Source organism: Plantibacter sp. Leaf1 (genome assembly GCF_001421315.1).
Classification (GTDB): Bacteria; Actinomycetota; Actinomycetes; order Actinomycetales; family Microbacteriaceae; genus Plantibacter.
Map to the genome: position 1 here is coordinate 1,252,935 of NZ_LMJX01000002.1, position 115,343 is coordinate 1,368,277.

At 70.1% G+C, this 115,343-nt stretch carries 99 protein-coding genes and 1 tRNA gene (2 of these 100 cut by a window edge); 30 read left to right on the forward strand and 70 right to left on the reverse strand.

The genetic code is table 11. The features are described 5' to 3' along the window. The 16 genes from ASE44_RS08140 to ASE44_RS08215 all read right to left on the reverse strand — a co-directional run. Positions 1-91 carry the 5' portion of a serine/threonine-protein kinase gene (locus ASE44_RS08140; RefSeq protein ID WP_056778780.1) on the reverse strand. Its footprint begins 1,544 nt before the window's first position, so the window shows 91 of its 1,635 coding nt (coding positions 1-91); the start codon lies at positions 89-91; its stop codon lies beyond the left edge, outside the window. Between the two features lies 1 nt (position 92). Beyond that, positions 93-1,448: an FHA domain-containing protein gene (locus tag ASE44_RS08145; protein ID WP_157579822.1), complete on the reverse strand. Its 1,356-nt coding sequence runs from the start codon at positions 1,446-1,448 to the stop codon at positions 93-95. Between the two features lie 10 nt (positions 1,449-1,458). Next, positions 1,459-2,280: a PP2C family serine/threonine-protein phosphatase gene (locus ASE44_RS08150; protein WP_056008201.1), complete on the reverse strand. Its 822-nt coding sequence runs from the start codon at positions 2,278-2,280 to the stop codon at positions 1,459-1,461. Beyond that, positions 2,277-2,789 (reverse strand): hypothetical protein, encoded by a 513-nt coding sequence (locus ASE44_RS08155; protein WP_056008204.1) that lies wholly within the window; start codon positions 2,787-2,789, stop codon positions 2,277-2,279. Before ASE44_RS08155 ends, ASE44_RS08150 begins: the two co-directional genes overlap by 4 nt. Before the next feature lie 60 nt (positions 2,790-2,849). After that, complete coding sequence (locus ASE44_RS08160) at positions 2,850-4,499, reverse strand: hypothetical protein (protein WP_056008207.1); 1,650 nt, start codon at positions 4,497-4,499, stop codon at positions 2,850-2,852. Then, the gene (locus ASE44_RS08165; RefSeq protein WP_056008210.1) at positions 4,496-5,440 is read right to left on the reverse strand and encodes a hypothetical protein; all 945 of its coding nucleotides are present in this window, start codon (positions 5,438-5,440) and stop codon (positions 4,496-4,498) included. The genes ASE44_RS08160 and ASE44_RS08165 overlap by 4 nt, the downstream gene beginning before the upstream one ends. Further along, positions 5,440-5,991, reverse strand: a complete 552-nt coding sequence (locus tag ASE44_RS08170; RefSeq protein WP_327078809.1) for a putative T7SS-secreted protein — start codon at positions 5,989-5,991, stop codon at positions 5,440-5,442. Before ASE44_RS08170 ends, ASE44_RS08165 begins: the two co-directional genes overlap by 1 nt. A gap of 46 nt (positions 5,992-6,037) precedes the next feature. Further along, positions 6,038-6,334 carry a WXG100 family type VII secretion target gene (locus ASE44_RS08175; protein WP_056008215.1) on the reverse strand — a complete coding sequence of 99 codons (297 nt, stop codon included), beginning with the start codon at positions 6,332-6,334 and terminating at the stop codon, positions 6,038-6,040. 121 nt (positions 6,335-6,455) lie between these two features. Further along, on the reverse strand, positions 6,456-10,976 hold the full coding sequence (locus tag ASE44_RS08180; protein ID WP_056008217.1) for an FtsK/SpoIIIE domain-containing protein: 4,521 nt from the start codon (positions 10,974-10,976) through the stop codon (positions 6,456-6,458). 108 nt (positions 10,977-11,084) lie between these two features. After that, complete coding sequence (locus tag ASE44_RS08185; protein ID WP_157579824.1) at positions 11,085-11,555, reverse strand: hypothetical protein; 471 nt, start codon at positions 11,553-11,555, stop codon at positions 11,085-11,087. 158 nt (positions 11,556-11,713) lie between these two features. Beyond that, the gene (locus ASE44_RS08190; RefSeq protein WP_157579825.1) at positions 11,714-12,187 is read right to left on the reverse strand and encodes a hypothetical protein; all 474 of its coding nucleotides are present in this window, start codon (positions 12,185-12,187) and stop codon (positions 11,714-11,716) included. A gap of 206 nt (positions 12,188-12,393) precedes the next feature. Then, a complete protein-coding gene (locus ASE44_RS08195; protein ID WP_056778788.1) occupies positions 12,394-14,721 on the reverse strand; it encodes a hypothetical protein in 2,328 nt (775 codons plus the stop codon). Continuing rightward, the gene (locus tag ASE44_RS08200; protein ID WP_056778791.1) at positions 14,721-14,996 is read right to left on the reverse strand and encodes a hypothetical protein; all 276 of its coding nucleotides are present in this window, start codon (positions 14,994-14,996) and stop codon (positions 14,721-14,723) included. The genes ASE44_RS08195 and ASE44_RS08200 overlap by 1 nt, the downstream gene beginning before the upstream one ends. A 135-nt stretch (positions 14,997-15,131) precedes the next feature. Beyond that, a complete protein-coding gene (locus ASE44_RS08205) occupies positions 15,132-16,445 on the reverse strand; it encodes an FHA domain-containing protein (protein ID WP_056778792.1) in 1,314 nt (437 codons plus the stop codon). A gap of 89 nt (positions 16,446-16,534) precedes the next feature. Beyond that, positions 16,535-17,029, reverse strand: coding sequence for a DUF6121 family protein (locus ASE44_RS08210; protein ID WP_056778793.1), 495 nt, complete (start codon positions 17,027-17,029; stop codon positions 16,535-16,537). Positions 17,030-17,031: 2 nt separating this feature from the next. Continuing rightward, positions 17,032-18,042: a hypothetical protein gene (locus ASE44_RS08215; protein WP_056778794.1), complete on the reverse strand. Its 1,011-nt coding sequence runs from the start codon at positions 18,040-18,042 to the stop codon at positions 17,032-17,034. A gap of 261 nt (positions 18,043-18,303) precedes the next feature. On the opposite strand from ASE44_RS08215, the gene ASE44_RS08220 reads away from it, so the two are divergent. Further along, positions 18,304-19,305 carry an amidase domain-containing protein gene (locus tag ASE44_RS08220; protein WP_056778795.1) on the forward strand — a complete coding sequence of 334 codons (1,002 nt, stop codon included), beginning with the start codon at positions 18,304-18,306 and terminating at the stop codon, positions 19,303-19,305. 19 nt (positions 19,306-19,324) lie between these two features. Here ASE44_RS08220 and ASE44_RS08225 read toward each other — a convergent pair whose 3' ends face one another. The 6 genes from ASE44_RS08225 to ASE44_RS08250 all read right to left on the reverse strand — a co-directional run bounded on the left by ASE44_RS08225 (position 19,325) and on the right by ASE44_RS08250 (position 30,185). After that, positions 19,325-20,089, reverse strand: a complete 765-nt coding sequence (locus tag ASE44_RS08225) for a hypothetical protein (RefSeq protein WP_056778796.1) — start codon at positions 20,087-20,089, stop codon at positions 19,325-19,327. A gap of 112 nt (positions 20,090-20,201) precedes the next feature. Continuing rightward, on the reverse strand, positions 20,202-24,083 hold the full coding sequence (locus ASE44_RS08230; RefSeq protein WP_056008241.1) for a DNA-directed RNA polymerase subunit beta': 3,882 nt from the start codon (positions 24,081-24,083) through the stop codon (positions 20,202-20,204). A 45-nt stretch (positions 24,084-24,128) separates the two neighbouring features. Beyond that, positions 24,129-27,620 carry a DNA-directed RNA polymerase subunit beta gene (gene rpoB / locus ASE44_RS08235; RefSeq protein WP_056008244.1) on the reverse strand — a complete coding sequence of 1,164 codons (3,492 nt, stop codon included), beginning with the start codon at positions 27,618-27,620 and terminating at the stop codon, positions 24,129-24,131. 236 nt (positions 27,621-27,856) lie between these two features. Beyond that, positions 27,857-28,726 carry a biotin-dependent carboxyltransferase family protein gene (locus tag ASE44_RS18935; protein WP_056778805.1) on the reverse strand — a complete coding sequence of 290 codons (870 nt, stop codon included), beginning with the start codon at positions 28,724-28,726 and terminating at the stop codon, positions 27,857-27,859. After that, positions 28,723-29,403, reverse strand: a complete 681-nt coding sequence (locus tag ASE44_RS18940) for an allophanate hydrolase subunit 1 (protein WP_235522568.1) — start codon at positions 29,401-29,403, stop codon at positions 28,723-28,725. Before ASE44_RS18940 ends, ASE44_RS18935 begins: the two co-directional genes overlap by 4 nt. Beyond that, positions 29,397-30,185, reverse strand: a complete 789-nt coding sequence (locus ASE44_RS08250; protein ID WP_056778809.1) for a 5-oxoprolinase subunit PxpA — start codon at positions 30,183-30,185, stop codon at positions 29,397-29,399. The genes ASE44_RS18940 and ASE44_RS08250 overlap by 7 nt, the downstream gene beginning before the upstream one ends. A 55-nt stretch (positions 30,186-30,240) precedes the next feature. Here ASE44_RS08250 and ASE44_RS08255 point away from each other — a divergent pair, with 55 nt between their 5' ends. From ASE44_RS08255 to ASE44_RS08275, 5 genes are all read left to right on the forward strand, one after another. Then, on the forward strand, positions 30,241-31,095 hold the full coding sequence (locus ASE44_RS08255) for a spermidine synthase (RefSeq protein WP_056778812.1): 855 nt from the start codon (positions 30,241-30,243) through the stop codon (positions 31,093-31,095). Positions 31,096-31,097: 2 nt separating this feature from the next. After that, complete coding sequence (locus ASE44_RS08260) at positions 31,098-32,321, forward strand: sorbosone dehydrogenase family protein (protein ID WP_056778815.1); 1,224 nt, start codon at positions 31,098-31,100, stop codon at positions 32,319-32,321. A 73-nt stretch (positions 32,322-32,394) separates the two neighbouring features. Continuing rightward, on the forward strand, positions 32,395-32,919 hold the full coding sequence (locus ASE44_RS08265; RefSeq protein ID WP_056008258.1) for a SprT-like domain-containing protein: 525 nt from the start codon (positions 32,395-32,397) through the stop codon (positions 32,917-32,919). Further along, positions 32,916-33,482: a DUF1697 domain-containing protein gene (locus tag ASE44_RS08270; protein ID WP_056778817.1), complete on the forward strand. Its 567-nt coding sequence runs from the start codon at positions 32,916-32,918 to the stop codon at positions 33,480-33,482. Before ASE44_RS08265 ends, ASE44_RS08270 begins: the two co-directional genes overlap by 4 nt. A gap of 86 nt (positions 33,483-33,568) precedes the next feature. Further along, the gene (locus tag ASE44_RS08275) at positions 33,569-34,390 is read left to right on the forward strand and encodes a TspO/MBR family protein (RefSeq protein WP_056778825.1); all 822 of its coding nucleotides are present in this window, start codon (positions 33,569-33,571) and stop codon (positions 34,388-34,390) included. Positions 34,391-34,418: 28 nt separating this feature from the next. Here ASE44_RS08275 and ASE44_RS08280 read toward each other — a convergent pair whose 3' ends face one another. Genes ASE44_RS08280 through ASE44_RS08290 form a run of 3 tightly spaced genes read right to left on the reverse strand, consistent with a single transcriptional unit; the run spans position 34,419 to position 35,884 of the window. Beyond that, entirely contained in the window at positions 34,419-34,922 is a 504-nt protein-coding gene (locus ASE44_RS08280) for a DinB family protein (RefSeq protein ID WP_056778828.1), read from the reverse strand. Next, complete coding sequence (locus ASE44_RS08285) at positions 34,922-35,224, reverse strand: DUF427 domain-containing protein (RefSeq protein WP_056778833.1); 303 nt, start codon at positions 35,222-35,224, stop codon at positions 34,922-34,924. The genes ASE44_RS08280 and ASE44_RS08285 overlap by 1 nt, the downstream gene beginning before the upstream one ends. Positions 35,225-35,233: 9 nt before the next feature. Next, the gene (locus tag ASE44_RS08290; RefSeq protein WP_056778841.1) at positions 35,234-35,884 is read right to left on the reverse strand and encodes a 2-phosphosulfolactate phosphatase; all 651 of its coding nucleotides are present in this window, start codon (positions 35,882-35,884) and stop codon (positions 35,234-35,236) included. A gap of 126 nt (positions 35,885-36,010) precedes the next feature. Here ASE44_RS08290 and ASE44_RS18185 point away from each other — a divergent pair, with 126 nt between their 5' ends. Further along, positions 36,011-36,688, forward strand: a complete 678-nt coding sequence (locus ASE44_RS18185; RefSeq protein WP_082455900.1) for a DUF4433 domain-containing protein — start codon at positions 36,011-36,013, stop codon at positions 36,686-36,688. 12 nt (positions 36,689-36,700) lie between these two features. Beyond that, on the forward strand, positions 36,701-37,741 hold the full coding sequence (locus tag ASE44_RS18190; RefSeq protein ID WP_082455901.1) for a macro domain-containing protein: 1,041 nt from the start codon (positions 36,701-36,703) through the stop codon (positions 37,739-37,741). A 28-nt stretch (positions 37,742-37,769) separates the two neighbouring features. Here the strand turns inward: ASE44_RS18190 and ASE44_RS08295 are convergent, their stop codons facing one another. Then, positions 37,770-38,243 carry an EVE domain-containing protein gene (locus ASE44_RS08295; RefSeq protein ID WP_056778842.1) on the reverse strand — a complete coding sequence of 158 codons (474 nt, stop codon included), beginning with the start codon at positions 38,241-38,243 and terminating at the stop codon, positions 37,770-37,772. A gap of 65 nt (positions 38,244-38,308) precedes the next feature. Between ASE44_RS08295 and ASE44_RS08300 the strand changes: the two genes are divergently transcribed. After that, positions 38,309-38,845: a hypothetical protein gene (locus ASE44_RS08300; RefSeq protein WP_056008274.1), complete on the forward strand. Its 537-nt coding sequence runs from the start codon at positions 38,309-38,311 to the stop codon at positions 38,843-38,845. A 67-nt stretch (positions 38,846-38,912) separates the two neighbouring features. Here ASE44_RS08300 and ASE44_RS08305 read toward each other — a convergent pair whose 3' ends face one another. The 15 genes from ASE44_RS08305 to ASE44_RS08375 all read right to left on the reverse strand — a co-directional run bounded on the left by ASE44_RS08305 (position 38,913) and on the right by ASE44_RS08375 (position 56,667). Beyond that, a complete protein-coding gene (locus tag ASE44_RS08305) occupies positions 38,913-40,433 on the reverse strand; it encodes an aldehyde dehydrogenase (NADP(+)) (RefSeq protein ID WP_056778845.1) in 1,521 nt (506 codons plus the stop codon). Between the two features lie 26 nt (positions 40,434-40,459). Further along, on the reverse strand, positions 40,460-41,461 hold the full coding sequence (locus tag ASE44_RS08310; protein WP_056778847.1) for a proline racemase family protein: 1,002 nt from the start codon (positions 41,459-41,461) through the stop codon (positions 40,460-40,462). A gap of 51 nt (positions 41,462-41,512) precedes the next feature. Further along, the gene (locus ASE44_RS08315; protein ID WP_056008281.1) at positions 41,513-42,427 is read right to left on the reverse strand and encodes a dihydrodipicolinate synthase family protein; all 915 of its coding nucleotides are present in this window, start codon (positions 42,425-42,427) and stop codon (positions 41,513-41,515) included. A 41-nt stretch (positions 42,428-42,468) separates the two neighbouring features. Further along, positions 42,469-43,974 (reverse strand): NAD(P)/FAD-dependent oxidoreductase, encoded by a 1,506-nt coding sequence (locus ASE44_RS08320; RefSeq protein ID WP_056778850.1) that lies wholly within the window; start codon positions 43,972-43,974, stop codon positions 42,469-42,471. After that, a complete protein-coding gene (locus tag ASE44_RS08325; RefSeq protein ID WP_056008287.1) occupies positions 43,971-44,333 on the reverse strand; it encodes a (2Fe-2S)-binding protein in 363 nt (120 codons plus the stop codon). The genes ASE44_RS08320 and ASE44_RS08325 overlap by 4 nt, the downstream gene beginning before the upstream one ends. After that, positions 44,333-45,529: an FAD-binding oxidoreductase gene (locus tag ASE44_RS08330; RefSeq protein WP_056778853.1), complete on the reverse strand. Its 1,197-nt coding sequence runs from the start codon at positions 45,527-45,529 to the stop codon at positions 44,333-44,335. The genes ASE44_RS08325 and ASE44_RS08330 overlap by 1 nt, the downstream gene beginning before the upstream one ends. 115 nt (positions 45,530-45,644) lie before the next feature. Then, positions 45,645-46,322, reverse strand: a complete 678-nt coding sequence (locus ASE44_RS08335; RefSeq protein WP_056778855.1) for a GntR family transcriptional regulator — start codon at positions 46,320-46,322, stop codon at positions 45,645-45,647. Between the two features lie 41 nt (positions 46,323-46,363). Next, on the reverse strand, positions 46,364-47,851 hold the full coding sequence (locus tag ASE44_RS08340; protein WP_327078810.1) for an aminopeptidase P family protein: 1,488 nt from the start codon (positions 47,849-47,851) through the stop codon (positions 46,364-46,366). Next, a complete protein-coding gene (locus tag ASE44_RS08345; RefSeq protein ID WP_056778858.1) occupies positions 47,848-49,161 on the reverse strand; it encodes an alpha/beta fold hydrolase in 1,314 nt (437 codons plus the stop codon). Before ASE44_RS08345 ends, ASE44_RS08340 begins: the two co-directional genes overlap by 4 nt. Next, entirely contained in the window at positions 49,158-50,036 is an 879-nt protein-coding gene (locus tag ASE44_RS08350; protein ID WP_056778860.1) for an ABC transporter ATP-binding protein, read from the reverse strand. The genes ASE44_RS08345 and ASE44_RS08350 overlap by 4 nt, the downstream gene beginning before the upstream one ends. Then, positions 50,033-50,914 (reverse strand): ABC transporter ATP-binding protein, encoded by an 882-nt coding sequence (locus ASE44_RS08355; RefSeq protein WP_056008302.1) that lies wholly within the window; start codon positions 50,912-50,914, stop codon positions 50,033-50,035. The genes ASE44_RS08350 and ASE44_RS08355 overlap by 4 nt, the downstream gene beginning before the upstream one ends. Next, entirely contained in the window at positions 50,911-51,906 is a 996-nt protein-coding gene (locus ASE44_RS08360) for an ABC transporter permease (RefSeq protein ID WP_056008304.1), read from the reverse strand. The genes ASE44_RS08355 and ASE44_RS08360 overlap by 4 nt, the downstream gene beginning before the upstream one ends. Then, the gene (locus ASE44_RS08365) at positions 51,903-52,862 is read right to left on the reverse strand and encodes an ABC transporter permease (protein WP_082455902.1); all 960 of its coding nucleotides are present in this window, start codon (positions 52,860-52,862) and stop codon (positions 51,903-51,905) included. The genes ASE44_RS08360 and ASE44_RS08365 overlap by 4 nt, the downstream gene beginning before the upstream one ends. Before the next feature lie 21 nt (positions 52,863-52,883). Further along, the gene (locus ASE44_RS08370; protein ID WP_056778863.1) at positions 52,884-54,578 is read right to left on the reverse strand and encodes an ABC transporter substrate-binding protein; all 1,695 of its coding nucleotides are present in this window, start codon (positions 54,576-54,578) and stop codon (positions 52,884-52,886) included. An 82-nt stretch (positions 54,579-54,660) separates the two neighbouring features. After that, positions 54,661-56,667 (reverse strand): glycoside hydrolase family 127 protein, encoded by a 2,007-nt coding sequence (locus ASE44_RS08375; RefSeq protein ID WP_056778866.1) that lies wholly within the window; start codon positions 56,665-56,667, stop codon positions 54,661-54,663. 498 nt (positions 56,668-57,165) lie between these two features. On the opposite strand from ASE44_RS08375, the gene ASE44_RS08380 reads away from it, so the two are divergent. Next, positions 57,166-58,758 (forward strand): DEAD/DEAH box helicase, encoded by a 1,593-nt coding sequence (locus tag ASE44_RS08380; RefSeq protein ID WP_056778869.1) that lies wholly within the window; start codon positions 57,166-57,168, stop codon positions 58,756-58,758. Between the two features lie 107 nt (positions 58,759-58,865). Continuing rightward, entirely contained in the window at positions 58,866-59,360 is a 495-nt protein-coding gene (locus tag ASE44_RS08385; protein ID WP_056780971.1) for a GNAT family N-acetyltransferase, read from the forward strand. A gap of 75 nt (positions 59,361-59,435) precedes the next feature. Here ASE44_RS08385 and ASE44_RS08390 read toward each other — a convergent pair whose 3' ends face one another. Further along, positions 59,436-60,005, reverse strand: a complete 570-nt coding sequence (locus tag ASE44_RS08390; protein WP_056008317.1) for an NUDIX hydrolase family protein — start codon at positions 60,003-60,005, stop codon at positions 59,436-59,438. Between the two features lie 149 nt (positions 60,006-60,154). Between ASE44_RS08390 and ASE44_RS08395 the strand changes: the two genes are divergently transcribed. Further along, entirely contained in the window at positions 60,155-64,993 is a 4,839-nt protein-coding gene (locus tag ASE44_RS08395) for an ATP-dependent helicase (RefSeq protein WP_056914185.1), read from the forward strand. A gap of 80 nt (positions 64,994-65,073) precedes the next feature. Further along, positions 65,074-65,847 (forward strand): DNA-formamidopyrimidine glycosylase family protein, encoded by a 774-nt coding sequence (locus tag ASE44_RS08400; RefSeq protein WP_056778872.1) that lies wholly within the window; start codon positions 65,074-65,076, stop codon positions 65,845-65,847. 21 nt (positions 65,848-65,868) lie between these two features. Here ASE44_RS08400 and ASE44_RS08405 read toward each other — a convergent pair whose 3' ends face one another. Both ASE44_RS08405 and ASE44_RS08410 read right to left on the reverse strand, forming a co-directional pair. Then, complete coding sequence (locus ASE44_RS08405) at positions 65,869-66,522, reverse strand: TMEM175 family protein (RefSeq protein ID WP_056778875.1); 654 nt, start codon at positions 66,520-66,522, stop codon at positions 65,869-65,871. 2 nt (positions 66,523-66,524) lie between these two features. Next, a complete protein-coding gene (locus ASE44_RS08410; protein ID WP_200921030.1) occupies positions 66,525-67,427 on the reverse strand; it encodes a hypothetical protein in 903 nt (300 codons plus the stop codon). Positions 67,428-67,500: 73 nt separating this feature from the next. Between ASE44_RS08410 and ASE44_RS08415 the strand changes: the two genes are divergently transcribed. Beyond that, positions 67,501-69,105 carry an AMP-binding protein gene (locus ASE44_RS08415; RefSeq protein ID WP_200921032.1) on the forward strand — a complete coding sequence of 535 codons (1,605 nt, stop codon included), beginning with the start codon at positions 67,501-67,503 and terminating at the stop codon, positions 69,103-69,105. Here ASE44_RS08415 and ASE44_RS08420 read toward each other — a convergent pair. The 4 genes from ASE44_RS08420 to ASE44_RS08430 all read right to left on the reverse strand — a co-directional run bounded on the left by ASE44_RS08420 (position 69,099) and on the right by ASE44_RS08430 (position 71,548). Next, positions 69,099-70,088 (reverse strand): SDR family oxidoreductase, encoded by a 990-nt coding sequence (locus ASE44_RS08420; RefSeq protein WP_056778883.1) that lies wholly within the window; start codon positions 70,086-70,088, stop codon positions 69,099-69,101. The two genes, ASE44_RS08415 and ASE44_RS08420, sit on opposite strands and share 7 nt — an antisense overlap. Before the next feature lie 28 nt (positions 70,089-70,116). Then, on the reverse strand, positions 70,117-70,290 hold the full coding sequence (locus ASE44_RS18450) for a hypothetical protein (protein WP_157579827.1): 174 nt from the start codon (positions 70,288-70,290) through the stop codon (positions 70,117-70,119). A gap of 68 nt (positions 70,291-70,358) precedes the next feature. After that, a complete protein-coding gene (locus tag ASE44_RS08425; RefSeq protein ID WP_056778887.1) occupies positions 70,359-71,192 on the reverse strand; it encodes an SDR family NAD(P)-dependent oxidoreductase in 834 nt (277 codons plus the stop codon). Beyond that, on the reverse strand, positions 71,189-71,548 hold the full coding sequence (locus ASE44_RS08430) for a hypothetical protein (RefSeq protein WP_056778890.1): 360 nt from the start codon (positions 71,546-71,548) through the stop codon (positions 71,189-71,191). The genes ASE44_RS08425 and ASE44_RS08430 overlap by 4 nt, the downstream gene beginning before the upstream one ends. A gap of 295 nt (positions 71,549-71,843) precedes the next feature. Here ASE44_RS08430 and ASE44_RS18195 point away from each other — a divergent pair, with 295 nt between their 5' ends. The 9 genes from ASE44_RS18195 (at position 71,844) to ASE44_RS08475 (ending at position 81,123) form a co-directional block, all read left to right on the forward strand. Beyond that, positions 71,844-72,509, forward strand: coding sequence for a GtrA family protein (locus tag ASE44_RS18195; protein ID WP_082455903.1), 666 nt, complete (start codon positions 71,844-71,846; stop codon positions 72,507-72,509). Next, positions 72,509-74,029: a glycosyltransferase family 2 protein gene (locus tag ASE44_RS08440; protein ID WP_082455904.1), complete on the forward strand. Its 1,521-nt coding sequence runs from the start codon at positions 72,509-72,511 to the stop codon at positions 74,027-74,029. The genes ASE44_RS18195 and ASE44_RS08440 overlap by 1 nt, the downstream gene beginning before the upstream one ends. After that, positions 74,026-76,056, forward strand: a complete 2,031-nt coding sequence (locus tag ASE44_RS08445; RefSeq protein ID WP_056778893.1) for a glycosyltransferase family 39 protein — start codon at positions 74,026-74,028, stop codon at positions 76,054-76,056. The genes ASE44_RS08440 and ASE44_RS08445 overlap by 4 nt, the downstream gene beginning before the upstream one ends. A gap of 80 nt (positions 76,057-76,136) precedes the next feature. Next, positions 76,137-76,985 (forward strand): DUF4397 domain-containing protein, encoded by an 849-nt coding sequence (locus tag ASE44_RS08450; protein WP_056008349.1) that lies wholly within the window; start codon positions 76,137-76,139, stop codon positions 76,983-76,985. 2 nt (positions 76,986-76,987) lie between these two features. Beyond that, positions 76,988-78,163, forward strand: coding sequence for a glycosyl hydrolase family 8 (locus ASE44_RS08455; protein ID WP_056778896.1), 1,176 nt, complete (start codon positions 76,988-76,990; stop codon positions 78,161-78,163). Further along, a complete protein-coding gene (locus tag ASE44_RS08460) occupies positions 78,160-78,831 on the forward strand; it encodes a class F sortase (protein WP_056778899.1) in 672 nt (223 codons plus the stop codon). Before ASE44_RS08455 ends, ASE44_RS08460 begins: the two co-directional genes overlap by 4 nt. Positions 78,832-78,943: 112 nt before the next feature. Then, positions 78,944-79,711: a polyprenol monophosphomannose synthase gene (locus tag ASE44_RS08465; RefSeq protein WP_056778903.1), complete on the forward strand. Its 768-nt coding sequence runs from the start codon at positions 78,944-78,946 to the stop codon at positions 79,709-79,711. Between the two features lie 74 nt (positions 79,712-79,785). Next, positions 79,786-80,769, forward strand: a complete 984-nt coding sequence (locus ASE44_RS08470; RefSeq protein ID WP_056778905.1) for an SDR family NAD(P)-dependent oxidoreductase — start codon at positions 79,786-79,788, stop codon at positions 80,767-80,769. 114 nt (positions 80,770-80,883) lie between these two features. After that, positions 80,884-81,123, forward strand: a complete 240-nt coding sequence (locus tag ASE44_RS08475; protein ID WP_056778910.1) for a hypothetical protein — start codon at positions 80,884-80,886, stop codon at positions 81,121-81,123. 90 nt (positions 81,124-81,213) lie between these two features. Here the strand turns inward: ASE44_RS08475 and ASE44_RS08480 are convergent, their stop codons facing one another. Continuing rightward, complete coding sequence (locus ASE44_RS08480) at positions 81,214-82,950, reverse strand: sodium:proton antiporter (RefSeq protein WP_056778913.1); 1,737 nt, start codon at positions 82,948-82,950, stop codon at positions 81,214-81,216. A 65-nt stretch (positions 82,951-83,015) separates the two neighbouring features. Continuing rightward, the gene (locus ASE44_RS08485; RefSeq protein WP_056778916.1) at positions 83,016-86,651 is read right to left on the reverse strand and encodes a DEAD/DEAH box helicase; all 3,636 of its coding nucleotides are present in this window, start codon (positions 86,649-86,651) and stop codon (positions 83,016-83,018) included. 109 nt (positions 86,652-86,760) lie between these two features. On the opposite strand from ASE44_RS08485, the gene ASE44_RS08490 reads away from it, so the two are divergent. The 4 genes from ASE44_RS08490 (at position 86,761) to ASE44_RS08505 (ending at position 89,593) form a co-directional block, all read left to right on the forward strand. Then, on the forward strand, positions 86,761-88,254 hold the full coding sequence (locus ASE44_RS08490) for an SDR family NAD(P)-dependent oxidoreductase (protein ID WP_056778918.1): 1,494 nt from the start codon (positions 86,761-86,763) through the stop codon (positions 88,252-88,254). A gap of 33 nt (positions 88,255-88,287) precedes the next feature. After that, on the forward strand, positions 88,288-88,539 hold the full coding sequence (locus ASE44_RS08495) for a hypothetical protein (protein ID WP_056778922.1): 252 nt from the start codon (positions 88,288-88,290) through the stop codon (positions 88,537-88,539). A gap of 9 nt (positions 88,540-88,548) precedes the next feature. Then, a complete protein-coding gene (locus tag ASE44_RS08500; protein ID WP_056778925.1) occupies positions 88,549-88,854 on the forward strand; it encodes a hypothetical protein in 306 nt (101 codons plus the stop codon). Positions 88,855-88,930: 76 nt separating this feature from the next. Next, positions 88,931-89,593: a pentapeptide repeat-containing protein gene (locus ASE44_RS08505; RefSeq protein WP_056778929.1), complete on the forward strand. Its 663-nt coding sequence runs from the start codon at positions 88,931-88,933 to the stop codon at positions 89,591-89,593. A gap of 200 nt (positions 89,594-89,793) precedes the next feature. Here ASE44_RS08505 and ASE44_RS08510 read toward each other — a convergent pair whose 3' ends face one another. The 7 genes from ASE44_RS08510 to ASE44_RS08540 form a co-directional block, all read right to left on the reverse strand. Then, on the reverse strand, positions 89,794-91,077 hold the full coding sequence (locus ASE44_RS08510; protein ID WP_056778933.1) for an FAD-binding protein: 1,284 nt from the start codon (positions 91,075-91,077) through the stop codon (positions 89,794-89,796). Between the two features lie 56 nt (positions 91,078-91,133). Further along, on the reverse strand, positions 91,134-91,487 hold the full coding sequence (locus ASE44_RS08515) for a DUF6804 family protein (protein ID WP_056008389.1): 354 nt from the start codon (positions 91,485-91,487) through the stop codon (positions 91,134-91,136). A 50-nt stretch (positions 91,488-91,537) separates the two neighbouring features. Then, positions 91,538-92,029, reverse strand: a complete 492-nt coding sequence (locus ASE44_RS08520; RefSeq protein ID WP_056778936.1) for an SRPBCC family protein — start codon at positions 92,027-92,029, stop codon at positions 91,538-91,540. A 17-nt stretch (positions 92,030-92,046) separates the two neighbouring features. Continuing rightward, positions 92,047-92,301 (reverse strand): DUF1653 domain-containing protein, encoded by a 255-nt coding sequence (locus ASE44_RS08525; protein WP_056778937.1) that lies wholly within the window; start codon positions 92,299-92,301, stop codon positions 92,047-92,049. Between the two features lie 65 nt (positions 92,302-92,366). After that, the gene (locus ASE44_RS08530) at positions 92,367-93,332 is read right to left on the reverse strand and encodes a nuclear transport factor 2 family protein (protein WP_056778940.1); all 966 of its coding nucleotides are present in this window, start codon (positions 93,330-93,332) and stop codon (positions 92,367-92,369) included. Between the two features lie 91 nt (positions 93,333-93,423). Continuing rightward, positions 93,424-94,413 carry a tyrosine-protein phosphatase gene (locus ASE44_RS08535; RefSeq protein WP_235522569.1) on the reverse strand — a complete coding sequence of 330 codons (990 nt, stop codon included), beginning with the start codon at positions 94,411-94,413 and terminating at the stop codon, positions 93,424-93,426. Positions 94,414-94,672: 259 nt separating this feature from the next. Beyond that, positions 94,673-94,762, reverse strand: a tRNA-Ser gene (locus ASE44_RS08540). 109 nt (positions 94,763-94,871) lie between these two features. On the opposite strand from ASE44_RS08540, the gene radA reads away from it, so the two are divergent. Further along, positions 94,872-96,248 carry a DNA repair protein RadA gene (gene radA, locus ASE44_RS08545; protein ID WP_056008403.1) on the forward strand — a complete coding sequence of 459 codons (1,377 nt, stop codon included), beginning with the start codon at positions 94,872-94,874 and terminating at the stop codon, positions 96,246-96,248. Between the two features lie 44 nt (positions 96,249-96,292). Here the strand turns inward: radA and ASE44_RS08550 are convergent, their stop codons facing one another. From ASE44_RS08550 to ASE44_RS08570, 5 genes are all read right to left on the reverse strand, one after another. Continuing rightward, complete coding sequence (locus ASE44_RS08550; RefSeq protein ID WP_056778944.1) at positions 96,293-96,697, reverse strand: SseB family protein; 405 nt, start codon at positions 96,695-96,697, stop codon at positions 96,293-96,295. Between the two features lie 57 nt (positions 96,698-96,754). After that, positions 96,755-97,426: a hypothetical protein gene (locus ASE44_RS08555; protein ID WP_056008407.1), complete on the reverse strand. Its 672-nt coding sequence runs from the start codon at positions 97,424-97,426 to the stop codon at positions 96,755-96,757. Between the two features lie 109 nt (positions 97,427-97,535). Continuing rightward, a complete protein-coding gene (locus ASE44_RS08560; RefSeq protein ID WP_082455907.1) occupies positions 97,536-102,461 on the reverse strand; it encodes an ExeM/NucH family extracellular endonuclease in 4,926 nt (1,641 codons plus the stop codon). A 260-nt stretch (positions 102,462-102,721) separates the two neighbouring features. Further along, positions 102,722-103,240: an amino-acid N-acetyltransferase gene (locus ASE44_RS08565; protein WP_056914186.1), complete on the reverse strand. Its 519-nt coding sequence runs from the start codon at positions 103,238-103,240 to the stop codon at positions 102,722-102,724. 79 nt (positions 103,241-103,319) lie between these two features. Continuing rightward, the gene (locus ASE44_RS08570; RefSeq protein ID WP_056778947.1) at positions 103,320-104,696 is read right to left on the reverse strand and encodes a glucose-6-phosphate dehydrogenase; all 1,377 of its coding nucleotides are present in this window, start codon (positions 104,694-104,696) and stop codon (positions 103,320-103,322) included. 82 nt (positions 104,697-104,778) lie between these two features. Between ASE44_RS08570 and ASE44_RS08575 the strand changes: the two genes are divergently transcribed. After that, positions 104,779-105,705 carry a Ppx/GppA phosphatase family protein gene (locus ASE44_RS08575; protein ID WP_056780976.1) on the forward strand — a complete coding sequence of 309 codons (927 nt, stop codon included), beginning with the start codon at positions 104,779-104,781 and terminating at the stop codon, positions 105,703-105,705. Between the two features lie 82 nt (positions 105,706-105,787). Here ASE44_RS08575 and ASE44_RS08580 read toward each other — a convergent pair whose 3' ends face one another. The 6 genes from ASE44_RS08580 to lysS all read right to left on the reverse strand — a co-directional run bounded on the left by ASE44_RS08580 (position 105,788) and on the right by lysS (position 113,339). Further along, positions 105,788-108,316: an ATP-dependent Clp protease ATP-binding subunit gene (locus ASE44_RS08580; protein ID WP_056011489.1), complete on the reverse strand. Its 2,529-nt coding sequence runs from the start codon at positions 108,314-108,316 to the stop codon at positions 105,788-105,790. Positions 108,317-108,489: 173 nt separating this feature from the next. Beyond that, positions 108,490-109,623, reverse strand: a complete 1,134-nt coding sequence (locus ASE44_RS08585) for a hypothetical protein (protein ID WP_056008417.1) — start codon at positions 109,621-109,623, stop codon at positions 108,490-108,492. 187 nt (positions 109,624-109,810) lie between these two features. Next, entirely contained in the window at positions 109,811-111,271 is a 1,461-nt protein-coding gene (gene cls, locus ASE44_RS08590) for a cardiolipin synthase (protein ID WP_056011491.1), read from the reverse strand. Between the two features lie 86 nt (positions 111,272-111,357). After that, the gene (locus ASE44_RS08595; protein WP_327078811.1) at positions 111,358-111,555 is read right to left on the reverse strand and encodes a hypothetical protein; all 198 of its coding nucleotides are present in this window, start codon (positions 111,553-111,555) and stop codon (positions 111,358-111,360) included. Positions 111,556-111,630: 75 nt separating this feature from the next. Beyond that, on the reverse strand, positions 111,631-111,777 hold the full coding sequence (locus ASE44_RS18455; protein WP_157579829.1) for a hypothetical protein: 147 nt from the start codon (positions 111,775-111,777) through the stop codon (positions 111,631-111,633). Positions 111,778-111,818: 41 nt separating this feature from the next. Then, positions 111,819-113,339 carry a lysine--tRNA ligase gene (gene lysS, locus ASE44_RS08600; RefSeq protein ID WP_056008419.1) on the reverse strand — a complete coding sequence of 507 codons (1,521 nt, stop codon included), beginning with the start codon at positions 113,337-113,339 and terminating at the stop codon, positions 111,819-111,821. A 218-nt stretch (positions 113,340-113,557) separates the two neighbouring features. On the opposite strand from lysS, the gene ASE44_RS08605 reads away from it, so the two are divergent. Further along, complete coding sequence (locus ASE44_RS08605; RefSeq protein ID WP_082455908.1) at positions 113,558-114,049, forward strand: DoxX family protein; 492 nt, start codon at positions 113,558-113,560, stop codon at positions 114,047-114,049. Positions 114,050-114,133: 84 nt separating this feature from the next. Here ASE44_RS08605 and ASE44_RS08610 read toward each other — a convergent pair whose 3' ends face one another. Both ASE44_RS08610 and ASE44_RS08615 read right to left on the reverse strand, forming a co-directional pair. After that, positions 114,134-114,847: a Rossmann-like and DUF2520 domain-containing protein gene (locus ASE44_RS08610; RefSeq protein ID WP_056778952.1), complete on the reverse strand. Its 714-nt coding sequence runs from the start codon at positions 114,845-114,847 to the stop codon at positions 114,134-114,136. Then, positions 114,844-115,343, reverse strand: partial view of a PH domain-containing protein gene (locus tag ASE44_RS08615; protein WP_056778955.1) — the 3' end only. 1,297 nt of this gene lie beyond the right edge of the window; the window shows 500 of its 1,797 coding nt (coding positions 1,298-1,797); its start codon lies off the right edge, out of view; the stop codon is at positions 114,844-114,846. The genes ASE44_RS08610 and ASE44_RS08615 overlap by 4 nt, the downstream gene beginning before the upstream one ends.

A 115,343-nucleotide genomic window follows, 5' to 3' on the forward strand; every position in this document is an offset into this window, starting at 1 on the left:
ACAGGAAGACGTCGGAGAACCCGCCCGCTCCGAGCTGTCGTTCGAACCGCAGTCCGGGGATGGCCGGCGGTTGTGAGGGGGAACGACGCACGTCAGCCCTCTCGGACGCGGAGTGCGACGCCGCCGCCGAGGTCGATGACGGTTCCGACGATCACAGGGGTCGACTCCCCCGGACGGAGGGACTGCGGCGCCTGGCCGGGGAGGACGACCTGGGTGCCGTTCCGCGAGTGCAGATCCGTGACGACGACCGTGCCGCCTTCGACCGCCACGCGGACGTGGCTCCGCGAGATGTCGTCGCCGGCGAGGGTGACGAGCGTGGGGACGACCGATGCGGGGACCTGGGAGACGCTCGGTGCCCGACCGAGGACGACCGGTGACGCGAGCGACTGCCGGGTGCCGCCGGGGAGCTCGAGGTAGGTGAGCGGTGTGGCCGCGGGGGTGGTCGGCCGCGAAGGCGGGGTCTCCGCCGCGCGACGCGCACGGAGGGCCGCGAGGTCCTCCGCGAGGATGGTGTGGCCGTCGTGGTCGCCGAGCTCCGTCGCCTCCGCGACCGGGGCCTCGGGCGCAGCCGTCGCCGCAGCCTGCTGCTCGGCGGCCAGCTGGGTCGCCGCGCGTTCGGCGTCGCCGGCCTCGTCGACGGCTGCCGCGCCGACCGGACGGAGCACGGTCTGGCCGAACAGGAAGTCGTAGCCCTCGTCGACGGGTTCCTCCGGGGGTGCCTGGGGCGCGTCCGGGTCGTCCTCGTCGTGGAAGAACTGGGTGTCGGAGACGGACGGGACGACGTGGAGCGGCTGTGCCGGCTCGACGGGCGATTCAGGGGCAGACTCGTCGTCGCCCGCCTCGTCCTCCGGGGCGGCCGACGGCGACGCCACCGACGCGGCGGGCTCCGCCGGGGATGGGACGTGCGGGGCGGCGAGCTGCTCCGCCGCGGTCGGCGCGCTGGTCGACGACTCGGTCGACCGGGGCTCGTCTGCAGCCGGAGCGGGGACGGCGGCGGTCGCATCCTCGTCGAGCGTCGCCGTGATGGAGGTGGTCCAGACGGCGCCGGACCCGAGCGGCAGCCGTACACCGGAAGGGTTCGGCTGGTCGCTGCGGAGCGTCACGCTGACCGCGTCGTCGTGGTGCTCCTCGACCCAGGTGGTCGCCCGGGCGCCCAGGACCGTCTCGGTCCCGGCATCGCTCGTCACGACGGCTGCGGCGAGCCCGCGCACGATGACCGTCGCGCCCGACTCGTCCCACACGGCCGCGGCGAACGCGGGCGTGTTCGAGAGACCGCCGGCGGCGAGGCGGTCGACGATCAACGCGAGCGAGGCGTCGCCGGGGAGGTCTGCGGCGAAGGCCGCAGCCGCGGCGTCGTCGCCCTGGGCGTCGACCAGCACGAGCCTGCCGGGCGCCGCCACAGCGAGCCAACGGCGGACCTCGGCCGGTTCCATTTCGTACGAGTACACGGCCACTCCTCTAGCCTCGCGGCATCGTCTCTTCAAGATACCCGAGACCACCCGCGTCATCGTAGCCGGGCCCGCTGGACATGAGCGAGGTCGACACGACATCGACGACCAGCGCGGTCACGTTGTCGCGTCCGCCGGCAGCGAGCGCGAGCTCCACGAGGCGGTCTGCGGCACCCTCGAAGCCCTGCGAGAGGACCTCGGCGATGCCCTCGTCGGTGAGCTCGCCGGTGAGCCCGTCGGAGCAGAGCAGGAACCGTTGCCGTCCGGCGACCGGGAGCAACCAGACGTCCGGGTCGATGCCGGCCTCGACGCCGATCGCCTTCGTCACGATGTTGCGGTCGGGATGTTCACGCGCCTCCGCCTCGGTCAGGGAACCGGCGTCGATGAGCTCCTGGACGGCGGAGTGGTCGACGGTGATCCGCCGGAGCACGCCGTCCGTCCACGTGTAGACCCGGGAGTCCCCCACGTTGAAGACCATCCAGTGCAGATCGGTCTGCGGGGACAGCGCGACGAGGGCGAGACCCGCGACCGTCGTGCCGATGACCCCGTTCGGTGTCGGGATGCTCCGGATGACGGCGTTGGCCGCGACGATCGTCGTCACCACCGCCTCGGTCGTCGTGGGGGTGCCGACCGGGATGCCCCGTTCGAGCGCGGCGGCCACCTCCCGGCTGGCGACCTCGCCGCGTTCGTGCCCGCCCATGCCGTCGGCGACGACGAAGGCCGGAGCGCCCGCGTAGAAGGCGTCCTCGTTGAGCCGTCGGACGAGGCCGGTGTCGGTGCGGCCCTCGCTCCGCAGGACGTGGGTGGATCGGGGCGTCTCGATCGTCGTCATCCCGTGCCTCCCAACGCAGCGGGGAGGGTCGGCACCTCGCCTGGCCAGGATCCGTACCGGGCGTCGAGGTCGGAGCTGGACAGCTCCACGGAATCACCGCCGGCGTACTGCTCGGACGCGATGTCCAGCGTCGCGAGGATCGCGATCGTCGACTCGACGGTCTGCCCGGGGGCGTCAAACGCGAACCGCACGAACCGACCGCGGTCGAGCTCGTCCTGCGAGGCGAGCTGCGCGAGGGAGTAGTCCACCAGGGCGCCGGGGTCGCCGGTGAACGCGTCGGTGGCCGAGAGCGTCGCGGTGACGTAGGCCGTCGTGCCGTCCCAGGCGCGGGCGGCACGGAAGTCGGCGCCGGGGACCTCCGCGACCGCTTCCTCGACGGCCGCCAGGGGCCGCTCAGGGCTGCGGGTCGGGTTCCGCTGCGCCGTCGGTGCTCCGGTCCCGCAAGCGGTGAGGAGCCCCAACAGCACGACCGACACGGCCCCGGATCGGACGATGGTACTGATGCGCATGGAGGGCCTCACGGTCGGAACGGGCTGCGGAGGGGCGACCCGGTGGCAGGCCGCATTCGATCATCTCCGCGTAGGACTGTAGTCGGTCACCTGTTGATCACCGCTGAAGAAGCCACTCGCCGAGTCCAGGTACGACTCGACGCTCGGGTCTCCCGACGACGTCGTCTGATCCGCCATGATCTCGTACCGCTGTGCATTGTGGGCACCCGCGATCCCTGGATCCTGCTGTTCCGGATTCACGCCGCCGAGTCTCGGTGCATCACCCTGCACGGTCGTCCAGTTCGCCGAATCCGGGTTCCCCTGCCCGTCGAGACGCGCGACGGGGTCCTCGTTGAACTCCATCGAGAGGACCTGCACGTCGTCGGGGATGTCGAACCGGGCGATCGGTGAACCCGCGGTGACGACGTGGGTGACGTTGTACCCGAGATCAGGATCCGAGGCCAACAGCCCGGCCGTGATCCCGCCGAGACTGAAGCCCTCGAGCATCACCGGGTCCGTCGGCGAGATGCCGGCCGCAGCCATCGCGTCCTTCACCGCCTGACTGAGCGCGGTCTGTCCGCCCTGCATGGCCGCGATGTCCGAGGTGAGGTCGTTCGAGATCGCTCCGCCGTGCGGGTCCCAGACCTGCGTGCTCGGGATCTGCACGATCCAGCTCGGCGGCGGTCCGGCCGACTGGATCACGCGGATGTTGCTGAGCTCTTCCTCACCCTGGTCGATGTCGGCCGAGCCCTGCATGAGGTCACCGAGGTCGGTGACCGTCCGGTCCCGAGGCACGGCAAGCGGCTGCGTCGGGTTGTCCGGGTCCATGGCGAGGCCGCCCTGGCCGTCCTCGAAGAGTCCGAACCGGCCGCCACCACCGGCGATGGCCGCGATCGCCTGTTCATACGTGAGCGGCGGCCAGCCCTGGCCGGTGAGGACCGACATGAGCCCGTTGAAGCCGGGGACCAGGCCGGGGAGGAACGTGAGGCCGGCCAGGAGACCCGGGGCACCGTCGGTGAGGATGTCCGCGATCCAGGCGTTCTCGCCCAACCACTCGTTGGCGGCCTGAGCCGCGACCGGGGCGAGGTCCTGCAGCCTCGACAGCGCGTCGGCGTAGGTCGCCGCCGTCCGGTCGACGACCTCCTGCGGCGAGTAGGCGGAGACCGAGTTGGTCGCGAACGCTGCGGCGACTCCGGCGGGCGACAGCAACAACCAGGGGTTGTCGCCGATCTGATCCAGCGTCTGCTGGGCGCCCTCCACCAGCGAGTCGACCCCCTCGACGACGACGTTCACACCGGCGACGGTGAGCATCCACGCCCCACCGACCACCACCACGCCCGCCGCGATGACGAGGCCCACCGGCACCGCCAGGACGCCGATCACGAAGGCGACACCGTTGTGCAGCGCGACCGTCGCCGCGGCGATCATCTGGTCGGCCGTCTCGTACGCGACCACGGCGCCCTCGAGGAAGACGGCAGAGACGCCGGTCTCGGTCGCGACGAGCAGCAGGGAACCGGAGGCCAGCACGATGGCGCCCTCCGCCGCCGCCCCGGTCATCGGGGACAGCAGCATCGACTCGAGCAGATCGCCGTCGACGGCCTTCGCGGCGGCCGTCCCGGAGCGGCCGATGAGCTCGTTCGAGAGCGTGGCGAGTTGCTGGGCCTGCAGACGCATGTCGTCGAGCTTCGCGCCGACGCCGCCTGTGCCTCCGGAGACCGTGATGTCGCTCATGCCCGTGCTCCCTGGATCTGGGCCGCGATGGTGAGCACCTCGGCGACGATGTCCGCGCGCCGAACCGCCCGGAGCGAGACCCGGCTCGCCTCGGCGACGGCGGTCGGATCCGTGCGCGACGGATCGATGTCCGGGGTGTCGACCGTCACGGCCACCCACCCGTCGGAGCTCCGGAGCCAGGTGTCCGTCCACCGGCGTGCTGGACTTCCGAGCCGGGACAGCGCGTCGAGCCGGAACCCACCGTCGATGCGCTTGGCGAGTCCACCGAGGAGGGACGCGGCCTGCGGACTGTGGAGCTGCTCGACGACCGCGCCGACGACATCGGGTCGGTCCTGGCGGAGGGCGAGCACGAGCGCCTCGGCATCGGCGAGCGGGAGGACGACGACGTCCGTCGAGCGGCCTCGGGAGTCGGGGACGTCGTGCAGCGCGGAGAGTGGTCGGAGGAGTTGCTGTGCCAACCCGGCCGTGTCGAAGGCGCGGATCTCGATCGCGTCCTCATCGCGTGCGGCCGTGCCGTGCTCCGCGAGCGAGGCATCCGAGTGATCGACCCGCTGCGTCCGCAACAACGCCAGGGCATGCGCGCCGATCACGGAGACGGACTGGATCGCCGTCCGGTCCAAGGTCCAGCACGACGAGTCGACGGCCGCCGTCGCGAACTGGGGCATCGACAGGAAGGCGGCGAAATCGGGATCGACGTCGGCCGTGAGGTCGTCTGGAACGCCGCCGTCGCCGTGGGCGAGGAGTCGTCGCTCTCGGAGTCGGGCGACGGCTCGCAGCTCGCGCTCGCGGATCTCGTCTGGTGACACCTCGGAGCCCCACTCGGTGTGGAAGGCGTGGGGCAGCACGAGGTGCGGGGTCCGGTGCTCGAGCACGTGCAGCTCGTCGGCGGACAGGAGGAACGCGGCGGCGGCGGGAGCCGGCCGGGTGCGCGTGGTGGTCATCAGGGGGTCCATCCTCGGCTGCGGTAGAGGTCGGCGAGATCGAGCCAGCCGCGATCGCCGGGGCTGGGGAGCGACGGGGTGGAGGCGACGATGTCCTTCGCCTGGTGGACGAGGAAGTCCGGGACCTCCTGGCCGAAGAACTCGAACACCTTCGCGGCCCCGTCCTTCACGGTCTCGACGGCACCGGAGACGAGGTTCACCGCGTCGTTCCAGCGGTCGCCCACCCAGCGGGCGGCGTCCTCGATCATCTGCTTCACGTGGTCGACCGCGGTCGCGTGCTCGTCGAGCTTCGTCGCGGCGTCGTCGAGTTGCGTCGCGGAGGTCTCGAGCGACACCGCCCGGGTGCCGAGCTGCTCGACGAAGGTGTCCGCGGCTGTCGAGGTCCACGAGAGCTCGGCTGCGGATCGCAGCTCGCCCGCCCTGCCTCGGACCTCGGTCGCGAGGGCCCGGAGCTCGGTCGCCCGGAGTCTGATCTGCTGGGTGTCGCCGTACACGGCTCGCTCCTCGTCGGTTCGTCGGTTCAAGGCTCGACAACGACCGCGCGCCCTCACCGACGAGGTGTCGGGAGGGCGCGCAGAGCGAAGCCGACGGTGGTGACTACTGGCCGGCGCCGGCGGCGAGCGCCGCGTCGGTCTGCTCGAGCGTGGTCACAGCGTTGTTGAGGTAGCCCGACAGCTTGTCGAGGTGCTGGATGGTGACCGTCGCGCTCTGCGTGAAGGCCGTGTAGGTCTCGTTGAAGGTGCCGGACGCGGTGTCGGTCTGGAACCCGGAGGACACGAGGTTGTTGATGAGGGTCTGCAGGCGGTTGAGCGTCGTCTCGACCTCGCCCTTGCCCGTCGTCAGGTTGACGGCGGCCTGCTTGATCTCGCTGTAGTTGACGTTGATGTTGGCCATGTCTCTTGCTCCTTCGTTGTGGTCACCGGCACCGTCGGTGCCTTCATCATGTAACCACAACGCCTGTCGGGAACACATGGGGAGCACTCCCCATGCCCTCCCCGCCGGTGTCTGTCGGCCCTCAAACGAGCGGGAACTCGGGGGCGATCGGCACCTGCACGCGTGACAGCGCACCACGGTTCGCGTACATCCCGCGCCCGGGCGGGAAGTCCTTGCGGGCGAGCCGCGGGAACGTGGTCCGGAGGACGAGGTCGCCCTCCATCTGCTCCGGTTGCAGGAGGATGCCGCGCCTGGCGCTCTTGATCTCGCCCATGAGTGGCCAGGACGACGACCAGCCGGACACCTCGTTCTCGGCGATCACCAGGTGGTCGCTGCGCTTGATGGCCTTGATCAGCTCGACGAGCGGCGGGTCGGCGATGCCGTTGAGGTAGTCGGAGATCGTCTCGATGACGACGACGGTGCGCGTGGTGACCGTCTCCGCCGCGATCGCCGCCGACAACGCCTTCGCCTGTTCGACGATCGTCTCCGGGGTGACGGCCGACTCGTCGAACCGCAGTTCGCGGAGCAGGTCCGAGCGCTTGGAACCGAAGTAGACGAATCGGGTCGCCGGGTCGAAGCGGCGCATGGCACCGACGAGCGCCGCGACGGCGTTCGTGCGGCCACTCCCGGGCGGGCCACCGACGAGGAAGGCACCGGAGGGGTCGAAGCCGAGCGGCGCGAGGTCGGCGTCGCCGATGCCGAGCGTCGGGCGGTCGCCGACGCGGTCGGGGAGCTCGCGTGCTTCGATCTCCTTCGGGAGCGCGCCGATCGGTGGCGCCGTGACCGTGGCGCCGGCCCTCGACATCGCCTCGGCGAGCTTGACGGTCGCGAGCGACTGCTCCGACAGCACCGGCGAGCCGCCCAGGATGGCCACCTGGACCTCGAGACCGTCGACGATCGCGCGTCCGGCGGGCGACTCCGGCCCGAGGACGTCCTTCGGCACGCCGAGGAGCTGGTACCCCGTCTCGTCCGCCAGCCGCAGCACCACGCGGCGTTGCACACCCGCGCTGATGTTCGTCGGCACGGACCCCGGCCGGTCGGCGGAGAACGCGATGTTCACGCCGAGCTGGCGACCGTCGGTGATGAGCTGCTGGAACAGCGTGTACCAGGAGGACAGCCCGAGAGTCGTCTCGTACTCCTGCCGGAAGGACTGGAACCCGTCGACGAGCAGCAGGATCCGGCGCTCGTCGTTCCGGCCGGAGACCCGGCGGTAGTCGGTGATGGAGGACGCGTTCGCCTCCGCGTACCGGACGCTGCGGTCGTCGATGATCTCCTTGATGTGCCGGAGCAACCGGATGACCCGCTCCTGGTCGTCACCGGGGATGATCGAACCGACATGGGGCAGCGCCTCCAGCATGCGCAGGCTCCCCGCGCCGAAGTCGAGGCCGTACACCTCGACGGGCCCACCGCGCGGCGTGATGCCGGCTGCCGTCGCGAGGGTGCGCAGGACCGTGCTCTTGCCGGAACCACCGGTGCCGAAGACGGCGATGTGGCCGTCGACGTCCGGGCGGAAGTACACGGGTCGCTGCTCCTGCGAGTCGGGCAGGTCGGCGACGCCGATGAGCAGTTCGGCGTCGGACCGCTGCCGGAGCTTGCTGAGGTCGTAGACGGGCGCCAGCTCGTCGAGCCATGGTCGCCGCGGCGCGGGGATCGACGCGCGGTCGGCGGCGGCGATGATGCTGGCGACGAGCCGCTGCTGGTCGGTCGGGCCGAGGTCTCGTTCCTCCTCGGCGTCCGCGGCTCGCGGCTCCTCCCAGCGGGTGTCGCCACCGAACCGGAGTTCGCGGACCTCGATGTCGGAGCGTTCGGGTTCGTCGCTCGTCCACCCGCCGGCGTACCCGGACTGGAAGATGCTCAAGCGTCCTGGCCCGGTCTTCGCGATGCCGCGGCCGGGCACGCCGGGGTCGAAGTGCGCCGCGTCCTTGACGCCGACGACGTCCTGGCTGTCCGACTCGTCGGCCATGCGGAGGGCGACCCGGAGGTTGGTGTTGGCGCGCAGGTTGTCCTTGATGACACCGGCCGGGCGCTGCGTCGCCATGATGAGGTGGATGCCGAGGGACCGACCGCGCTGGGCGATGTCGACGACGCCGTCGACGAACTCCGGGACCTCGCCGACGAGCGCCGCGAACTCGTCGATGACGAGGACGAGGGCGGGCGGCGAGTCCGGGTCGCCGCGCTTCTCGAGCTCCAACAGGTCTTTGGCCTTCTTCCGGTTGAGCAGGTGCTCGCGGAAGTGCAGCTCGGCGCGGAGGCTCGTCAGGGCACGGCGGACGAGGTGGGGGCTGAGGTCGGTGACGAGGCCGACGCAGTGCGGGAGGGTCACGCAGTCGGCGAAGGCCGAACCGCCCTTGTAGTCGACGAAGAGGAACGAGACGCGGTCGGGGCTGTACTCCGCCGCCATCCCGAGGACCCAGGCCTGCAGGAACTCGCTCTTCCCGGCACCCGTCGTCCCACCGACGAGCGCGTGCGGGCCTTGGGAGCGGAGGTCGAGGTGCATGGCGTCCACACCACCGGAGCCCACGGTCGCGCGGAGCTGGCCGGCCCGGCGGGGCTTCGGCGGAAGCCCGGGGGTGCGGTCGTGGATCGAGGAGTTCTGCCGCCAGCGGTCGACGACGGCGTCGCTCGACGTCGTCAGCTCCGAGCCGAGCAGCGTCACCATCGAGACCGAACGCGGGAGGTCGCTCGAGTCCTCGACGAGGGCGCCCGCGTCGATCACCGAGGCCATGCGCCGGGCGTAGTCGAGCGCCGTCACGGGGTCGATGAATTCCGGACGGGCGTCGTCGACCGAGTACCCGAGTCGGACCATGCCGACGGTCGCGGGTGCGTCGACGCCTGCTCCGGCTTCGGGGACCCGCAGGAAGGTGCGGCAGGCGGCCGGCAGGGAGACGACCTCGTCGGCGATCCAGATGGGGAAGACGCCTGCGTCCGCGGCGATCTCCGCCAGCTGGACGAGCCGCGCGCGGTCGACGCCGACGTCGTCGGAGATGAGGAGCACGATCGCGGGGATCGGCGACTTCGTGCCGGTGTCGTTCGAGCTCTTCGTGCCGATGTCGGCGCCGCGTTCCTGCGCCGCCTGCTTCTCGGAGATGGCACCGCGGCGCGCGTCCCCAGCCCGGGCCGCCTGGAGCCGGGTCTGGACGAGTTCCTCGATGGCCGCCAGCAGTTGGTTGCCGCTCGACACACTGTCGGCGAGGTGACCGACGTCGAGCGGACTGTTCGACGAGGAGGCGTGCGGCAGCCACTTCACCCACGACAGGGCGTTCGACCAGGCGGGCGACACGATGGCGGCGACGACGACCTCGGCCGGCGAGTGGAGCGCCGTCAGCTGCACGAGGATGCCGTTCACGGCGCCGCCGGCGGTCTGCGGCGACCCGGCGATACCGAGTGCGCCGGCGTCGTAGAGGTTGTCGATGATGGGGACGTCGGCGACCGTGGCGTACTCGTCCTTGAGCTTCTCAAGTCGCTCCTGGAACTCCGGCAGGAAGCTGTCGCGCGCCTTCGCCGACACCTCGTTCCGCGACGGCATGGTGCCGACGCCGAGCCGGAGGTTCAGGAAGGACCAGTGCTCCGGGCGGCGGGTCCACAGCAGCGGGCCGCGGGTGAGGGCGTGCTTCAGCGCCTCCGAGGTCGACGGCGCCTCGCGCATGCGGACGTCGTGCTCGATCTCCCGCTCCGCCGCGAGCTGCTTGCCGAGCGATTCGAGCCGCTCGTCGAAGATCTTGATCTGCTGCTTGAGCTTGCGCTTGTTCCGACCTCGGCCGGTGAAGTAGTTGCCGATGAGCATGAGCGGCGTCATGGCGATGAAGATGAGCGACAACGGGTTCTTCGTGAAGAAGTACATCGCACCACCGAGCAGCATCGGCGTGAGCATGCCGAGGAGCGGGAACGGCTGGTTCTCGCGCTCGGTCGGCGGCTCGGGGGCGGGGAACGTCTCCCCCGCGTACCGCTGCTCGACCCGAGGGGAGCGGTTGAAGTAGACGGGCCCGGCCTTCGGGACGACACCGGCGCGACCGACGGTCCCGGCGAAGCCGATCTCGACCTCGGTGTCGCCGATGAGCACGCGTTCCGGCTCGACCACCTTGAGCCGCGGGACGATCCCGCCGTCGACGACGATGCCGTTCGCCGCGCCGAGGTCGACGAGTTCGATCTCGCCGCCGACCTCGAGCCGCGCGTGCCGCTTGGAGACGAGCGGGTCGTCGAGGACCACATCGCAGCTCGCCTCGCGCCCGATGGTCCAGCTGCCGGCCGGCAGGGTGAACTCACGGCCGGCGTCGTCGCCCGACAGGACGCGGACGACGGCGACGGCGGGCGCCTGGCCCGTGCGCGCCGCGGAGTAGTAGACCCCGGCGTCGGCGAGTTCGATGACGGCACCGGAGCCCACCCAGGCCTCACCGATGGGTGCCTCGGGCGGGAGCGGGAGGGTCTCGGTCGACCCCGGCAGACGGGCGTGCAAGGTGAAGTCGGCGTTGGCGGAGTCGGGCCCCTGCGGGTCGACGCGTGCGATCGTCGACGCGACCTCGGCGATGCTCGCCGCCGCATCGGTGGTCACGACGATGTCGGCGGACGAACCCGACGGCCTGGTCAACGTCAGCTTGATGCGCATGCAGGGTCCCCTTGGAGGTGCGGGCCGCTCGGCGCGACCTCGATCAGCCTAGCGAGCGCCCGGACGGGCCACGATCCGGCGTGCGCCGTGTCCGAGAGCCTCGCAGGATCAGTCGGTCTGTGGGCGGACGATCTGATCGACACTCGTCACCGGAGATTCCTGAGGCGCCGGATCGAAGAGCCCGACAGCGGGTTCTGCAGCCGCACAATCGAGGTTCGGTAAGCCGACGATGGCGTCCAGGACGGTTCGGCCGTCGTCGGTCCGTTCGAGTCGGTACTCCGCTCCGGCGGTGTCGAACGAGTCCGGAGGCGTGCCCTGCGTCGACGACCAGTCGAGCGCGACACAGGCTTGGACACTCGCGTTCCGACCGTCCGCGGACACCTCGACGCTCTGCGGCTCCAATGGCTGCGGCCCAGGGTGCACATCGGTCCGTTCGCCGGACTCGACATGATCCCGCGCGCCGCGCCACGCGGCGGACCGCACCTCGTAGGTCGACGATTCGACCAACTCCGGCAGCGCGAAGTCGTTGCGGTTCTGCGCGACGGCGAGTGCGGTCAGCGCCGTCCGTGCCCATTGCACCCAGGCGTCCTGGTCTAACTCACTCGAGGGCTCGCCGTCAGCCCAGATCACCCCGGGGAACGGCTGATCCGTCGTCGGTTGCGCCGCCGGAGTGCATCCCGTGAGTCCGAGGAGCACGGCGGTGAGTCCTCCTGCGGCCGCCACCCACGCCCGAGCCATCACTTCGGCGTGGCACGCTGCGTCGTCTGGCTGTCAGTCAGCGGACGCTCCACGTCGTCCGGGTCTGTCACGCCGGACGGCACCGGTGCGGGGTCGAAGATGCCGATGGACGGGCGCGCCGACGCGCAGTCGAGGGCGGGCACCACGATGACGGCACTGATTCTCAGGACATCATCGGTCGGCGTCAATCGGTACTCGATGCCGCTCGCGTCCATCGCAGCCGCCCCGCCGGTCGGTCGAGCGCCGCTGGGCGTCGCCCACTCGTCGAGCACACACCCTCGCACACGCCAACCGTCCCCGTCGGGAACGACTTCCGTCGGCTCGAACGGCGCCGGCCCTGGGGCCAGCAAGGTCGACTCGCCATCCTCCAAGCGCTTCTCGGCGGCCCGCCACAAGTTCGAGCGGACGTCGTACTCGACGGTCGCGACCAGCTCCGGAAGCCTGAAGTCGTTGCGATTGCTCGCGACGGCCATCGCTGCAAGACCGTCGCGAACGGCGACCACGGCGGTGTCCCCGTCGAATGGCCCTGACGGCTCACCATCAGCCCAGACGATCTCTGGGAACGGCTGTGCGGCTTGCCCGCCCTGCGGCGTGCATCCCGCGATCCCGAGCACGAGTGCCAGGCCCGTGGCGATCCGGCCGAATCGGCGGACCGCCCTGTTCTCAGTGGACGAGCGCGTCATCCTTCCCCCGGGTCGTTGTCACCCTCGGCGTCTCCAGAACCATCCCGGTACGCACGAGCCAGGGAGTCGAAGGTCGAACCGCCGCGTTCCTCGTCGAGCGCCTCGAGCAGGTCGTCGAGATGTTCGTCGTACCAACTCTGCAGCTCGGAGCCGCTCATGCCGGTCGGGTCCGGCACATCTGCGAGCGGTCCGTCAGGGGTGTCATGCTCCAGCCGCCACACGAACTGAGCCGTCTGCAGCCGGACCGCTTGCAGGCTCGGGTTCTTGTTCGCCGCGAGATCCTCCACCAAAGCGGCGTGCGTGTCCCCGAAACCACCCTCGAGGGTGTCGCCTCCCCAGCCGATGAGCTGACCGACCGCGTAGCCCTGCGCTGTGTCGATGACCTGCCCCGCCACGCCGCCGACGACCGTACCGAGCCCGGGAACCGGGATCATGCCGACCACCGTCTCCAGTCCGTCGATCGCGTCCGCGACCGCCTGATCGTGGCGCGCCGCCTCGCCGAGGAGCTCACCCGACCCGGCACCGTCCACCATTCCCTGCAAGACCGCGATCCGTTCGGCGGTGCCGTGCACCGAGACGTCGTCGAACTGACCGGCCGCTCCGATGAGAGCGTCCTGATACTGGGACACGACGCCCGACAGCGCTGTGTGACCGTACGGGTCGCTCGATGCGATGCCGAGGATGTCGGACAGCAGGTCCTGGGACACGTTCGCGTAGATGCCGGTGTCCTCGCTGATACCGAAGAACGCGACCTCCTGGGTCGGAGGCGTCTGGGTCGTCTCGTCGAACAACGGGGACTCGACGAACCCTGGGATCTGCGGCGTCAGCGCTCGAACGATCGACACCGACGCGAGGCTGCTCACGTTCTCGCCGTTGAAGGACTCGTTCTCCGAGAGCTGCTGCATGATCTTCTCTGTCAGGACAGCCGCATCATTCCACGCGGCCGAGGTTCCCTCGGTCGGATGCCCGGTCGCGACACCGGGGCCGCCGGTCGCGTACTGCGTGCCGGCCCAGAGACCGCTCGGGCCCGCGAACTCGTCGTAGGTCGACCAGTCGCGGTCGCCGAACCAGTAGTCGACCCGGGCGTCTCCGAGCGAACCTTCGCCCGAGATGGTGTCGTCGGAGCCGTCGGTGAGCCAGTCGAGCGCCTCGTCCGGGTACCCTCCAAGGGTTTCCAGGACACGGCCGGCGAGGTCGACGACGCGGAGCCCCGAGAGCCCCGTCTGCTCCTCCTCAAGCAGGGCGAGCGTCGTGCCGCCGGGCAACGGCGAGCCGTCCTGCCAGATGTGGTAGTTGCCGCGCTCCTCCTGGTCGATCATGTCGGCGAGCGCGAGGGTGGTGGTCACGCCGATCGGTGCGTTGGTCGGATCGCCGAACAGGAAGCCGATCGCCGCGGGGTCGCCACCGACGGTCGTACTGGCGTTCGCCATCATCTCCTCGGCGAACTCCTGCCCGGTGAGCGGGGTCCAACGTTGCGAGCCAACGGACAGCCCGCCGCGGACGCTCTGCGCGAGCGCCAGTGCGGCGGCAGCTGGGACGCTGCCGTCCACCACGCCACGGCCGAGTTCGTCGATGAGGCTGACGACGTTCTCGCCGCCCATGTCGCGGTTCATCTGCGCCATGACCAGCGGACTGTTGCCGTACAGGTCGTAGAGCGTCTGCAGGTTCGCGACGTCCGTCTCGGAGTAGTCGCCGGACGCGATCTGGTTCCCGAGTTCTGCCATCGCCTGTGCCACGGCGCTCGGCGACAGCGAGCCGGAGTCGGTGATGCCGATGGCTGCGAGCGCCTGGCGCTGCGCCTCCCACGCGGTCGCATTCGGAGGGGTCAGCGCGAGCACCAGGGTGCTGTCGGCCAAGGTGCGCTCGTCGGCCAGGCCTTCGAGCGCATTGCGGGCGAGGGTGAGATCGCCCATGGCCGCCTGCTCCTGCAGCTGACGGTGCTGCGCCTGCTCCGGAGTCGGGCCTCCTGCGGGGTCCATGTACTGGCGATTGATGACCTGGTTTGACTCGAACATGGTCTGCTTTACCGACGTCGCGCGGGTGGCGATGCCGGACACGGTCTCGGAGTACACACCGATGGCCGTCCGAGCTGCACTCAGTGCGGTGGTGACCGCATCGATCGTCGCGACCGGGGTGTTCAGCGACGCCGACCAGGTGACCGGGGCGTCTCCGCTCCACACCTCCGCGGTCATGCCTGCCTGCGAGTTGGTCGTGACCGTCCGGGCCTCGCCGAGCGTCGTCTCCACCGTCTGCAAGCCGGTGGCGGCCGTTCCGAGCGACCCGGCGTCGAAAAGTCCCGGATCCTCCCTCGTCCAATTACCCATCAGTTGGCTCCTTCGTCGAGCAGTGCTTCCGTCTCCTGCCACGTCGCCGCGGCGTCGCGGGCGATCTGCGCAGCGTTCGTGATCTGTCCCGATGCGAGCATCGTCTGCACCGTCGCCCACATGGCGAAGCTTTCGGCGGCACCCGAGACACTGGGGCTGGAACTTCCGCTCAGATCCACGGCCACCTCGGTCGGCAGGCTGTATCCGCTCGTCTCCAGTCCGGACGCGATCGTCCGAATGGCTTCGACGTCGACGAAGAGCTGATCCCCGGCCATAGTTCCCCTTGGGTCGTCACGGAGTCGGAGACCATGCGATGGTCACCGACAGCGGGGTTCGCCCCGCCGGGCACCAGCGTATCCGAGAGCGTCCGACGCGACGATGGGGAGCACTCCCCATGCGCCGGCCGCGCTTCAACCGGCGATCACCCTGATGGGGAACTCGCCGATCCCGATCGTCGAACCCGCCTCGACGACGTAGGCCTCACCCGGCTGGCAGACCGTGACGGCGCCGGCCGCGTCGGTGATCGTCGTGCCGTTCGTGGAGTGCAGGTCGGTCACCCGGAGCGACCGACGACCGGGCACGACGGCCGTGTGCGTCTTGGAGACGGACATCCGCGGGTCGACGAGTGCCCGCAGTTCGGCGTCGGGCTGCTCAGGACGCGCCGACGGGTTGCGACCGAGGAGCACCGGCCCACGGAGCCGGATGCGTTCGCCGTCGGGCAGTTCGAGGGCGAAGTCGCCGCCCCGCGTCGACGAGGAGACGACCGTCGCGCCGAGATCGGCCTGGGAAGTCGCGACGGGGCCGTCGGGCGTCCGCGTGGGGTTCGACGTCGACGCAGGCCTGTCGGACCCGGGCGGTGCCGACGCGATCAGTCCGGGCGGGACGGTGATCTGGAGTTCCGGCGCCACCGAGGACGTCGAGGAGGCGTCCTGCGACGACTGCGGGATGGCCGCCGGCGGCTGGCGGAACTGCGGCGCACCGAGCGGTGGGGCGGCGACGACGGGGACGGCGTCCGGCTCACGTTCCGGTTCCCGGTCCGATGGAGCGACGGCGGGCGCAGGCGGTTCCGGGGGCGCCGCCTGGGCATCGGGCGCCGGCACGTCAGGAGCCGGTGGCGCATCGACCGGCTGCGCGAGGAAGCTCGGCGCCTCTCCCGGAGGACCGACGAAGGAATCGGTGCCGTCCGCGAGCTCGCCACCGGAGGAGACCGGCCACGCGGAGGCGACGGGCGCCGCACCGGTCGGGGTGGCGGAGGGCGCGGCGTCGGGCAGGGAGGACCCGCCGGTCGACGACTCCGCGGCGATCGGGGCGAGCTCGGTCCTCGCGCCGTGCACGCGCACCGTCGCCGACGCGCCCGGATCCGACTCGGCCACGAGCGCGGCCAGCGCGTGCAGGAAGGCCAGGAACGGCTGCTCGCCGAGCAGCGTGCGCTGCCGTCGTTTCTTCTGGACGCCGTGCTGCAGGATGAAGGTCGCCGCTGCGGTCCCCCGGGCGGACGGGGCCGTCGTGATGGCGAAGGCGAGCAGCGGCGCCGGGTCGTCGACCGAGACCACGCGCAAGCGGATGTCGGCGTTCGTCCCACCGTCGATCGCGACGTAGTGCCTGGTCGTCTGCGCATCCGCACCGGAGGCGGCGACCGCTTGCTGGACGAGCGCGACGAGCTCGTCGGCGGTGCCCGCCAGGTCGAGTTCCAGACCGGTGTCGGTCGGGTCGGGTGATCGCATCGGTGGTTCCTCCCCAGGCGCCGTCGGCCGACGGCAGCAACGCAACGATTATCGCGCAAGCGACGCGTCGGCGCGTGAGCCCGCCGCGATCAGATGCCGCCGTGCTCCCACGGCCACCGCGGTGTCGGCCGGCCGCCGGTCGACGAGGTCGCCACCGCGGCTGCGGCGAGCACGATGACGAGGGCGAGCACCCCGACGGTCACCGAGAACGGCCCTGTCAGCGTCGTGACCGCGAACGCGGCAGCATCGGCTCCGTCCCGACTCGCCACCGCATCGAAGATCCCGCCACTGACCCCGTAGGCGAGCCACGCGAGCAGCCCGGCCAGGACGGCCGATCCCACCGAGACGCGCACCGGCGTCCGGCGCGTCTCGCGGATGATCGCCCAGAGCACCACGAGTGCGGCCACGACGACCATCAACGGGCCGGTCAGCGGCCCCGCGTCCGGATCGGTGACCACGTCGAGATCCGCCAGCAGACTGATGAAGCCGAACGCGCAGACGACGAGCGCGACATAAGTAATCGCCGCGAACGGAGCGACCCACCAGGGCCCTGGTGCCCCGTGCTCCCGCTCGCGGTCGGTCATGCTCAGCGGGCGGTGGTCGGTCCGGCCTCGAGGACACGCTCGTACTCGGCGCGGGCCTCGAGGTTGGCCTCACGGACCTTGCGTCCGCGGGCGGCGATCCAGCCGCCGAACCAGACGGGGATCTCGCGGGCGACGACGAACGCCAGGACCGGTCCGAAGGTGAACGCGACGCCGGTCACTTCGGCGAGCACCTCGTCGACACTCAGCGTCCACGCGCGCTCCTGGATGAGGAATCCGCCGACCCAAGCGAGGAAGACGACCAGTCCGATGATGAAGCCGCCGAGCACCCAGTGCACCCAGCCGGAACGGTTGACGATCGTGGCCGTGACCACCCAGGACAGGAAGAACCCGGCGGTCGCCAGCAGGAAGGGCCAACTGGTGGAGATCGTGATGAGGTTCTCGACGAAGGTGCCGTCGCCCTCGAGGACGAGCTGGAGACCCGCGACGGCGGCTGCGTACAGGCCGGCGAAGATGATGGTGCCGAGCAGACCGATGAGGATGCCGAAGCCGCGGTTGCCGCGGACCTCGGGCTCCGACGGCGCCTGGACGTAGAGCGGGAAGGCCTGCTGCTGCTCCGTCTCCGTCGCGGCGGCGGTGTCGCTCGCTCCGGAGCGCGCGACCGGCTCGTAGGCTGCCGCCGGGTAGGGGTGCGCGCCGGTGTCGGCCTGCTGGGACGTCGCCGCAGTGGTCGACGTGGACGTGGTGTCGTCGTCGTCATCGACGTTCGAGTACGCGCGCTGCGGGGTGTGCGGGCGGTACGGGCGCGTCTCGCGGACACCGGCTTCGGCGTCACTGCGAGCTGCCGCGCGTCGGTCCTCGACGACCGGGTCGGCGCCGACGCCGTCCGCCGTCGTGATGGTGTCCTGCTGGACGGTGTCTTCGGAGAGGATGTCGCGCTCGACCACGGGGTCACCGCTCGCGGTGGTGGGACGGGCGGTACCAGACGCGGTCTGGGCAGCCGCCGGAGTGGTCGGGTCGGTCGACGATCCGGGCTCGGGGTTCTGGGTGCTCATCGCGTACTCCTTCGGCGGAAGCCTGTTCAGGAGCGCCCGCACGGCGCTCCGTCCGCCACGGTAGCAACACCGGGACGCGATGCCCGGCAAGCTCGCCGGGCACGCGGCACTCCCGTCCGCCGCGATTCAGGTCTGATTCATATCCGACGGAAACGGTCCCCTCAGCTCCGAGCGATTGAGTGGGACTCACAACAGACACTTGTCGGATCAACGCCGATCCCGCGACGCCGCTCCCCCACGGCGCATCCCCGGAAAGGCACCATGCCAGAGCAGCTCCCCCACGCCCAGCGCGACGACGCCCGTGCCCACTCACCGCTCCGTCGCCTCTCGGCCCGGTACCGCGGCCTGCCCCTCCGCGGACGCCGCGTCGTCGCCGGTGCTGCTGCCGGTGCCGCCCTGCTCCTCGCCACAGCGGTCATCGCGCCGCTCGCGGTGAACGGAACCGGCTCGCCGCAGTCAGAAGCCGCCGCGCAATCGGACGGCGATCCGGCGCTGTCGGTCCCCGCGTCCACGGTGAACGCCACGGCGGTCACCGCGATCTCCGAGACGACCGGCCCCGTCGCCGGCGGCAGCACGGTGACCGTCAGCGGCGTCGACGTGGACGGCGTCACCCGGGTCGTCTTCGGCGCACAAGAGGCCGAGATCCTGTCGGCGACGAGCACCGAGGTGACCGTCGCGGTACCGGCCGCGTCGGACTTCTCCCCTGCCGACGTCGGCATCGCCGTGTACGCGGACGACCTCCGGATCGATGGCGACACGCTGAGCTACCGCTACGACATCATGAGTCCCGTCGACACGCAGATGGCCTACGTCTTCGCGCACTGGGACGACTACAACCTCGCCGAATACGGCTCGCTCCCCGACACCGACTGCGCGAACTTCGCCAGCCAGAGTCTCATCGAGCGCGGGTGGACGATGGACGAGGACTGGTGGGCCGAGGGGACGGGCGAGGACTTCGACTTCTCGAAGGCCTGGGTCAGTTCCACGTTCTTCATGAACTACCTGGAGGAGCGCCCGGACCTCGCCACCGCCCTCGACGACACGCAGCGCGACCAGGTGAAGGTCGGCGACATCGTGCAGTTCGACTGGGACGACAGCGGCGACCGCGACCACACGGGCATCGTGTCCAAGGTCGAGACCACGGCTGCCGGAACCCAGGTGTACTACGCCGGGCACACCGACGACACCGACTACCGCACCGTCGACGAGGCCATCACCGTCCTGCACCCCGGCGCGGACGTGTACTACTGGAGCATCGCCTAGCCCGAAGCGGGACCCGGTCTCAGGCGGGGAAGAGCGTGGAGACGATCGTCTGCGTCCAGCCGGTGATGGACGTGTTCGACCAGCGGGTCGCGATCCACGTACCGTCGCGGAGGAAGTGGCGCTCCCCGTAGGTCCCGGCGTCCTCGGTCGTCTCGGTGAAGCACATCGTGCCGCCGGTCTCCTCGGAGCAGGTGAACCCGGCCTCGTTCATCCGCGCGATCGCAGCAGTCTGCGTGGCGGCGTCGACCACCAGCACGTTCGTCGTGATCCCGAGGTCCCCACCGCCACTCGACTTGACGAGGATGCAGTTGAGGCGGTCGGTGTTCGCCGAGATGACGGCCACGAGCGCGTTGTCGTTCGACCCGATGAACTCCGTCGCGAGATCCGGCTGTGCCCACGCAGGGTTGAGCTCGAGGATCCCGCCCTCGGTCACCGAATCGATGTACCCGGCGGGGAAGAGCTGCGTGCAGTCGGTCGGTCGCACGGGCGCGGCGGGCACGGCGTCCGTCGCGGTCGGCGCCGGAGTCGGCTCCGCGGTGGCCGTCACGGTCGGCGTGCCGGTGGCGTCCGTCGCGGGCGTACCGCCCTGACCGACGACGAGGAGGCCGATGACGACGACGAGCGCGATCACGAGCACGGCGGCCAGCACGCTCAGCCAGATGACGAGGGGGTTCCGCTTCCGCTTCGGCGCCGGTGCGCCGTACCGGATGTCCGGCTGCGCCGCTGCCGAGTCCGGTTCCAGGGGCTGGAAGGAACCGGTGGGCTGCTCGGGCTGATCGCTCATCCCCTCAGCATGTCGGCCCCGGCCCGCCCGCACAACTCGGGCGTCCCCCACAACGGCGGAAGGCCCGCCCTGCATGATGCAGGGCGGGCCTTCCGGTTGAGTCGTTCAACCCCTAGTTGTAGTTCCCGGGGGTGAAGTCGTCGGAGCTGAAGCTGTCGAAGTCGACGAAGCTCAGGTCGGACTCGTTGAACGCGCCGTCCTCACCGAAGATGCGGTTCGGGTAACGCTCCGCCTTCGCCTCTTCAGTGGCCTCGACCGTCACGTTGCGGTAGCGCGCCAGGCCGGTACCGGCCGGGATGAGCTTACCGATGATGACGTTCTCCTTGAGGCCGACCAGCGGGTCGCTCTTGCCTTCCATGGCGGCCTGCGTGAGGACACGCGTGGTCTCCTGGAAGGAAGCGGCCGACAGCCACGACTCGGTCGCGAGGGAGGCCTTGGTGATACCCATGACCTCCTGGCGAGCCGACGCGGTGCGACGACCCTCCGACACGGCCGAGCGGTTGAGCTCGGCGTAGCGCAGGCGGTCGACGAGCTCGCCGGGCAGCAGGTCGGTGTCGCCGTGGTCGACGACGGTCACCTTCCGCAGCATCTGGCGCACGATGACCTCGATGTGCTTGTCGTGGATCGGGACACCCTGCGAGCGGTACACGCCCTGGACGCCACCGACGAGGTGCTTCTGGACCTCGCGGACGCCCTGCACACGCAGGACCTCCTTGGGGTCGACCGCACCGACGTGGATCTTCTGACCGAGCTCGACGTGCTGGCCGTCCTCGACGAGGAGGACCGCACGCTTCAGCACCGGGTAGACGACCGGCTCGTCGCCGTTGTCGGGCGTCAGGATGACCTTGCGCGACTTGTCGTTCTCGTCGATCGTGATGCGACCGGCGGCCTCGGCGATCGGGGTCGCACCCTTGGGGGTACGCGCCTCGAACAGCTCCTGCACGCGGGGCAGACCCTGCGTGATGTCGTCTGCCGACGCGGAACCACCGGTGTGGAAGGTACGCATCGTCAGCTGGGTACCGGGCTCACCGATCGACTGGGCCGCGATGATGCCGACGGCCTCGCCGATGTCGACGAGCTTGCCCGTGGCGAGCGAGCGGCCGTAGCAGGCTGCACACACACCGACGGTCGACTCGCAGGTCAGGACCGAGCGCACCTTGATGTTCTCGACACCGGCCGACACGAGCTTGTCGATGAGCACGTCACCGACGTCCTCGCCGGCCTCGGCGACGACCTCACCCTTCGGGTTGACCGCAGCGGCGGCCAGCGAACGGGCGAACACGGAGTTCTCCACGTTCGGGTCGCGCACGAGCTCACCCGAGCTGTCGGCGTTCGCGATCGCGAGCTCGAGACCCTTGGTCGTGCCGCAGTCGTCTTCGCGGATGATGACATCCTGCGAGACGTCGACGAGACGACGCGTGAGGTATCCCGAGTCGGCGGTACGGAGCGCCGTGTCAGCCAGACCCTTACGGGCACCGTGGGTCGCGATGAAGTACTCCGCGACCGACAGTCCCTCACGGTAGGAGGAGATGATCGGGCGAGGGATGATCTCACCCTTCGGGTTGTTCACCAGGCCTCGCATACCCGCGATGTTGCGGATCTGCAGCCAGTTACCACGAGCACCCGACGACACCATGCGGTTGATGGTGTTGTCCGCCGGGAAGTTCGCGCGCATGGCCTCGGCGACCTTCTCGGTGGCCTCCGTCCAGATCTTGATGAGCTCCTGACGACGCTCGGCATCCGTGGTCAGACCCTTGTCGAACTGGCTCTGGACCTTGGCGGCCTGCTTCTCGTAGCCCTGGACGATCTCCCGCTTGTTCGGCGGGGTCAGGACGTCGCTGAGCGCAACGGTCACACCGGAACGCGTCGCCCAGTGGAAACCGGCGTCCTTGATGTTGTCGAGCGTGGCCGCGACGACCGTCTTCGGGTACCGCTCCGCGAGGTCGTTGACGATCGAGGACAGCTTGCCCTTGTCCGCCACGTCCTCGACGTAGGGGTAGTCCGCCGGCAGCGCCTCGTTGAAGAGTGCGCGACCGAGCGTGGTCTCGACGAGTGCGACGCCGGAACCCTCGTAGCCCTCGGGCCCCGTGCCTTCGGCGAACGTCACGTCGGTCAGACGGATGCGCACCTTGGCGTTGAGGTCGAGCGAGCCCTGGTCCTTCGCGAGGATCGCCTCGGCGACCGACGAGAAGGCACGACCCTCACCCTCGACACCCTCCTTGAGGGTGGTGAGGTGGTGGAGGCCGATGATCATGTCCTGCGTGGGCAGGGTGACCGGGCGGCCGTCGGACGGCTTCAGGATGTTGTTCGACGCGAGCATCAGGATGCGCGCCTCGGCCTGGGCCTCGACGGACAGCGGGAGGTGGACAGCCATCTGGTCGCCGTCGAAGTCCGCGTTGAACGCGGCGCACACGAGCGGGTGCAGCTGGATGGCCTTGCCCTCGACGAGCTGAGGCTCGAACGCCTGGATGCCGAGACGGTGCAGCGTGGGCGCACGGTTCAGCAGCACGGGGCGCTCGCGGATGATCTCCTCCAGCACGTCCCAGACCTCGGGACGGCTGCGCTCGACCATGCGCTTCGCGGCCTTGATGTTCTGAGCGTGGCTCAGGTCGATCAGGCGCTTGATGACGAACGGCTTGAAGAGCTCCAGCGCCATCTGCTTGGGCAGACCACACTGGTGCAGCTTCAGCTGCGGGCCGACGATGATGACCGAACGGCCGGAGTAGTCGACGCGCTTGCCGAGGAGGTTCTGGCGGAAACGACCCTGCTTCCCCTTCAGCATGTCGCTGAGGGACTTCAGGGCGCGGTTGCCGGTACCGGTGACGGGGCGACCACGGCGACCGTTGTCGAACAGGGCGTCGACGGCCTCCTGCAGCATCCGCTTCTCGTTGTTGACGATGATCTCGGGAGCCCCGAGGTCGAGCAGACGACGCAGACGGTTGTTGCGGTTGATCACACGACGGTAGAGGTCGTTGAGGTCGGAGGTCGCGAAGCGGCCACCGTCGAGCTGCACCATCGGACGGAGCTCCGGCGGGATCACGGGGACCACGTCGAGCACCATCGCGGCCGGCGAGTTGCCGGTAATGAGGAACGAGTTGACCACGCGCAGACGCTTGATGGCGCGGATCTTCTTCTGACCCTTGCCCTCCGCGATCTGGTGGTGGAGCAGCTCGGACTCGGCGGCGAGGTCGAAGGACAGCAGGCGCTTCTTGACCGCCTCGGCACCCATGTAGGCCTCGAAGTACAGGCCGAAGCGGTCCTGCAGCTCGTGGAACACGGAGTCCTCGGGCTTGAGGTCGCCGACCTTGAGGTTGCGGAAGTCCTCCCAGACGCGCTCGAGGTGAGCGATCTGCTCGTCGTAGGACTTGCGGGTCTGGCTCATCTCCTTCTCGGCGGCGTCCTTGGTGCGACGCTTCTGCTCGCTCTTGGCGCCTTCCTCCTCGAGGGCGACGAGGTCGTCCTCGAGCTTCTTCAGGCGGTCTGCGATGCGCGAGTCGCGCTGGTCGCCGAGCGTCTTGATCTCGAGGCGGAGCTCGTTCTCAAGGCCGGGCATGTCCTGGTGACGTGCGTCCTCGTCCACATCGATGACCATGTAGGCCGCGAAGTAGATGACCTTCTCGAGGTCCTTGGGCGCCATGTCCAGCAGGTAGCCGAGGCGCGAAGGGACACCCTTGAAGTACCAGATGTGCGTGACCGGGGCGGCGAGTTCGATGTGGCCCATGCGCTCACGGCGCACCGACGACTTCGTGACCTCGACACCGCAGCGCTCGCACACGATGCCCTTGAAGCGGACCCGCTTGTACTTGCCGCAGGCGCACTCCCAGTCGCGGGAAGGACCGAAGATCTGCTCACCGAACAGACCGTCCTTCTCGGGCTTGAGGGTGCGGTAGTTGATGGTCTCGGGCTTCTTGACCTCTCCGTGCGACCAGGCACGGATGTCGTCTGCGGTGGCCAGACCAATGCGAAGCTCGTCAAAAGTTGTGACGTCGAGCAATGTATCTCCTATGAAAGGTTTCGTCAGTCTCTACAGTGGTCAGGCTTAGATCTCGTCGATGGACGACGACTCGAACCTGGAGGAAATGTTGATCCCGAGCTCCTCGGCGGCGCGGAAGGCGTCGTCGTCGGTGTCGCGCAGGCTCACCGCGGTGCCGTCGGCCGAGAGGACCTCGACGTTCAAGCACAGCGACTGCATTTCCTTGATGAGCACCTTGAAGCTCTCGGGGATACCCGGCTCCTGGATGTTCTCGCCCTTGACGATGGCCTCGTACACCTTGACGCGGCCGAGGATGTCGTCGGACTTGATGGTCAGGAGCTCCTGGAGCGCGTACGCGGCTCCATAGGCCTCGAGGGCCCAGACCTCCATCTCACCGAAGCGCTGTCCACCGAACTGAGCCTTACCACCGAGCGGCTGCTGCGTGATCATCGAGTACGGACCCGTCGAACGCGCGTGGATCTTGTCGTCCACGAGGTGGTGCAGCTTGAGGATGTACATGTAGCCGACCGAGACCGGCGCCGGGAACGGCTCGCCGGAGCGGCCGTCGAACAGACGGGCCTTTCCGGAGGAACCGATGAGGCGGTCACCGTCGCGGGTGACGTTGGTCGAATCGAGCAGACCGGCGATCTCCTCCTCGGAAGCGCCGTCGAACACCGGGGTCGCGACCTTGGTGTTCGGCTCCGCCGAGTGGGCGGCCGCGGGCAGCTTCTTCGCCCAGGACGGCTTGCCCTCGACGTTCCAGCCCTGCTTCGCGATCCAACCCAGGTGGATCTCGAGGACCTGGCCGAAGTTCATTCGACCGGGGATGCCGAGCGGGTTGAGGATGACGTCGACCGGCGTGCCGTCCTCGAGGAACGGCATGTCCTCGACGGGCAGGATCTTCGCGATGACACCCTTGTTGCCGTGACGGCCGGCGAGCTTGTCGCCCTCGGTGATCTTGCGCTTCTGGGCGATGTAGACGACCACACGCTGGTTGACGCCCGAGCCGAGCTCGTCGTCGCCGTCCTGTGCGTCGAACACCTTGACCGCGATGATCGTTCCGGCTTCACCGTGGGGCACCTTCAGCGAGGTGTCGCGGACTTCGCGGCTCTTCTCGTTGAAGATGGCGCGGAGCAGGCGCTCCTCGGCGGAGAGCTCGGTCTCACCCTTCGGCGTGACCTTGCCGACGAGGATGTCGCCGGGGCGGACCTCGGCACCGATGCGGATGATGCCGCGCTCGTCGAGGTCCTTGAGCAGCTCCGGGCTGACGTTCGGGAGATCACGGGTGATCTCCTCCTTGCCGAGCTTGGTGTCGCGCGCGTCGACCTCGTACTCCTCGATGTGGATCGAGGAGAGGATGTCGTCCTTCACCAGGTTCTGGCTGAGGATGATCGCGTCCTCGAAGTTGTGACCCTCCCACGTCATGAAGGCGACGAGGAGGTTCTTGCCGAGCGCGAGCTCGCCGTTCTCCGTGGCGGGGCCGTCGGCGATGACCTCGCCGGCCTCGATGCGTGCACCCTCGGAGACGATGACGCGGTTGTTGTAGCTCGTGCCCTGGTTGGAGCGGTCGAACTTGCGCAGGTAGTAGGTCTGCGTGCCACCCTCGTCGAGCTGGATCGTGACGGACTCTGCCGACACCTCCTGCACGACGCCGGCCTTGTCGGCCGTGACGACGTCACCGGCGTCGATGGCCGCATAGCCCTCCATACCGGTACCGACGAGCGGCGAGTCCGACATGAGGAGCGGGACGGCCTGACGCTGCATGTTCGCACCCATGAGTGCGCGGTTCGCGTCGTCGTGCTCGAGGAACGGGATGAGCGACGTCGCGACCGACACCATCTGGCGCGGGGAGACGTCCATGTAGCCGATCTCCTCGGACGGGATGAGGTCGACCTCGCCGCCCTTCTTCCGGGCGAGGACGCGGTCCTCCTGGAAGTGGCCGTCGCTCTTCAGGGGAGCGTTGGCCTGCGCGACGATGAAGTTGTCCTCTTCCATCGCGGTCAGGTAGTCGATGTCCTCGGTGACCCGGCCGTCGACGACGCGACGGTACGGGGTCTCGATGAACCCGAACGAGTTGATCCGCGCGAACGATGCGAGCGAACCGATCAGGCCGATGTTCGGGCCTTCCGGGGTCTCGATCGGGCACATGCGGCCGTAGTGCGACGGGTGGACGTCTCGCACCTCGACGCCTGCACGCTCACGCGACAGACCACCGGGGCCGAGCGCCGAGAGACGACGCTTGTGGGTCAGACCCGCGAGCGGGTTGTTCTGGTCCATGAACTGCGACAGCTGCGAGGTTCCGAAGAACTCCTTGATCGCGGCGACGACGGGGCGCACGTTGATCAGGGTCTGCGGCGTGATCGCCTCGATGTCCTGCGTGGTCATGCGCTCGCGGACGACGCGCTCCATGCGGGACAGGCCGGTGCGGACCTGGTTCTGGATGAGCTCGCCGACGGCGCGGATGCGACGGTTGCCGAAGTTGTCGATGTCGTCCGTGTCGAGACGGAGGTCGACCGGCTTGCCGTTGCGGACACCCGGGAGGGTGGCCGTTCCGCGGTGGAGGGCGACGAGGTACTTGATCGTGGCGACGATGTCGTCGTTCGTCAGGACGGAGTCGCTGAGCGGCTTGTCGAGTCCGAGCTTGTTGTTGATCTTGTACCGGCCGACCTTCGCGAGGTCGTAGCGCTTCGAGTTGAAGTAGAAGTTGTCGAGGAGCGCACGCGCGGCCTCGGCAGCGACCTGCTCGCCCGGACGGAGCTTGCGGTAGATGTCGCGGAGCGCGTCCTCCTTGGTGAGGATCGTGTCCTTCTCGAGGGTGAGTTCGATGGACTCGTAGCCCTTGAACTCCTCGAGGATCTCCTCGCTCGTCATGCCGAGCGCCTTGAGGAACACGGTGACGGACTGCTTGCGCTTGCGGTCGATGCGGACGCCGACCTGATCGCGCTTGTCGATCTCGAACTCGAGCCAGGCACCGCGGCTCGGGATGACGCGAGCGGAGAAGATGTCCTTGTCGGAGGTCTTCTCCTGAGCCGACTCGAAGTAGACGCCCGGGCTGCGGACGAGCTGCGAGACGACGACACGCTCGGTGCCGTTGATGATGAAGGTACCGCGCTCCGTCATGAGCGGGAAGTCGCCCATGAAGACCGTCTGCGTCTTGATCTCACCGGTGAGGTGGTTCATGAACTCGGCCTCGACGTAGAGCGGGGCCGCGTAGGTCTTGCCGCGCTCCTTGCACTCGTCGATGGAGTACTTCTCGGGCTCGAGGTACGGGTTGGCGAAGGAGAGCTGCATCGTCTCGCCGAGGTCCTCGATGGGAGAGATCTCCTCGAAGATCTCGTCGAGGCCGCTCTTCGTCGGCAGGTCCTGCCGGCCGGCCTGGGTGGCTTCAGCGACGCGTGCCTTCCACACGTCGTTGCCGACCAGCCAGTCGAAGCTTTCGGTCTGCAGAGCCAGGAGGTCTGGAACCGTCAGCGTGTCGGTGATCTTCGCGAACGAGAGGCGGGATGCTCCGCGGCCGTTCTTGGGTGAGTTGGTGGTTGCGTTGCGCGCAGCAGCCAAGGGGATAACCTCCGGAGGCCTGTTGGGGGCCGAGTTACTGGTCGTCAGTGGAGTTACTCACCAGAAAGGAACATGTGGCGGGTTGAACCCGCACACCAGCCGACCGCAATATGAAGGCATAGAGATTCTGGGAGCGCAAAGAACAACTATATGCCGGAATCTGCGGCGTGTCTACTGTTTCCTTGACGAGTTTTCGACTTTCCGGTATAACCGCCGGGCCGACCCCGCTGTCGCCCTCAGGTCCGGCTGAACCGCACCCGCTGGCCGGGCCGCAGCTGCGCCAGGAGGTCGCGGTCCGCCGGCCGCACGACCGCGATGACGGGGTATCCGCCGGTGACGGGGTGGTCGGCCAGGAGGATCGTCGGCAACCCGCTCGGTGGCACCTGCACGGCGCCCGCGACCATGCCCTCGCTCGGCAGTTCGCGACCCGGGTCCCGCCGTCCGAGGGGCGTCCCGTCGAGGCGCATCCCGATGCGGTCGGCGTCGGCCGTCACGGTCCAGGGCTGCTCGACGAACCGCCGGAGGGAGTCGTCGTCGAACCAGTCCACCCGAGGTCCCGGCGTGACCCGCACGAGCCGCTCCCCGGCGTCCGGCCGCGTCCAGGGGGCGATGTCGAGCACCGGGATGCGACGGCGCGGGGTCGGCAGGACGGTGAGTCGATCGCCGGTGGCGACCGGATCGGGGCCGAGGCCGGCCAGGGTGTCCGTCGATCGCGAGCCGAGGAGCTGCGGGCCGTCGAAGCCGCCCCGGACGGCGAGGAGGGAGCGCAGGCCGTGCGTCGCCGCGCCGAGCTCGACCCTGGAGCCGGCCGGCACCAGGACGGCGCGGTGCCCGTCGACCGGGCGGCCGTCGACCGTGATCGGGCCCCAGGCGCCGGTCACCGCGACCCACAGGTCGACGTCCGGGACGGCGGCGAACGGGCCCAGCACGATCTCCAGCGCCGCACGGCCCTCCGGGTTGCCCACGAGGCGGTTGGCGAGGCGCAGCGCTCCGCGATCGAGCGCGCCGGACGCACCGACCCCGAGCGAGGCCGCACCGGGGCGCCCCAGATCCTGGAGTGTGGCGGACGGCCCGGCGGTCTCCACGAGCAGCGTCCCGCCCATCATGCGGTGACCTGCACGAAGCGCACCCGGTCCCCGGGGACGAGCCGGGCCGGTGGGTCCGCCGCGGTGTCCCACAGCACGGTGTCGGTGCGCCCGATGATGCGCCATCCACCGGGCGAGGACCGGGGGTAGACCCCGCTGAACGCCCCGGCCAGCGCCACCGCACCGGCGGGGACGGCCGTGCGCGGCACGCTCAGCCGCGGAACCTCGAGCGGCCACGCGGCTCCGCCGACGAGGTAGGCGAAACCGGGCGCGAACCCGCTGAACGCCACGGTCCAGACGCAACCGGTGTGCCGCGCGACGAGCCCGTCGGCGTCCATCCCCAGGAGGGCCGCGGTCTCCAGGAGGTCGGCGCCGTCGTAGCGGACCGGGATGACGACCTCCGGCCGATCCGATGCCGCTGCGGCGGATCCGATCGCGACTCCCCCGTCCGGCCGCAGCACCCGTTCCGCCGTCGTGAGCAACCAGGCGCCGACCGCGGCGAGCGCCGGCCCCCGCGCGTCCGTCACCGCGAGCACGGTCCGGGCGGCGGGTACGAGGTCGACGAGACCGTCCGGACGGGACGCGGCGAGCGCGCGGTGGACGAGGAGGACATCGTCGAGCGATCCGAGTTCGAGGAGGACCGCCTCCTCCCCCATCGCCCGGAGGACGGGACCGCCCGAGGTGTCCGCGGTCACCACGGTGCGACCAGCTCGACGCCGGCCGCCACGAGGGCCGCCCTGACCGCCGCCGCCATCGACACGGCTCCTGGGGTGTCACCGTGCACGCAGAGTGAGGCGGCTTCGAGTTCCCGTTCGACGCCGTCGACCGTGGTGATCCGACGGTCGAGGACGAGGGTGACGGCGCGGCGGGCGGCCTCCGTCTCGTCGGTCAGCAGGGCTCCCGGCTGATCACGTGGGACGAGCGAGCCGTCCGAGCGGTAGCCTCGGTCGACGAAGGCCTCCGCGACGAACCGGAGCCCGGCGGCTCGGACCTCCCCCTCGATGACGGAGCCGGGCATGCCGAGGACGGGGAGCGACCGCCCGAGCTCCTCGGAGGCCGCGAGCACCGCCCGCACGACCGCCGCCGCCTGGACCCGGTCGTCCGCGATGCGGTTGTACAGGGCTCCGTGCGGCTTCACGAACGCGAGCCGGGGTCCGTCGCCGTCGACCTCGCGGACCTCGTCGACCGCCCGGACGAGGGCCCGGAGCTGCTCCAGGACCTCGGCCTCGATCACCTCGGGCAGGACGTCCCGGTCGCGTCGGCCGAAGCCCGCCTCGTCCCGGTAGGAGGGATGGGCGCCGAGGGACACCGCGTTGGCCGTCGCGCGACGGACGGCGTCGCGCATGGACGTGTCGTCGCCGGCGTGGAAGCCGCAGGCGATGTTCGCGCTCGTGATCAGGGCGAACATCGCGTCGTCGTCGGCCGTCGCCGCACCGCGCCAGACCTCCCCGAGATCGCTGTTGAGGTCCACCTGGGCCACGGCCGCACCCTTCCCGCTCCGCCTCGTGCTGTCGCGGGAAGTCTAGGCTGGGGGCATGGACGAGGCACAGGTACGACTCGGCATCAGCGGTTACCTGGCCAGGATCGAGGCCGACCGCTTCGTGCCCGGCACCTACCAGCTGGTGGTCGACGGCACCCCGCAGTCCCACGTCAACCTCGACCAGCCCGAGGAGCTCTTCTTCGAGTACGTCCAGCGCATCGGCCACATCATCGACGAGATCGTCGAGCCCGGTCAGCCGATCACGGCCGTCCACCTGGGCGCCGGCGCGCTCACGCTCCCCCGTTACGTGGAGGCTACTCGGCCGGGATCGCGCCAGCAGGTCGTCGAACTCGAGCGGGAACTCATCGACCTCGTGCGTGAGCACCTGCCCTGGTCGAAGCGGGCGCAGATCCGGGTCCGCTACGGCGACGCTCGAGAGATCGTCGCGAAGCTGCCCCCGGGCCTCCGCGGCACGGTCGACCTCGTGGTCGTGGACATCTTCAGCGGCGCGAACACGCCGGCACACGTGACGAGCACGGAGTTCTACGCCTCGGCGGTCGAGCTGCTCTCGCCGACCGGCGTGATCGTCGTGAACGTCGCCGACGGTCGTGGCCTCGCCTTCGCCCGTGGGCAGGCCGCCACCCTGTCGGCGTCGGTGGCGCACGTGGCCGCACTGGCGGAGACGCAGATCCTCAAGGGACGGCGGTTCGGCAACGTCGTCCTCGTCGGCTCGAACACCGCCCTCCCACTCGACTTCCTGCCGCGACTCCTCGCCGCCGGGCCCCACCCGGCGAAGGCGGTCGCGGGCGCTGAGCTGCGTGCCTTCATCGCGGGTGCGCAGGTCGTGACAGACGAGACCGCCGTCCCCTCCCCGAACCCCGCCCAGGGCATCTTCCAGACGAAGGGCTGACCATGGCCAGCACGCAGACGCCGACACGACGGGGCCTGCGTGCGCCCGCCGCGCTCACCACCCTGTTCGCCGCCGCGCTGGCACTCGTCGCCTGCACGGAAGCCGAGCCCCGCTCGCCGGGCACGGCGGCGCTCTCCCCTTCCCCCGTGCCGAGCGAGTCGGCGTCGGCGCCCGCGGATCCCGTCGGGCCCGTCGCACCGACCGGTGCCGCCACCACCGTCGTCGGCGGCCTGGAAGCGCCCTGGTCGATGGTGAGGCTCCCCTCCGGCAGCACGCTCGTGAGTCAGCGCGACGCCGGCGACATCCTCGAACTCGTCAGCGGCGGAGACGTCCGTCAGCTCGGTGTCGTCCCGGGCGTCGCCGCCGGCGGGGAGGGTGGACTGCTGGGCCTCGCCGTGCTCACCCCGGAGCCGTCGACCGAGGACAGCACGTGGGTCTACGCCTACCTCACGACGGCCTCCGACAACCGCATCGTCCGGATGCCGCTCACGGGCGAGGCCGGCTCGTATGCCCTCGGCGCGGTCGACGAGGTGCTCGTGGGCATCCCGCGTGCAGGCAACCACAACGGCGGGCGCATCGCGTTCGGCCCGGACGGCATGCTCTACGCCACGGCCGGTGACGCCGGAGACCGGAGCCTCGCGCAGGACGGCGACAGCCTCGGTGGCAAGATCCTCCGGCTCACCCCGGAAGGGCAGGTACCGGCTGACAACCCCTTCCCCGGCTCAACCGTCTACTCCCTCGGCCACCGCAACCCGCAGGGCCTCGCCTGGGATCGTGACGGCGGACTCTGGGCGAGCGAGTTCGGACAGAACACCTGGGACGAGCTCAACCGCATCACACCGGGCGGTAACTACGGCTGGCCGATCGCCGAAGGGATCGCCGGAGCGGACGGCCTGATCGACCCGGTCGCGCAGTGGGCCACCGAGGACGCCAGCCCGAGCGGCCTGGCGATCGTCGACGACACGATCTTCATGGCGTCCCTCCGCGGCGAGCGCCTGTACGGGATCACCGACGGCGTGCACGTGCCGGCCGGGAGCACGACCCTCGTCGGCGTCGTGGACGCCGTCCCCTACCTCGTCGGCGAGTTCGGGAGGATCCGCGACGTCGTCGCCGGCCCGCCCGGGACGATCTGGATCCTCACCAACAACACGGACGGCCGCGGTTCACCGGGCGCCGACGACGACCGGATCGTCGAGCTCCCCCTCGAGCCGCTCGCACCGCGATGACCTGATCTCGCCACGCGGCGGGAAGGCCCGGTTCCTGCCCGGTGGTGTCGGTCGCCGGGGGTACCATCCAGGCATGGCAGAACTGAGTCGGGTCACGGCGTGGGCACAGGCCCTCATCGTGCTGCACCTCGACCCGGCGGTGTGGACGTTCGGATTCGACAACGCGAAGCGCCGAGCCGGTCTCTGCAACTTCACGACGAAGCGGATCACCGTCTCCCGGTACCTCGCCGCCCGCTACGACGACGACGAGATCCACCAGATCCTCCTGCACGAGGTCGCCCACGCGCTCGCCGGGGCGCGGGCCGGGCACGGGCCCAAGTGGCGCAAGGTCGCCGAGGAACTCGGCTACGAAGGCTCACGACTCCACGAGGGCCAGACCGCGGACGAGCTCGCGCCCTGGGTGGGCACCTGTCCGTCCGGACACGTCCTGTACCGGCACCGGCGCCCGAGCCGTGCCACCTCCTGTGGCAAGTGCTCGCGCTCGTACGACGAGCGGTTCCTCCTCAGCTGGGTGCACCGCGAGGTCACCCCGGCGATGCGCCGTCGTGCGGCCGCGTTCGACGGTTCGACCCCGAACGACCCGGCCGTCGGCTCGTGACCGGCGACCCGGTCCTCGCCGACCGCTGGATCGCGCTCCTGCGCGGGGTGAACGTCGGCGGTGTCACGATCCGCTCGGTGGAGCTCGCCGAGGTGTTCCGCTCGCTCGGATGCACGGAGGTGCGCACCGTCCTCGCGAGCGGCAACGTGGTCTTCACCGATCCCGGGCTCGCGCCCGCCGCGGCGACGACCGACACGCGGGGCGCGCTCAAGCTCCGCATCGAGCAGGCCCTGGCCGACGCCTTCGGCTACGAGGCCTGGATCGTCCTCAGCCATCAGCGTGCGCTCGCGGAGGTCGTCGGTGCCTATCCCTGGGCGGAGTCCGAGCACGTCCAGCCGTACGTCATGTTCTCCTCGGAGCAGGCCTCGCTCGACGCCCTGCTGGCGTTCGCCGAGACGGCCGGAGATCAGCCCGACCGGGTCTCCTCCGGCAACGGCGTCCTCTACTGGGAGGTCCCCAAGGGCTCGAGCACCGACACCGCGTTCGCGAAGGAGTCGTCGAAGGCCCGGTTCAAGCCGCATGTCACCACGCGCAACCTGCGGACGCTGCGCAAGCTCCTCTGAGCCGCCGCCGCAAGCCCCAACGAGGTGCCTCCTGGTGGCGTACGCTGAATTGATCAGCTAGCTGCACAATTCTGGAGGCACGCGTCATGACCGGCACCGAACGACCCACCACCGCAGACCGCGTCCGGCAGAGCGCCGTGGCCGTCAGCGCGGTCCTCGCGATCATCGGCTCGTACCTCGGGTCGGGCGCCGCCGGTGGCACGCAGATCCAGAACGCCGCGAACGGAGCCCTGAGCGCCTCGTCGACCCCGATCGCCCCCGACGGGCCGGCGTTCTCCATCTGGGGAATCATCTACCTCGGGCTCGTCGCCTACGCGGTCTGGCAGTTCCTGCCCTCGCAGACGACCCGCGAGCGCCACCGCCGTCTCGGCTCCTGGGTCGTCGCGAGCCTGCTGCTGAACGCGGCGTGGATCCTCGTCGTCCAGGCGGGGTTCCTGGTCCTCAGCGTGTTCGTGATCGTCGCGCTCCTCGTCGTCCTGGCGCGCATCTTCGTGATCGTGCTCCGCACCCGGCCGAGCGGCGTGGCCGACGCGATCATCACCGACGGCACGATGGGCCTCTACCTCGGTTGGGTGTGCGTCGCGACGGCGGCCAACCTCACCGCGGCGCTCGTCGGATCAGGGATCGGCAGCGCCGACGGGCCCGCCGCCGGCGTCTGGGCGATCGTCGTCCTCGCGGTCGCCGGCGCGGTCGGGGTCGTGCTCGCGGTCGTCGGTCGCGGACGTCTCGCCCCGATGCTGTCGCTCTGCTGGGGCCTCGCGTGGGTGGCCGTCGGCCGCTTCACCGGTGACCTCCTGTCGACCGAGGCGGGCGTCGCTGCGTCGATCGCCGCGGTCGTGGTCGCCGTCGTCACCGTGGCCGTCCGGGTCACCCGCGGACGCGACCGCGCGGCACTCGTCGACGCCTGACCAGCTGCAACTCGGCGGCCTAGGCGGGCTACTCGCCGGTGCGGCCGTCGAGCAGCTCGCGGAGGACGTCGAGGTGGCCGAGGTGCCTGGCGGTCTCCTCGATCATGTGGAGTTCGATCCACCGCAGCGTGAACCGTTGGTCGTTGCCGCGACAGCGGTCGTCGAGTCCGTACCGGGACGCCACCTCGCGGGACTCCGCGCACGCCGCCTCGTAGTCCGCGATGATCTCGGCCAGGCGGTCCTCGGCCGTGACCCGCCACTCGCCGTCGGGGTCGTCGTCGGTCCACCGCGCAGGCACGCCGGATTGCCCGTCCATGTCCTCGCGGAACCAGCTGCGCTCGACATCGGCGAGGTGCCGGATGACGCCCGACACCGTCGTGATGCTCGGCAGCAGTCGCCGGGCCGCGAGTTCGTCGGTGAGCCCACGCGCCTTCCAGACGATGCTGGCGCGCTGGAGATCGAGGAACCCCTCGATCGTCTCGCGTTCACCACCGCGCTCAGGCGGCTGCGGGCGGTCGCCCCAGTCGGCCATCAGTCGACGACCGAGACCTCGTTCCCGAAGGCGACGTAGCCGGAGAAGTCCTTGCCGACGCGGTCGAACGCCGTCGGGTACGGGGTCGGGTACGACCAGGCCACATCGGACTTGACCTCGCCGCCGTCGGTGACGCCCCAGTACTGGGCGTCGCCCTTCCACGGGCAGTGGTACTGGGTGTCGGTCTCGACGAAGCGCTCACGGTTGAGGCTCGACGGCGGGAAGTACCAGTTGCCCTCGATCTTGATGAGCTCCGATTCGGGGGCTTCGGCGAGGACGGTGGTTCCGAGGAGTGCGCGCATGGCCAGAGACTACGCCCGGAACACGGCTCCGTCCAGGACCGGGACGACGCTTGACACGTCGACCTCGCGCGCGGCCTGCACGTGTTGCGGGTGGCCGGACTGCGCGAGCTGCTGGGCGGTCGCCGAGGCCGACAGGAGGTGGCCGACGCCGTTGCGCAGGCCCTCGAAGGCGGCCGCGGCGGCAGCGGCTTCCGGCGAGGTGAAGTCGATGCCGCGGAGCCCGAGCGCCTCGATCACGGCGCCGGCACCGAAGAGGTCCTCGACGGCGAACCGCGTCTCGGCCGTGTCGTCGAGTTCGCCGACCGCGATGACGACGATGCTCGTACGTCGGCCGAGTTCGGCCTGCTTCGCGATGATCCAGTCCGCGACCGCCGAGCGGTTGCGGAGGCAGGCCGCGACGACCGTCGCACCGGTGTCGGCGAGGAGCGTGGCGATCTGCGCCGTCTCGCCGCGCTCGTCCAGCTCGGAGGCCGCGACCGTCTCGCCGGCACTCACCCGCTGCTCGAGGGAGGTCGTGGCATGGAGCACGTCGACGATCACCGCGACGTCCGCCGTCTCGACCCGGCCGGCCCCGGCGACACCCCAGTCGAACCGGACCTGGTACTTGGTCTGGGCGAAGGGCGGGTGGACGGGCGGCGGTGTGGCGGCTGCGGTACTCACCCGTTCATCGTATCCAGCCGGTCGTACTCAAACCGCGCTCTAAACTCGGCTAGTCACACCGCCCCTCGTGCCACTCCTAAACTTTCCCGTCGTGCTGGTGCTGACCGACCTGTATCGTGGCGGGCGATGATGAAACATTTCCCGCAGAGCGGGTTCTTCGGTCTCGATGAAGGCCCCACCAGATCAAATCCAGAGGACTGGTACGTCTGGCACTTCACTCGCGTGGAGAACCTGGCCTCAATCGCGAGCGAAGGCTCTGTGCTTTCGGACGAGTCGAAGACTCAGCACCTGAGCGTGGCGAACGCAGATGTGAAGGAACGCCGCCGTACCCGCCTCGTCACAGCCCCGGGCTACCCGGAAGGCCGGACGGTCAGTTCACATGTGCCCTGGTACTTCGCAACAAAGTCACCGATGCTCTACGTGGTTCAGAAGAATTCCTCGGATAACGGAGATGGACTCATCTTCCTCGGAATGCGGATCGGTGACCTCGTTGAGTCTGGTCTGTCCTGGTGCGCTTCAGACGCGAACGCCGCTGCCGCACTGACGCAATTCAGCACGGACCTAGGCACTTTGGGTGACTTCGTCGACTTCGGATTGCTTTGTCAACAAATGTGGAATAACACGCCAGATGACCCGGACAGGAAGAGCAGACGTGCAGCGGAGGTACTCGTCTACGACCGCGTACCGCTGGAGCTTGTCACCGTCGTGATCGCCCAGACTCAGCCACGAGTGTCAGAGGCCAAGACCATACTTGGAACACAGCAGAACCGCGATTTTCGCGCTTCTATGGCACCATTCTTTTGAGAGGAAGCACTCGTGATCACATTCACTACTGGTGACATACTGCGCGCCGACACAGAGGCAATAGTAAACACGGTGAATACCGTGGGAATTATGGGAAAAGGATTAGCCTTACAGTTCAAGAGGCGATACAAGAGCAATTATTTGGAATACAAAAGAGCGTGCGACCTTGGGCAAGTTCAACTGGGCAAGATGTTTGTGACTCGATCCCCGGAACTCTCCGGGCCCTCTTGGCTTATCAACTTTCCAACAAAGGGTCACTGGAAAGCAAACTCTCGCCTGAGCGATATCGATTCCGGCCTGGACGACCTAGTGCGAGTGATTGAGGAACTCGATATAAAGTCGATTGCGATTCCACCCCTCGGCGCAGGAAACGGGGGCCTAAGTTGGCCCACTGTTCGAGAAAGAATCTACGCACGCTTGGTAGATGTGGAGACGCGGGTCGTGGTCTACGAGCCATCCTCAGCTGCACATCAGCTCACTCCCGAACCAGTGCGCCTGACCCGCACTCGAGCCCTTGTTCTAGCGTTAATGTCCGCGTACTCAGAGCAACGCCGAGCCCTGGAGCCTTGGGAAGATTATGCGGGCGCCTCGCACCTCGAGATTCAGAAATTGATGTACTTCGCCGCGCGATATGAACCTGGATTGAAGCTTGACTTTTCCAAGGGACACTACGGCCCGTACAGCGAAACCGTTCGGAAAATCGTTCGCGATCTCGAGGGATGGTTTATCGAAGGCTTCGGCGACGGTACCGATCGCTCTCTCGATCTAAACCCAATTGAAGTAAACGATCGTGGACGTATCGCGCTCCAGCGGTGGATCGATCCATTAGATCCCTCCGTCGTCCCTCACATTGTGAAGCACGTAATGCAGGAGATCCGGGGTTTCGAAGGCGCCTACCCTCTAGAGGTGCTATCCAGTGTCGCTTGGGCAGCATCCGAGAACATGAGGACGGTCGACGACGTCGACTCATACGTTAAATCTTGGAACGCCCGAAAAGGCAGGCTCTTTACTCACGCACACATAAGAAGCGCTCTACAGCACGTACTTGCGTAAAACGACACCTCTTTTGGAAGGCGTCCAGTCAGCGGGAGGCGGTGGGGAAGCGACGGTCGTCGGGGTGGGGCGGGCGCATCTCGGTGCGGATGAGTTCGAAGTCGTGGCGGCTGAGCTCGATGAGGCCACGCCGGAGCTGGACACCCCAGTCACGGGTGAAGCTCGTGAAGTCGAGGAGCGCGAGCATCGGCCGGATGGGCGTCTCGACGGCGTCCGGGTACCAGTCGACGCTCCGACGCCACGGACGCCAGTCCGCACCGTCGGGTCGCGGCACCGCTGCCTGATACACGGTGTCGTCGGCGATCCGCCCGATCGCCGTGAACGCCTTCAACGGCTGACCGTCCGGCGTGCTGACGCGCGGCGAGTAGTACACGATCCCGTCGGACTCGCGCATCTGCTCGAGACCACCGCGCTGCCCGTGGTTGATCTGCAGGAAGCCGTGCCGGACCCCGAGGACGACGTGATCCCGCTGGATCACGCCCAGCCAGTATCGGATCGCCATAGGCACAGTCTTCCCTACCCGCGCCTCCCCTGCCGCCGCCGGGCCGCGCGTGCGACACTGAGGGCATGCGCGTGATGCTGAAACTCGTCCTGGACTGTGATGTCGACGTCGCCTGGCGGGCGCTCCGCTCCCCGGCCGTCCTCCGGGAGCTGTACAGCCCGATGATGGGGCTCGAGGCGCTGGACGCCGCGGGCTTCCCGACCGTCTGGGAACCGGGAGCGCACCGCGTCCGGGTCAAGGCCGCCGGCGCCGTCCCGCTCGGCGACCAGATCATCGACCTCGAGTTCCTCGAACGCCGCGACGGCACCCGCATCCTCCACGATCAGGGCGACCCGATCACCGGGCCCCTGAGCAAGCTCGCCGGCTGGGACCACCAGATGGCCGTCTCGCGCGACAAGCACGACCCGACGAAGACGCTGTACCGCGACCGCCTCGTCATCACCGGCGCCATCGCCCCGCTCTACTGGTACCCGCTCTGGGCCACCTGGCAGTGGCGCGGTGCCCGCATCAAGGCGCTGGCCCCCACCTGGGCGTACGACCCGCCGCTCCCCGGTGATGTGGAGGACGACGAGGTCGGCGCCACGGTCGAGGGGGCCGTCTAGCCCCACGGCACGGCCCGGCGATCGGGCCGTCAGCACGCCGACGACCCGACCGACCACGCCACCGGGGCTACGCCGTCGCGGCCTCGCCCCACTGCTTCGATGCGCCGGCGGGCGCCACCGCCGCGGGGATCCCGATGGCGTCGCTGCGCAACACCGCCGGCAGGAAGCGGTCCGGCATGTTCTGGAAGGCGACCGGCCGCAGGAAACGGGTGATCGCCGCCGTCCCGACCGAGGTGCTGGAGTCGTTCGTCGTGGCCGGCCACGGTCCGCCGTGTTGCATGGCCGGCGTGACGGCCACACCGGTCGGCCATCCACCGAAGAGCACCCGACCGGCGTGAGTCGACAACTGTCCGACGAGCTCGACGAGGTCGTCACTTGTCTCCTCCGCGCCGGCGTGCAGGGTCGCCGTGAGGTTGCCCTCGCAGAACTCCGCCACGAGCGGCGCGAGCGGGGTGTCGGCCGGGACCTCGACGAGGATCGACAGCGGCCCGAACGCCTCGTCGAGCAGGCGGTCACGGCCGGTCCGCAGGGCGTCGACGGACACGGCGACGATCGTCGGGGTTGCCCAGCCGTCACCGTCGGCATCGATCCGGAGCGAGCCCTCCGCGATGACGCGGACGCCGGGGGTGCCGAGGATCGTGTCGCGGCGCTCGGCGTATCCGGCGGTGATGCGGTCGTTCAGGAGACGGTGCTCCGGCACGGCCTCGGCCGTGGTCCGGATCGTGTCGTCGAGGCCCGCGGCCTCCGGCAGGTAGACGAACCCGGGCTTCGTGCAGAGCTGTCCAGCCGAGCCCGCGACGCTCCCGACGAACCCCGTCGCGATCGCCTCGCCCGACTCCTCCACCGCCTGCCCGGTGACGAAGACCGGGTTGACGCTGCCGAGCTCGCCGAAGAACGGGATCGGGACCGGCCGTGCGGCGGCGATGTCGGCGAGGATGCGCCCGGCGCGGAGGGACCCGGTGAAGGAGCCCGCGCGCACCCGCTCGTCTCGCAAGGCGGTCACGCCGGCGTCCTGGCCGACGATGGTCTGGAAGACGCCGTCCGGTGCGCCGCTCGCCCGCAGGGCGTCCTCGACGACGGCGGCGGTCGCGAGCGAGAGCCCGGGGTGCCCGTCGTGGACCTTGAGGACGACCGGACAGCCGGCCGCGAGGATCGCCGCGGTGTCGCCGCCGGCCACTGAGAAGGCGAACGGGAAGTTGCTCGCGGCGAAGTTCAGCACCGGACCGAGCGGGACGAGCACGCGCCGCAGCTCGGGACGCGCGCCGAGGGCGAAGTCGGGGTCGGCCTCGTCGATCCGGACGTCGAGGTACGAACCGTCGACGACGGTGTCGGCGAAGAGGCGCAGCTGCACAGCCGTGCGCAGGAGTTCTCCGCGCAGGCGCGCCTCGGCGAGACCCGTCTCCCGCATCCCGACGGGGACGAGGTCGTCGGCGTGCGCGAGCAAGGCGTCCGCGACCGCGACGAGCGCCCGGGCTCGGGTGGCCGGCGGCGTCGCGGCCCACGCCGGTGCGGCGGTCGCAGCGCCGGCCAGCACGGTCTCGAGCTGCTCGGGGGTCGTCTCGGTGGCGGGGGAAGAGGTGGTCGACATGTGATCCTCCGGGATCGTGGAGCGGGTCAGAACTGGAAGCCGGTCGGGAACGGATCGGCGGGGTCGAGCAGGTACGAGCCGATGCCCGTGACCCAGGCCCGACCCGAGATCGTGGGGATCACCGCCGGTCGGCCCGCGACCGTCGTCTCGGCGATGAGGCGGCCGGTGAAGCGGCTGCCGATGAAGGACTCGTTGACGAAGTCCTGGTGGAGCGGCAACTCGCCGCGAGCCCAGAGTTCGGCCATGCGTGCCGAGGTGCCGGTTCCGCACGGGGAGCGGTCGAACCACCCGGGGAAGATCGCCATCGCGTGCCGGGACAGCACGGCGTCGGAGCCCGGCGCGATGAACTCGACGTGGTGGCAGTGGTCGAGCCCCTCGATCTCCGGGTGCACTGGCGGTGCCTGCTCGTTGATCGCGGCCATGATCCGCAGGCCGGCGTCGAGGATGTCCTGCTGCCGGTCGCGGTCGAACGGCAGACCGACGGCGTCGAGGTCGACCATGGCGTAGAAGTTGCCCCCGAAGGCGAGGCTGTAGGGCACGGTGCCGAGCCCCGGCACCTCGATGACGGCGTCCAGGCGTTCGACGTAGCTCGGCACGTTCTCGATGGTGACCCGGTCGGCGTGTCCGTCGCTCACGTCGACCCGGGCGATGACGAGGCCGGCGGGGGTGTCGAGCCGGATCGTCGTCACCGGCTCGACCACCTCCACCATGCCGGTCTCGACGAGGACCGTGGCGACCCCGATCGTGCCGTGCCCGCACATCGGCAGGCACCCGGACACCTCGATGTACACGACGCCCCAGTCGCAGTCGGCGCGCGTCGAGGGCTGCAGGATCGCGCCGCTCATCGCCGCATGACCGCGCGGCTCGTTCATGAGGAACAGCCGGAGGTCGTCCAGGTGCTCCATGAAGTGCAGCCGCTTGTCGTTCATCGTCGCACCGGGGATCACGCCGACCCCGCCGGTGACGACGCGGGTCGGCATGCCCTCGGTGTGCGAGTCGACCGCACTGATCATGCGGGTGGACTTCATCGGGTGCTCCTCGGTGCTCGGGTGTCCGGGTGTTCGGCGTTCGGCGCTCGGTTAGCGGGCGGCGAGGTAGTCGAGCGCGCGGCGCGTCTGCGTCGTCACCTGCTCCGTCTGCAGCGCGCTGAGCGGGCCGCGCGGCGGCCGCGTCGGTCCACCGTAGCTCTCACCGGCGATGTCGATGGACAGCTTGATGGCCTGCACGAACTCGGTCTTCGAGTCCCAGCCGAAGACGGGCACCAGCTCCCGGTACAGGGTGCGAGCCTCGTCCACCCGGCCGGAGGTGACGAGCGTGTACAGCTCGACCGCTTCGCGCGGGAACGCGTTCGGGTACCCGGCGAACCAGCCGACGGCACCGGCGACGAGGGATTCGAAGAGGAGGTCGTCGGCTCCGGCGATGACGTCGAGGTCGGTCTTGTCCTGGATCTCCAGGACCCGACGGATGTCCGCCGAGAACTCCTTCACCGCGACGACGTGCTCGAGCTTCGCGAGCTCGACGAGGAGGTCGGGCGTGAGGTCGACCTTGGTGTCGATGGGGTTGTTGTAGGCCATGATCGGCAGGCCGACCTCGTTCACGCGGCTGTAGTGCTCGATGACCTCGTCGTCGTTGGCCCGGTAGATGGTGGGCGGCAGGAGCAGGACACCGTCGGCGCCGTCCTCCTTGGCGTATTCGGCCCACTGCTGCGCCTGGTGCCAGCCCACCCCGTGCACGCCGGCGACGACGAGTCCGCGGTCACCGACGGTGTCGACGGCGACCTGGATCACCTTGCGACGCTCCGCGTCCGTGAGCGAGGAGTACTCGCCGAGGGAACCGTTCGGGCCGACGCCGCGGCAGCCGTTCTCGATGAGCCAGTTGCAGTGCTCGGCGAAGCGGTCGTAGTCGACGGCCAGGCCGGCGGGAGCTGACGCGTCCTCCTTGAACGCGAGGGTGGTCGCGACGATGACGCCGCCGAGGTCGAACTGCTGGGCCATGGGTGGTTCCTTTCCGAGGGTGTGACGCGGCGACCGGTCGGTCAGCCGAGGCGTTCGGTCGACGGGGTCGACGTCGGTTCATGCGAGGTGGGTTCCGGCCCTTGCGCGGCGAGTTCGCCGATGCGGATCGGGGAGGCGATGGGCCGGCGGTCGCTCGAGACGCCGTCGATGAGCCCGTCGCCGCCGGACTCCCGGGCGACGCGGTGCAGCAGCTCCTCGACCGTGCGGCCGCACATCCGGCCCTGGCAGATCCCGAGGCCCGCGCGGGTGCTGAGTTTCAACGAGCGCAGGCCGGTCGCGCAGGTGGCGGTCGCCGTGCCGCGGAGGGCGCCGTGGTCGACCTCCTCGCAGCGGCAGATGGTGGTGTCGTCCTCGAGCCAGTCACTCCACCCCTCGCGGATGCCGTGCGCCCGTTCGAGGCGTTCGGTGAAGGCCAGGAAGGTGTCGCGACGGCCCACGGCGGAGCGGATGCCGGAGGCTCCCGGCAGACCGCCGGCAGCCGCGTGTCCCGCGATCGCACCTTCCGCGAGCGCTGCGTCGACCCCGCCGATGCCGGTGATCTCCCCGGCGGCGAAGACGGTCGGGACACTCGTCCGCTGCTCGGCGTCGACCTCGACGAACCGGGTCGGGGTGAGCGCGCATCCGGCGGCGATCGCGAGTTCGAGTCGTGGGGTGAAGCCGTGGCTCACGCAGACGGCGTCGGCCTCCACGGTGCGATCGGTGCCGGGGATCGGCGACCAGTCGGCGTCGACGGCCGCGATGGTGACCCGTTCGACCCGCTCGGTGCCGTGCGCGGCGACGACGGCGTGACCGACGCGGTACGGGATCCGGTGCCTGAGGTGGCCACTAACGTAGCCGATGAGCTCCCCGACCTTCCCGGTGACGCCGAGCAGCTGCCACGGCTTCGGGAGCCAGCCGGCCGCGAGCCCGCCGACGGTCGTGGCCTCGTAGACGCCGAGGACGCGCGATCCGGTCGCGGTGAGGGACGCGGCGACCGGCAGGAGGAACGGTCCGGCCCCGGCGACGACGACCCGCTGACCGACGGCCACGCGCTCGCCCTTCGCGAGGGCCTGGGCGGCGCCGGCCGAGAACACGCCGGGGAGGTCCCAGCCCGGGAACGGCAGGGTGCGGTCGTGTGCCCCGGTCGCGAGGACGAGCGCGTCGGGCCGGATGGTGAGCGGTGTGCGGTCCGCGCCGTCCGGCGGGCCGACGAGGACGTGCAGGCGCAGCCCGGTCATCGTGGCGTCGTCGGCGGGGGCGTCGCGGTCGACGTCGATCGCCCACACCTGGGCCTCGGTCACGACCGTGCAGCCGGCGTCGGCGTCGAGCGCGGCGCGCATGGCGAGGAAGCGCTCGAAGCCGTGGTGCAGGGACGCCTCGGCGGCGGACGGACGACTCGCCGGCAGGTGCCGCCAGTACTGACCGCCGAGTTCGTCGGAGGCGTCGAGCAGCGTCACCGACGCGCCGAGCGCCCGGGCGGCGAGGGCGGCCTGCAGCCCGGCCGGGCCGGCGCCGACCACGACGACGTCGCGCTGCCGGGCGCTCACGATCGACCCTCGAGCGGCTCGGGCTCGGGTGCAGGTTCGGACACCGGTCGGGGCAGGGCGTCGTGCTGGGTCTCGATGCGGTCGCCGTCGCTCGCCCGACGCTGGCACGCGCGCACGTCCCGCTGACCGTTCACCGTGACGATGCAGTCGAAGCACACGCCGATGCCGCAGAAGACGCCACGAGGCTTCCCGGAACCGCTCGTACGACGCCAGGCGAGGACGCCGGAACCGAGCAGGACGCCGGCGATCGTCTGGCCGCGGAGCCCATCGACGGGGGTGCCGTCGAGCTCGATGCGCACCGCGTCCTCCGTACCCGGCACGATGCGGTCGCTCGTGGCCGGCAGTCGTCTCGAGACCATCAGGCGACCTCCGCCGCTCGGTCGACGCCGAGGTGGGCGACGAGCCCCTGGCGGTCGAGTTGGAAGGGAGTGTCGTCGAGGGCGGCGGCTCCACCGAGCAGCCGCGCGGCGATGAGTTCCGCCGTCGCGAGGGCGAGTCCGATGCCGGCGCCCTCGTGGCCGGTGGCGTGCCAGAGGCCGTCCACCCGGTGGTCCGGGCCGATGACCGGGAGGTGGTCGGGCATGTACGGACGGAACCCGCCGTAGCTGCGCATCACCGAGGCGTCGCGGAGGAACGGGAAGAGGCGCAACGACTTGGCGGCGACCTCACGGAGCACATCGACGTCGAGCCGGGCGTCGAAGCCGATCTGCTGGCGGCTCGACCCGATCAGGACGGTCCCAGCGGCCGTCGACTCGACGACGCTCGAGGTCTGGAGCGACGCGTCGCTCGACTGGGTGGCGCCGAAGTAGTCGCCGTCGTAGACCTTGTGGTGGACGCGGTGCGGCATACGGGTCGTGACGAGGACCATGCCGCGGCGGGGGCGGACCGGGACGGGCGCGCCGAGGACCGCGCCGAGCTCCGCCGACCAGGGGCCGGCACAGACGAGGACCACGTCGGCAGACACGTCGCCGGCGGAGGTCCGGACGCCCGTGAGCCGACCGGTCGCGCTCCGGAGACCACCCGTGACCGCGACACCGGTCCGGACGACCGCGCCTGCCAGCCGCGCTGACGCCAGCAGCGCCTCGGTGGCGATGACCGGCTGGACCTGGGCGTCCTCCGGGTAGTGGACGGCAGCGGTCGACGCCCGGGTGATCGACGGTTCGGCAGCGAGGAGCTCCGCCTCGGTGAGCGGCCTGGCGTCGACCCCCGCGGTGCGCTGCGCGGCGGCGAAGTCGAGCAGTGGTTGCGCGCCGGCTTCGGTGGTGGCGACGACGATCCCGCCCTTGCGCTCGAACTCGACGCTCGGGAAGGTCGGTCCCAGTTCGTCCGTGAGCTCGGCGGTGACGACGGGCCAGAGTCGCGACGCGTACCGGGCGAGGTCGAGTTCCGGCCCCGGTCCCTTGTCGGAGACGAGGAGGTTCCCCTCGCCGGCACCGCTCGTCCCACCGGCAGCGGCCGAGCGGTCCAGCACGACCACCTCGCCGCCGCGCCGGGCGAGGATCCGCGCGCAGGCCGCACCGACGATGCCGGCGCCGACGACGACGATGCGGGTCATGGGCGGTCCTTTCGATCGATGCGGGAAGGCCTGATCAGTAATGTGTCACACATTCACCGGCGTGGCAAGCGTGCGATGCAGCCGGACCCGTCCGGACGGCGAGAGGGTCGTCGCCCTACTCGGCGTCGGACTCCGGCTTGCCCGCCCACCAGCCCGTGGTGTGGCCGATGTGCCGGTGCATGAGGTCGCGGGCTGCCGCGCCGTCGCCGCGTTCGAGGGTGTCGAGGAGTTCGTGGTGCTCGGCCGCGGAGCGGTCGAGCTGCTGGGAATCGAGCATGGCCGACAGCCCCACCAGTCGGGTGCGCCCGCGGAGGTCCTCGACGAGTTCGACCAGCAGCGGGTTGCCGAGCATGGCCGTGAGCGCGAGGTGGAAGGCCTGGTCGGCCTCCAGGTACCGGGTCAGGTCGCCGTCGCGTGCACCGGCCACGATGTCGTCGGCCTGACGACGCAGCTCGGGCAGGGACGACGGCTCGAACGTCCCGGCGAGCCGCTCCATCGCCGGCGGCTCCAGCAGCTGCCGGATCTCGGCGGTGTTGCGGAGGGCCGCCTCGCTGACGACCGTGACCCGGAAGCCCTTGTTCCGCACGGCCTCGACGAAGTCGCGCTTCTCGAGGTCGAGCATGGCCTCGCGGACGGGCGTCGCCGAGACGTTGAACTGCACCGCGAGGGTCGGCACCGAGAGCATCGTCCCCGGTGCGAGCTCCCCCGAGATGATCGCCGCCGACACCGCGCGCTCCACCTGTGCTCGCAGGCTCAACCGCTGCTCGGCCGGCCGGATCGCCGTCATGCTCATCGCGACTCCCATCCTTCGTCTCCCACCGTCGTCGCCTCAGATTAGTGGGCGCGCATCCACGCTTCGATGCCCGACGCGTCGATGGGCAGGGCGTCCGACAGCACCTCGGCACCGGTCGCCGTCACGAGGAGGTCGTCCTCCAGCCGGACCCCGATACCGCGGAGCTCCGGCGGCAGCGTCTCGTCGAAGGCGTGGAAGTACAGGCCCGGTTCGACCGTGAGCACCATGCCCGGAGCCATCGACCCACCCTGATAGGCCTCGTAGGAGGACATCGCGCAGTCGTGCACGTCGAGCCCGAGGTGGTGTCCGATGCCGCACACGAGGTACCGGCGATGCTGCTGGCCGGTCGCGCTCAGCGCCTCGTCGACGGACACCGGGAGCAGCCCCCAGTCGTGGAGCCCCTGCGCGATGACCTCCATCGCCGCGTGGTGGAAGTCGGTGAAGTCACGCCCTGGCCGCACCGCCGCCATGCCGGCTCGATGGGACGCCTCGACGAGGTCGTGCACACTGCGCTGTTCCGGGCTGAACGTCCCGGACACCGGGAAGGTCCGGGTCACGTCGGCCGTGTAGAAGGCCCGCGTCTCCACGCCCATGTCGAGCAGGATCGCGTCCTCCTCCCGGACGGGGCCGTCGCAGCGCACCCAGTGCAGGGTCGGTGCATGGGCGCCACTGCCGACGATCGTGGAGTAGCCGGGTCCGTTCCCGGTCGTCCGGGCGTGGCGGTCGAAGGTGCCCTGCAGCCACCGTTCCCCGCCGCCCGCCACCGCGGTGGGCAGCTCACGGATCACCGCGGAGAACCCGCCGACCGTCGCGTCCACGGCCCGGCGCAGCTCGGCGATCTCCCACTCGTCCTTGATCATCCGGAGCTCGGACAGGACGCGACCGAGTTCCGGCGAGAGGGTCAGCGGAGTGAGCGCCTCGTGCCGCGACGTCAGACTCCCCGCGAGGAGCGGCCGCTCGGCACCGCGGAGGGCGTCCGGGAGGGCCGACAGCAGCTCGACCCGCAGGTCGAGGACGGCCGACCAGTCGGACGGCCCCGGGGCGGACCCGACCCACAGCTCACCGTGGTTGGCGTCGGCGAAGAAGCCCGTCTCGCCCGGGTGCGCCGGAGCGGGGATGTAGAGCGTCGCATCGTGCCCGGAACCGCTCGGTCGCAGGACCACGACGGCGTCCTCCGCGGAGCACCCCGTTGCCCAGAAGAAGTCGCTGTTCGGCCGGAAGTCGTAGTTCGAGTCGTTGGCGCGGACGGGGGCCCTGCCGGACGCGATCACGAGGGTCCGACCGGGGAAGGCGGCGCTCAACCGCTCCCGATGCGCTGCCGCCGCCGCGGCGATCCCCGGCTCCACCGGGGGCGTGCGGTCGGGCGTGCCCCACCCGGTGCTGAGGAACTCGCGGAACGCGGGCACCTCGGTCAGTCGGGGCAGCCGCGGGTCCGGGGTCGCCGGCTTCGGCATCGAGGCGGCCGGCGCCTCAGCGGTCGCCGGGGCGATACCCGCCACCTGCGCGGTCGTGTCGTCGGGGTCGATCATGCGTGCTCCTCGTCATCGCGACGTCCGCCGCGTTCGTCCACCATCGCGAACAGGCGCCGCACCACGGCGGCGTCCTGGATCCCGTCGTGCTCGTACTCGTTCGTCACCCAGGCTGTGGCGCCTCCCACGGCTTCGACCGTCTCCAACTGGAGCTGGGCGTCGACGTACATGTCGTCGTAGTACACGGCCGCGGCGACGGGCACCGTGCTCGCACGCAGGGTGTCGGGGTCGTACAGCGGATCCCAGTCGGACTTGGTGGCCAGGAGCTCGACGGCGTCCCGGAACGGCCGGAGCGCACGGATCTCCTCGAACATCCACGGGTAGACCATCTCGCCCGTGAAGCGGAGCGGTCTGGCCGTCTCGGCGAAGGCGGGGCGGGCATCGCGTTCGGCCTGCGCGGCCCATCCGGTGGCACCGAAGCCCGCCGAGCCGTAGATGCTCTCCTGCAGGGCGATGAACAGGGGGTTGTCGACGTACGAGGTCCTCCCCCACACCTGGGCGAGGAAGGTGTCGCTCAGACGGTCACCGGCGTCGAACGCCTCGTCGAGCAACCAGTGCAGTCGCTCGTACCCCGGCTTCATGCCGAAGTCGATCCCGAGGTTCTGGAAGCGGCGGACCGTCAGCCGGTCCCCGTCGGGCAGGAGCACCTCCTCCTCGGCGAGTCGGTCGGCGATCCGGGAGACGGTGTCGACGTCCTGCGGGTAGCGCTCGGCGAACGCCAGGTTCTTCCGCTCCGTGCGCGGGTAGGTGCGTCGATACACCTCGGCGGCGGAGGGCTGGACGCTCGCGAGACCGCCGGTGACGTAGCAGGCCGCCAAGGCCTCGGGAGCACGGGACAGATAGGTGAGGGTCAGGAATCCGCCGTAGCTCTGCCCGAGTGTCGACCACCGACGGCCGCCGAAGACGGTGCGACGCAGGTACTCGGCGTCGTCGACGATCGAGTCCGCCCGGAAGCGCTCGAGGTACGCGGCCTGCTCGGTCGCGCCGCCGATCGCCGCGATGGCCCGACCGTCGATCCTGGTGCTCCGGCCGGTACCGCGCTGGTCGAGCAGGAGGACGCGATGGGAGCGGAGCGCCTCCGCGATCCAGCCGTCGCGCGACACCGGCCGCGGGCCCTTGCCGCCTGGACCGCCCTGGAGGAACACCAGGACGGGCAGCTCCTCGCTGCGCCGGACGGGGTCGACGAGCTCGCGCGCGAACAGCGAGATGGTGCGCCCGTCGTCCGGGTGTCGCCAGTCGAGCGGGACGTCCACGGTGTGGTCGGTGACCGCGATCCCCGGAAGCAGGTACGTGGTGGTGCGGTGGGTCATGCGTCGGTCCTTCCGGCGGCGCCTGTGGACGTCCGCTCCTGTTCGAGCATGGTGGCACGGGCGGCCTCCCAGCTCGGGTCGATCGTGGGCACGGCTGCGAGCAGGGTCTTCGTGTACTCGTCCTGCGGGTCGTCGAAGATCGCTTCGCGACTCCCCTGCTCGACCACCCGGCCCCGGTGCATCACGGCGACGTCGTGGGCGATCTGCCGCACCACGGCGAGGTCGTGGGCGATGAACAGGTAGCTGAGTCCGCGTTCGGCCTGCAGGTCGCGGAGCAGGTCGATGATGCGCGCCTGCACCGACACGTCGAGCGCCGAGACCGCCTCGTCGCAGATGACGAGCTTCGGGGAGACGGCGAGCGCCCGGGCGATCCCGATGCGCTGGGCCTGCCCGCCGGAGAACTGCCGGGGGTAGCGCTGGAGGTGGTCGGGGTTGAGGCCGACCCGGTCGAGGAGGTCCCGCACGAGGGCGCGTTTCCCCTGCTTCGGGGTAATGCCCTGGTAGTCGAGTGGCGCCGAGACGATCCGTTCGACCGTGTGCCGCGGGTTCAGCGAGGAGAACGGGTCCTGGAAGACGACCTGCACCTTGGTGCGGAACGCGGCGAGCGCCGACCCCTTGGCCGTGGTGACGTCCTCACCGTCGAAGGTGATGGTGCCGGCGGTCGGCTCGATGAGTTTGGCGATCATGCGGGCGGTCGTGGACTTGCCGCTGCCCGATTCGCCGACGATGCCGAGCGTCTCGCCGGAGCGCACCGAGAACCCGACGTCGTCCACGGCACGGAACCGGGTCGTCCGTGCGCGGATCGCGCCGTCGCCCTTCGTCGTGAAGTCCTTCGTGAGCCCCTCGGCGCGGAGGAGCACCCCGGTGTCGTTCATGCTCGTGCCTCTCCGGTGGTGGTGGTCCTCGCGGGCCGTTCGGTGAACGCGTCGTCGATCCGCGGGAGGGCGTCGAGGAGGGCGCGGGTGTACGGCTCCCTGGGGTGGGAGAAGATCTCCTCCGCGCTGCCCGTCTCCACGGGGTCGCCGCCACGCATGACGAGCACGTCGTCGGCGACCTGGCTGACCACGGCCAGGTCGTGGGTGATGAAGATCATCCCGGCACCGGTCTCCCGTTGCAGCTCGGACAGCAGCTCGAGGATCTGGGCCTGGACCGTGACGTCGAGCGCGGTCGTCGGCTCGTCGGCGATGAGGAGGTCGGGCTCCAGGCACAGCGCCATCGCGATCATGATGCGTTGCCGCATGCCGCCGGAGAACTGGTGCGGGTAGTGGTCGACGCGTCTGGCGGCGTCGGCGATGCGCACCCGTTCGAGCGCGTCGATCGTGACGGCTCTGGCGGCCTTCCGCGATCCCCCGCGGTGGGCGCGGTACGCCTCCTCGATCTGCAGCCCGACCGTGTAGTACGGGTTGAGCGAGGAGAGCGGGTCCTGGAAGACCATCGCGATCCGGTCGCCGCGCACGCGACGCATCTCGCGGTCGCTCCGCCCGACGAGTTCGTGACCGCTCAGCCGGACGCTGCCGGTCGTCCGGCCACCGCTCGGGAGCAGGCCCATGATGGCGAGCGACGTCATCGACTTGCCGGAGCCGGATTCGCCCACGATGCCGAGCGTCTGCCCGTGTTGGACGGAGAACGACGCCTTCCGCACCACGTCGACGTCGCCGGCCGTGGTGGGGAAGGTGACCGTGAGGTCGTCGACCTCGAGGAGCGACGCCCCGGGGACGGGCAGGGAGATGGTCCTGGTGACGGTGGGGCTCATGCGCTCTTCACTCTCACTCTCGGGTCGAGGACCGTGTACACGACGTCGACCACCACGTTGCCGATGACGACGAAGAACGCCGCCAGCAGGGTGACGCCCATGATCACGGGCTGGTCGTTCTTGGCGATCGAGTCGGCGGCCAACTTGCCGACGCCGTTCAGGCCGAAGACCGTCTCCGTGATGAGCGCACCGCCGAGGAGTCCGGCGAAGTCCATGCCGAACAGGGTGACGACGGGGGTGAGCGCCGGTCGCAGGGCGTGGCGGCGCAGGATGAGCGGCGCCGGCAGGCCCTTCGCGCGGGCGGTCCGCATGAAGTTCTCACCGAGTGTGTCGATGACGTTGGCGCGGACGAGCCTCGCGTACATCGACGCGTAGCCGAGGGCGAGCACGATCCACGGCATCAGGTAGTTCTGGAACCAGCGCACGGGGTCCTCGGCGAAGGGGACGGCCTGCGGGAACGGCAGGATCTGCAGTTGCACCACGAGGACGTACTGCAGCAGGAGCGCGAGGAAGTAGTTCGGCAGGCTGATGCCGGCGAGGGCTACCATCATCGCCCCGCGGTCCCAGCCGGTGCCCTGCTTGACCGCGCTGAGCAGGCCGCCGCTGACGCCGACGAGCAGCCACAGCACCGCGGCGCCGACGGCGACGGTCACGGTGACGGGGAAGCGTGCGACGATCATGTCCATGACCGACTCGTTGGTCTGGAAGCTGAAGCCGAGGCAGGGTGCCGCGCAGGAGACCGCGGAGGCCCCTTCGCCGTAGCTCCGGCCCATGACGAGCCCGCGGAGGAACTCGAGGTACTGCTGCCAGAACGGCTGGTCCAGCCCGAGCTGCGCACGGATCTGGTCGATCCGGTCGGGCGTGCAGGTCTTGCCGCAGATCTGAACCGCCGGGTCCGGCGAGAGCAGGAAGAAGATCATGTAGGTGAAGAGGCTGATGAGGAGGAGGATGCCGATCGCCGAGGCGATGCGACGCAGCAGGTAGAGGGTCATGAGGCGGCGTCTCCCGAGTCGAGGGCCTTGCGCAGGTGGTCGCCGAGCACGGTGAACGACAGCACGGTGAGGAACAGGAACGTGCCGGGGATGAGGAAGTACATCGGGTCGACCGCGTACCAGCCGACCGCGCTGGCGATCATCTGGCCCCAGCTCGGCGTGGGCGGCGTGACGCCGACGCCGAGGAACGACAGGCCGGCCTCCGTGCCGATGAAGCCCGGCACGGCGAGCGTGGCCAGGACGATGATGGTGCCGCGGAGGTTCGGCAGGATCTCGCGGAACACGATGCGGATGCCCCCGGCGCCCGAGGCGCGCGCCGACTCGACGAACTCGCTCGTCCGCAGGGACATCGCCTGACCGCGCACGACGCGGGCGGTGTACGGCCAACCGAAGATGCTCAGCACCACGACGAGGAGGACCGGCCGGTTGCCCGCCGGCAGTGCCGACAGGAGCGCGATCATGAAGATGAGCGACGGGAACGCCATGAGGAAGTCCATGACGCGGGAGACGACCTGGTCGACCCACCCGCCGTAGAAGCCGGCGAGCATGCCGAGCACCACGCCGAGCACGGTCGTGACGATCGTTGCCGAGACGGCGATCGACAGCGACACCTGCGCACCGAAGGCGATGCGCGCGAAGATGTCGCGTCCGTTCCCGGGTTCGACCCCGAACCAGTGCTCGCCGGAGATCCCGCCGAGCGCACCGATCGGCACGCCGCCGAGGTCGGAGTCCACCGCCGACTTGTCGAAGGTGTACGGACCCCAGCCGCTGATCGCGGTGATCAGCGGGGCGAGGATCGCGAGCAGCACGACGAGCACGATGAAGGTGACGCTGAGCAGCACCGGGGGGCTCTTGCGGAGGGTGGCGATCACCCGCCGCGCGGGGGTGGGCGCACCGGCCGGCGCACCCACCTCCTCGGCGACGGTGGTCAGCTCACTGGGAACGGACGACGACATCTGCGGCTACCGGCCTTCCGACTACTCGCCGGCCGAGGACAGGCCGACGGACACGTAGTCGATACCGCCCGAGTAGCCGGCGTGCGAGTACGCACCGGCGACGTTGGCGCCGACGACCATGACGGTCTTCTCGAAGAGCAGCGGCACGGTCGGGACGAGCTGCTGGATCTGCTCGTCGAGGGCACCCCAGGCGGCGTTCGCCTCGTCGGTGTCGGTCATCGCGCGGATCTCGGCGATGCGCTGGTTGACGGCCGGGTCGTTCAGCTGGGCGATGTTCGAGTTGCCCTTCGGGAAGATCTGCGAACCGTCGAAGAGCGGCGGCAGGAAGGTCGAGCCGGAGGCCCAGTCCGGGCACCAGCCGGTGATGGCGGCGTCGTTCTGCTGCGACGTCGTGCCGATGACCTCGTAGTAGGTCGAGGTGTCGATGAGGTTGAAGTTCACCGTGATGCCCGCCTTCGCGAGCGCCTGCTGCACCGCTTCTGCCTGCGCCTGCATCTTGGGCTGGCTGCGGATGTCGAGCGTGAAGGAGAAGCCGTCCGGGAGGCCGGCCTCGGCGAGGAGTTCCTTGGCCTTCTCCGGGTCGCCGGCGTTGTCCTTGCTCGGGTACAGGTCGAAGTCGGTCTGACCGGCGACGGTCGGCGGCAGCATGGTGGTCGCGATGTCCGCGAGCTGCGAACCGCCCGAGGCGTCCTTCACCGACTCGCGGTCGATGGCGTAGGCGATGGCCTGGCGGACGAGCGGGTTGTCCATGTTGGGCTTCGTGGTGTTCAGGCCCATGTACGTGGTGCAGCCCTGGAGCCCGGCGATGGTGCGTGCCTTGAGCGCGGGCGTCTGGATCCGGGAGATGGAGGCCGCCTGCACGGATCCGGCGATGGCGTTGGCGTCGTCACCCTGGCCGGCGATCATGCGCTCGTCGATGGTCGAGGCGTCGAGGCCGAAGGTGAAGTCGAAGCCGTCCGGGTAGGCCTTGCGGACGTCGTCCGTCTTCGCGTCCCACTCGTCGTTGCGGACGAGCTTCAGCTGCGAACCGCGCTCGTAGCTCTCGACCTTGTACGGGCCGGAGGAGATCGGCATCTTGTCGAGGCTCGTCGTCGTCACCCGCTCGGTGTCGGCAGGGAACGGGACGAAGCTGTTCTGCCCGACGACGCTCGCGAAGTCGGCGAAGGGCTCCTTGAGGGTGAAGACGATGGTCTTGTCGTCCGGCGTTTGGATGGACGGCAGGTCACCGGTGATGTACGGACCCTCGTACGTGTCCGCGCCGGCGATGGTGAGGCGGGCGTAGGGCGACCCGACGGCGATGGCCGGGTCGAAGGAGCGCTCGACGCCGAACTTGACGTCGGCGCTCGTGATGGGGGTGCCGTCTTCGAACTTGAGGTCGTCCTTCAGCGTGAAGGTCCACTGGAGGCCGTCGTCGCTCACGGTGCCCAGGTCGGTCGCGAGGTCGGGGACCATCTCGGTGCCCTTGGCCCCTTCGCCCGTGGACTGCGTCGTCAACGTGCGGTAGATGAGGCGGTAGAAGTTGTTCACGCCGCCGTCGAAGCCCTGGACCGGGTCGAGGTGGGAGAAGTCCGCGTTCAGGAGGACGTCGACGGTGCCTCCCTTGACCGGGGTGCTGGAGGGGCCCTCACCCGCCGAGCCCGAGCCCGCGGAGGTACACCCCGCAAGGAGGAGGACGGCCGCCGCCGCGAGGGCGGGGATGGAGAATCGTTGCTTCATGACGCTCTGCTTTCGTGTGGATCGGGCGGATGCCCGCGGATGGAGAGGGTGGAGCGGTGCGAGGGGAACGGGTCGAGGAAGGTCAGCGAGTGCGGAACCACACGCGCATGGCGCCGGGTCCGCGGTTGCCCCAGAGGGCGTAGGGGATGAGGGTCGCGGTGGTCTCGCGCATCGGCTCGGCGGGCGGTGGTGTCGCTCCAGCGGGCGTCGAGCCGCCGCCGGTCAGCGCCGGGTAGAGCACGGCCGGTGCCGGGGCGTCCGCCATGGCCGGGAGGAGGAGCGCGACGGCGTCGATGCGCTCGGTCTCGAGGATGCGGCGGTGCTCGACCACAGCGCGATCGGCGTCCGCCGGTGAGAGGCGGAGCAGGTCGAGGTCGGTCGTGCCGTCCTCCTGCTCGGCGCAGTAGACGACCGGTCCGCGCGCGAACGCCAGTGATCCGCGGAGGGCGTCGACCGAAGGGTGCGCGCCGTGCGCCCGGACCGGCATCGGGAGGTCGAGTTCGACCCGCTCCCCCGCCGTCCATCGGCGGGTGAGGCGGATCCAGCCGTCGACCGGTCGGGCGTCCACGGACTCACCGGCGACACGGACGGTGGCGTCCGTCGCCCAGCCGGGCACCCGCAGGGCGAGCTCGACCTCGGCGTCGTCGGCGGCGTCGACCGTGACGACGACCGAGCCGTCCCACGGGTACGCGGTGTCGACCGTGCAGCTGAAGCGCTCGGTCTCGATGGTCGCCGCGGTGTACTGCGCGAGCTCGATCCCCACCGGGGTGACCACGGCGAGGTGGTCCTGGAGCTCGGCGGTCCAGCGCACGATGTTCGGCGGGCAGCACGGGCAGCCGAACCAGCTGCGACGGAGCAGTCCGCCGTCGGGCTCCGCCCCGGAACGCTGGAGGTGGTCGGGGCGGCGCTGCAGCGGGTTGTCGTAGAAGAACGCGGTGCCGTCGGCCGAGAGTCCGGCGGCGTAGGCGTTGTAGAGGACGGTCTCGAAGGTGTCGAGCACGGCTGCCGAACCCGTCGCGAGGTACATCCGCCAGGACCACTGCATGACCGCGATGGCGGCGCAGGTCTCGCTGTACGAGCGCTCGGAGGGGAGCTCGTACCGGTCGCCGATCGCCTCGTCGGAGTGGCGACTCCCGAGCCCGCCGGTGAAGTAGAGCTTCGTCTCGACCATGTCGTCCCAGAGACGCTGCAGGGCTGCGAGGAGGCCGTCGTCGCCCTGTTCGAGCGCGACGTCCGCGGCACCGGCGGCCAGATAGGCCATCCGGACGGCGTGGCCGGTCACGGAGTCCAGCTCGCGGAGCGGCGCCGAATCCTGGAAGTACTCCGCCGGGAAGACCCGGAGTTCGACGGTGCCGTGGCCGCGACGGTCCACAAAGGCGGACGCCAACTCGAGGTAGGACCGCTCGCCCGTCTCACGGAACAGCTCGACGAGCGCCATCTCCACCTCGGGGTGCCCGCACACCTGTGGGTCGCCGTCCGGTCCGAACCGTCGGACGGCGAGATCGGCGAACGCCCGCGCGACGTCCAACAGACGCCCGTCGCCGAGCCTCCGCTGTGCGGCCACGGCTGCCTGGATGAGGTGGCCGAGGTTGTACAGCTCGTGCCCCCAGGCCAGGTCCTCCCAGGGCTCCTTGTCGATCTCGGGCGCCTGGAAGTAGGAGTTCAGGTAGCCGTCCTCTCGTTGGGCGGCCTGGATGACGGCGACGGCCTCCTCGTAGAAGTCGCGGACCGTTCGGGTGACCTCGTCATCGCCGTCGTCCTCGGCGAGCAGGTAGGCGAGCCCCTCGAGGGTCTTGAACACGTCGGTGTCGAGGAACGGGTAGCGGCCCCGGAAGGCACCCGTCGCGTCCTCGGGATCGGCGACCCTGGCGAGGTTGTCGAGGTTGCCGGCGAGTCGGAGCTGCTCGATCGCGTGCGGCGCGGTCGCCCGGCGGTTCCGCCGCTGCCACGCGCCGAGTTCACCCTCGCCCAACCGGACCCGTCCGGCGGCCACGGGAACACGGTGTCCGGCGACGGGGTGGACGGCACCTGCCACGCGATCCGCGCGCACGGCGGCGCTCGCTGTTCGGGCGTCTTCATCGAAGCTCATGGGCGACAGGCCTTTCTGTACCGTGTGACACAGTACACCGATACCGGTTTGTGGTGGGTGACACATTACTCACCCGCTCCGGCGGACTGTCAAGCGCCGACGACCGATCCCAGGAGATGGAAACACCGCCGTAACGCAGGCCACTCAGCGAGTGCGGAGCCTCATGCGCTAGGGTTGAACCACTTGCGTTCGATCGCACCATCCGGTGCGGGGTTCGCTTGCGTCGTAGAACGCTCCCTCTCTCCCCTACATGGCATCCCAGCGGTGCATGCCAGGGTCGATGACACTTCATACGGCGAACGGATGCGCGACCCTGCGCCTTCGCCACCTCCCACCAGCGACGACGCCGACGGAAGCACGCCGTATCACCCATGCGAGAACTCGCGTGAGCGATGCAGCCCGTGAGGAATCACGACGGCCGTGCCCGCCACTGCAGCACTTGTGCGCCCGGCAGCCGTCATCGAAGCTCGTGGCCGTGCCTGAAAGAGACACACACCCATGACCGAAGCAGCCCCCATCACCTTCGACGCCCTCGGCGTCCCGGCGCCACTCGTCGCCTCCCTCGCGAAGGACGGCAAGACGAGCGCGTTCCCCATCCAGATCGACACGCTCCCCGACACCCTCGGCGGCCGCGACGTCCTCGGCCGCGGCAAGACCGGCTCCGGCAAGACCCTCGCGTTCAGCATCCCGATGGTCGCCCGGCTCGGCGGCGCACTCGCCGGCGGCAAGCGCCGCCCGGGTCGCCCGCTCGGCCTGGTCCTCGCGCCGACGCGTGAGCTCGCCACCCAGATCGCGGCGGTCATGCAGCCGCTCGCCGACGCCTACTCCCTGAAGACCACCACGATCTTCGGCGGCGTCTCGCAGAAGCGTCAGGAAGAGGCCCTCCGCGCCGGCGTCGACATCGTCATCGCCTGCCCCGGTCGCCTCGAGGACCTCATGAAGCAGGGCTTCGTGAACCTCGACGCCGTGGAGATCACCGTCCTCGACGAGGCCGACCACATGGCCGACCTCGGCTTCCTGCCGGTCGTCACGCGCATCCTCGACAAGACGCCTCGCGGCGGACAGCGCCTGCTGTTCTCGGCGACGCTCGACAACGGCGTGGACAAGCTCGTCCGCAAGTTCCTCCAGAACGAGGTGCTCCACTCGGTGGACGAGGCGAACTCGCCCGTCGCCGCGATGACGCACCACGTCTTCACGACCCCTTCGGTGGAGTCGAAGAAGGACCTCATCCAGGCCCTCGCCTCCGGCAGCGGCCGTCGCATCCTCTTCATGCGCACGAAGCACCACGCGAAGAAGCTCGCGAAGCAGCTCACCGACTCCGGCATCCCCGCCGTCGACCTGCACGGCAACCTCTCGCAGGTGGCTCGCGACCGCAACCTCGCCGCCTTCAGCGCCGGGACCGCCAAGGTCCTCGTCGCCACCGACGTGGCCGCCCGTGGGGTGCACGTCGACGACGTCGAGCTCGTCATCCACGTCGACCCGCCGACCGAGCACAAGGCGTACCTGCACCGTTCGGGCCGTACGGCTCGTGCGGGCAGCGCCGGTGACGTCGTCACCCTCGCGATCCCCGGCCAGATGGACGACCTCAAGAAGCTCCTCCGCAAGGCCGAGATCAACGTCACCCCGCAGGCGGTCACCGCGACCTCGCCGGCGGTCCTCGAGCTCATCGGTGATGTCGCCGCCTACGTGAAGCCCGCGCCGCGCGCGGCCGTGCAGCCGCAGGGTGGTGGCGGCGGTGGTCGCTCGCAGGGTGCCAACGCGCAGCGCAAGCGCGCCGCGCGCGACGGCAACGGCCTCGGCAACGGTCACCGCGACCGCGATGGTGCCCGTGCCGGCGCGAGCCGCGACGGCGCTCCTCGCGAGGGCGGTCAGGGCGGCGGCGGTCGTCGTGGCGGTCGTCCCGCAGGCGGTCAGGGTGGCCAGGGCGGTCAGCGCTCCGGCGCCAGCCGTTCCGGTGGCGCCCGCGCCGGTGCCGGTGCAGCCACCGGTGGCAGCCGGACCCACTACAGCACCGGCTACGCCGCGAACTCGGGCGCTCCGGCGGAGTCCTCGCGTCCGCGCACGAACCGTCGCGCGTCCAGCAGCAACTAGCAGCGCCCCGCTCGATCGAAGCGCCGTCCCCCTCCGGGTGGGCGGCGCTTCGCCGTTCCCGCGGCCCCGATTTCGTCGGACGGGTGCTGTCGGGATACGGTTCCACCATGAACGCCACCGCAGTCGTCCGCCCGATCCGAGACGTCGACGCCGAGTCCCTGGGCCGTGTGCACGCCACGACCTGGCACGAGACCTACGACCACCTGATCAGCTCCGCCACCCTCGCGAACCTCTCTCCTCGCCGCATGGCCGAGCTGTGGACCCACTGGGCCGCGCAGGGCCCCGAGTACACGCACTTCGCCGCGCTCGTCGACGGCGAGATCGTCGGCTTCTCGGGTTCAGGCCCCGGCCGCGACGAGGACATGCCGCGCGAGCGTGAGCTCTACTTCATCTACCTGCTGGACGCCTGGCATGGCACGGGCATCGGGCAGCAGCTCTTCGACGCCGCGATCACCGACGGCCAGCCCGCCTACCTGTGGGTCGCCGCGGACAACCCGCGCGCGCACCGCTTCTACGAGCGCAACGGGTTCCACGCCGACGGCGCGGCGCGCACCGAGCCGTTCCTCGGCGAGACCATCGACGAGGTCCGCCTCACCCGCTGACCCCGCCCGGTCCCTGGCCCCTGAGCCAGCCCCGGTCCCTGAGCCGCTCTCCCGGTCCCTGAGCCTGTCGAAGGGTTAGCGCAGGCGACCGACGGAGGCGAGGGCCGCGCGCAACAGGGCGCCGCGGCCACCCTCCATCTCGGCGGCGATCGCATCGGAGGACGCCGCCTCGGGCGTCATCCAGGTGAGTTCGAGGGCGTCCTGACGCGGCTCGCACGTCCCCGTCACCGGGACGACGTACGCGAGCGCGACGGCGTGCTGCCGGTCGTCGGAGTACGGCGAGAGCCCGGGGAGCGGGAAGTACTCGGCCACCTGGAACGGCACGGGCGACGCCGGGAGCAGCGGGAACGCCATCGGACCGAGGTCCTTCTCGAGGTGGCGGAAGAGCGCGTCGCGGATGGTCTCGCCGTACATGACGCGACCGGAGACGAGCGTTCGCGTCATCTCGCCGAGGGCGGTGGCGCGCAACAGCACGCCGACCTCCGTCACGACGCCGAAGCCGTCGACCCGGACGGGTACGGCCTCCACATAGAGCAGCGGGAGGCGGCGTCGGATCTCCTCGAGTTCGACGTCCGACAGCCAGCCCGGATTGGAATTGCCGGGGAGATCGGGTTCCGGGTTGGGATCTGGGGTGCGAACGCTCATAGCTCCTTCATACCGCATGGAGCCGAACGGCGATCCAGGCGGGCGGCGGTTCGACGCGGCGTCCCCGGTGGACGCCGCGATCATAGGGGCCCCGCCCACCGGACGCGATGCCGGTCGCGGTGTCGGTGGTGTGCTGGATGATGGAACCCATGACCGAGGTGCTCGAGCGCTTCTCCCCCGCCACGCGCGACTGGTTCGAGGGGGCGTTCGTCGCGCCCACGCCGGCTCAGGCGGGTGCCTGGGAGGCGATCTCGCGCGGGGCGAACGCGCTCGTCGTCGCGCCGACCGGTTCGGGCAAGACCCTGTCGGCCTTCCTGTGGTCGATCGACCGCCTGCTGTCCGAGGCGATCGCCGAGCACGGGGCGAAGCGGCGGACGGGCGTGCCGCTCAGCGGGCTCGAGGCCGACGAGGCGGAGGCGGCCGCCGCCCAGCGCGAGCGCTCGCGCGGCACCCGCGTGCTCTACATCTCCCCACTGAAGGCGCTCGGGGTCGACGTCGAGCGCAACCTCCGGACCCCGCTCGTGGGCATCGCCCAGGCGGCACGACGCCTCGGCACCGAACCGCCGACGATCAGCGTCGGCGTCCGCTCCGGCGACACCCCGTCGGCCGACCGCCGGGCCATGGCCAAAGAGCCACCCGACATCCTCATCACCACACCCGAGTCGTTGTTCCTCATGCTGACGAGCGCGGCCCGGGAGACCCTCCGCACGGTCGACACCGTCATCATCGACGAGATCCACGCCGTCGCCTCGACGAAGCGCGGCGCACACCTCGCGGTCTCGCTGGAGCGGCTCGACGCCATGCTCGACAAGCCCGTCCAGCGCATCGGGCTCTCGGCCACCGTGCGCCCGGCCGAGGAGGTCGCACGGTTCCTCGGCGGCCGGGCACCCGTGGAGATCGTCTCGCCGCCGGCGGCCAAGACCTTCGACCTCCGGGTCGTGGTCCCCGTCGACGACATGACCGATCCCGACGCCAGCATGCGGACACCGGGCGAGGCCGACGACGACGGCAGTGGCGGCGGCTTCACGGGGTACACCCCGAACAGTGACGGCGGCGGCGAGGACCGCGTCGGCAGCATCTGGCCGCACGTCGAGGAGGCCATCGTCGACCGCGTGCTCGCCCACCGCTCCACGATCGTCTTCGCCAACTCACGGCGGCTCGCCGAGCGCCTCACCGCCCGACTCAACGAGATCAACGAGGCCCGGCTCAGCGAGAGCGCCCTCGTGACGCCGGGTGCCGGACGCCCACCCGCCCAGCTCATGGCGCAGAGCGGACAGACCCGCGGCTCGGCGAGCGTCGCGGCCGCAGCGGCCCGCCCCACCGCGGAGGAGAGCGACGACGACATCCCGCTGCTCGCCCGAGCCCACCACGGCTCCGTCTCGAAGGAGCAGCGCGCCGGCATCGAGGAGGACCTCAAGTCAGGTCGGCTGCGCTGCGTCGTCGCGACGTCGAGCCTCGAGCTCGGCATCGACATGGGCGAGGTCGACCTCGTCATCCAGGTGGAGTCCCCGCCGAGCGTCGCCAGCGGCCTGCAGCGGGTCGGACGCGCCGGCCACCAGGTGGGCGAGGTCTCGCGTGGCGTCCTGTTCCCGAAGCACCGGGCCGACCTCATCAGCACCACGGTCGCGACCGAGCGGATGGAGGCCGGTCTGATCGAGGCGATCGAGGTCCCCTCGAACCCGCTCGACATCCTCGCGCAGCAGACGGTCGCGGCGGTCGCGCTCGACGAGCTCGGGGTGGAGGACTGGTTCGAGACCGTCAAGCGCAGCGCTCCGTTCGCCTCCCTGCCCCGTTCGGCCTTCGAGGCGACGCTCGACCTCCTGGCCGGGCGCTATCCTTCCGACGCCTTCGCCGAGCTGCGCCCGCGGATCGTCTGGGATCGTGACGCCGGGGTCTTGACGGGTCGACCGGGGGCCCAGCGTCTCGCGGTCACGAGCGGTGGCACCATCCCCGACCGCGGACTCTTCGGCGTGTTCATGGTCGGCGAGTCCGGCGCCGGTGCCCGCGTCGGGGAGCTCGACGAGGAGATGGTCTACGAGTCCCGCGTGGGCGACGTCTTCGCCCTCGGTGCGACGAGCTGGCGCATCCAGGAGATCACCCACGACCGCGTGCTCGTGACTCCGGCGTTCGGCCAGCCGGGGCGGCTGCCGTTCTGGAAGGGCGACGGCATCGGACGCCCGGCCGAGCTGGGTCGCGCCATCGGCGCCTTCGTCCGCGAGCTCGACACCACGGGAACCGGGTCGACCCCGCGCCTGGAGGCGGCCGGACTCGACGAACGGGCCATCAGCAACCTCGTCGCCTACGTCCGTGAACAGCGCGAGGCGACGGGCGTCGTCCCGAACGACACGACCCTCGTCGTCGAGCGCTCGCGTGACGAACTCGGCGACTGGCGGGTCATCCTCCACTCCCCCTACGGGTTGCGCGTGCACGCACCGTGGGCGCTCGCGGTCGGCGCACGCGTGCAGGAGCGGCTCGGCGTCGACGGCTCCGCGGTGGCGAGCGACGACGGCATCATCGTGCGGCTTCCCGACACCGAGAGCGAGCCGCCGGGAGCCGAACTCTTCGTCTTCGAGCCGGAGGAGCTCGACGCCCTCGTGACGCAGGAGGTCGGCGGGTCCGCCCTGTTCGCCTCCCGGTTCCGCGAGTGCGCCGCGCGTGCCCTCCTGCTTCCGAACTACTCGCCGCAGAAGCGCTCGCCCCTCTGGCAGCAACGCCAACGGTCGGCCCAACTCCTCGAGGTCGCGAAGCAGTACCCGACGTTCCCGATCATCCTCGAGACGCTGCGCGAGTGCCTGCAGGACGTCTACGACCTCCCGGCCCTCGACCAGCTCGCGCGCGAGCTGCAGTCACGCGCGATCCGCATCGTCGAGACCACGACCGATCAGCCGTCGCCCTACGCCCGGTCCCTGCTCTTCGGCTACGTCGGCGCGTTCATGTACGAGGGCGACAGCCCGCTCGCCGAGCGGCGTGCGGCGGCACTCGCGGTCGACAGCACGATGCTCGGTGAACTCCTCGGCCGCGTGGAGCTCCGGGAGCTCCTCGACCCCGGCGTCATCGAGCAGACCGCGCTCGAACTGCAACGTCTCGACCCCGAGCGACGACTCAAGGGGGTCGAGGGGGTCGCGGATGCGCTGCGGATGCTCGGTCCGCTCACCGTGGATGAGATCGCCGCCCGCACGACCTTCGACGGGGTCGCCGTGTCCGCCGACGGCGAGGCGAGCCGCGGTGACGACCCGGACGCCTGGGTCCCCGACCCGGTGCGCTCCGCCGCAGCCGTCGCCGAGCTCGAACGCACGAAGCGCGTCATCCGTGTCCCGATCGCCGGGGAGGAACGCTTCGCCGCCATCGAGGACGCGGGCCGTCTCCGCGACGCCCTCGGGACGCCCTTGCCGATCGGCGTTCCGGTGGCGTTCACCGAGCCGGTCACGGATCCACTCGGCGACCTCCTCGCCCGGTACGCCCGCACCCACGGCCCGTTCACGACCGGGCAGGCCGCCAGGCGGTTCGGGCTCGGCACGGCCGTGGTCCAGCACACCCTCGCGCGCCTCGCCGACGCCGGACGCGTGGTCAAGGGCGAGTTCCTCCCCGCCGGCCGGCAGCAGTCGGGCGACGACGCCGACCGCGGCCCGACCGACGCCACCGAGTGGTGCGACGCCGGCGTCCTCCGCAAGCTGCGCATCCGCTCGCTCGCCGCGCTCCGCCACGAGGTCGAGCCCGTCGAGCAGCAGGCCTTCGCCCGGTTCCTGCCCGTGTGGCAGCACCTCGGCGGGACGCTCCGCGGGGTCGACGGCGTCGCGACGGTCATCGACCAGCTCGCCGGGGCACCCGTCCCGGCCTCGGCCTGGGAGTCGCTCATCCTGCCCTCACGGGTCGCCGACTACAGCCCGGCCATGCTCGACGAACTCACCGCGACGGGCGAGGTCGTCTGGTCGGGCAGCGGCTCCATCCCCGGCAACGACGGCTGGGTCGCCCTCCACCTCGCCGACACGGCGCCGCTCACGCTGCCGCTGACCCCCACCCCGCACACGCCCGACGCCCTGCAGACGGAGTTGCTCGCGACCCTCGGCGGGGGTGGCGCGTACTTCTTCCGGCAGCTCGCGGAATCGGTCGGGTCGACGGACGACAAGCTCCTCGTCGACGCCCTCTGGGAGCTCGTGTGGGCAGGGCTGGTGACCAACGACACCTTCTCCCCGCTGCGCACCCTCGTCGGGTCCGGAGGCGGCACCTCGGCCCACCGGGTGCAGCGGCAGACCCCGCGCGCGAAGCTGTACCGCGGGCGCAACCTGCAGCGCCCATCGATGTCCACGCGCGCGAGCCAGACCCTCGGCGGCCGATGGTCGATCCTGCCGCTCGCCGAGCAGGACGCCACCATCCGTGCCGTCGCGACCGGCGAGACCCTACTGGAGCGCTACGGCGTCGTCACCCGGGGTTCGGTGGTGGCCGAAGGCGTCGTCGGCGGCTTCGCCCTCGCCTACCGGGTGCTGAAGCAGTTCGAGGAGAACGGCCGCTGCCGACGCGGGTACTTCGTGGAGCGACTCGGGGGCGCACAGTTCGCCTCCTCGGGCACGGTCGACCGGCTGCGGAGTTTCATCCGTACCGACGACGACCCACCGCTCGCCGCCGTGACGCTCGCCGCGACCGACCCTGCGAACCCCTATGGTGCCGCACTCGCTTGGCCCAGCCAGGAGGTCACCGGGGTGAAGCACCGGCCGGGGCGGAAGGCCGGCGCGCTCATCGTCCTCGTCGACGGTGCGCCCGTCTACTACCTCGAGCGGGGTGGCAAGACCGCACTGGTGTTCACGGAGGACGAGGACCAGCTCCGCTCGGGTGCACGCTCCCTAGCATCGACGGTGACGGCGGGCCGCATCGAGAAGCTCGGGATCGAACAGGTGAACGGCACCTTCGTCCTCGGCACCCCGACGGGCCACGCCCTGCGGGAGGCCGGGTTCGTCGAGACACCGCGCGGATTGCGGCTCCGGCGTGGTTGAGCCGGGACGGCTGGGTGGTGCCACGGGTTGCGCCGGACGCGGTGCCGGTGGCACCGTAGCCGGAACGGACGGAGCGGTTCATGCCAGAGGGTGACACGGTCTTCCAGGCCGCGCACCGGTTGCGACAGGCGCTGGCCGGCGAGGTCGTCTCCGGCTTCGACCTGCGTGTGCCCGCCTTCGCCACCGTCGATCTCCGCGGCGAGGTCGTCCACGACGTCATCCCGCGCGGCAAGCACCTCCTGCACCACATCGGCGACCACACCCTCCACACCCACCTGAAGATGGAGGGGCTGTGGCACGTCTACCAGCCGGGTGAGCACTGGCGGCGGCCGGCGTGGAAGGCCCGTGCGATCGTGTCGACCGAGCACTGGGTGACCGTCGGGTTCGAACTCGGCCTCGTCGAGGTCTTCCCGTCACGCGAGGACGAGGAGCGGTTCGGCTGGCTGGGCCCCGACCTCCTCGGTCCCGATTGGGACGAAGCTCGCGCCATCCGGAACCTCGAGGCCGACGGCCGCGAGATCCACGTCGCGCTCCTCGATCAGCGCAACCTGGCCGGGCTCGGCAACGAGTACGTCAACGAGCTGTGCTTCATCCGCGGGGTGTTGCCCACGAGGCCGAGCGCCGAGGTCGACCTCCCGGGCGCGGTCCGGCTCGGCTACCGCCTCATCAACGCGAACCGCGACCGCCGCAACCGGGTCACGACGGGCGACACGAGGCCGGGCCGGAAGACGTGGGTGTACGGACGCGACGGCCAGCGCTGTCTGCGCTGCGGGACCCGGATCCAGCGCGGCAAGCTCGGTGCCGACCCGAACGCGCTCCGCGACACCTACTGGTGTCCCCACTGCCAGACCTGACCCGGTCACCCGGTCACCTGCTTAGTCGCCCCGGTGCTTCCGGCCGCCGACCCAGCCGAGCGGGATCGACAGCAGCAGCAGGAACAGCGCCTGCGTGCCGAGCCCCGGTACCGTCGCCGCGAGGATGAACGCGAGCAGCATGAGCCCGGTCGGTGCCCAGACGAGCGCCCAGGGGCGGGGCGGCATCGCAGCGGCCTCCTCACTGAGCAGCCCGTCCCGCTGGATCACCAGCTGCTGCAGTCGCACCGCGACCATCGACACGAGCATCGTCGCGATGTACAGCATGGGGGCGCCGCGGTCGTCCCCCGATGAGTCGAAGAGGAGCACTGTCGGCAGCGGCAGGAAGACGATGCCGGCGAGCCAGACGAAGTTGAGCGACACGAGCCGCTTCGAGTAGCCGACGGTGCGCTCGAAGATCCGGTGGTGGTCGCGCCAGAAGTTCGCGATGATCACGAAGCTCAGGGCGGCCGCGGCCAGCCCCGTCCAGTTCTCGGCGAGGAACGCGGCCACGGGGCCACCGCCGTACTCCTGCGCCAGATCGACGAGCGGGAGGATGATGAGCGTGATGGCGATCGCGACGACGGCGTCACTGAAGTTGACGACGCGATCGAGGCCGCGTTCCGTGGTCGGACCGTGGCGACGGTCCCTCGGTGCGCGGTCTCCGTCGTCGGCCATGGTCAGCTCACGTCCGCGTCGTCCGTCGCGGTCCCCTGCACCATCTCGACCCACCGGGCGAGGAAGGCCGCGCCGGCGTCGTCGTGGATGAGCGTCGGGTGGGTCAGGATCGGGTACGGCTTCTCGGGGACGCCGTCGGCCGGCCGCACGTCGACATGTTCGACCGTGTAGCCGTGCTCGAAGAGCCAGTCGGCCATCGCGTAGTCGCTGCGGGAGTCCCCGACCGTCCGCCAGGCGAGCGGGAGCGCGCCGCCGTCGGCCTCGAGGAGTTCGAGCGCGCGCTGAGCCCCGAGGTCCTTGCCGAGGCGCACCGACTCGATGTCGGTGGAGATGATGGTCGGGTCGATCCGGTACTGGACGAGGCCGGCGTCGTCGGGGTAGCGCCCGGGGGCGTGGTCGACCCCGAACCCGCGACGGGCGAGCTCGGCCCGGGCGTCGTCGTCGAAGTGCTTGCGCACGACCGCGTAGTCCGCCGCCGGCACCTCCACGTGCTGTTCGACGGAGACCATCGCGCGCTTCGTGTGGTCGAAGAAGACCGTCTCCGCGTACCGTTCGTCGACGAGGCGCTCGATGGCGGCCCCGTACCCTTCGGGCATCGCCACCTCCTCGTCGAGCCGCAGCTCGTCGACGCCTGCCGCGGAGAACCCGAACCAGACGGCGCCCTTCTCGCAGATGCCGTAGAGCCGCACGTCGCCGTCGAGCCCGGCGGCGAGCAGCGGCGGGACGACGACCGCCCGGAGGAACGCGTCGCTGCGGCCGGTGTTGAAGGCGATCGGAATGCCGGCGTTCGCGAGGGTCGCGAGGTCCTGAGCGATGCTCGGGAGGTTGATCGTCCGGGTGATGGGACTGGCGATGGGGCCGTCGACGTCGAGGAGGAGACCGAGGATGGGGCGGGGCGCGTTCACGGGTCTCAGCCTAACGAGCACCTGGCGTGAGTAGACTCACTCCACCATCACCGGTGTTCGAAGGAGATCACTCGTGTTCATCAGCCCGCATCCCGACGTCGAGATCCCCGATCTGAGCGTCTACGACACCCTGTTCGGCGGCATCGCCTCGAGCGACCTCGATCGCATCGCCCTCCGGGACGGTACGACCGGCGCCGAGACGAGTTACCGGCAGCTCATCTCGCAGATCAACGCGCTGGCCGGCGCCCTCGCGGCGGCCGGGATCGGCATCGGGGACGTCGTCGCCCTACACGCCCCGAACGTCCCCGCGTTCGCGACCGTGTTCCACGGGATCCTCCGTGCCGGAGCGACGGCGACGACGGTGAACGGCCTGTACAACGCGGAGGAGATCGAGGCGCAGCTCCGCGACGCCGGCGCGACGATGGTGTTCACCGTCTCCGCCCTCCTGCCCCAGGCGTGGGCTGCGGCGAGCGCCTGCGACATCCCCTCCGACCGCGTCGTCGTCCTCGACGGCGCAGAGGGTCACGCCTCGCTCACCGATCTCCTCGTCCGACGCCTCCCCGCACCGGACGTCTCGTTCGACCCGGCGACGCACGTGGCGGTGCTGCCCTACTCGTCCGGCACGACCGGGCGACCGAAGGGGGTGATGCTGTCGCACCGGAACCTCGTGGCCAACGTGCAGCAGTCGATCCCGCAGCTGGGCATGCGGCCCGACGACCGGATCCTCGCGGTCCTCCCGTTCTTCCACATCTACGGCATGACGGTGCTGTTGAACCTCGCGCTCGCGTGCCGGGCCTCACTCGTCACCATGCCGCGGTTCGACCTCGCGGAGTTCCTCCGGATCATCCAGGACTTCCGGTGCAGCTACGTGTTCATCGCGCCGCCGATCGCGGTCGCGCTCGCGAAGCACCCGCTCGTCGACGAGTTCGACCTGTCGAGCGTCCACACGATCTTCTCCGGTGCGGCGCCGTTGGACGCGACGCTCGGACGGGCAGTCGAGGAGCGCCTCGACTGTCGGCTGCGGCAGGGGTACGGCATGACCGAGCTCAGCCCGGTGAGTCATGCGATCGCGTTCCAGGCGGAGGGCGCCTCCCTCGACAGCGTCGGGACGAGCCTGCCGAACATGCGGTGCCGGATCGTCGACCCGGAGACCGGCGTGGAGGTCGAGTACCCCGCAGCCGGGTCGGACGAGGAGAGCGCACCCGGTGAGCTGCTGTGCGCGGGGCCGAACGTCATGCTCGGGTACCTCGGCAACGAGGAGGCCACACGCGCGACGCTCGAGGACGACGGCTTCCTCCACACCGGCGACATCGCGACCGTCCGCGGCGACGGCACCGTGCGGATCATCGAGCGGTTGAAGGAGCTCATCAAGTACCACGGCTACCAGGTGGCGCCGGCGGAGCTCGAGGCGCTGCTGCTCGGCCATCCGGCGATCGCCGACGCCGCCGTCATCGGGGTCTCCGACGAGGACGGCCAGGAGGTGCCGAAGGCGTTCATCGTCCTCCAGGCGGAGCAGGACGTGACCGCGGAGGCACTCATGGCGTGGGTCGCGGAGCGCGTCGCCCCGCACAAGAAGATCCGACGGGTCGAGGTCGTCGAGGTCATCCCGAAGTCCACCTCGGGCAAGATCCTCCGCAAGGACCTCCGGGCGGCGGAGGCACTTCGACAGGCTCAGTGACCGACGGCGGCGACCATCCGGTCGAAGGCGGCGTCGAGTTCCGGGTCGGCCGGCTGCCACTGCGGGTTCGCGTCGTGGAACGCGACCATCTCGGCCGCGCCGTCCCAGAACGGGATCGACGGACGGAACTCGGGCACGAGGCTCCGGATCCGGGTGTTGTCGAAGATCATCGGGAACGCCTTGTCGCCGAGGAGAGTCGGGCCGAGTGCCGGGTGGATCTCGTCGATGAGGTCGGACGGGACGTGCACGATCTGCGCCTCCACCCCGGCCGCGTCGGCGATCCACCGGGTGATGTCGTTCCAGCTCGGCGCGTGGTCGCCGGTGATGTGGAAGGCCTCACCGAGCACGTCGCGGCGGCCGAGGAGCCCGACGAACCCGACGGCGAAGTCCTCCGTGTGCGTGATGGTCCAGAGGGTCGTCCCGTCGCCGTGCACGACGACGGGCTTGCCGGCGCGCATGCGGTCGAGGTCCGTGCGGCGGCCCATCGTGGGGATGAGCGTGCGGTCGTAGGTGTGTGAGGGGCGCACGATCGTGGCCGGGAACCCCTGCTCGCGGTAGGCGTGGACGAGGACGTCCTCGCAGGAGATCTTGTCGCGCGCGTACTGGGAGAACGGGTTGCGGAGCGGGGTCGACTCGACCACAGGGAGGCGCTGTGGCGGCTTCTGGTACGCCGAGGCGGAGCTGATGAACACGTACTGACCGATGCGTCCGGCGAACCGGTCGATGTCGGCCTGCACGTGCTCCGGCGTGAAGGCCGTGAACTGCGCGACGACGTCGAACTCGCGGGTGCCGAGGACCTCGGTGACGGCGTCCGTGTCGCGGATGTCCGCGCGGAGGAGTTCGACCTCCTCGGGGAGCGGGCGGACGTGGGACAGACCGCGGTTCAGGACCGTCACGTGGTGGCCGAGCGACACGGCCCTGGCGACGGACGCCGAGGAGATGATGCCGCTGCCGCCGATGAAGAGGATGCGCTTCGTCGTCATGGCGTCCATCCTCGCGTATGAGGGCCGGTCAGCGCTCACGCTTGACGAACGCCATGGTGGCGACGACGAGGGCGAGCAGGACGCCCGAGACGAGCCCCCACACGACCGGCGCTTCAGGCCCGAGGATCACGAGCATGAGCACGGCGGCGAGTGCGAGGACCCCGGCGACGGCGAGGCCCACAGTCCACTCGTTCCATCGCATCCCACCAGCCTAGGCTGCCGGTCGACGGGACGCCGAGCTATGGAGTGGACGTCTGCCGACGAGTCCGGTCAGTGGTGCTCGGCGAGCATCGCCTCGGTCCGGTCCCACAGGCGTCGCGCGAGGTCGACGTCGGAGGCGAGCTTGTTGGCCCGCGCTGGCTTGCGCTTCACGAAGTAGCCGCCGGACGTCCAGTCGATGCCCGGCTGGCTCTCGGCCAACCAGAACAGGGTGTCGGCGCCCTCCTCGGGGGTGTTCAGGAGGTGGCGGCCGAGCGGCGTCGCGTACAGGAGTCGCATCGCGCCGTCCGGCGAGCTGGAGAAGTTCGTGGAGATGACGCCCGGGTGGAACGCGGCCGCGGACAGCCCTCGCGGGCCGTAGCGGCGGTCGAGCTCCTTGGTGAAGAGGATCTGCGCGAGCTTCGCGTTGCCGTACGCGCGCGTCGGCGAGTACGACCGCTCGGCGTCGAGGTCGTCGAGGTCCAGCTTCCCGAAGAGGCGGTTGGCGACGCTCGAGGTGTTGATGACGGTCGCGTCCGACTCGATGAGGCGGTCGAGTAGCAGGTGGGTCAGGAGGGCCGGAGCCAGGTAGTTGATCTGGAACGTCTGCTCGTGCCCGTCCGTCGTGACCCGACGGTCGGCACCGAAGATGCCGCCGGCGTTGTTGGCGAGGACGTCGATGCGCGGATAGCGCTCGAGGAGCTGTTCGGCGAGCAGGCAGACCTGGGCCAGCTCGGCGAAGTCGCAGACGAACGACGCCGCCCCGACCCGTTCGGCGACGGCGGCGGTCTTCTCCGGCGACCGACCGACCACGACGACGTGCTCGCCCGCCTCGGTCAGGGCCTTCGCTGCTGCAGCACCGATCCCGTCGCTCGCCCCGGTGAGGACGATCACCCGGTCGCTCACGCGGAGGACTTCCGGGGCCGAGGCTCGTTCACGGGCGCCGGTCTCGTCGGCATCGCCTCGGGGACCTCACGACCGATGGCCAGGTCGCCCGTCTTGTTCGCCTCCTGCATCATCGACTCGAGCCAGCTGCGGTTGAGTTCCGGACGCTGCTCCTGGTCGAACTCGAACTGCAGCGAGATCGACGGGTGCACCCAGATCGTCACGCGTCCTCCACCGGTCTCGAGCGAACGGGGCCAGGAGATCGTGAACGACTCGTTGCGACGCAGTTTCATCACGGCGATCGACTTGACGTGCGCGAGCATCCGGTCGTCGAGTTCGAGCTCCCGCGACGAGCTCCCGTAGATCAGCTTTCCCAACAGATGTCTCCCTCTGAGCCGGTCATCCGCGCGCCCACGAATCCGGGCCGCACGACGCCCGAGCACGACGGGCGTTGTCCCCATCGTAAGCGAACGGGTGATCGCCGTCGTGCCGTTTGACGGACTGGCGACAGCCCAGTTCAGGGGGCCGGAGTGTTGCCCCCCGAGGCCTCGCGAGTACCTCGACTTCCCTTGAAAATCAAGGAATTTCGGTCCTGTTTCGTGGACCTGGCAAAGCTCTGGGCGTCGGCGTCCACGACCAAACCACGGTTCGCGACGAGCCCGAACGGCGTGCATGACCGTGAAGCCCGAATCTTCCGTCGTGCACCCGAGCAAGTCGTCCCTCCCCGAACGATCCGTCGCTCCCGGGACGCGTTCCCGTCGTGCACGCCAGCCGTTGCGTCTCCCCAAGCTCGTCTCCCAGCTGGTCACCTTCGGCCTCGTCGGCGGCACCGCGTTCGTCGTGGACGTCGGTGTGTACAACCTGCTCCGGTTCACCGTGCTCGACGACAAGCCGATCGGCGCGAAGGTGATCTCCGTCGCCGTCGCCACGATCGTCGCGTGGCTCGGCAACCGGGCGTTGACGTTCCGGACCGAGCACCGCCGCGGGGTGTGGAAGGAGGGGGCGTTGTTCGCCCTCATGAACGTCCTCGGCCTCGGGATCGCCGCGGGATGCCTGTTCGTCTCGCACTACATCCTCGGCTACACCACCGCCCTCGCCGACAACATCGCCGGGAACGGCGTCGGGCTCGTCCTCGGGATGGTGTTCCGGTTCCTCGCCTACCGCTACGTCGTCTTCCGGCCCGCCCGGTCGGCGAGCAGCCGCAGGCACCACGCCGCGACCCCGACGACGCCCGAGCACCCGACCGCCGCGGAGACACCCGCCCCGGCCGTCCGAGCCACGACCGCTCGCCGATCCGCACCGACCCATGCTCTGCCGACCTCTGGAGGCCTGTCCTGATGGCACCCGTCCTCGCACCGCTCCTCGGAGCGCTCACCCACGCGTCCGCCCGCCCGTTCGCCAGTGCGGACGAACCCGCTCCCCTGCTCACCCCGCAGCCCACGGCACCCGCGGAACCACTGCCGAACCGCGGCACCCTCGTGGACCCGACGGCGGTCGCCGATCCCGGCTCCTGGAGCGTCGGCGAATGGCTCGGCTACGGCACCCTGCTGTTGTTCGCCGCCGCGCTGACGATCATCGCCGTCACCACGCTCTACTGGATGCTCCACGCCTGGCGGTCGACCGGCCACTTGAAGAACACGGGCTTCGCAGCGGTCCCGCTGCCCGCGAAGCACTCGTTCACCCTGCTCGTCCCCGGTCGGCATGAGGAGGAGGTCATGGGCCAGACGCTCGACCGCCTCGCCGAACAGGACCACCCCGACTTCGAGATCATCGCGATCGTCGGCCATGACGACCCGGGGACCGAGCGCGTCGTCCGCGAGGCCGCCGCCAGGCACCCCGAACTCATCAAGGTCGTCGTCGACGACAGCGTGCCGAAGAACAAGCCGAAGGCCCTCAACCGGGCCCTGCAGATCGCCCGTGGCGACGTCGTGGGCGTGTTCGACGCCGAGGACGAGGTGCATCCGCGCCTCCTCACGCTCGTCGACTCCCGCTTCACCGAGAGCGGTGCCGACGTCGTGCAGGGCGGCGTGCAGCTCATGAACTTCCAGTCCAGCTGGTGGTCGCTCCGGAACGTGCTCGAGTACTACTTCTGGTTCCGGTCCCGGCTGCACTTCCACGCGAACTCCCGCTTCATCCCGCTCGGCGGGAACACCGTGTTCGTGAAGAAGACGTGGCTCGATTGGTCGGAGGGGTGGGACGACGGCTGCCTCGCCGAGGACTGCGAGCTCGGCGTCCGGCTCTCGAGCGCCGGCGCGACGGTGGTCGTCGCCTACAGCCCGGAGGTCGTCACCCGTGAGGAGACCCCCGGCACTCTGAAGTCCCTGTACAAGCAGCGCACGCGCTGGAACCAGGGCTTCCTGCAGGTGCTGAAGAAGGGCGAGTGGCGGAAGCTGCCGACGTTCCGTCAGCGCATGTTCGCCCGGTACCTGCTGTCGATGCCGTTCCTCCAGGCGGCGACCGGACTCCTCATCCCCGTCTCGGTCCTGCTCGTGCTCTTCGCGAAGGTGCCCGCCCCGATCGCCCTGCTGACGTTCATCCCGCTCGCGCCGACGATCGTCACCCTCGCGGTGGAGGCCTCGGGGCTCGGCGAGTTCGGTCGCCTCTACGGCCAGAAGGTCCGCCTCCGCGACTACGCCCGGCTGATCCTCGGCACCTTCCCGTACCAGATCTTCCTCGGCGCAGCAGCCGTCCGCTCCGTCTTCCGCGAGTGGAAGGGCGACCACTCCTGGGAGAAGACGGAGCACACCGGCGCCCACCGCAGCGACGAGGTCGCCGAGGCGACCGAGACCGCACCCGTCGCCGTCGACCTGCCCGACCGCGCACCCGAGCTCGTCCTCCAGAACGGAGCAACCCGATGACCGGCATCCTCGAACGACCGGCCGCCCCGGGCCGTCCGCAACTCCACCTGGAGAGCGACCGCCTCGGCTGGCTCGCCTCCGGGCCACCGACCCAGCGAGGCCCCGGCGTCGTGCGCCGCTGGCTCTCACGCCACGGTCGCACCCTGGCCTTCCTCCTCCCCGTGCTCGCCATCGTCGCCGTCGTGCAGGCGATGAACATGGGCGGATCCCCGCAGCGCATCGACGACGAGGGCACCTACACGGCCCAGGCGTGGAGCGTGCTGAAGCTCGGTGAGCTCGCGCACTACACCTACTGGTACGACCACCCGCCGCTCGGCTGGTTGCAGATCGCGGCGTACACCGGGCTGACCGGTGCGTTCGACCGCTACGACATCGCCGTGATCGCGGCGCGTGAAGCCATGCTGGTCGCGACGCTGATCGCCGTCGTGCTCGTCTGGGTCCTCGCCCGACGCCTGCACCTCAGCCGGGCCATGGCCGCCGTCGCCGCGCTGGTGTTCGCGATCTCGCCGCTCGCCGTGCAGTTCCACCGCACCGTCTACCTCGACAACGTCGCGGTGCCGTGGCTCCTCGGCGCTTTCGTCCTCGCCACCAGCCGCAAGCACCAGCTCGTCGGCTTCGCCGGGTCCGCCGCCGCGTTCGGCATCGCCGTGCTGAGCAAGGAGACCTTCCTGCTCGCCCTGCCCTTCCTCGCCTGGACCATGTGGCGCGCGGCCCGCAAGGAGACCCGGCGGTACACGTTGCCGGTCGCCGCGACCATCGTCGTCGTCATCGGTTTCACCTACGTGCTCTTCGCCGCCATCAAGGGCGAACTCTTCCCGGGCCCCGACCGGGTGAGCCTCCTCGGCGGGGTCTTCTTCCAGCTCGGATCGCGCGTCGCGAGCGGCTCGCTGTTCGACCCCGCGAGCCTGTCGGCCAAGACGCTCAGCATGTGGTGGCAGTTGGACGCGGCGCTCCTCGTCGCCGGAGCGGTCGCCGCCGTCGCCGGACTGTTCGTCAAACGGCTGCGGGTCATCGCGGCCATGACCGTCTTCCTCGGGCTGTTCATGCTGCGTCCGGGCGGATACCTGCCCGTGCCGTACGTCATCATGCTGCTGCCGTTCATGACCATTCTCATCATGGGGGTGACCGGGGTGGCCGTCCGTCGACTCCGTCGGCGCTCCGCGGCCGAGGCCGGTGCACCGCGCCGTCGCCGCATCGGAGGACGCGCTGCGGGCGCAATCTGGATCGCCGCCGTGCTCGCGGCAGCCGTCGTCGCCGTCCCGAACACCGCGACCCAGCTCCGCGGCTTCCTCCTCGCCGACCTCGACAAGCCCGTCCGGCAGGCCCAGCAGTGGGTGCAGACGAACGTGCCCCAGGAGTCCCGGGTGATCGTCGACGACGCCATGTGGGTCGACCTCGTCGAGAGCGGCTTCGACCGCGACAACGTCATCTGGTACTACAAGATGGACACCGACTCCGCCGTACAGGCCAAGTCGCCGAACGGCTGGCGCGACGCCGACTACATCGTCACCACCGACTCGATGCGGACGTTCCCGACGACGTTCCCCGAGGTGAAGGGTGCGATCGACAATTCCGAACTCGTCGCGACGTTCGGCTCCGGAACGCAGGCCGTCGAAGTCCGTCGCATCGACGCCGACGGGCTCGACGCTGCAGCGGAGCGGGGTGCCGGACGCACGGCGGCTCGGGCGGCGCTCGGTGCGCAGCTCCTGCAGAACCCGTCGCTCAGCGTCTCGGCGGAGGCCAGGCAGACCCTCGGCGACGGTCAGCTCGACTCGCGTGCCCTGCTCGCCCTCGGACAGGTGCTCGCCACCACCCCGGTCCGGCTCGAGAGCACCCCGGTGCTCGACGGCGAGACCGGAGACGTGCGCCGGACCATGGTGCTCCGCACCGGTGACGAGGCGGGCGACAGCCGCCTGGCCGACTCGATCCGGTCGATCCAGGGCGAGTACGCCGCCGACCGGGTCGAGCAGACGGCGGAGGGCGTCCGCGTCACCTACTCCGTCGTCGAACCCGACCTCGTCCGCTGACCACCCACCCGAGTTCCGGCTCCGGCCGGACACCCGAACCGACCGAACCCCAGAACCACCCGAAGAACAGGAGTTCCACCATGCGAACCACCACCACGAGGCGAATCGCCCTCAGCGGCCTCGCCGCCGTCGCGACGGCAGCACTCATCGGCTTCGGCACCACCGCCGCGAACGCCGCCACGACCGACGCGTCCGGCGGCGGCTGGATCCGCGTCGGCCACCTCTCCGCCGACACGAAGTCCGTCGACGTGAAGCTCTCGGCCCTCTCCGGCGGTGCGGCCGTCTTCGAACTCGACGACGTCGCCTACGGACAGGTCTCGCCGTACACCGACCTCGCCGCCGGCACCTACGTGGTGTCGATGGTCCCCGCCGGCTCCCCCGACAGCACGAAGCCGGTCATCAGCACCAACGTGACCATCACGGCCGGGGAGGCGGCGACCGTCGCCGCCTACGGTCCCAACAAGGACCTGCAGACGAAGGTGTTCGAGGACGACCTCACCGGTCCGACCGAGGGCGCGGCGCGCATCCGGCTCATCCAGGCGTCGACCGACGTGAAGAGCGTCGACGTCAGCACCTCGACCGGCATGCCCATCGCGAAGGGCGCCACCACTGGAACGGCGACCGACTACGCCAGCGTCCCCGCCGGCCCGTGGGACCTCAAGCTGACCGGCGGCAAGCAGGCCGCAGAAGCCTCGGTGAACCTCGCACCCGGCACCGTGAGCACGCTCTTCGTGCTCGACAACGCTGCCGGCGGCGTCACCCTGATGCCCGTGCTCGACAGCTCCGCCGCCGGGAACGCGCCCGAAGGGCCGGTCGAGACCGGTGGCGGCGGGCTCGCGAAGGACTCGTCGGCGCTGCAGAGCGTGTTCGACGACCTCGACGCGAAGCTCGTGCGGCTCGTGCAGGAGATCGGGACGGCGGCGAGCTGAGCATGAGCGCCAAGAAGACGATCGGCATCGCGGTGACGGCGGTCGCCGCGGTCGCCGCCACCGCCGTGATCGCCTCGCTGGCCACCGGCTTCCCGGCGGACCTCCCAGGGCCACCGGCGGCGTCACCCGGCACCGTCGAGGCCGGCAGCGGTCCGCAGCCGACCGCGACGGACCGCTCCGCCACCCAGGCCGCCGAGGCGTTCCTCTCGGACTGGGTGGACGACGGCCGGGTCGTGCGCCGCGACCAGGGTGACGACACCGTGAGCGAGGGCCAGGCCTACGGCCTGCTCATCGCCGCGGGTGTCGGCGACGAGCAGGCGTTCACCGGGATCTGGGACTGGACCGAGACGAACCTGCAGCGACCGGACGGGCTGCTGGCCTGGCGCTGGAGCGACGGCAAGGTCGTCGACGAGGAACCAGCCAGTGACGGCGACCTCGATGCCGCCCGAGCCCTCGTCATCGCCGGGAAGCGCTTCGACGAGCCGCGGTTCACCGACGCGGGCGTCAAGCTCGCCGGGGTGATCGCGGACCGCATGACCGTCGAGACCGCCGCGGGTCGCATCCTGCTGCCCGGCACCTGGGCCGCAGCGACCGAACCCTACGCGTACAACCCGTCGTACGCCTCCCCCGTCGCCTTCTCGGTGTTGGGCGCGGCGACGGGCGATCCCCGATGGGCCGAGCTGCAGGCCGGTTCCGCTGCGGTCACGTCCGCCCTGCTCGACGAGAGCCCGCTCCCACCGGACTGGGCGCAGGTGCACGCCGACGGCTCGGTCGACGCGATGCCCGGTGCCGCCGGGACGGGACAGAGCGTCCGCTACGGCTACGACGCGGCCCGGCTCCCCATCCGCTACGCCGAGTCGTGCGTCCCCGCCGATCAGGCGACGGCCGCTCGACTCGTCTCGACGCTCGCACGCTCGAAGGAGCTGCGGGCGGAGACCGACCTCGGTGGTTCGCCGCTCACCTCCGACCAGCACCCGCTCGCCCTGGAGGCCAGAGCCGCCGCGCGCGCCGCGGTGGGCAACCTGCCGGAGGCGGCGGACGACCTGCGAGCGGCCGACGAGCTCGCGCAGGAGGTGCCGAGCTACTTCGGTGCCGCCTGGGCCGCCCTCGCGCCCATGATGCTCACGACCGACGACCTCGACGGCTGCCCGCCACTCACGAACGGAGCCAGCTCATGACCCGGGCACCACGCGCGAGGATCAGCGCCCTCGCCGTCGCCGGAGCGCTCGTCACGGCGCTCGCCCTCTCGGCGTGCGGCGCCACGCACTCCGGGCAGACGCCGTCGTCGCCGAACGCCGCCGACGGGCCGCTCACCTCCTCGGAGGCGACCGACCGCGGGGCCGCCGGGGCCAAACAGGACCCGGCGACCCAGGCGCCGACCGCCGACATCAGCGCCCTGAGCGTCAGCCGCGTGCAGATCCCGGCGATCGGCGTCGACGCGGCGGTCGAACCGCTCGACCGCGATGCGTCCGGTGTGCTCCTGCCACCCGTCGAGTGGGAGGACGCCGGGTGGTACCGCGCCGGCGTCCTACCCGGCCAGGTGGGGCCGGCGGTGATCGCCGGGCATCTCGACACGACCCTCCGCGAGGCGGTCTTCGTCCACCTCAAGCAGCTCGTCGCGGGCGACCAGGTGACGGTGACGATGTCCGACGGCTCGACCGCCACCTACGCCGTCGACCGCGCCATCGACGTCGAGAAGAAGACCTTCCCGACCGAGGAGGTCTACGGACCGACGCCTGATGCGCAACTCCGGCTCATCACCTGCAACGGACCCTTCGACGACGCGGCGAACACCTACGCCAACAACTACGTCGTCTTCGCCTCGCTCGTGGGCAAGACCCCGTAGGCCCTCACCGGTCCCGATCCCTCCTCCGGTCCCCGATCCCCTCCCCGTTCCCCGAGCCTGTCGAGGGGCCGCTCCGCTCCGAACCACTCCAACCGACCCGAAAGGAACCGACGTGAACCGCTCCCTCGTCGTCATCCCCACCTACAACGAACTCGACAACCTGCAGCCGATCGTCGACCGGACGCTGGCCGTCCCGGGGGTCGACATCCTCGTCGTCGACGACTCGTCGCCGGACGGCACCGGCTTCCTCGCCGACCAGCTCGCCGCGCAGCACCAGCAGGTGCACGTGTTCCACCGGGCAGTGAAGGACGGGTTGGGCGGCGCGTACCTCGCCGGGTTCGCCTGGGCGCTCGCCCGCGGGTACGAGGTCATCGTCGAGATGGACGCGGACGGCTCCCACCACCCCGAGGACCTCCCGCGCCTGATTGCGCTGCTCGACGAGCACGACCTCGCCCTCGGCTCGCGCTGGGTGCCCGGCGGCGTCGTCGAGAACTGGCCCGCCCACCGGCTCGCGCTGAGCCGTGGCGGCAACCTCTACACCCGCCTGGCCCTCGGGATCGGTGTCGCCGATGCGACGGGCGGGTTCCGCGCGTTCCGGAGCGAGGCACTGCGGCGCATCGACCTCGCCGACGTGGCGTCCCAGGGCTACTGCTTCCAGGTCGAGCTCCTCTGGCGGGCGTTGCAGCGCGGTCTCCGGGTCGTGGAGACGCCCATCGTCTTCACCGAGCGGGTGTCCGGTGAGTCGAAGATGAGCGGCGGCATCGTCTCGGAGTCGCTGAAGAAGGTCACGATGTGGGGCGCACGTCGCCGCCTGCAGGAGCTCCGCGCGCTGCTGCACGGTCACCCGCTGCCCTCCGTGCGCGTCCTGTCCACCCGCTGAGCGCCGCCGGTACCTGCACATGTTCCCAGGTCCACCCGGTTCCCCCGTCGTCGCCTGCGTCGTAGCGTGAGGGCATGACCAATCCCACGCGCACCCCGCAGCATCCCATCGGTTCCGGCTTCGGCCACTCGAGCACCGCGGCGGAGGTGCTCGAGGGCATCGATCTCTCGGGCAAGCTCGCCATCGTCACGGGTGGCTACTCCGGCATCGGTCGCGAGGCCGTCCGCGCCCTGGTCGACGCCGGTGCCCACGTGATCGTCCCCGCACGACGTCCGGACACCGCCCGTGAGGAACTCGCCGGTATCGAGGGGGTCGAGGTCGACGAACTCGACCTCGCCGACCTCGCGAGCGTCGAGGCCTTCGCGGAGCGCTTCCTCGCGAGCGGTCGTGGCATCGACCTGATCATCACCAACGCCGGCGTCATGGCCGCTCCCGAGACGCGCGTCGGCCCCGGCTGGGAACTCCAGTTCGCGACGAACCACCTCGGCCACTTCGCCCTCGCCAACCGCCTCTGGCCCGCCATCGTGAAGGGCGGCTCCTCGCGGGTCGTCGCGCTGTCCTCGAGCGGCCACAAGCGCTCGGGCATCCGCTGGGACGACGTCCAGTTCGAGCACGGTTACGACAAGTGGGAGGCGTACGGACAGGCGAAGACCGCCAATGCGCTCTTCGCGCTCCAGCTCGACGCGCTCGGCGCCGAGGACGGTGTCCGTGCGTTCTCGGTCCACCCGGGTGGCATCCTGACGCCGCTGCAGCGTCACCTGCCGCGCGAGGAGATGATGGCGCTCGGCTGGGTCGACGCCGACGGCAAGCTCCTCGTCTCGGGCTTCAAGTCGCCGGAGCAGGGTGCCGCGACCGAGGTGTGGGCGGCGACCTCACCGTCCCTCGACGGCCTCGGCGGCGTGTTCTGCGAGGACTGCGACATCGCCGGCCCGGCCGACGCCGCCGTGTCCCCGGCCTCGGGTGTCGCCGACCACGCGACCGACCCGGAGGAGGCGGCCCGACTCTGGGCGCTCTCGGCCGAGCTCACCGGCGTGGACGCTTTCGCCAGCCGCGCCTGAGCGGGCGGCGCCACCCCTTGCACCCGTCCGCCCACGGACCTACCGTGAGAGCGGATCAGCGCGACGATGCGCGAGACAGAGTCCGTCCCAGGCGGATCTCGGAAGGAGCACCCCATGAGTGACCAGAACGCCGACATCAACAACCCGGGTCCGCACGACGAGGCCGTCGACGACGCGGCAGCCGAGCGCGTGGCCTCCACGACGAACCCCGGCCCGGACGCCCGTGCCGACGACCCCGCGGCGAGCGGCGAGGCCGACATCACGAACCCCGGTTCGGAGACCGAACGCGACGCCGCGGCCGAGCGCGAGGCGGAGCGTGTGGCGGACGTCACCAACCCCGGCCCGAGTTCCTGACCGCAACGACCCGTTCTCAGGAGTTCGCCGGCGCGCCGGTCCGTTTCCTGGGCGGCGCGCCGGCGGACTCCTGAGAACGGTCGAGCTGCCCTAGTGGTCGGCCCGCGGCGGGCGCAGCCGGGTCTCCTCGATGTCGAGCATGGTCTGTGCCTCCGCGAGGATCCGCGACGGGTACGCCCCGCGCGCCCGGGCGTCGAGCAGCCGCTCGCGTTCGGCCTGCACGACGGCGAGCCGCAACTGCCGGTAGAGCCGGTGCGGAGTCTCGGCGTGCGTCTCGCTCGGTGAGACCGACTCCCGCGAGCGCTCCCAGGCCGCCTCGGCCCTGAGGAAGGTCGACTGCCGGACCCGTTCGAGCAGGTCGGGGTCGATCTCCTCCTCGATGCCCACCGCAGACGCCGGATCCTCCAGCACACTGATGCCCGCGTAGCTGATCTCGTCGAGCAGGGTCGCGAGCTGTCGGCGATCCTCCGACTCGTCGATCCCCTGCACCCGCAGCAGTCGGATGAGCCAGGGCAGCGTGCCGCCTTGGACGACGAGCGTCACCACAGCGACCGTGAACGCGATGAGGACGAGCTGCTCGCGGTACGGCGTGTTCTCCGGGAGCGACTGCGCGGCGGCGAGGGTCACCACACCACGCATCCCCGACCAGCTGAGGATGACCCCACCGCGCCAGTCGATCTGTTCCTGCCGCAGCTGCTCGAGGTCGGCGCGCTGCCGCTCGTAGGCCCGCTCGCGGCGACGTCGGCGATGCCATCGACGGTTCTGTCTCGGGAACCGCTCCGAGTACCCCATCGACAGCCACCGTTGCAGCGTCTGGCGTTCCGCCCAACGTTCTCGCGCGCGGAGTCCGAGGACGAGCGGGCCGACCCAGAGGAACCGCAGCGCGATGAGCGCGGCCGTCGCCACCAGGCCGATCCCGATGGAGTCCTCGACGGACAGGATCTCGGCGTCGACGGCACCGATGAGCGTGCGGATCTCGAGTCCGATGAGCAGGAAGACCGCGTTCTCCAGGAGGAACTGGATGGTCCGCCAGTTGATGCGGTCGCTGATCCGCGCCTGTGCCGAGAACGCGGCCGAACTCGCATGCCCGGTGTAGAGGCCGGCGACGACGACCGCGAGCACGCCGGAACCGCCGAGCGCCTCCGTCGGCATGAACGCCACGAACGGGACGGCGATCGAGATCGCGGTGTCGAGGACCGAGTCGTTGAGCTTCGACCGCAGCCAGACCGTCGCATACCCCGCGATGAACCCGACGATGATCGCGAGCACGACGGCGTAGAGGAAGTCGCCGACGGTCGCCCACGGCGTGAGCAGGCCACCGGCCGCCGCCGCGCTGGCCGAGCGCAGCAGCACGAGCGCGGTCGCGTCGTTCACGAGGCCCTCCCCCTCGAGGACCGTCAGCAGCCGGGGCGGGAGCCCGAGTCGGCGCCCGATGGACGTCGCCGCCACGGCGTCGGGCGGACTGATGATCGCACCGAGGGCGATGGCGGCAGCGAGGTTGAGGTCGGGCAGCAGACTGAAGAGCAGGAACCCGGCGCCGAACGCGGTGACGATCACGAGGACCACGGACAGGCTCGTGATCGTCGCGAGGTTGCGGCGGAAGTCCATGATCGGCACGCTGATCGCCGCGGCGTAGAGGATCGGCGGGAGGACGACGTCGAGCACGAGCTCCGGCTCGACCTCGATCTCCGGCACACCGGGGAGATAGGAGAGGCCGACGCCGACGATCACGAGGATGATGGGCGCGGCGACCCCGAGCTTGCGGGAGAAGGCCGCGACGGCCACGATCACGGCGATGCCGACGACTGCATACACCCCGAGTTCCATACCGGCCAGGCTATCGCCCGAGGCGCCCGCGGCACTCCTGGCAGCCGTCGGTCGGCTGCCGGGGATCACTCCAGGAGGCCTCTGATGTCCTCTGCGGTGAGCGCCTGGCTGAACACCGCGTCGTCGTCGAGGACGGCGGCGAACAACTCCGACTTCTTCGCCTGGAGCGCCATGACCTTCTCCTCGATCGTGTCGGCGGCGACCAGCCGGTAGACCATGACGTTCTGCTGCTGGCCGATACGGTGCGTGCGGTCGATGGCCTGCGCCTCGGCCGCCGGGTTCCACCAGGGGTCGAGGAGGAAGACGTAGTCCGCCTCGGTCAGGTTCAGACCGAAGCCACCCGCCTTCAGACTGATCAGGAAGACCGGCGCATCCCCCTCACGGAACCGGTCGATGACCTCGCCGCGGCGCCGCGTGGACCCGTCGAGGTACTCGTAGGCGATGCCCTGCTCCTCGAGCCGGCGGGCGGCGTTGCCGAGGAACGACGTGAACTGGCTGAAGATGAGCGCGCGGTGCCCCTCGGCGACGACGTCGTCGAGCTGCTCGAGGAGGGCGTCGAGCTTGCTCGACGGGATGCCCGCGTGCTCTTCGGCGTCGATGAGGCTCGCATCGAGGCTCAGCATGCGCAACAGGGTGAGCGACCGGAACACGATGAAGCGGTTGCGGTCGAGGTCGTCGACGAGGCCGAGGAGTTTCTGTCGTTCCCGTTGCAGCACGAGGTCGTAGAGCTTCCGGTGCGCCGGTGCGAGTTCGATGCGGAGCACCTGTTCCTGCTTCGGCGGGAGTTCCGGCGCCACCAGCTCCTTCGTCCGGCGCATGAGCAGCGGACGGATGCGTCGTCGGAGCGTCTGGAGACGGCTCGAGTCGAGCCCCTTGCCGATCGGCTTGACGTAGTGCTCCGTGAACCGTGAAGCGGAGGCGAAGAGGCCCGGCGCGACGATCGACAACAGCGACCACAGCTCCATGAGGGTGTTCTCGATCGGCGTGCCCGTGATGGCGAGCTTGAACGGCGCACGGAGCTCGACTGCGCAGTCGTGCAGCTTGGCGCGATGGTTCTTGACGAACTGGGCCTCGTCGAGGATGAGCCCCGACCAGTCGCTCGCCTGGTACGCCGAGGCGTCGAGCCGGAACAGCGCGTAGCTGGTGACCACGACGTCGGCCCCGGCGGCGAGTTCCGCGATTGAGGCGCTGCCCTTCGCCTGCGTCGCGGTGATGCTGCGGACGACGAGCCCAGGGACGAATCGGGCGGCTTCGGCGACCCAGTTGGACACGACCGAGGTGGGCGCGACCACGAGGAACGGCGGCGTGGGAGCACCGGTCGTCTCGCGGGCATGGGCGATGAGGGCGAGGGTCTGCAGCGTCTTGCCGAGGCCCATGTCGTCGGCGAGGATGCCGCCGAGGCCGTGCTCCCAGAGGAACGCGAGCCAGCGGAACCCGTCGAGTTGGTAGGGGCGGAGCTCCGCCTGCAGCCCGGCCGGCAGCGGGGTGTCCGGAACGGCGTCGATGGCGTTCAGTCCGGCGGCGGCCTCACGCCAGGAGACGGCCTGCTCGGTCTCGTCGGCGAGGTCCTCGAAGTCGGCCCAGAGGCTCGCCTGGTAGCGGCTGATGCTCGGTTTCGTCTCCCATTCGGTGAGCGCCGCAGCCTCCGTGAGCAGCTCGCGTAGGCGGTCGAACGCGGGGTGTTCGAGCGAGAGGTAGGTGTGGTCGACCATGAGCAGCTTCGTGCGGCCCTTCGACAGCGCTTTGAAGAGGGGCTCGAAGGGGATGCTGTAGTCGCCGATGTGGATGACGATCCCGAGGTCGAACCAGTCGCGCTGCTCGGTCTCCACGGTGGTGACCGAGATGTGCGGCGTCCCGGTGAGCTCCGTGTACTCGGGCCGTTCACCGATGATCTCGACGAGGACGTCGTCGAGCGACTCGAGTACCGGGATGGCCCGTTCGGTGACGAGCGCCGCGTCGAACTCCTTCAGCTGCTGCGCTCGGGGCGGCCAGATGCTCGGCGTGATGAGCTCGTCGAGCGCTCCCGCGGTGATCGCCCGTCGCTCCGGCTCAGCAGCTGCGGCGAGGGCGGCACCGACGCGTTCGAGGATCAGCCGTTCGGCCCGCTCGTCGCGGAGGACGTCCCCGCCGTTCCCGGAACCGGACGAACCGGAACCGGACGACGCGGAACCGGCGTCGGCGACCGTCGTCGGGAGCGACCGGCCCGCGGCGAGCGCCGTGGACGTCCCACCGATCGGGATGCGTTGTGCCGGCGCGTACTGCCACGCCCAGGCGAGCCGGAGGGACTGCTTCGGCTCGAAGGAGGCGGTGAGCACGAGCACGGGCGGCACGATCTCCGGGAGCACGACCGCGCCGTCGGTCGAGCTGAGCGCGATCGTCCGGCGGAGTCGGGGCACGTAGTGCTCCAGGAACTCCGGGACCTCGGCCGCTGGCACGAGGACGGGCTCCCCCGGGCCGAGCAACCCACGCGCTTCGTCGGACGACGGTTCCGCGAGTGGCGCGAGGACGATCGCCTGCCGCGGCTCCAGGGCGTAGTGGTACAGGCCGTGGTCGCCGATGGCGCCGCTCGTCGAGGCGTCGACGTCCGTGCCGTCGATCGTCACGACCGGGCGGAGGACGACTCCACCCTCGGCGTGTGCGGCGTCCAGCCGGATGGCGGCGGTGGCTCCGAGGGCGACCGTGCCCTTGCGCGTGCCGACGAGTTCGATGCCGAGCTGTGCCGCCTCCTTGAGCAGGTGCCAGAGGACCGGGCTGCCGAAGTCGTCGATGACGAGCCAGTCCGCGTCGCCCGCTCCGGCGAACGCCCCGGCCGGCGGACGGGTGGCGCGCAGGAGCGCCTGGAACTGGGTGAACCACTGCTGGTGCGCCGGGTCGAGCGCCAGGCGGTGGCCCTGGTGTGTGAACGACGTCCAGGAGATCGTCGATTTGACGAAGCCGCCCCCGGCCTTGCGGACGACCGGTCGGACGGCGATGCGGCGCGGGTGCCGTGGGTCGGGCGGGCCGTCGGCGGTGCGGGACGTCGGCCCGCGCCAGCGTTCGGCCGTGCGCGGGATGCCCTCCCGGACCTCGAACTGCAGGCCCATCGCGGTGGGCGCGACGGCCCGACCGCCCTCGCCCGTGAGGGAGTCGAGGCGGTTGCGCCAGGTGGGCGGTTCCGGTGGCGTCGGTGGACTCGGCGCCCATCGCGCCGGGCGCTGGCCGGCCGCGGGACGCCATGCCTCGGGCAGGGCCTCGAGCTCGTCGTCCGCGTACATCGGTCGATGCTCGGCCGGCTCGTCGAGTTCGGGGTCGTTGATCGGCGCGGTCCACCGCCGGTCGGAACGCCAGGACGCCTCCCGCTCCGCAGGTGGCCGTTGTGGGGCCACCCACCGGTCGGAGCGGCCTTCCGCACGGAGGTGCGCCGCGTTGCTCTGGAGCAGGGTGGCGACGATGTGCTTGCAGTCACCGCGCAGGGGGCACGAACAGGCGCTGCCTTCGATGCGCGCGATCCCGCCCGAGTCGTCTCCGAGGTCGATGATGCACGCGTAAGGGATGTCGGTCGACCCTTCGACGGTCCCGTGCACCCGGCGCTTGTCCGCGTTCCAGTCCACCGACGTCACGCGGCCGTCTCTCGCGTATCCGCGCCCGCGATCGAACGCCACCCGTCCGACGAGTCTGACGAGGTCGGCCACGTCGACGAGTGGTGCGGGATCGGGGGTCACCGCCCCATGGTCTCACGCACGCCGGACACCGCCCTCCGTCCCCTGGACCTGGTGACGGCGGCGCTAGCCCGCGGACCGGTGAGGCGCGCTCGGCTCGTAGAATGAAGCAATGACCTCCCTCCCCCACGACGAGCCGACGAGCCCCACGACCGGCGACGACGCGGGCATCGATCCCACCGATCTCGAGGTCACCCTCCGCGTCCTCCAGCACATGGCGACGATGGACGAGGAGCACCCCGACTACCTCCAGGTCCGTCGCGCCACCGCCAAGATGTTCAAGGCCGTCAAGAAGGAACGCCGTCTCGACCGCCGCGCCCGGATCGCGGACGCCGACCGAGCGGTGATCGCCGCGACCGCGACCGGTGCGCCAGACCGCATCGACGACGAGACGCGGGGCATCCCGCTCGCGACCACGACCACCGCCCCGACGGCCGGCGAGCTCCTCGTGCCGCGCAACTGCTACATCTGCAAGCAGCCCTACACGACGGTCGACGCGTTCTACCACCAGCTCTGCCCGCAGTGCGCCGCCATGAGCCACGCGAAGCGCGACGCCCGCACCGACCTCACCGGGAAGCGCGCGCTCCTCACCGGTGGTCGCGCCAAGATCGGCATGTACATCGCGCTGCGGCTCCTCCGCGACGGCGCCCACACGACGATCACGACCCGCTTCCCGCGCGACGCCGTCCGCCGCTTCAGCGCCCTCCCCGACAGCGGCGACTGGTTGCACCGCCTCCGCGTCGTCGGCATCGACCTCCGCGACCCGGCCCAGGTCATCGCGCTCGCGGACTCGGTCGCCGAGCAGGGGCCACTCGACATCCTCATCAACAACGCCGCCCAGACGGTGCGCCGCACGAAGGGCGCCTACCAGCCGCTCGTCGACGCGGAGCTCGCGCCGCTGCCCGACGGCCCGCTGCCCGAGCTCGTCACCTTCGGCCACACGAACGACGCGCACCCCTTGTCGCTCGCGGCGTCCGTCTCCGCGCACCCGATCCTCGCTGCCGCCGCGGCGAAGGCGGACGCCCTCACCGAGGCCGCCATGGCCGCCGGCTCGTCGTCGCTCGAGCGGCTCGCCGCCGGGACCGCGATCGACGCGGGCGGACTCGTGCCCGACGTCGACCACAGCAACAGCTGGGTGCAGAACGTCGACCAGGTGGAGCCGATCGAGATGCTCGAGGTCCAGCTCGCGAACGCCACCGCCCCGTTCATCCTCATCAGCCGTCTCCGTGCGTCGATGGCGGCGTCGGACTTCGACCACACCTACGTGGTGAACGTCTCCGCGATGGAGGGTGTCTTCGGTCGCGGCTACAAAGGCCCAGGCCACCCGCACACGAACATGGCGAAGGCGGCGCTCAACATGCTCACCCGCACGAGCGCACGTGAGATGTTCGAGACCGACGGGATCCTCATGACGAGCGTCGACACCGGGTGGATCACCGACGAGCGACCGCACCCCACCAAGGTCCGGCTGGCCGAGGAGGGCTTCCACGCCCCGCTCGACCTCGTCGACGGCGCGGCCCGCGTCTACGACCCGATCGTCCGCGGCGAGGCCGGCGAGCACCTCTTCGGCGTCTTCCTCAAGGACTACCGCCCGAGCTCCTGGTGACCACCAGGTGAGCGTCTGGTCGGAGGCGACGCGATGATCGGTCCGGCCGCCGTCCGGTTCCTCCACGACGCACCGCTCGGCACCCGCGTCGTCGTCCGCTACCGGCTGCCCGAGGGCTCGGAGGCGGGGGCGACCGACGCACTCGGTGAACTCGTCGAGCGGACGACCGCGGGCAGCACGATCGAGACCAGACGCGGATCGGTCACCGTCCCGGACGACGACGTCGTCGCGGCGAAGGCCGTCCCTCCCGCACCGGCGCCCCGCGGACGTCGCCGCTCGCCCTAGGCTGAGCGGATGAGCACCGAGGCTTCCGAGGACACCGTGCCGACGCAGGACCGGATCGAGGTCACGCTCCGTCGCCCCTGGTACGGCGCGCTGCAGCGTCCGACGGTGGTGTTCGACGGGCGCGGGCAGCCGGCCCAGTGGGGCACCGGTAGCTGGCGGATCACCGGTGCCGAGGTGTCGTTCGAGGTCTTCCTCTTCAACCGCATGTGGCGGTACGGAGCCGCCGGCACCACCCTCACCGCTGGGGTCGACACCTCGCTCGTCTACCACGCTCCCCTGCTCCCGTTCCTGCCCGGTCGGTTCACAACGAGCTGAGCGATCACCCCGAGGGGCGTCGGTGGCCGCACCTAGGCTGGTCCGCGACCCTCAGGCATCAGCATCGGAGCACGACATGGCGAAACGCACCGGAACGACCGCACCACGACTCGACCCGGTCCGGCTCATTGGGCTGACCGACGGTGAGGAACGCGACCTCGAGGCGCACGACGCGGTCGAGGGCATACGGTTCGCCGACCTCGACCTGTCGCACCGCGACCTCTCGGGCATCACGATCTCGGAGTCGTCGCTCTCGGGGATCACCGCCGATCAGACGGACTTCCGTGCGGCGTCGTTCCTCGACACCCGACTCGAGCGCTGGGACGCGCCCATCCTGTTGGCTCCGAGGAGTCGGCTGCGCGACGTGGAGCTCGACGGCTCGCGGGTCGGGTCAGCGGACTGCTACGACGCGAACTGGCAGTCCGTGCGCGTCAGCGGGTGCAAGCTCGGCTTCGTCAACCTGCGCGGCGCGGTGCTGCAGGACGTCCTCTTCGAGGGCTGCACCATCGACGAGCTCGACCTCGCGGATGCGACGGCCACCCGGGTCCGGTTCGTCGACTGCACGCTGAACAGCCTCGACGTCACCCGGGCCAAGCTCGCCGACGTCGACCTCCGCACCCTCGAGCTGCGGCGGATCGCCGGGGTCGAGCATCTCCGGGGTGCGACGATGACGCCGTTCCAGGTAGGCGAACTCGCGGCGATGTTCGCCGAGCAGTTCGGTATCCGAGTCGAGGACTGACCTCCCGGGTTGCGCCAGCGCGGTGCGCTGACGTCACCGCGGGTCTGTCGCGTGAGCGCGGGTCTCCGGAGACCCGCGCTCACGCGCGTGCCTCGCGCCCGCGCCGGTTCCCCCGCGCTCGCGTCAGCGCATCGCGCTGGCGCCCGATGACCCGCGCTCACGCCGCCGCACCGCGCTGACACCCGGCCCATCAGCACCGGTTACCGGGGCAGGCGGACCCCGATGCGCTCCAGGTGCGCGTTCGTGAAGGTGCCGGCGGGATCCAACCGCTCGAACAGGTCCCGGGCGTCGGCGAGCCGCGGCACGACCTCGGCGATGCGCTCGGCGGTCAGGAGGTTGAGCTTGCCCCAATGCGGTCGGGCGCCGAACGGCGCGAGTGCCTCCTCGATCGCGGGCAGCACAGCCCGCACCTCCTCGGGCAGGTTGCGCCAGGTGAAGTGCACGGCGAGCATCTCGCGATGGTAGGCACCACTCAGCCAGAGCTTGTCGGGTGCCGCGGTGCGCAGTTCGGTCACGAGGAGCAGCGGGGCGATGCGGTCGCCGATGGCACGCAGCGCCGTGATCGCCGCGGGACCGTCGGCGCGGTCGATGAAGTACTCGGTCTGGATCTCGTCGCCGTTGCTCGGTGTCGACTCGAGTCGGAAGTGCGGCAGCCGCTCCCACCAGTCGCCGGGCACCCCGCCTTGCAGCGTGAGGTTGTCGGGGTCCGTCTCGACGAGGTTGCCGGCGGTCAGAGCGTCCCGCTGCACGCCGAGCCATGACTCCGGGACCACGGGCAGCTCGTCGTCACCGGCGACCAGGCGGGTCTTCCACCAGATCTGCTCGATGGTGTCGCCGAGCCAGTTCGTGAAGATGCTCACGCTGTACGCGCCGCCGGTGACGCCCTCGAAGTCGGCGAGGACCGCGTCCCACGGCACGTCGCGATAGACGTCCTGGCGCACCCGGTAGGCCGGCTGCACGTCGACGGTGACGCGGACGACGACACCGTACGCCCCGAGACCGATGACGAGGCCATCGAAGCCTGGGTCTCCGCGACGGACGTGGACGAGTTCGCCCGTGGCGTCGACGTATTCGAGGCCGCTCACGGCTGAGGAGAGGATGCCGTTGTCGTTGCCGGATCCGTGGGTGCCGGTCGCGATCGCGCCGCCGATGGAGATGTGCGGGAGCGACCCCATGTTGTGGAAGGCGAGGCCGTGTTCGGCGAGCCAGGCGGCGGCGATGCCGTAGCGGGTCCCGGCCCCGATCGTGACGGAGCCGGCGGCTTCGTCGAACACCGGGTCGGCGGGGATGTCGAGCACGGTGATGAGCGTGCCGTCGGAGTCGGCCAGGTCGGTGAAGGAGTGGCGGGTGCCGAGGGCGCGGACGCGCGTGCCGTTCCGGGCTGCGTCGGCCACCAGGGAGCGGACCTCGTCGATCGACGTGGCGTTCACGATCCGCGGCGCTGCGAAGGTGTGTGTGCCGGCCCAGTTGCGTTCAAGCGTCATGAGCGCAAGCTTGCCAGAGCGGGGACGACCCGCAGCCGTTCCCGAAACATTTCCGCTCAGGTGGCGGGTGGGGTGGCGTGCTTGTTCTCGAGGAGGATGCCGACGGCGACGAGCACCACACCGCCGAGGAACTGGGCGATGACCCAGGGGATGCCGCTGAACGGGAACGGGATGACGGGGTTCCAGACGATCGCCACGAGCAGCGTCGGGATCATCCAGAGCGGCTGCTTCGCCTGCCAGGCGAACACGGCCATGATGAGCGCGAGGATGCTCACGACGAACCGGACGATCGTGAACGCGTCGAGTTCGAGCAGCGCGAGTCCGAGCATGAGCGCGACCGCACCCAGGATGCCCGGGATGAGCGCCGGACGGAGGGCGAAGGGTGCAGGTGCGGGGGTCGGACTCGGCATCCCCCGAGTTTACGTGGAGCGGCGGGGTGTCGACCGTCGGTTCGAGCCGCTCACGCCTCCTCGACGAGTGCGGCGAGTTGCTCGGTGACGATCCCCCACCCGGCATGGAATCCGAGCTCCAGGTGCTGGTCGCGCTGCGCGATGCCGCTGTGGAGCGCGGTCGCCCGGTACCGGGTGCCGTCGGGGTGGTCCTCCATCTCGATCACGGTCGTGATGAACGGGTCCTCGGCAGGCCGCCATCCGGCGACGAGCGCCGTCGTCCACACGAGACGCTGCTCGGGGACGACCTCGAGGACACAGCCGGTGATCTGCGGGACGAACGCCTCCCCGTCCTCGCTGAACTCCGTGCGGAACGACCCGCCGGGCCACAGCTCGAGGTCGAGGACCCGGCAGACGGACGGCGCGGGCACCCACCAACGGCCGAGCGTCGCCGCGTCGGTCCACGCCGCCCAGACGGCTGACCGCGGCGCACGGATGACCCGCTCCACCAGGAGGTCTCGAGCGTCGGCGGGTTCGGGTTGCGGATCGGAAGTCTCGTCCATGCGGTGATCCTCCTCGTTCAGTCGCTGACGCGGGCGAAGCGCGGGCCGTCGTAGCCGTCGCGTGAGACGGGTTCGACGAACATCGCGAGCGGTCGCACCCACGACGTGGGCGGGGTCGACGTCGTCCGGTAGAAGACGTGCGGCTCCTCCGTCTCGCTGTGACGCCCGACGCCGATCACCTCGTACAGCGCACCCTTGAAGTGCCGGTACATTCCGGGTTCGACGCCGAAGTCCGCGCCGTCGTCGGAACTGCTGGTCGTGTCGTCGTTCATGCCGCGATTCTAGCCAGCGGGCGTCGTGGAGGCCGATCGTCGGTCCATGACGCCCGCGGCCAGGCTCAGCCGGCGGTCGGCACCACGTCCCAGTGCTCGCGGATGAGCTTGTCGTCGACACGGAAGAGGTCCGCCGCGAGGACCGGGTCGCCCGACTTCGCTCCGACGCTCTGCGAGAAGGTCCAGACGATGTCGCCGTCGCTGAGCGAGATGACCGACTCCTGCGGCGGGAAGGTGGAGGATCCGGAGAAGAACGACTTGAGCGCCGCCGTGCCGTTCGGGGCGACCGGGTTGTGCTGCAGGTACGCGGGGTCGAACGCCTTGTCGAGGATGGAGACGTCCTGGTCGCGGAAGAGCGTGTTGTACGCGTCCACCGCGAAGGTCCGGTTCTGCTCCTCCTGCTCCTCGGTCGGCGCGGCCGCGGGCTTCGCCGGTTTGTAAAGGTCGCTGAACATGGTGTTGGTGTTGCCGCTCGCCGGGGTGCCCGTGGCGATGGGCTGGTCGAAGGACCAGCGTTCGACCACGGCGCCGTCGCGCAGACGGAACAGGTCGACCGCTGCTTCGCCGGTCCGCTCGTCGGCCGGATCGGAGGCAACCTGGTAGTGCACGGCGACGAGGTCCCCATCGGCCGCTGTGTGCTTGACGACCGCCTGTGCCCCGGGGACGCGGCCCCGGTCGGCGGTGAACTCGCTGAGCAGCCCGCCCGGCCCGGCCTTCTGCCCCGAACCGTGCGCGACGGCGTCGGCGGCGACGAGCTTGTCGGCGGTCGCCTGTGCCTGCGAGGACGTGGGATCGGGGAACGCGTCCGTGTACAGCTTGAGCACGGCGGCGAGGTTCTTCTGCTCGGTCTTGGAATCCGCGCGGTCGCCCATCGCGCCGCCGTCGTCGCGGCCGTTCGTCGCCGACGAAGCGGACGACGACGGGTCGGCGGTGGCCGCCGAAGTGGCCTGGCAGCCGGCGAGCATCGAGACGCCGGCGAGGACGACGGCGGTGCGGACGAGCGGGACGAGGACGGCACGTGATCTGGTCATGACTTCACTGTGCGACGCAGTGCTGTGCCTCAGATGAGGCGTCCCTGGGCGTAGCTGGGAATCCGTGTTTTCCAGTTCGTCGAGGGTGCGGCTACTTGCCGGGGGCCCGGCGCGACCGGTTGAGGACGGAGGCGATTCCCCCGAGCAGCACCACTCCAAGAGCTCCCACACCGGCGATGACCCAGACGGGCGTGTGCGAGCGTGCCTTCACCGTCGTGCCCGGTGCGGACTGGTCGGCGGAGACGAGGTACCGGCTCTGCAGCGCGGCGCGTTCCCGGTCGGTCACGCCGATGGTCTTGGTCAGGTACGAGTCCATGCCCGAGTACTTCGTGGTGATGTCGTGCTCGAAGGTTCCCTGCAGCAGGTCCGGCGTGGCCCAGGTGACCCCGAGCTGGGTGTTGGACAGCAGATAGTCGTGCAAAATGTCGGACTCGGAGACACCGAGGACGTGGTCGAGCAGGTCGACCACCGTGCCCGTGCGGTCCATCCCGTGCGAGCAGTGAACCAGGACGGTACCTCCGGTGTGGTCTGCGAGCAGCTGGAGCACCTGCCCGTACGCGCTGATCATCTGACCGGGCGACGATGCGTCGTGCCCCTTGTCGACGAGGTCGTGGTACATCGCCGTGTCGTCGCTGTAGTCACCGTCTGCGCCGAAGAGCGAGACGGCGACGTAGCGGGCACCGGGAACCGGGACGTCCGGCTTCGCTGCGATCTGCGTCGGCGTGCGGAGGTCGATGACGAGATCCACGTGGTGCGTGTCGGCGAGCGTCTTCGCCCCGGCTGCGGTGATCGCGTCGAGGGACTCGGAGCGGATGAGTCGGGTCGCGTCGACGGTCTTGCCGTCCCGACCGCGGACGGCGTTCAGCTCGCGGCCGTTGACGAGTCCTGGCACATCGGTGATCGGATGGTCTTGCGCCGTCAGCGCGGGCTGATCCGGCGACGGGGAGCTGGTGCTCGACGTCGCACTCATCGCGGAGGCGGCTTGGGCGCCGGTTGCCGTGAGTCCGACGGCGGCAGCGGTGCAGAGGACGACTGCGGCCAGTCGAATGGTCTTGCGCGGGTGAGGGGTTGGAACAGTCACGGTGGTCCTCGTTCGGCTGGGTTCGGTGTCGGCTGCGACTCGGCCGCCGACGGGATGCCCTGAACGCTAAGCACGGGAAGTGCCGCGACAACAGACACGAGGTGGCCGTCAGGTGACGTGTGACTGGGAACCTGCCCGTCGGCGATGTGGGGCTCCAGGGTTCTCTCAGCTCACCCGGACGGCCGACCAATCGTGCGTCCGGCCGGACACGAAGAAGCCCCCTCCGTCCCGGTGCTGCTCGGGTGGAGGGGGCTTCTGCTGGCGGTACCGGTGGGATTTGAACCCACGGTGCTCTTTCAAGCACACAACTTTTCGAGAGTTGCACCTTCGGCCGCTCGGACACGGTACCGGGGTCGAGTGTAATAGAAGACGAGCGCCGACGCGAATTGAGCGATGCCGCTCATCCACAGGCGGCGCGGAGGGCCGGTGGTGTCGGTGGCCACGCCTAGGCTGGCCGCATGGCCAAGGCACACTCCCCTGCATTCCGCTGCACCGAATGCGGCTGGACCACCGCCAAGTGGGCCGGCCGGTGCGGCGAATGTCAGCAGTGGGGAACGGTCGTCGAGGCGACGGCCCCCACCGGTGTCCTCGGCAAGTTGACCCCGATCCGCGCGACCGACGAGCGCGCCGCCCGCCCCATCACCGAGGCCCGCTCCGACGAGGCGCCACGATGGTCGAGCGGCATCGCCGAGTTCGACCGCGTCCTCGGCGGCGGGATCGTGCCGGGCGCCGCCATCCTGCTCTCCGGCGAGCCGGGTGTCGGCAAGTCGACCCTGCTCCTCGAGGTCGCGTCCCGGGCCGCGAAGACCGGCGCCCGTGTGCTCTACGTGAGCGCCGAGGAGTCGGTCAGCCAGGTCCGCCTCCGCGCCGAACGCACCGGCGCCCTCCACGACGACCTGTACCTCGCCTCCGAGACCGACCTCGCCACCATCCTCGGCCACATCGACCAGGTCGACCCGAAACTCCTCATCGTCGACTCCGTGCAGACGGTCTCGTCCTCGCAATCCGACGGGCTCGCCGGCCAACCAGGTCAGGTCCGCGAGGTCTCCGCCGTCCTCACCCGCATCGCCAAGGAGCGCGACCTCCCGATCCTCCTCGTCGGGCACGTCACCAAAGACGGCTCGATCGCCGGACCCCGGCTCCTCGAACACCTCGTCGACGTCGTCTGCCAGTTCGAGGGCGACCGCCACACCGCACTGCGCTTCCTCCGCGCGCAGAAGAACCGCTTCGGCGCGACCGACGAGGTCGGCTGCTTCGAGATGGCCGGCGACGGCATCGCCGAGGTCCCCGACCCGAGCGCGCTCTTCCTCAGCCAGAACGAGCCTGTGGCCGGCACCTGCGTCACCATCGTCATGGAAGGCCGCCGCGCTCTCCCCGTCGAGGTCCAGGCACTCATCAACAAGACGCAAGCACCGAACCCCCGCCGGGTCACCAACGGCGTCGACCCGTCCCGCGTGGCGATGATCCTCGCCGTCCTCCACGGGCGGTACTCCTACGACCTCAGCGACCACGACGTCTACATCTCCACGGTCGGCGGCGTGAAGATCACCGAACCGGCGGCCGACCTCGCGATCGCCCTCGCCCTCGTCTCCGTCATCCGCGACCTCGCCCTCCCCCGCGACCTCGCGGCCTACGGCGAGATCAGCCTCAGCGGCGAGGTGCGCCCCGTGAGCGTCGCGAAGCAGCGCGGTGCCGAGGGCAACCGCCTCGGCTACAAGCTGCTGCTCAACTCCGACGTCAGCAACGACCTCAAGTCCGTGCTGGGCATCGCGAAGACCGCAGCTGAGGCAGCACGGCCCGCCCGACGCGAGCGCGAGCTCGACGCGGCCTTCTGAGCCGACCGCCCGCGGTCAGGATCGGGCTCTTCGGCCGCCCGCGGCTACTCCGCCGGCGCCTCGAGTTCGAGGACGCGGAGCAACTCCTCCGGCGACGCCTGCAGGGAGTGCGGACCGGCGACGTCGAAGAGCACCGTCTCGATGTCGTCACCGTAGGTGCGGAGGAAACTCGCAAGCCAGGCGCCGTCGTGCAGGCCCACGTAGGGAGGCAGGGCGGCCGGCTTGTTCTTCGCATCGGAGAAGAGGAGCAGCGCGAGCCTCGCGGTCTCCGGCTGCCGGAACATCCAGACCTCGCCGGTCTCCGTCGGCTTGTCGGGATTGCCCGGCTTCATGAGTGGGACGACGAACCGCCCGTTCCGCAACGCGAGCGCCACCGCCACCATGTCGCCGGCGGCGAGGGCCGCGGCCAAGGGCTCGGAACGGAACTCGGGTCGCTTCTGCTTCGCCATGCCTCCATTGTCGCAGGCCGGTGCCGGGCAGCAGAGTGGCCCGGCGAGACCCTCGGCTCAGTTCAGGAGGAACTGTGCGCTGTCTGCGGAGGCGAACCCGCCGATGGAGGTGTTGAGGTGGTACGACGCACCCGCTGCCGGCACCGGGTCGCGCGGCGTATCGCAGGTATCGGGGGCCGACCGTGTGCGGTCCCAGGTGATCGGCGGGTTCGACGAGACCGTCTTCCCCGGCTCCAGAAGCACCTGCTGGTCGCTCGGCGCCGTCTGGCAGTCGGTGGAGGTCCAGTACGGTTCCTCGCCACTCGAGACGGTGAACACCTGCTGGCTCGTGCCGGCGTTCATCGTGCACACGGCCGAGCCGGTGTTCGTCACGCTCAGCGACAGCTGGGGCAGCTCGCCCGCCGCGAAGCTCGTGCCGTTGACGACCGCCTCGACGCGGATCTGGTCCGCGGTGCACGCAGCCGCCGAACCGGGGTCAGTGGTCGCGGCCTCGTCGATCGGCGCGGTCGTGGACGTCTCGGGCGCAGCGCTCGCGACCGGCGGTGCGGACGCCGACGGGGTCGGTGACGACGACGAGGCAGCCGGCTCGGCACCGGAACCCGACGCCAGCCGGACGATCAGGACGACGACCAGGATGACGACGGCGAGCAGGGCGCCGAACACGATCAGCCTGCGTCGCCAGTAGACGGCGGGCCGCTCCGGTCCGCGGGGATTCGTGAGGCTCGACATGCTCACAGATTAAGTGCAGTCGCACGGAAACGCCCGATGCCCCGCCGTCGGTGCGGACCGTGGTCCGACCGATGACGGGGCATCGGGATGGTGCGGGGTGTCGCGAGCGCTAGAGCTGCTGCGCCGAGCGACGACGCGCGATCACGAGCGCGAGACCACCGACGAGGAGCAGTGCGGCGAGCGCCGCGTTCCCCCACGGCTCGGCACCCGTGTTGCTCAGGCTGCCGTCCTGGCTGCCGCCGGCCGTGCCGGAACCGCTGCCGGTCCCGCCGCCCGCACCGGGCTGGGTGCCCGGGTCGGTGCCGGGGTCGACCGCCGCTGCCTGCACGACGATGTCCTGCCAACCGATGACGTTGCCGTCGGCGTCCTGGACGACCAGGCGGTGCGAGCCGACCGGGGCGTCCTCAGGCACGGTGACCTGCACGTTGCCGTCCGCGTCGACCTGCACGAGGCCGTCGCTGACGAGGATCGGGTCGGAGTGCAGCCAGACGCTCACCCAAGTGCCGGCGTACTCCTTGCCGACGTGGATCGTGGCGAGCTTGCCGATGATGAAGTCGGTGATCGCCTTGATCAGGTCCTTCAGCGCCTGGATGAGGGCCGAGTCCGGGGCGGGCGTCGGCGGCGTGACCACCGGCGGCGTCGCGACCGTGAGCGGCACCGTCAGCGTCGTCCCCGACTCGAGGGCCGTGAGGCGCACCGTCGCCGCGCCGTCGGCCGTGCCGGCCGGCAGCGTGAACGAGACCGTTGCGGCACCGGCCGTGACCGGGACCGTTCCGACGGCTGCACCGTTGACCTCGATGGCGAGCGAGGTGTTCACCGGGCTGCCCGTGGAGGTCAGGTCGAGCTTCGCGACGTCGAACGTGACCTTCCCGCCGGCGGCGATCGCCGCGGTCGGTACGTTCGTGACCTGCACGCTCTGGCGGGCGAAGTCCGGAGCGACCGGGCTGTTCGCCGTGAGGTACGAGACCCACGCGTCGCGGTCGACGAGACCGGAGTCGCGCGTGTCGGTGCCGTTCGCGAACTCACGGAAGTTGTCGCCACCCTGCAGCAGGAAGCTGAAGGAGCCGATCCGGTAGCTCTTCGTCGGGTCGATGGGCTCACCGTTCACCGTGATGCTCGTGATGCGCTCGCCCTGACCCTTCGTGGGGTCGAAGGTGTACTGGACGTTCGACGACAGGCCGAGCTGCAGGTACGGACGAGACGGCACGTTCCCGGCCGCGTCGATCTGCCACTGCTGCTCGAGCACCGTCTTGAACTGGGCACCCGTGAGCGAGGTCGTCCACAGGTTGTTGAGGAACGGAAGCACCGCGTTCGCCTCGGCGTACGTGATGTCACCGGCGAGGATCTCCTCGCGCATGCCACCCGGGTTGACGATGCCGATGTCGGCCCCGCCGCGGTCCGCGCTCGAGAGCGAGGCCCGGAGGGAGTCGGCGACGAGCGCACCGAGCGTGGACTCCGCACCGCGGTCGTCCTTCACCCCGTTGTTGAACGCGCGGGTGATGTCGGCCTTCGCTTCGCCGATCTTCCGGTTGCCGATCTCCGCCGCGACCGCGAGGGCCTTGTCGGTGATCGTCTTGACCGTGGCGACCGCCGGGTACTGCTTGACGAGGTCGGCCTCGGCCACGGTGGTGCGCGCGACGTTCTTCGCCGTGTAGGCGGTCACGTCACCCGATGCGCGGTCGACGGTCAGCGTGATCTGGCCGATGAACTCGCCGTAGCTGCCGGTCTGGAGCACGGGGCGGGTCTTGCCGGTCACGCCGGGGATCGGAGCGTCCCACGCGTACTGCTTGTGCGTGTGGCCGGTGAAGATCGCGTCGACCTCGGCACTCGTCGTGGTGACGATGTCGGTGAAGGCACTCTTCTCGGCGAGCTCCTGCTCGAGGGTCGCGCCGTCCGGCGTGCCGGCTCCAGCACCCTCGTGGTACTCGGCGACGATGACGTCGGCCTCACCGTTGGACTCGTCGCCGTCGCTGAGCTGGGCGGCGACGCGGTTCACGGCCTCGACCGGGTCCCCGAAGTCGAGGTCGGCGATGCCCGCGGGCGACACGAGCGTCGGCGTCTCCTCGGTGATGGCGCCGACGACGGCGACCTTCACCCCGTCGATGTCGAGGATCGTGTACTCCTGAAGTGCGGGCTGCTTCGTGCCCTTCTCGTAGACGTTGGCCCCGAGGTACGGCCAGGCCGCGTTCTTCCCGTCGGCCATGACGCGGTCGACGAGGTCGCCGTAGCCCTGGTCGAACTCGTGGTTGCCGACCGCGGAGGCCGCCAGACCGAGTGCGTTGAGCACGTCGATCGTCGGCTGGTCCTCCTGCGACGACGAGGCGAAGAGCGAGGCTCCGATGTTGTCGCCGGCGGAGATGAACGCCGTCTGGTCGGGCGCGAACATCGACTTCAGCTGCTCGATCGTGCCGGCGAACTTCGTCGTGTTGGCGTCGATCCGACCGTGGAAGTCGTTGATGTTCAACAGGTTGACGGTCGCGGACTCGCTCGCGTCTGCGCTGATGCCGACGATCACGGGGTCGTGGTCACTCGACCGGAACATGTCCGGCACGTTGAAGTCGGTCACGTTCGCGTTGTACCGCGAGTACTCGAGGGCGATCGACTCGACCGAGTTGATGTTCCACACGTCGGCGCCGGTGACGCTCTGGTCGGCCTCCGGCGACGCGAAGATGTGGTCGAGCGAGCCGACCGCACCGTCGTAGGCGTAGGTGTACTCGCCGGTCTTCGCCTCCTGGCTGAGGTAGCCGGCGTCACGGAGCACGTCCAGCGGGTCCTCGGCGTCGTAGGAGTTGAAGTCACCGACGAGGAAGACCTTCTTCGTGCCGATGTCCTTCGAGACCGTGTCGGCGAAGGCCACGAGGGCCTTGGCCTGACGCGTGCGGTCGCCGGTGAAGGCGCCCTGGCCGGTGTTGGCGTTGTCGCCCGTCGCGGCCTTCGAGGTGCTCTTCGACTTGAAGTGGTTCGCGATCACGAGGAACGTCGCCGCGTCGTCCGCGCCCTTCGGCTTGAACGCCTGCGCGTCCGGCTCGCGGGCGTTGTCGAAGGCGGGCTCGTCGAGCAGGATGCGCGATTCGCCAACCGTCTCGACGGTGGCGGACTTGTAGATGAACGCCGTGCGGATGACGTCCTCGTCCGCGGGGACCTTCGCGGGCGAGGGGACGAACGTCCAGGTGCCCTCACCGGCGGCGGCGTTGAGGGCCGCCGTCAGCGTCTTGAGGGCGTCGTCGCGGTCGAGACCGATCGACGCGGAGTTCTGGATCTCCTCGAGCGAGACGACGTCGGCGTCGAGGGCGTTGATCGCCGAGACGATCTTGGCCTGCTGACGCGCGAGGCTCTCGGCCGTGGCCGCTCCGCGCACGCCGCAACCGGCGGCGTCGGAGTTGTCGACGGTCGTCTTGCCACCGTCACGGTCGCTGTAGAAGGTGCAACCGGTGCGCGAGTCGCCGGTGGTGGCGAAGTAGTTCAGCACGTTGAAGGTCGCGAGCGAGACGTCGCCGCCGACCCCGCGGGGCGAGGTGGTGCGTGTGTTCTCGAACGTCGCCGGCTGCGCCTCGGCCGCGTTGGCGCCCGTCAGGTGCTGCGTGGGCTGGAACTTCCAGTTGCTGTTGCGGAAGTCGAAGACGACCGGAGCGGTGAACGCGACGGCTGCACCGACGCGGACGGGTGCGGTGGTCGAGACGTACGGGAGCGGGATGCCGGTGTTCTCCGCCTTCGAGAAGTCGATGGTGGAGGCGTCGTCGAGGACGACCTTCTCCGCCGGGACCCGTGCCGCAGCGGCGAGCGCCTCGGCGGACCCGGGCTTGCCGAGCACGGTCGGGGTGACGAACGGGCTGTCCGACGCGGCCAGGCCGACCTCGCCGTACCGGTTGGTGGCGTAGGTGTCGGTGACGGTGTAGTCGCCCGCGGGAGCCACGAGCATGCCTTCGAGACGCTCGCGCTCCTCATCGGTGGCCGGGAACGCGACCGTCGCTGCGGTCGGTGCCTTGACCCCGGTGGCGTCGAGCGTGGTGACCGCCGCGGCGTCCGTGACCTTCAGCTGCGTGAGGCCGTAGTACTCGTCGACCACGCCGGTGACCTGCACGTACTGACCGACCGCGACGGAGCCGACGGTTGCCGGTGAGTAGACGAAGACCCCGTCGGACGCGAGGTGGGTCGCGGGGTCGATGGCGCCGCCGGTCCCCTCGGTCTGCAGGTAGTAGCCGTTGAAGCCGCCCGTGGGGAAGCTGGCGGTGACGAAGCCCTTCGTGGTCACCGTCTGGCCGACCATGGTGCTCGCGGCCGCGGTGCCCTGGATCTCGGCGATCGTCGCGACGCCGGGCTCGACCGGGGTGGTCGGGTCGGTGGGCTCGGGGCTCGGCTCCGGGTCGGGGGTCGGCTCGGGGTCGACCGGGGTGTCGCCCGCACTGTTCTGCGGGGTGACGGTGTCGCTGAGTCCGAAGTCCGCGGTGTTGCTGTCGGTGTCGGCGAAGTCGGTGCGCACGATCGACTGCGGCACGGCGTTGCCCGACGGCGACGGCGACGCGGCCGTCTCGAAGGTGTTCGAGGTGCCGTAGCCGAGGAGGTCGACGATGGTCGGGTCGGCGACGACGGAACCGGTCGGCAACGTCACGGCGGCCGTCGAGGCGACGAGCGCGAGCGTGCCGTTCTGCCCCTGCGGGCTCAGGGAGCTCGTCACGTCCGGGGTCGGCAGCGCGACGCCGTTGGCGCCGTTCGACGATCCGGAGACGAGGTAGTACCCGCCGGCTGCGATGGAGCCGGTGAGCGGGACCACGGTGGAGGAGGCGCCGACACCGTCGAGCTTCCGGTACTGGATGGACCAGCCGCTGACGTCGACGGGCGTCGCGCCCGGGTTGTACAGCTCGACGAACTTGTTGAGATAGGGCGCGTTCGCGCTCCCACCCGAGAGGTAGGCCTCGTTGATGACGACGCCGAGGCCGTCCGTCGAGGCGAGTGCGGGTGTCGCCACGAGCGGTGCGGCGACGAGCCCGGCAAGGGCGGCGAAGGCGGACAGCCTCCACGGGTGTTTGAACGACATGTGGCTCCGAATCGAGGGCCGTCCTCGTTCGGGGCGCGCGACAACGCACCCCCCATTCGAGGCACAGACGATGGGTAGTGCCTCACAAGCTAACCGACATGCGTGACGGAAGACCACCGGAAATGTGAACGGCACGTAAACCCGGGCGTGCTCATCTGAGCAGACCCACTTCAGCCCGAGGCACTCGAACGCCTGGTCAGCAGCTGATTGTGAACGGTCTCATGACCCCACCCGCGGGCCACCAACCTTCAAGCGGTGGTTCAGAGCAGCTTGAGCATCCGGGTGTTACCGAGCGTATTGGGCTTCACCCGCGCGAGGTCGAGGAACTCGGCCACACCCTCGTCGGAGGAGCGCACGAGCTGCGCGTAGACCTCCGGCGGGACGATCTCCTCGCCGATCTCCTGGTACCCGTGCCGCGTGAAGAAGCCGGTCTCGAAGGTCAGGCAGAACAGGCGACGCAGGCCGAGCTCGATTGCGTCGTGCTCGAGGCGTTCGACCAGCGCGTGGCCGACACCGGTTCCGAGGTGGTCGGCCGAGACGGCGAGCGTGCGGACCTCGCCGAGATCCTCCCAGATGACGTGGAGGGCGCCGCATCCGATGAGCTCGCCGTCGGCGGTCTCGGCGACGCGGAACTCCTGGACCGCCTCGTAGAAGACGACGTCGTCCTTGCCGAGGAGGATGCGCTGCTGCACGAGCGGTTCGACGAGCTGCTGGATGCGGCGGACGTCACCGGTGCGGGCGCGACGGACGGTGTATCCCTGCGGAGCCTGCTCGACCATCTCGCCTCCCAGCGTCAGAACCTCCGAGCAAGTCTACTGACGCCCGCGCGGTGTTCCCGACCGAGCGAGGGCCTCCGGGTCAGTGCCAGGACGCGGGACCAGCGCCCCCCGCCGGGTAGGTGTCGATCGACACCTCGTCCTTGCGCCACGCCTTGAGGACCGGCGCGACGATCCGCCAGCACTGCTCGGCGACGTCGCCGCGCACCGACAGCGTCGGGTCGCCCTCGAGGATGCTCGACAGGACCTCGCCGTACGCGCTCAGCTGCCCGGCCTGGAGTTCCGCGTGGAGGGCGACGGGGTCCAGCTCGAACGGGTCGTCCTCGCCGTTGATCATCAGGTCGAGGTCGAGCGACGCCGGCTTCAGGCCGATCCGCAGCCGCGCCGGCGTCTTCGTCCCGTGGAGGCCGGCGGGCAGGTGCGGCACCGGCTTGAAGGTGAACACGATCTCCTGCCGCGTGCCCGACAACGCCTTCCCCGAGCGCAGCACGAACGGCACGCCGGCCCACCGCCAGTTGTCGATCGCGAGCGTCATCTCGGCGAGCGTCTCCGTGTGGTTCGAGGGGTCGACCCCCTGCTCGTCGATGTAGGCGGGCAGCTTGCGGTCGCCGATCGCGCCGGCGCCGTAACGCGCCCGCCGACTCTCCGTCCCGTCGGTCTTCCACGGTCGTGTCGCGCGAAGCACCTGCGCCATCCCGCCGCGCAGGTCCTCGGCATGCACGCTCGCCGGGGGCTCCATGGCGGCGAACGCGAGCACGAGCAGCAGGTGGCTCTGGATCATGTCGATCAGCGCTCCGGCCCGGTCGTAGTAGCCGGCACGACCCTCGAGTGCCAACTGCTCGTCGAAGACGATGTCGACGCGTTCGATGTTGTCGGCCGACAGCAGCGGCTCGAAGATGCGGTTCGCGAAGCGCAGGCCGAGGAGGTTGAGGACCGTGGACTTGCCGAGGAAGTGGTCGACACGGAACACCTGCTCCTCGGGCACGAGGTGCTGGAGGAGTCGGTTGAGCGAGCGTGCGGAGGCGTAGTCGGTCCCGAACGGCTTCTCCAGGGCGAGCATGATGCCCTTCGGGAGCTCCAGCTTCCGCAGCGCCTTGCAGGCGAGCAGGGTGACGGCCGGCGGCAACGCGAAATACAGCGCGACGTTCGGGCCGGCGGCCTCGAGGACCCGCTCGAGCGACGCGGGGTCGGAGACGTCGGCCTGCAGGTAGGTGGTCTCGGAGACGATCGCATCGGCCAGCTTCGAGGGGGCGTCGGCGAAGGAGCTCGCGACCCGCTTGCGCCACGCCTCGTCGGTCGACTCCGAGCGATCCACGCCGATCAAGCGCACGGCCTCGCCGCGCGGCGAGGCGAGAAGCGAGGCGAGCCCGGGGAGGAGGAGTCGTGCCGTGAGGTCTCCCCCGGCGCCGAGGATGACGAGCGTGCGAGGGGCTGCGGCTTCGGAGCTGGCGGCGTTCATGCCGCGATCCTACGGGGTGTGGTCGATCATCTGCGCGACCTTGCGCGCCGCCTGCGATCCCCCGGCCCGGTACGGTGAGGGCATGCGACTCGGAGTCCTCGACGTGGGATCGAACACCGTCCACCTGCTCATCGTGGACGCCCACCCCGGCGCTCGCCCCATCCCCCAGTCGTCGCACAAGTCGGTGCTGCGACTCATGCGCTACCTCCTGCCCGACGGCTCCATCAGCGACGAGGGTGTCACCGTCATCCTCGAGTCGATCGGCGCTGCCGCGGCGATCGCCCGCGAGAGCGGCCTCGACGAGCTGCTCTCGATGGCGACCTCCGCCATCCGCGAGGCTACCAACGGACCCGAAGTCCTCGCCCTCGTGGAAGCACGGACCGGCATCGCACTCCAGGTGCTGTCCGGTGACGACGAGGCGAAGCTCACCTTCCTCGCCGTCCGCCGCTGGTACGGCTGGTCCGCCGGCGAGATGCTGCTGCTCGACATCGGCGGCGGTTCCCTCGAGATCGCCGCCGGCGGCGACGAGGTCCCCGACGTCGCCATCTCGCTCCCGCTGGGTGCCGGGCGTTCCACCGTCGGGTTCCTCCACGACGACCCGCCGACCGCCGCCCAGCAGGAGGCACTCCGGCTGCACGCCCGTCAGGTGCTCGCCGACGCCCTGCCGGCCTTCGTCGCCGAACCGGACGCGCATCACGTCGTCGGGTCGTCGAAGACCATCCGCTCGCTGGCGCGGCTCGCCGGCTCGGTCGCCGACGGGATCGGCGGTACCGAACGGTCGCTGCTGCGCCGCAGCCAGCTCGACGACTGGATCCCCAGGCTCGCGAGGATCCCGGCCGAGGCGCGCCCCGCACTCCCCGGCATCACCGCCGACCGCACCTTCCAGATCGTCGCCGGCGGGATCGTCCTCTCCGAGGCGATGGCCGCCTTCCGCGTGCGCGAGCTCGACGTCTCCCCCTGGGCACTCCGCGAGGGCATCATCCTCCGCTACCTCGACCGCCTCGGCTGACCCGGGCCGCTCCGGGGTCCGGTCCGGCCATACGACGAAGGCCCCCACTCCGCGGAGTGGGGGCCTTCGGTGGTGCTGGTGACTACTCGCCCGTGATCGCGAGGTCGGGCGTTGCCGAACCCGTCCCGAGCGAAGCCTGCGAGTTCACGCCGGCACCGACGGACTCGCCGCGGGCCGAGGTCGTGAACGCGAACGCCCCGTCCACGAAGTCGACGTGCACGTGGTCGCCGGCGTTCAGCTGGCCGTGGAGGATCTGCTCGCTGAGCTGGTCCTCGACCTCGCGCTGCATGGCACGACGCAGCGGACGCGCACCGAGGGTGGGGTCGAACCCGACCTCGATGAGTCGCTCCTTCGCGGGCAGCGTGAGCTCGATCGTCATGTCGCGGTCGAGCAGACGCTCCGACAGACGCTTCGTGAACAGGTCCACGATCTGCAGGAGCTCCGGCTTCGACAGCTGCGGGAACACGATGATGTCGTCGACACGGTTGAGGAACTCGGGCTTGAAGTGCTTCTTCAGCTCCTCGTTCACCTTGCCGCGCATGATGTCGTACCCGGTCGAGGCGTTGCCCTCGATCTGGAAGCCGACGGGCCCACCGGCGATGTCGCGAGCACCGAGGTTGGTGGTCATGATGATGACGGTGTTCTTGAAGTCGACGACACGGCCCTGACCATCGGTCAACCGGCCCTCTTCCAGGATCTGGAGGAGCGAGTTGAAGATGTCGGGGTGCGCCTTCTCGATCTCGTCGAAGAGCACGACGCTGAACGGCTTGCGACGCACCTTCTCGGTGAGCTGGCCGCCCTCTTCGAAGCCGACGAACCCGGGAGGAGCACCGAACAGTCGCGAGACCGTGTGCTTCTCGCCGTACTCCGACATGTCGAGCGAGATGAGCGCGCCTTCGTCGTCGAACAGGAACTCGGCGAGCGCCTTGGCCAGCTCGGTCTTACCGACACCCGTGGGGCCGGCGAAGATGAACGAACCGGACGGACGCTTCGGGTCCTTCAGACCGGCACGGGTGCGTCGGATGGTCTTCGAGAGGGCCGAGATGGCCTCCTCCTGACCGATGACGCGCTGGTGCAGGGCCTTCTCCATGAAGACGAGCCGCGAGGACTCCTCCTCCGTGAGCTTGAAGACGGGGATACCGGTCGCCTGGGCGAGCACCTCGGCGATCAGACCCTCGTCGACCTCGGCGGTGGTCTTGACGTCGCCCGAGCGCCACTGCTTCTCGAGGCGCAGACGCTCGCCGAGGAGGTTCTTCTCCTCGTCGCGGAGCGAAGCGGCCTTCTCGAAGTCCTGCTCCTCGATGGCCGTCTCCTTGGCCTCGCGGACGCCGGCGATCTTGTCGTCGAACTCGCGCAGCTCCGGAGGGCTCGAGAGGATCGACAGACGCAGGCGCGCGCCGGCCTCGTCGATCAGGTCGATGGCCTTGTCGGGCAGGAAGCGGTCGGAGATGTAGCGGTCGGCCAGGTTGGCGGCCGAGACGAGTGCACCGTCGGTGATGGACACCTTGTGGTGGGCCTCGTAGCGGTCGCGCAGCCCCTTGAGGATGTTGATCGTGTGGGGCAGCGACGGCTCCATGACCTGGATGGGCTGGAAGCGGCGCTCGAGTGCGGCGTCCTTCTCGAAGTGCTTGCGGTACTCGTCGAGCGTGGTGGCACCGATGGTCTGGAGCTCACCGCGTGCGAGCAGCGGCTTGAGGATGGACGCGGCGTCGATCGCGCCTTCAGCGGCACCGGCACCCACGAGGGTGTGGATCTCGTCGATGAAGACGATGATGTCGCCGCGGGTGCGGATCTCCTTGGTGACCTTCTTCAGGCGCTCCTCGAAGTCACCGCGGTAGCGGCTTCCGGCGATGAGCGAGCCGAGGTCGAGCGAGTACAACTGCTTGTCCTTCAGCGTCTCCGGGACGTCGCCCTTGACGATCGCCTGGGCGAGGCCCTCGACGACCGCGGTCTTACCGACACCGGGCTCACCGATCAGGACCGGGTTGTTCTTGGAACGACGGGAGAGGATCTGCATGACCCGCTCCATCTCCTTGTCGCGACCGATGACCGGGTCGAGCTTGTTGTCGCGCGCGGCCTGGGTGAGGTTGCGACCGAACTGGTCGAGGATCTGGGATCCGCCCTGGGCCTGCTGCTCGCTCTGGTTGCCGCCGACGGGCGCGGCTTCCTTGCCCTGGTAGCCGGAGAGCAGCTGGATGACCTGCTGGCGCACCCGGTTGAGGTCAGCGCCCAGCTTGACGAGGACCTGGGCGGCGACGCCCTCACCCTCGCGGATGAGGCCGAGCAGGATGTGCTCCGTGCCGATGTAGTTGTGGCCGAGCTGCAGCGCTTCGCGCAGGCTCAGCTCCAGCACCTTCTTGGCGCGCGGCGTGAACGGGATGTGTCCCGTCGGCTGCTGCTGGCCGGTGCCGATGATGTCGGTGACCTGCTCGCGCACGGCATCCAGGGAGATCCCGAGAGACTCGAGCGCCTTGGCGGCCACTCCTTCGCCCTCGTGGATGAGGCCGAGCAGGATGTGCTCGGTCCCGATGTAGTTGTGGTTGAGCATCTTGGCCTCTTCCTGGGCCAGGACGACGACACGACGCGCACGGTCGGTGAATCTCTCGAACATGATCACTCTCCTCCGGCACCGGGCAGGGTGGTGATGCCGTTAGTAGGAGCGTAACGACCACCGCAGCTCTCATCGCCCCTGTTCGCCGTGGGCGTGATGCCGGGGGTCCGGGAACGCCGCAGCGCACGTGCACCTGGCACGTGCGCTGCGGGTGTGGACGGATCGCGGGTGGATCAGACGGGGAACCGGACAGTCGCGGCGAGCGCCCCACCGCCGGGGACGTCCTCGGCTCGGACGGCGAGGATCCTGGCGTCGGACAGGAGTGCCCGTCGGAGGATCTCGTCGATCACGCCGTAGTTCGACGCGTCGGCCTCCTCGTCGAGGGTGACGACACCGGTGGCCTCGTCGACCGTGCCGGGCAGGTTCGTGTCGATGTCGACGAACAGGGTGTCGACGGCGTTCGCGGTCGCGGCGCGTGCCACGTCGCCGAGGTCGGTCACCGCGCGTCCGTTCGACGCCCGGGTGCCGAACTCCTCGCAGAGCGCGTGCAGCTCCGCGGCGTACAGCTCGTCGAGGATCGGTCGTGCCGCGGCGGCGAGCTGTTCGTCGGAGCGTTCCTGCTGATTGCCCTCGATCTCGGGCTTCACCAGCTGCTTGGACGTGCTCACCGAGCGGAAGATCCCCGTCATCGGTTCGGCACCCGCGAGGATGAGCGGTTCCTTCGAGTTCGCGAGGATCGGCGCGAGCGCCTTGTCGATGATCTGCGCGTACTCCTGCATCCGGATCTTCTGGCCCTCCGAGCCCTGGATGCGTCCGAGCTGCTCGCGGCCGTTCGAGCCCCGCCCACGGATGGAGTCGACGTGAGCCGCCGCCGCGACGTCCTCGGGGATGTCCAGCTCGATGCTCGTCGCCGGCAGGTCGCGCGCGACCGCGACGAGGCGGACCCCGCTCTGCGCCAGGGCCAGCACGTAGGCGGACTGCGGGAAGGTGAGCGCCCGCATGAGCGGTTTGATGTAGAAGCGGTCCGACACCTCGGTGCACGAGCGCAGGACGTTGGGCACACGGAAGTACCGGGTCGTCGTCGGGCTGACGAAGATGGCCAGGCTCGAGGACAGGTACCGGAGGAAGTCCGGGTCCTCGAGGAGGCGGTCGATCTCGTCGGTGAACCGCCCGACCGCGGCACGGTCCGCTCCCGCCGCAGCCAACTGCTCCACCGCCTGTTTGACCTGGTTCTTCAAGTCGAGCCGGATGTGGCTCGTGTCCGCGGGGTTGGTGCTCGTCTCGAGGTAGATCGACACGCTCGACGCTTCTCGGGCGTTCGCGAGCTCGACGATGTCGGAGCGGGTCGGAATATCGGTGTGGTGCACTGATGCCTCCTTCGATCGCGTCAGGCGAAGGGTCGACCGGGAGCAGGCGACGCCGTCGTGGGCCTGACTTGCCCCCAGTATAGGGACGCGGTCGCCGCGCGGCCCTGGCGGATTCGCCGGGGATTCGGAGGCGGAGCGGGCGCCGTCGGGCTCGCTCAGCGCACCCGTCGCCGGGCCGTGCCGACCGCTACTGGAGCGCCGAGGTGAGTCGGGCGAGGTTGTCGAGGACGGTCGAGCGCAGCGGCTGCTTCAGCCATTCCGCGAGCGTCAGCTCCTTGCTGATCTCGCGGTACCCGTCCTCCACGGCACGCATCTCACGGACGAACTCCCGCCCACGGACCATGAGCGACACCTCCAGGTTGAGACCGAAGGACCGCATGTCCATGTTGCTCGAGCCGATGACCGCCACGTCGTCGTCGATCGTGAAGTGCTTGGCGTGCAGGATGTACGGCGCCGGGTACTGGAAGATCCGCACCCCCGCCCGCAGAAGCGCCTCGTAGTACGACCGCTGTGCGTGCCACACCACCGCCTGGTCGCCGATCTCGGACACGAACAGATCGACCGGGACCCCGCGCTGCACGGCGGTCGTGACGGCGGCGAGCAACGACTCGTCGGGGACGAAATACGGACTCGTGATGACGATGCGCCGTTGCGCCGCGTAGATGAGCGCGAGGAAGAGCTTGAGGTTGTTGTCGCCGTCGAACCCGGGGCCGCTCGGCACCACCTGGAGTTCGAGGTCGCCGGCCGGGCGGGCGTCGAGCAACCCGACCTCCTGCGACAGCACGTCGCCCGTCTCGCTGTACCAGTCGCTCAGGAAGATCGTGTTGATGCCGGCGACCCCCGGGCCCTCCACCCGGGTCATGAGCTCCTGCCACTGGAGCCCGCGTTTGATGTTGCCCGGCTTGTTGTAGCTCCGGTCGATCATGTTCTGCGACCCCATGTACGCGACGGCGCCGTCGACGATCACCATCTTGCGGTGGTTCCGGAGGTCGGGACGTTGGAACTTCCCCTTGAAGGGCTGGAGCGGCAGCATGAGCGCCCACTGCGCCCCCATCGCCGTGAGGCGCTGCAGGGTGTGCTTGTAGTCGGGGGTCCGCCAGCTCGCGAAGTGGTCGAGCAGCACCCGGACGGTGACGCCGCGATCGATGGCGCGTTCCAGCGCGTCGAAGAACGGTTTCGTCGTCCGGTCGCAGGTGAGGATGTAGAACTCGACGTGCACGAAGTGCTCGGCGCGGTCGACGTCGCCGGCCATCGCGTGGATGGAGGCCTCGTAGTCGCCGATGAGGCTCGCGGCGTTGCCGCCCTGGAGCGGCATCGAGCCGAGGTTGCGGTTGAGTGTCACGACCGATCGGAACCACGCCGGCGCGTTCGAGGTCAGGTTCGCCTTGACGAGGTCGCGGGTCGTCTGACGGATGTACACGTTGATGTCGTACTGCTTCCGCCGACGCACCCGCGGCAGCTTCGGATTGCCGATGAGCAGGAAGACGATGACGCCGAGGTACGGGATGAGGAAGATGGCCAGCAACCAGGCCATCCCGGCGGTGGGGCGCCGGTTGCGCGGGACGACGATGACCGCGATGACCCGGATGATGAAGTCCAGGACGAGGGCGGTGATGCCCAGCCAGTTCCAGGAGAACTCGATCGTCATGTCGCCCATCCGCTCAGGTGCCGAGGCTCCAGCCTACTGACCGCCCCGGACTGCGGGCATGCGACACCGCGGCGTCGGACGGAGGCTCAGACCTCGCGGGGGGCCGTGGAGTCGACGGGCGGCAGACCGAGCTTGGCCCGCTGCTCGGCCTCGACCTGCGCGTACGCCTTGCGCTCGTTGCGGTCGGAGCGCAGGATGGCACGCATCACGACCCAGAAGATGACGCCGACGACCACGGTGGGCAGCAGCGACCAGAGCGCATTCAGCCAGTAGTCCTCGATCACCCGTCAATCGTACCGCCCTTCGACAGGCGCAGGGACCGGAAGGACGGGTCGCTCAGGAACCGCCCTTCGACAGGCTCAGGAACCACCCGCGAGGGCGCCCCAGAGGCCGCTCACCACGAGGTAGAGGCCGATACCGCTCACCACGATCCAGATCGTGATCCGCGCCGTCGTCGGTCCTTGCTTCTTGGGGTCCTGGTGGTCGCCCGGGTCCATCATGCTCATCGTCGCGCCTGACTGTTCGTGGTCGTGCTGCCGGTGGGCCGCTACTTGACCAGGGGGAAGAGGATCGTCTCGCGGATGCCGAGACCGGTGAGCGCCATGAGGAGGCGGTCGATGCCCATGCCCATGCCGCCCGACGGCGGCATGCCGAACTCGAGGGCCCGCAGGAACTCCTCGTCGAGACGCATCGCCTCGACGTCGCCCTGCGCGGCGAGCTTCGCCTGTTCGATGAACCGCTCGCGCTGCACCACCGGGTCGACGAGCTCGGAGTAGCCGGTCGCCAGTTCGAAGCCGCGGACGTAGAGGTCCCACTTCTCGACCGCGCCCTCGACGGAACGGTGCGCCCGGACGAGGGGGCTCGTGTCGACCGGGAAGTCCATCACGAAGGTCGGGCGCTCGAGGCCGCCCTTCACGAAGTGCTCCCACAGCTCCTCGACGTACTTGCCGTGGATGGGGTGGGGCACCTCGACCCCCTCGCGCTCCGCGAGTGCTTTGAGCTCCTCGATCGGGGTCTGCGGGGTGATCTCCACACCGGCTGCGGCGGAGAGGCTCTCGAACATCGAGATGCGGTCCCAGTCGCCGCCGAGGTCGAACTCGGTGCCGTCGGCCCAGGTGACGACGTGGCTGCCGCTCGTGGCCAGTGCGGCGTTCTGGATGAGGGTCTGGGTGAGGTCGGCCATGGTGCCGTAGTCGCCGTAGGCCTCATACGCCTCGAGCATCGCGAACTCCGGGCTGTGCGTGGAGTCGGCACCCTCGTTGCGGAAGTTGCGGTTGATCTCGTAGACGTGGTCGATCCCGCCGACGACGGCGCGCTTCAGGTAGAGCTCCGGCGCGATGCGCAGGTAGAGCTCGGTGTCGAACGCGTTCGAGTGCGTGACGAACGGCCGTGCCGACGCGCCGCCGTGCATGACCTGCAGCATGGGCGTCTCGACCTCGACGAAGTCGCGCTCCGTGAACGTCTGGCGGAGGCTCGCGACGGTCTTCGCCCGGTCGAGCACGTTCTTGCGCGCCTGGTCGCGGGCGATGAGGTCGAGGTACCGGCTGCGGACCCGGGTCTCCTCGTTCAGCTCGTTGTGGAGGTTCGGCAGCGGGAGGATCGCCTTCGCGGCGATGGTCCACTCGGCCACCATGATCGACAGCTCCCCACGGCGACTGGAGATGACCTCCCCGGAGACGAAGACGTGGTCGCCGAGGTCGACGAGCTCCTTCCACGCGGCGAGCTGCTCGTCGCCGACGCTCGCGAGACTCACCATGGCCTGGATACGGCTGCCGTCGCCCGACTGCAGGCTCGCGAAGCAGAGCTTGCCGGTGTTGCGCAGGTGCACGACCCGCCCGGCGACGCCCACGGTCACGCCGGTCGCCTCGTCGGGCTGCAGCTCGCCGTAGCGGGCGCGCACGGCCGGGATGGTGTCCGTGATGGGCAGGGTGACCGGGTAGGCGCCACCGGCACCGGAGGTCGCCTCGTCGATGAGGCGCTGGCGCTTCGCGAGGCGGACGGCCTTCTGCTCGGAGAGCTCTGCCTGCTCTGCTGCGTCGTCGATCGGCTCTGGCGTCGTGTCAGTCATGCGGTGCGATTCTCCTCGTGCGGTCACTGGAGTTTACCGGGGACCACGCTCGGGCTGCGCGCACGGACGGTTTCCTATGAACCGGCTATCGACGGCCTGACAAGGGTCTCGAAGAACCGTTCCGAGCACCCTGTCGTGGCCTCGGCCCGTGCTTGGCTCGGAGGCCAGGAGTCCCGATCGGGGGCACCGACGCCGGAAACGAACTCGAAAGGCTCGTCATGACGACGCTCTCCGACCACCAGCACACCGACCACCGCGACGCCACCGTCGTCCCACCGGTTCCGGCCTCGGCCGCCGCCGACCGGCGCTCCGTCGGCCTCGACGCCGGGCTCGTCCTCCTCCGCGTGGTCCTCGGGGTGGTCTTCATCGCGCACGGGCTGCAGAAGTTCCTCGTCGACACGATCCCGGGCGTCGCCGCCGGCTTCGGCGGGATGGGCATCCCGCTCCCCGACGTGACCGCGGTCGTCGTCGCCGGACTCGAGGTCGTCGGTGGACTCCTGCTCATCGTCGGGCTCGGCACCCGCGTCATCGGGGCGCTGCTCGCCGTGACGATGGCGGTGGCCCTGGTCCTCGTGCACCTGCCGGCCGGCTTCTCCGCCGCCGAAGGTGGCTTCGAGTACGTCATGGTGCTCGGCGTCGCCGCCCTCGCCCTCGCCCTCACGGGCCCGGGTCGGTTCGCGATCGACGCGCTCATCCGCCGTCGCCACTGACCCCGGTACCACGACGTCGCCCACTCCGTCTGGCGCGACCACGGCCGCTCGCTCGCCCGTTCGGACGAGTGGGCGGCCGTTCGGCTAGAGCAGCTCGTCGACGTCGGGCGTCGCGGCGCCGCGCAAGGCCTCGTCCACCGAGGACCGGACGAGCGAGGACAGGAACCCGCCGGCGTTCTCGATCCCGATCTCCTGGAGGAGTCCGGTCGCCTGCTGCACGACGGCCCGCGAGAAGCTGGCAGCCGTCTCGACCGCCTCGGCGTACGCCTCCCGATCGGCCTCGGCGATGATCACCGGTTCCGCGCCCATCTCCACGACCAGTGCCTGGCCGATCGGCTGGACGGGTGCCGGAGCGGTGACGGCGAAGGACGTCTCGTGCAAGCGGGCGAGGTCGAGGCTGGTCCCCGTGAACACCATCGCCGGGTGCAACGCCAACGGGATGGCGCCCGCGCGAGCGGCCGGAGCGAGGACCGCGGTGCCGAAGCGAGCCGAGGTGTGCGCCACGAGCTGGCCCGGCTGCCACGCACCCACCGCCGCGAGCCCCTCGACCAGCGACGCGAGTTGCTCGTCCGGCACGGCGATCACGACGAGTTCGCTCCGCTCGACGACCTCGGTCGGATCGAGCACGGGGACGTCCGGCAACAGGGCGTTCGCGCGGTCGAGACTCTCCTCGGACACCGCGGTGATGCCGACGATCGCGTGTCCGGCACCGCCGAGGGCCGCCCCGATGACCGGGCCGACCCGACCGCTTCCGATGATCCCGACGCCGAGGCGGGCATTCCGACGGTCGGCGCTCACCGCATCGTCCGATCGTCGTCGGCCGGCACCGGCGTTGCCGGGGATTCGAGTGGTCCCTCGGCCTCAGCCACGGCCTCCGTGCCCGGCTGCGCCGTCGGTTCTGCGAGGTACGGGGCCGTCACCGGCTCGTCACCGGGCTGGTGTTCGGGGTCGAAGCTCGCCCAGCGGTGACTCCGGTCGGTCGCCTGCGCGACCACGATCGCCTCGGAGGCCGCCTCGAACATGCGTACCGCCTCGTCCCGCGCCATGGCCGGGAGCTTCGCGATGACCGGACCGGGCACCGTGTGCGCGGTCGCGGAGGCCAGGTCGAGTGCCCGCAGGAGCGGCCCCTGGTTGATCCGGATGCTCTGCAGCCGGGCGAGCGGCAGGATGTGCAGCTTCCGCCAGACCACCCCCTGGCGGAAGAGCAGCATCCCGTCGCGCAGCGCATAGCCCGTGCGCCGCCACGAGAACCAGTTGATCCACATCGAGCGACGGGGCGACCCGACGAACCCGA

Coding starts and splice junctions, on each gene's coding strand:
- ASE44_RS08150 (WP_056008201.1), bottom strand. CDS start 2,280: ATGACGACGATCGAGACGCCCCGATCCACCCACGTCCTGCGGAGCGAG.
- ASE44_RS08155 (WP_056008204.1), bottom strand. CDS start 2,789: ATGCGCATCAGTACCATCGTCCGATCCGGGGCCGTGTCGGTCGTGCTG.
- ASE44_RS08160 (WP_056008207.1), bottom strand. CDS start 4,499: ATGAGCGACATCACGGTCTCCGGAGGCACAGGCGGCGTCGGCGCGAAG.
- ASE44_RS08165 (WP_056008210.1), bottom strand. CDS start 5,440: ATGACCACCACGCGCACCCGGCCGGCTCCCGCCGCCGCCGCGTTCCTC.
- ASE44_RS08175 (WP_056008215.1), bottom strand. CDS start 6,334: ATGGCCAACATCAACGTCAACTACAGCGAGATCAAGCAGGCCGCCGTC.
- ASE44_RS08180 (WP_056008217.1), bottom strand. CDS start 10,976: ATGCGCATCAAGCTGACGTTGACCAGGCCGTCGGGTTCGTCCGCCGAC.
- ASE44_RS08190 (WP_157579825.1), bottom strand. CDS start 12,187: ATGGCCGTCGCGAGCAATCGCAACGACTTCAGGCTTCCGGAGCTGGTC.
- ASE44_RS08195 (WP_056778788.1), bottom strand. CDS start 14,721: ATGGGTAATTGGACGAGGGAGGATCCGGGACTTTTCGACGCCGGGTCG.
- ASE44_RS08200 (WP_056778791.1), bottom strand. CDS start 14,996: ATGGCCGGGGATCAGCTCTTCGTCGACGTCGAAGCCATTCGGACGATC.
- ASE44_RS08205 (WP_056778792.1), bottom strand. CDS start 16,445: ATGCGATCACCCGACCCGACCGACACCGGTCTGGAACTCGACCTGGCG.
- ASE44_RS08210 (WP_056778793.1), bottom strand. CDS start 17,029: ATGACCGACCGCGAGCGGGAGCACGGGGCACCAGGGCCCTGGTGGGTC.
- ASE44_RS08215 (WP_056778794.1), bottom strand. CDS start 18,042: ATGAGCACCCAGAACCCCGAGCCCGGATCGTCGACCGACCCGACCACT.
- ASE44_RS08220 (WP_056778795.1), top strand. CDS start 18,304: ATGCCAGAGCAGCTCCCCCACGCCCAGCGCGACGACGCCCGTGCCCAC.
- ASE44_RS08225 (WP_056778796.1), bottom strand. CDS start 20,089: ATGAGCGATCAGCCCGAGCAGCCCACCGGTTCCTTCCAGCCCCTGGAA.
- ASE44_RS18935 (WP_056778805.1), bottom strand. CDS start 28,726: ATGATGGGCGGGACGCTGCTCGTGGAGACCGCCGGGCCGTCCGCCACA.
- ASE44_RS08255 (WP_056778812.1), top strand. CDS start 30,241: ATGGACGAGGCACAGGTACGACTCGGCATCAGCGGTTACCTGGCCAGG.
- ASE44_RS08260 (WP_056778815.1), top strand. CDS start 31,098: ATGGCCAGCACGCAGACGCCGACACGACGGGGCCTGCGTGCGCCCGCC.
- ASE44_RS08265 (WP_056008258.1), top strand. CDS start 32,395: ATGGCAGAACTGAGTCGGGTCACGGCGTGGGCACAGGCCCTCATCGTG.
- ASE44_RS08275 (WP_056778825.1), top strand. CDS start 33,569: ATGACCGGCACCGAACGACCCACCACCGCAGACCGCGTCCGGCAGAGC.
- ASE44_RS08280 (WP_056778828.1), bottom strand. CDS start 34,922: ATGGCCGACTGGGGCGACCGCCCGCAGCCGCCTGAGCGCGGTGGTGAA.
- ASE44_RS08285 (WP_056778833.1), bottom strand. CDS start 35,224: ATGCGCGCACTCCTCGGAACCACCGTCCTCGCCGAAGCCCCCGAATCG.
- ASE44_RS18185 (WP_082455900.1), top strand. CDS start 36,011: ATGATGAAACATTTCCCGCAGAGCGGGTTCTTCGGTCTCGATGAAGGC.
- ASE44_RS08295 (WP_056778842.1), bottom strand. CDS start 38,243: ATGGCGATCCGATACTGGCTGGGCGTGATCCAGCGGGATCACGTCGTC.
- ASE44_RS08300 (WP_056008274.1), top strand. CDS start 38,309: ATGCGCGTGATGCTGAAACTCGTCCTGGACTGTGATGTCGACGTCGCC.
- ASE44_RS08305 (WP_056778845.1), bottom strand. CDS start 40,433: ATGTCGACCACCTCTTCCCCCGCCACCGAGACGACCCCCGAGCAGCTC.
- ASE44_RS08310 (WP_056778847.1), bottom strand. CDS start 41,461: ATGAAGTCCACCCGCATGATCAGTGCGGTCGACTCGCACACCGAGGGC.
- ASE44_RS08315 (WP_056008281.1), bottom strand. CDS start 42,427: ATGGCCCAGCAGTTCGACCTCGGCGGCGTCATCGTCGCGACCACCCTC.
- ASE44_RS08325 (WP_056008287.1), bottom strand. CDS start 44,333: ATGGTCTCGAGACGACTGCCGGCCACGAGCGACCGCATCGTGCCGGGT.
- ASE44_RS08330 (WP_056778853.1), bottom strand. CDS start 45,529: ATGACCCGCATCGTCGTCGTCGGCGCCGGCATCGTCGGTGCGGCCTGC.
- ASE44_RS08335 (WP_056778855.1), bottom strand. CDS start 46,322: ATGAGCATGACGGCGATCCGGCCGGCCGAGCAGCGGTTGAGCCTGCGA.
- ASE44_RS08340 (WP_327078810.1), bottom strand. CDS start 47,851: ATGATCGACCCCGACGACACGACCGCGCAGGTGGCGGGTATCGCCCCG.
- ASE44_RS08345 (WP_056778858.1), bottom strand. CDS start 49,161: ATGACCCACCGCACCACCACGTACCTGCTTCCGGGGATCGCGGTCACC.
- ASE44_RS08350 (WP_056778860.1), bottom strand. CDS start 50,036: ATGAACGACACCGGGGTGCTCCTCCGCGCCGAGGGGCTCACGAAGGAC.
- ASE44_RS08355 (WP_056008302.1), bottom strand. CDS start 50,914: ATGAGCCCCACCGTCACCAGGACCATCTCCCTGCCCGTCCCCGGGGCG.
- ASE44_RS08360 (WP_056008304.1), bottom strand. CDS start 51,906: ATGACCCTCTACCTGCTGCGTCGCATCGCCTCGGCGATCGGCATCCTC.
- ASE44_RS08365 (WP_082455902.1), bottom strand. CDS start 52,862: ATGTCGTCGTCCGTTCCCAGTGAGCTGACCACCGTCGCCGAGGAGGTG.
- ASE44_RS08370 (WP_056778863.1), bottom strand. CDS start 54,578: ATGAAGCAACGATTCTCCATCCCCGCCCTCGCGGCGGCGGCCGTCCTC.
- ASE44_RS08375 (WP_056778866.1), bottom strand. CDS start 56,667: ATGAGCTTCGATGAAGACGCCCGAACAGCGAGCGCCGCCGTGCGCGCG.
- ASE44_RS08380 (WP_056778869.1), top strand. CDS start 57,166: ATGACCGAAGCAGCCCCCATCACCTTCGACGCCCTCGGCGTCCCGGCG.
- ASE44_RS08385 (WP_056780971.1), top strand. CDS start 58,866: ATGAACGCCACCGCAGTCGTCCGCCCGATCCGAGACGTCGACGCCGAG.
- ASE44_RS08390 (WP_056008317.1), bottom strand. CDS start 60,005: ATGAGCGTTCGCACCCCAGATCCCAACCCGGAACCCGATCTCCCCGGC.
- ASE44_RS08395 (WP_056914185.1), top strand. CDS start 60,155: ATGACCGAGGTGCTCGAGCGCTTCTCCCCCGCCACGCGCGACTGGTTC.
- ASE44_RS08400 (WP_056778872.1), top strand. CDS start 65,074: ATGCCAGAGGGTGACACGGTCTTCCAGGCCGCGCACCGGTTGCGACAG.
- ASE44_RS08405 (WP_056778875.1), bottom strand. CDS start 66,522: ATGGCCGACGACGGAGACCGCGCACCGAGGGACCGTCGCCACGGTCCG.
- ASE44_RS08420 (WP_056778883.1), bottom strand. CDS start 70,088: ATGACGACGAAGCGCATCCTCTTCATCGGCGGCAGCGGCATCATCTCC.
- ASE44_RS18450 (WP_157579827.1), bottom strand. CDS start 70,290: ATGCGATGGAACGAGTGGACTGTGGGCCTCGCCGTCGCCGGGGTCCTC.
- ASE44_RS18195 (WP_082455903.1), top strand. CDS start 71,844: ATGACCGTGAAGCCCGAATCTTCCGTCGTGCACCCGAGCAAGTCGTCC.
- ASE44_RS08440 (WP_082455904.1), top strand. CDS start 72,509: ATGGCACCCGTCCTCGCACCGCTCCTCGGAGCGCTCACCCACGCGTCC.
- ASE44_RS08445 (WP_056778893.1), top strand. CDS start 74,026: ATGACCGGCATCCTCGAACGACCGGCCGCCCCGGGCCGTCCGCAACTC.
- ASE44_RS08450 (WP_056008349.1), top strand. CDS start 76,137: ATGCGAACCACCACCACGAGGCGAATCGCCCTCAGCGGCCTCGCCGCC.
- ASE44_RS08455 (WP_056778896.1), top strand. CDS start 76,988: ATGAGCGCCAAGAAGACGATCGGCATCGCGGTGACGGCGGTCGCCGCG.
- ASE44_RS08460 (WP_056778899.1), top strand. CDS start 78,160: ATGACCCGGGCACCACGCGCGAGGATCAGCGCCCTCGCCGTCGCCGGA.
- ASE44_RS08470 (WP_056778905.1), top strand. CDS start 79,786: ATGACCAATCCCACGCGCACCCCGCAGCATCCCATCGGTTCCGGCTTC.
- ASE44_RS08475 (WP_056778910.1), top strand. CDS start 80,884: ATGAGTGACCAGAACGCCGACATCAACAACCCGGGTCCGCACGACGAG.
- ASE44_RS08480 (WP_056778913.1), bottom strand. CDS start 82,950: ATGGAACTCGGGGTGTATGCAGTCGTCGGCATCGCCGTGATCGTGGCC.
- ASE44_RS08490 (WP_056778918.1), top strand. CDS start 86,761: ATGACCTCCCTCCCCCACGACGAGCCGACGAGCCCCACGACCGGCGAC.
- ASE44_RS08495 (WP_056778922.1), top strand. CDS start 88,288: ATGATCGGTCCGGCCGCCGTCCGGTTCCTCCACGACGCACCGCTCGGC.
- ASE44_RS08500 (WP_056778925.1), top strand. CDS start 88,549: ATGAGCACCGAGGCTTCCGAGGACACCGTGCCGACGCAGGACCGGATC.
- ASE44_RS08505 (WP_056778929.1), top strand. CDS start 88,931: ATGGCGAAACGCACCGGAACGACCGCACCACGACTCGACCCGGTCCGG.
- ASE44_RS08510 (WP_056778933.1), bottom strand. CDS start 91,077: ATGACGCTTGAACGCAACTGGGCCGGCACACACACCTTCGCAGCGCCG.
- ASE44_RS08515 (WP_056008389.1), bottom strand. CDS start 91,487: ATGCCGAGTCCGACCCCCGCACCTGCACCCTTCGCCCTCCGTCCGGCG.
- ASE44_RS08520 (WP_056778936.1), bottom strand. CDS start 92,029: ATGGACGAGACTTCCGATCCGCAACCCGAACCCGCCGACGCTCGAGAC.
- ASE44_RS08525 (WP_056778937.1), bottom strand. CDS start 92,301: ATGAACGACGACACGACCAGCAGTTCCGACGACGGCGCGGACTTCGGC.
- ASE44_RS08530 (WP_056778940.1), bottom strand. CDS start 93,332: ATGACCAGATCACGTGCCGTCCTCGTCCCGCTCGTCCGCACCGCCGTC.
- radA (WP_056008403.1), top strand. CDS start 94,872: ATGGCCAAGGCACACTCCCCTGCATTCCGCTGCACCGAATGCGGCTGG.
- ASE44_RS08550 (WP_056778944.1), bottom strand. CDS start 96,697: ATGGCGAAGCAGAAGCGACCCGAGTTCCGTTCCGAGCCCTTGGCCGCG.
- ASE44_RS08555 (WP_056008407.1), bottom strand. CDS start 97,426: ATGTCGAGCCTCACGAATCCCCGCGGACCGGAGCGGCCCGCCGTCTAC.
- ASE44_RS08560 (WP_082455907.1), bottom strand. CDS start 102,461: ATGTCGTTCAAACACCCGTGGAGGCTGTCCGCCTTCGCCGCCCTTGCC.
- ASE44_RS08565 (WP_056914186.1), bottom strand. CDS start 103,240: ATGGTCGAGCAGGCTCCGCAGGGATACACCGTCCGTCGCGCCCGCACC.
- ASE44_RS08570 (WP_056778947.1), bottom strand. CDS start 104,696: ATGAACGCCGCCAGCTCCGAAGCCGCAGCCCCTCGCACGCTCGTCATC.
- ASE44_RS08575 (WP_056780976.1), top strand. CDS start 104,779: ATGCGACTCGGAGTCCTCGACGTGGGATCGAACACCGTCCACCTGCTC.
- ASE44_RS08580 (WP_056011489.1), bottom strand. CDS start 108,316: ATGTTCGAGAGATTCACCGACCGTGCGCGTCGTGTCGTCGTCCTGGCC.
- cls (WP_056011491.1), bottom strand. CDS start 111,271: ATGACGATCGAGTTCTCCTGGAACTGGCTGGGCATCACCGCCCTCGTC.
- ASE44_RS18455 (WP_157579829.1), bottom strand. CDS start 111,777: ATGAGCATGATGGACCCGGGCGACCACCAGGACCCCAAGAAGCAAGGA.
- lysS (WP_056008419.1), bottom strand. CDS start 113,339: ATGACTGACACGACGCCAGAGCCGATCGACGACGCAGCAGAGCAGGCA.
- ASE44_RS08605 (WP_082455908.1), top strand. CDS start 113,558: ATGACGACGCTCTCCGACCACCAGCACACCGACCACCGCGACGCCACC.